General features: G+C 64.1%; 66 protein-coding genes and 3 pseudogenes. 39 read left to right on the top strand and 30 right to left on the bottom strand.

The annotated features are described in order from the left end of the window. The 3 genes from NN4_RS22120 to NN4_RS22110 form a co-directional block, all read left to right on the top strand. Positions 1-1096 (top strand): alpha/beta hydrolase family protein (locus NN4_RS22120; RefSeq protein WP_147134570.1); only part of this gene is annotated, 1096 nt, incomplete at its 5' end. Positions 1097-1138: 42 nt separating this feature from the next. Continuing rightward, a complete protein-coding gene (locus NN4_RS22115; protein WP_147134567.1) occupies positions 1139-2053 on the top strand; it encodes a hypothetical protein in 915 nt (304 codons plus the stop codon). Position 2054: 1 nt separating this feature from the next. Continuing rightward, positions 2055-2927 (top strand): 3-hydroxyacyl-CoA dehydrogenase family protein, encoded by an 873-nt coding sequence (locus NN4_RS22110; RefSeq protein WP_147134565.1) that lies wholly within the window; start codon positions 2055-2057, stop codon positions 2925-2927. Between the two features lie 718 nt (positions 2928-3645). Here the strand turns inward: NN4_RS22110 and NN4_RS22105 are convergent. Further along, positions 3646-4788 (bottom strand): low temperature requirement protein A, encoded by a 1143-nt coding sequence (locus NN4_RS22105; protein ID WP_246181011.1) that lies wholly within the window; start codon positions 4786-4788, stop codon positions 3646-3648. Positions 4789-5146: 358 nt separating this feature from the next. Here NN4_RS22105 and NN4_RS22100 point away from each other — a divergent pair, with 358 nt between their 5' ends. From NN4_RS22100 to NN4_RS22090, 3 genes are all read left to right on the top strand, one after another. Next, on the top strand, positions 5147-5542 hold the full coding sequence (locus NN4_RS22100) for a hypothetical protein (protein WP_147134562.1): 396 nt from the start codon (positions 5147-5149) through the stop codon (positions 5540-5542). Positions 5543-5545: 3 nt separating this feature from the next. Further along, a complete protein-coding gene (locus NN4_RS22095; protein WP_147134559.1) occupies positions 5546-5749 on the top strand; it encodes a hypothetical protein in 204 nt (67 codons plus the stop codon). Between the two features lie 253 nt (positions 5750-6002). Further along, positions 6003-6242, top strand: a complete 240-nt coding sequence (locus NN4_RS22090; protein ID WP_147134556.1) for a hypothetical protein — start codon at positions 6003-6005, stop codon at positions 6240-6242. A gap of 149 nt (positions 6243-6391) precedes the next feature. Here the strand turns inward: NN4_RS22090 and NN4_RS22085 are convergent, their stop codons facing one another. Both NN4_RS22085 and NN4_RS45095 read right to left on the bottom strand, forming a co-directional pair. Continuing rightward, positions 6392-6715, bottom strand: coding sequence for a hypothetical protein (locus NN4_RS22085; RefSeq protein ID WP_147134553.1), 324 nt, complete (start codon positions 6713-6715; stop codon positions 6392-6394). A 65-nt stretch (positions 6716-6780) separates the two neighbouring features. Next, positions 6781-6942: a hypothetical protein gene (locus tag NN4_RS45095; protein ID WP_186818565.1), complete on the bottom strand. Its 162-nt coding sequence runs from the start codon at positions 6940-6942 to the stop codon at positions 6781-6783. A 325-nt stretch (positions 6943-7267) separates the two neighbouring features. On the opposite strand from NN4_RS45095, the gene NN4_RS22080 reads away from it, so the two are divergent. Then, the gene (locus NN4_RS22080) at positions 7268-8332 is read left to right on the top strand and encodes a sodium:calcium antiporter (protein WP_147134550.1); all 1065 of its coding nucleotides are present in this window, start codon (positions 7268-7270) and stop codon (positions 8330-8332) included. Between the two features lie 228 nt (positions 8333-8560). Next, positions 8561-8692, top strand: a pseudogene (locus NN4_RS46220) (FAD-dependent monooxygenase); the annotation flags it as partial. Between the two features lie 501 nt (positions 8693-9193). Here NN4_RS46220 and NN4_RS22070 read toward each other — a convergent pair. From NN4_RS22070 to NN4_RS22055, 4 genes are all read right to left on the bottom strand, one after another. Further along, entirely contained in the window at positions 9194-10198 is a 1005-nt protein-coding gene (locus NN4_RS22070) for a spirocyclase AveC family protein (RefSeq protein WP_147134547.1), read from the bottom strand. 56 nt (positions 10199-10254) lie between these two features. Beyond that, positions 10255-11673: an NAD(P)/FAD-dependent oxidoreductase gene (locus NN4_RS22065; protein WP_186818564.1), complete on the bottom strand. Its 1419-nt coding sequence runs from the start codon at positions 11671-11673 to the stop codon at positions 10255-10257. Between the two features lie 65 nt (positions 11674-11738). Continuing rightward, positions 11739-17003, bottom strand: coding sequence for a type I polyketide synthase (locus NN4_RS22060; RefSeq protein WP_186818563.1), 5265 nt, complete (start codon positions 17001-17003; stop codon positions 11739-11741). A gap of 112 nt (positions 17004-17115) precedes the next feature. Then, the gene (locus tag NN4_RS22055; RefSeq protein ID WP_147134538.1) at positions 17116-17382 is read right to left on the bottom strand and encodes a DUF5988 family protein; all 267 of its coding nucleotides are present in this window, start codon (positions 17380-17382) and stop codon (positions 17116-17118) included. Positions 17383-18202: 820 nt separating this feature from the next. Here NN4_RS22055 and NN4_RS22050 point away from each other — a divergent pair. Together NN4_RS22050 and NN4_RS22045 are read left to right on the top strand one after the other, a co-directional pair. Continuing rightward, positions 18203-19624: an NAD(P)/FAD-dependent oxidoreductase gene (locus NN4_RS22050; protein ID WP_186818562.1), complete on the top strand. Its 1422-nt coding sequence runs from the start codon at positions 18203-18205 to the stop codon at positions 19622-19624. Beyond that, positions 19621-20589 (top strand): spirocyclase AveC family protein, encoded by a 969-nt coding sequence (locus NN4_RS22045; RefSeq protein ID WP_147134532.1) that lies wholly within the window; start codon positions 19621-19623, stop codon positions 20587-20589. The genes NN4_RS22050 and NN4_RS22045 overlap by 4 nt, the downstream gene beginning before the upstream one ends. Positions 20590-20893: 304 nt before the next feature. Here the strand turns inward: NN4_RS22045 and NN4_RS22040 are convergent, their stop codons facing one another. Continuing rightward, the gene (locus NN4_RS22040) at positions 20894-22072 is read right to left on the bottom strand and encodes an FAD-dependent monooxygenase (protein WP_147134529.1); all 1179 of its coding nucleotides are present in this window, start codon (positions 22070-22072) and stop codon (positions 20894-20896) included. Between the two features lies 1 nt (position 22073). Next, positions 22074-29243 carry a non-ribosomal peptide synthetase gene (locus tag NN4_RS22035; protein ID WP_147134526.1) on the bottom strand — a complete coding sequence of 2390 codons (7170 nt, stop codon included), beginning with the start codon at positions 29241-29243 and terminating at the stop codon, positions 22074-22076. Positions 29244-29869: 626 nt separating this feature from the next. Here NN4_RS22035 and NN4_RS22030 point away from each other — a divergent pair. Beyond that, the gene (locus tag NN4_RS22030) at positions 29870-30859 is read left to right on the top strand and encodes an alpha/beta fold hydrolase (protein ID WP_147134523.1); all 990 of its coding nucleotides are present in this window, start codon (positions 29870-29872) and stop codon (positions 30857-30859) included. Positions 30860-31667: 808 nt separating this feature from the next. Here NN4_RS22030 and NN4_RS22025 read toward each other — a convergent pair. Next, positions 31668-33104, bottom strand: a complete 1437-nt coding sequence (locus NN4_RS22025; protein WP_147134520.1) for a CoA transferase — start codon at positions 33102-33104, stop codon at positions 31668-31670. A gap of 874 nt (positions 33105-33978) precedes the next feature. On the opposite strand from NN4_RS22025, the gene NN4_RS22020 reads away from it, so the two are divergent. The 3 genes from NN4_RS22020 (at position 33979) to NN4_RS46955 (ending at position 35260) form a co-directional block, all read left to right on the top strand. After that, positions 33979-34194, top strand: a complete 216-nt coding sequence (locus NN4_RS22020) for a hypothetical protein (protein WP_147134517.1) — start codon at positions 33979-33981, stop codon at positions 34192-34194. A 130-nt stretch (positions 34195-34324) separates the two neighbouring features. Continuing rightward, on the top strand, positions 34325-34744 hold the full coding sequence (locus NN4_RS22015) for an SSI family serine proteinase inhibitor (RefSeq protein ID WP_186818561.1): 420 nt from the start codon (positions 34325-34327) through the stop codon (positions 34742-34744). Positions 34745-35017: 273 nt separating this feature from the next. Beyond that, the gene (locus tag NN4_RS46955; protein WP_371865685.1) at positions 35018-35260 is read left to right on the top strand and encodes a chitin binding peritrophin-A domain-containing protein; all 243 of its coding nucleotides are present in this window, start codon (positions 35018-35020) and stop codon (positions 35258-35260) included. Between the two features lie 160 nt (positions 35261-35420). Here the strand turns inward: NN4_RS46955 and NN4_RS22005 are convergent. The 7 genes and pseudogenes from NN4_RS22005 to NN4_RS21980 form a co-directional block, all read right to left on the bottom strand. Beyond that, positions 35421-35651: pseudogene (locus NN4_RS22005) on the bottom strand (transposase domain-containing protein); the annotation flags it as partial. 447 nt (positions 35652-36098) lie between these two features. Continuing rightward, complete coding sequence (locus tag NN4_RS22000) at positions 36099-37166, bottom strand: Rieske 2Fe-2S domain-containing protein (RefSeq protein ID WP_186818559.1); 1068 nt, start codon at positions 37164-37166, stop codon at positions 36099-36101. Further along, the gene (locus NN4_RS45085; RefSeq protein WP_186818558.1) at positions 37166-37903 is read right to left on the bottom strand and encodes a hypothetical protein; all 738 of its coding nucleotides are present in this window, start codon (positions 37901-37903) and stop codon (positions 37166-37168) included. The genes NN4_RS22000 and NN4_RS45085 overlap by 1 nt, the downstream gene beginning before the upstream one ends. A gap of 30 nt (positions 37904-37933) precedes the next feature. Further along, positions 37934-39541 carry a cytochrome P450 gene (locus tag NN4_RS21995; RefSeq protein ID WP_186818557.1) on the bottom strand — a complete coding sequence of 536 codons (1608 nt, stop codon included), beginning with the start codon at positions 39539-39541 and terminating at the stop codon, positions 37934-37936. Then, on the bottom strand, positions 39538-40086 hold the full coding sequence (locus NN4_RS21990) for an acyl-CoA thioesterase (protein WP_147134505.1): 549 nt from the start codon (positions 40084-40086) through the stop codon (positions 39538-39540). Before NN4_RS21990 ends, NN4_RS21995 begins: the two co-directional genes overlap by 4 nt. Next, entirely contained in the window at positions 40083-44957 is a 4875-nt protein-coding gene (locus NN4_RS21985) for an SDR family NAD(P)-dependent oxidoreductase (RefSeq protein WP_147134502.1), read from the bottom strand. Before NN4_RS21985 ends, NN4_RS21990 begins: the two co-directional genes overlap by 4 nt. Further along, positions 44954-46279, bottom strand: a complete 1326-nt coding sequence (locus tag NN4_RS21980; protein ID WP_147134498.1) for an acyltransferase domain-containing protein — start codon at positions 46277-46279, stop codon at positions 44954-44956. Before NN4_RS21980 ends, NN4_RS21985 begins: the two co-directional genes overlap by 4 nt. A gap of 1114 nt (positions 46280-47393) precedes the next feature. Between NN4_RS21980 and NN4_RS21975 the strand changes: the two genes are divergently transcribed. Then, on the top strand, positions 47394-47660 hold the full coding sequence (locus NN4_RS21975; RefSeq protein WP_147134495.1) for a hypothetical protein: 267 nt from the start codon (positions 47394-47396) through the stop codon (positions 47658-47660). Between the two features lie 339 nt (positions 47661-47999). Next, positions 48000-48269: a hypothetical protein gene (locus NN4_RS21970; RefSeq protein ID WP_147134492.1), complete on the top strand. Its 270-nt coding sequence runs from the start codon at positions 48000-48002 to the stop codon at positions 48267-48269. A gap of 173 nt (positions 48270-48442) precedes the next feature. Here NN4_RS21970 and NN4_RS21965 read toward each other — a convergent pair whose 3' ends face one another. The 5 genes from NN4_RS21965 to NN4_RS21945 form a co-directional block, all read right to left on the bottom strand. Next, on the bottom strand, positions 48443-49459 hold the full coding sequence (locus NN4_RS21965) for a tyrosine-type recombinase/integrase (protein ID WP_147134489.1): 1017 nt from the start codon (positions 49457-49459) through the stop codon (positions 48443-48445). Beyond that, positions 49456-49929, bottom strand: coding sequence for a hypothetical protein (locus NN4_RS21960; RefSeq protein WP_147134486.1), 474 nt, complete (start codon positions 49927-49929; stop codon positions 49456-49458). Before NN4_RS21960 ends, NN4_RS21965 begins: the two co-directional genes overlap by 4 nt. 248 nt (positions 49930-50177) lie before the next feature. Beyond that, positions 50178-50447 (bottom strand): hypothetical protein, encoded by a 270-nt coding sequence (locus NN4_RS21955; RefSeq protein WP_147134483.1) that lies wholly within the window; start codon positions 50445-50447, stop codon positions 50178-50180. 338 nt (positions 50448-50785) lie between these two features. After that, positions 50786-51994 carry a GAF domain-containing protein gene (locus NN4_RS47190; protein WP_186818556.1) on the bottom strand — a complete coding sequence of 403 codons (1209 nt, stop codon included), beginning with the start codon at positions 51992-51994 and terminating at the stop codon, positions 50786-50788. 262 nt (positions 51995-52256) lie between these two features. Then, entirely contained in the window at positions 52257-53330 is a 1074-nt protein-coding gene (locus NN4_RS21945; protein WP_281289390.1) for a GAF domain-containing protein, read from the bottom strand. Between the two features lie 192 nt (positions 53331-53522). Here NN4_RS21945 and NN4_RS21940 point away from each other — a divergent pair, with 192 nt between their 5' ends. The 5 genes from NN4_RS21940 to NN4_RS21920 all read left to right on the top strand — a co-directional run bounded on the left by NN4_RS21940 (position 53523) and on the right by NN4_RS21920 (position 57852). Then, complete coding sequence (locus NN4_RS21940) at positions 53523-54206, top strand: helix-turn-helix domain-containing protein (RefSeq protein ID WP_246181007.1); 684 nt, start codon at positions 53523-53525, stop codon at positions 54204-54206. Beyond that, the gene (locus tag NN4_RS21935; RefSeq protein WP_147134475.1) at positions 54199-54627 is read left to right on the top strand and encodes a hypothetical protein; all 429 of its coding nucleotides are present in this window, start codon (positions 54199-54201) and stop codon (positions 54625-54627) included. The genes NN4_RS21940 and NN4_RS21935 overlap by 8 nt, the downstream gene beginning before the upstream one ends. A 79-nt stretch (positions 54628-54706) precedes the next feature. Beyond that, positions 54707-55228 carry a hypothetical protein gene (locus tag NN4_RS21930; protein WP_147134472.1) on the top strand — a complete coding sequence of 174 codons (522 nt, stop codon included), beginning with the start codon at positions 54707-54709 and terminating at the stop codon, positions 55226-55228. Further along, complete coding sequence (locus NN4_RS21925; protein ID WP_147134469.1) at positions 55225-56400, top strand: MAB_1171c family putative transporter; 1176 nt, start codon at positions 55225-55227, stop codon at positions 56398-56400. The genes NN4_RS21930 and NN4_RS21925 overlap by 4 nt, the downstream gene beginning before the upstream one ends. Before the next feature lie 27 nt (positions 56401-56427). Further along, positions 56428-57852: a cytochrome P450 gene (locus tag NN4_RS21920; RefSeq protein WP_147134466.1), complete on the top strand. Its 1425-nt coding sequence runs from the start codon at positions 56428-56430 to the stop codon at positions 57850-57852. A 17-nt stretch (positions 57853-57869) separates the two neighbouring features. Here NN4_RS21920 and NN4_RS21915 read toward each other — a convergent pair whose 3' ends face one another. The 3 genes from NN4_RS21915 to NN4_RS21905 form a co-directional block, all read right to left on the bottom strand. Then, on the bottom strand, positions 57870-58415 hold the full coding sequence (locus tag NN4_RS21915; RefSeq protein WP_281289389.1) for a class I SAM-dependent methyltransferase: 546 nt from the start codon (positions 58413-58415) through the stop codon (positions 57870-57872). 299 nt (positions 58416-58714) lie between these two features. Continuing rightward, positions 58715-59083: a DUF397 domain-containing protein gene (locus NN4_RS21910; RefSeq protein ID WP_147134460.1), complete on the bottom strand. Its 369-nt coding sequence runs from the start codon at positions 59081-59083 to the stop codon at positions 58715-58717. Continuing rightward, the gene (locus tag NN4_RS21905) at positions 59080-59973 is read right to left on the bottom strand and encodes a helix-turn-helix domain-containing protein (RefSeq protein WP_147134457.1); all 894 of its coding nucleotides are present in this window, start codon (positions 59971-59973) and stop codon (positions 59080-59082) included. The genes NN4_RS21910 and NN4_RS21905 overlap by 4 nt, the downstream gene beginning before the upstream one ends. A 251-nt stretch (positions 59974-60224) precedes the next feature. On the opposite strand from NN4_RS21905, the gene NN4_RS21900 reads away from it, so the two are divergent. The 6 genes from NN4_RS21900 (at position 60225) to NN4_RS21875 (ending at position 65238) form a co-directional block, all read left to right on the top strand. Next, positions 60225-61616, top strand: coding sequence for an NsdA family TPR-like regulatory protein (locus NN4_RS21900; RefSeq protein WP_147134453.1), 1392 nt, complete (start codon positions 60225-60227; stop codon positions 61614-61616). A gap of 40 nt (positions 61617-61656) precedes the next feature. Continuing rightward, on the top strand, positions 61657-62550 hold the full coding sequence (locus NN4_RS21895; protein ID WP_147134450.1) for a phosphotransferase: 894 nt from the start codon (positions 61657-61659) through the stop codon (positions 62548-62550). Between the two features lie 327 nt (positions 62551-62877). Then, the gene (locus tag NN4_RS21890) at positions 62878-63852 is read left to right on the top strand and encodes a hypothetical protein (protein WP_147134446.1); all 975 of its coding nucleotides are present in this window, start codon (positions 62878-62880) and stop codon (positions 63850-63852) included. 5 nt (positions 63853-63857) lie between these two features. Continuing rightward, positions 63858-64391, top strand: a complete 534-nt coding sequence (locus tag NN4_RS21885) for a hypothetical protein (protein ID WP_147134442.1) — start codon at positions 63858-63860, stop codon at positions 64389-64391. After that, positions 64388-64792 (top strand): hypothetical protein, encoded by a 405-nt coding sequence (locus NN4_RS21880; RefSeq protein ID WP_147134439.1) that lies wholly within the window; start codon positions 64388-64390, stop codon positions 64790-64792. The genes NN4_RS21885 and NN4_RS21880 overlap by 4 nt, the downstream gene beginning before the upstream one ends. Then, positions 64789-65238 carry a DNA-directed RNA polymerase subunit beta gene (locus NN4_RS21875; protein WP_147134436.1) on the top strand — a complete coding sequence of 150 codons (450 nt, stop codon included), beginning with the start codon at positions 64789-64791 and terminating at the stop codon, positions 65236-65238. The genes NN4_RS21880 and NN4_RS21875 overlap by 4 nt, the downstream gene beginning before the upstream one ends. 1 nt (position 65239) lies before the next feature. Here the strand turns inward: NN4_RS21875 and NN4_RS46205 are convergent, their stop codons facing one another. Continuing rightward, entirely contained in the window at positions 65240-65599 is a 360-nt protein-coding gene (locus NN4_RS46205; protein ID WP_246181006.1) for a hypothetical protein, read from the bottom strand. Here NN4_RS46205 and NN4_RS21870 point away from each other — a divergent pair. The 5 genes from NN4_RS21870 (at position 65495) to NN4_RS21850 (ending at position 68724) form a co-directional block, all read left to right on the top strand. Further along, on the top strand, positions 65495-66307 hold the full coding sequence (locus NN4_RS21870) for a nucleoside hydrolase (RefSeq protein ID WP_308633333.1): 813 nt from the start codon (positions 65495-65497) through the stop codon (positions 66305-66307). The genes NN4_RS46205 and NN4_RS21870 overlap by 105 nt on opposite strands. Beyond that, complete coding sequence (locus NN4_RS21865; RefSeq protein WP_147134432.1) at positions 66304-67041, top strand: hypothetical protein; 738 nt, start codon at positions 66304-66306, stop codon at positions 67039-67041. The genes NN4_RS21870 and NN4_RS21865 overlap by 4 nt, the downstream gene beginning before the upstream one ends. Beyond that, positions 67038-67541: a DUF4254 domain-containing protein gene (locus tag NN4_RS21860; protein WP_246181005.1), complete on the top strand. Its 504-nt coding sequence runs from the start codon at positions 67038-67040 to the stop codon at positions 67539-67541. Before NN4_RS21865 ends, NN4_RS21860 begins: the two co-directional genes overlap by 4 nt. A gap of 197 nt (positions 67542-67738) precedes the next feature. Next, positions 67739-68131 (top strand): hypothetical protein, encoded by a 393-nt coding sequence (locus NN4_RS21855; protein ID WP_147134429.1) that lies wholly within the window; start codon positions 67739-67741, stop codon positions 68129-68131. Beyond that, positions 68128-68724, top strand: coding sequence for a DUF3558 domain-containing protein (locus NN4_RS21850; protein WP_147134426.1), 597 nt, complete (start codon positions 68128-68130; stop codon positions 68722-68724). The genes NN4_RS21855 and NN4_RS21850 overlap by 4 nt, the downstream gene beginning before the upstream one ends. 759 nt (positions 68725-69483) lie before the next feature. On the opposite strand, the gene NN4_RS21845 is transcribed toward NN4_RS21850, so the two are convergent. Both NN4_RS21845 and NN4_RS21840 read right to left on the bottom strand, forming a co-directional pair. Next, the gene (locus tag NN4_RS21845) at positions 69484-71601 is read right to left on the bottom strand and encodes a TPR repeat domain-containing protein (RefSeq protein ID WP_147134423.1); all 2118 of its coding nucleotides are present in this window, start codon (positions 71599-71601) and stop codon (positions 69484-69486) included. A 173-nt stretch (positions 71602-71774) separates the two neighbouring features. After that, the gene (locus tag NN4_RS21840; protein ID WP_147134419.1) at positions 71775-72083 is read right to left on the bottom strand and encodes a hypothetical protein; all 309 of its coding nucleotides are present in this window, start codon (positions 72081-72083) and stop codon (positions 71775-71777) included. Between the two features lie 1874 nt (positions 72084-73957). Here NN4_RS21840 and NN4_RS21835 point away from each other — a divergent pair. Beyond that, entirely contained in the window at positions 73958-74722 is a 765-nt protein-coding gene (locus tag NN4_RS21835; protein WP_147134416.1) for an ESX secretion-associated protein EspG, read from the top strand. Positions 74723-75146: 424 nt separating this feature from the next. Here the strand turns inward: NN4_RS21835 and NN4_RS21830 are convergent. After that, positions 75147-75481, bottom strand: a pseudogene (locus NN4_RS21830) (histone-like nucleoid-structuring protein Lsr2). Between the two features lie 741 nt (positions 75482-76222). Beyond that, a complete protein-coding gene (locus tag NN4_RS21825; RefSeq protein ID WP_147134414.1) occupies positions 76223-76480 on the bottom strand; it encodes an XRE family transcriptional regulator in 258 nt (85 codons plus the stop codon). Between the two features lie 380 nt (positions 76481-76860). On the opposite strand from NN4_RS21825, the gene NN4_RS21820 reads away from it, so the two are divergent. From NN4_RS21820 to NN4_RS21795, 6 genes are all read left to right on the top strand, one after another. Further along, on the top strand, positions 76861-77967 hold the full coding sequence (locus tag NN4_RS21820) for a hypothetical protein (RefSeq protein ID WP_147134411.1): 1107 nt from the start codon (positions 76861-76863) through the stop codon (positions 77965-77967). Positions 77968-79273: 1306 nt separating this feature from the next. Then, positions 79274-82726 carry a murein biosynthesis integral membrane protein MurJ gene (locus NN4_RS21815; RefSeq protein WP_246181004.1) on the top strand — a complete coding sequence of 1151 codons (3453 nt, stop codon included), beginning with the start codon at positions 79274-79276 and terminating at the stop codon, positions 82724-82726. A 1216-nt stretch (positions 82727-83942) separates the two neighbouring features. After that, the gene (locus NN4_RS21810) at positions 83943-84992 is read left to right on the top strand and encodes an ornithine cyclodeaminase family protein (RefSeq protein ID WP_222595133.1); all 1050 of its coding nucleotides are present in this window, start codon (positions 83943-83945) and stop codon (positions 84990-84992) included. Beyond that, positions 84989-86341, top strand: coding sequence for a KamA family radical SAM protein (locus NN4_RS21805; protein ID WP_222595132.1), 1353 nt, complete (start codon positions 84989-84991; stop codon positions 86339-86341). Before NN4_RS21810 ends, NN4_RS21805 begins: the two co-directional genes overlap by 4 nt. Further along, a complete protein-coding gene (locus NN4_RS21800; protein ID WP_222595131.1) occupies positions 86338-87603 on the top strand; it encodes a pyridoxal phosphate-dependent aminotransferase in 1266 nt (421 codons plus the stop codon). Before NN4_RS21805 ends, NN4_RS21800 begins: the two co-directional genes overlap by 4 nt. Positions 87604-87691: 88 nt before the next feature. Continuing rightward, the coding region (locus NN4_RS21795; RefSeq protein WP_147134405.1) for a type I polyketide synthase at positions 87692-96409 on the top strand (8718 nt) is incomplete at its 3' end.

Below are 96409 nucleotides of genomic sequence, written 5' to 3'. Positions count from 1 at the left end.
GGCACGCATGACTACCACTACGGCAACCTCGCACATCACCGACCCCGGGACGGTCACCCGTTACGCCGACCTGCCCGCTTACCTGCACCTACCGGGTGCGGCTGTCGCGCTCGGGTTCACCTACTGGACCCAGACCTCGCGAGATGAGCCCGCGCTGTCGAGCGGGGCACTGTTCATTCCGAGCGGCGCTACGCCTACCGGCGGATGGCCGGTGATTGTCTGGACGCACGGCACCACCGGGGTGTCGGACTCCTGCGCCCCGTCAGCCAACCAGGATCTCGGTGGCTACCGCGACTACCTGATCTGGCTGTTGGCGCAGGGCTACGCGATTGCGGCCACTGACTACATCGGCCTGGGCAGTCCTGGTGTGCACCCCTACTTGGACGGCCACGCCGAAGCCCACGCCGCCATCGATGCGCTACGCGCCGCCCGCACGATCAACGGCTCTCTGTCCTCGTCCTGGGCCGCGGTGGGGCATTCCCAAGGTGGGCATGCCGCGCTGTTCACCGCCGCCATCGCGAACCGGTACGCCCCGGAGCTGGACTATCGCGGAGCGGTAGTCCAGGCGCCTGGCCACAGTGCTGTCGACACGTTCATAGCCGTTGGACACCCCGGGCTGCCCGACATCCTTATGCCCCAAATGAAGGCCTACGCCGTTTACATGCTGTGCGGAGTGAAGGCCGCGCGTCCCGAGTTCGACCTGGACAGCTACCTCACTGCGCTGGGCAGGGAGGTCATCGCGGACGCCGAGCGGTTGTGCCTGGAAAACATGGCCGAACGGATGGCGGGCGTCTCCATTGCTTCGATACTGTCTCGGCCGATGGCCGAGGGTGACTTCGCTGCGATCGCCCGCCCGGTCTCCGACATCCCGCTGACCGGTTACGACCGGCCGATCTTGATCACCCAGGGCCTGCTCGACACGGACTGCCCTGCGGACAGCCTCGCCGCACTGATACTCGATCTTCAGGCCAACGGCGTGGAGTTCAGCACGCGGATCTACCCCGACAGCGACCATATTGCCGTGCTGCAGGACTCTGCCGCGGACGTCCACGCATACCTCGACCTGCTGTTCGCCCGCCCCACCTCGGGGCTCTGAACCGCCTTGCTGTGTGTCACCGATTACCGAAGGGAGTTCGAGATGTTCAAGTCTTTGCTGGTGCTCGGTATCGCGTCCGACACGATCGAGCGAATCGAGTTGTCGGACCACAGTGTTCGCACCGTGCTCACCGATTCCGGTCCCTGCCCGGACGGGGTGGTCTTCGATCCGGCCACCGACCGAATCTATTGGACCACCATGGGACTGCCGCAGGGCCGAAGCGATTGGCAGAACAAGGAACCGGACTTCTCGCGCCGTAACGGTTCGCTGCGCTCGGCCCGCACCGATGGCTCCGACCAGCGCTGCGTAGTGCCCGACGGTTTGATCACCACGGGTAAACAATTGGCCGCCGACTTCTCGGCCAACCGGTTGTATTGGTCAGACCGTGAGGGTTGCAAGATCAGCCGCGTCGACACCGACGGCAGCGGACTGACCGACCTCGTCGTCAACACCCCGACCCCGGACAGGACCGCTGAATGCGTCGGTATCGCCGTCGATCCCGTCGAGGGCTATCTGTATTGGACACAGAAGGGCCCGGCCAAGGATGGGCGCGGCAAAATCCTGCGGGCCGGGCTCGATATCCCGTTGGGCGAGACCGCCACGAACCGTACGGACATCGAAACTCTGTGGGACGGGCTGCCCGAGCCGGTCGACCTGATCCTCGACCACAGCGCCGGTGTCCTGTACTGGACCGACCGGGGCGCCGAACCGCTGGGCAACACGCTCAACCGCGCCCCGATCCCCGGCAAGGGTGGGCGCGGTGTGCGGCCCGAAATCCTGGCGGGCGGTTTCGGCGAGGCCATCGGACTGGTCGTGGACGCAGCGGCTGGCCTTGCCTACGTCACCGACCTGGCGGGCACCGTACGCGCGGTACCGCTGGACACCTCCTCCACCGCAGCGGAATTCGTCGTCGCCCGAATCCCCGGGCGGGCACTGACCGGAATCGCAGGTATCTGACATGACCACACTCGCTGTCATCGGCGCCGGCGTCATCGGCCTGTCCTGGGCCCGCCTCGCTCGCGAACACGACTGGGACGTCACCATCTACGACCCCCGCGACGACATCGCCGACGTGGTGGCCGCCGAACTGGGCCACGACCCGCGCATCCGCATAGTCGCCGACATCGCCGCGGCGGTAGCCGACGCCGACCTGGTCCAAGAGAACGGGCCCGAACGCCTGCCGATCAAACAAGACCTGTTCACCCAGATCGTCACCCACGCCCGCCCGGATGCTGTTCTCGCGACATCGAGTTCATCGATCACCGCGACCGCGATCGCCCAGGGACTGCCCGACGCTTCACAGGTGCTGGTCGGGCACCCGTTCAACCCACCGGACCTGATGCCGCTGGTTGAGGTTGTCCCCGGCAGCGACACCGCCGACGACATCACCAAGCGCGCGGTCGAACTCTACCAGCGGCTCGACCGCGTGCCAGTGGTCATCCGTCGAGAGATGCCCGGATTCGTCGCCAACCGCCTGCAGCTGGCGCTATTCCGCGAAGCGCTCTATCTCGTTCAGCAAGGCGTCCTCACCCCGGCCGACCTCGACGTCATCCTGCGAAACTCGCTAGGACTGCGCTGGGCCACGATCGGGCTCTTCGAAGGAAACGTCCTCGGCGGCGGCCCCGCCGGAATCCGACACCTATACGCCGGGGTCGGCGCGCAGACCTCCACACTCGAACTCGGCACGCCCTCAAACGATCCCGAGCAAATGGAGAAGGTGATTATCCAGGTCGAACAGGCCTACGGTACCGGCACCGAAGCTTTCCAACGCCTCCGCGACAAGCGCGACACCCGCACCAGAGCCGTCCTTGCCGCCCTGAACCGACGCTGACCAATCTGATGTGAACGCTGCGGCAACAACGCGTCACCCGCGTGGATCGGCGCCGTCGAGTGGCGGGGTGGCTGTACCCCGGCACCCGACGGCGCCCGTATCCGAACAGGGTGCATCAAGCGACGACACAGTGCACCCGCCAGTTATTCGACACCGGATCCAGCACAGATGGGTCTGGCAGAGCCTGGGAAGCCCGAGGCATGTCGGGAATCTTGCGGCCCGGCAGGGCAACCGGCGTTTCCACACGCGCCCAGCCGCAGTCGGCGTCGCGGGTCTCGAAAGGTGGGGTAAGAAATGACGGCGACGCGAACCGCATGGGTGTCCGCTGACGCGCGGTACTGACGACAGCGCTCTGTTCCCGGCCTGGCCACTCGCTGACCCAGAGTCCACCCAACCGCACAGTTGGTCCTCTACGAGCGCGCCTCCAACGCACTATCGGAAGCCAGCATCTACGGCGACCAGGCACGCGCGCTCATTCGCACGGCGCTGGAACAGCGGCCACGTTGAGATGTCAGGGCGCAGTGTTGCATCTGATACAACATTGCGCATAGGAGAGCTGGTTACAGCCCGATGCCTTTGGTTGTGTACTGACACGAATGACGAACCCACAGGTCATTTGCTGACATCGAAATGACGAGTCTCAATATGTCAGGTTCCGCGAAACTGAAACGACTGAGCGGTTGCGCGCTACCCGAACGAAGCTGAGCCGCATACACCGTCACAGATAAGCGTTGTGCTCGCCCGCGCGCATGCTCAGCGCGTCGTCGGCAAGCACCGGGACGTAACCCACGATCACCAGTACGAGTAGCTGCGCCCAGCCCGCCCACACAACACCGACGGGAGCGGTCGCCAGCACGGCCGATGCGCCGAACAGCCGCAGCCAGGGCCGCGGCAGGCGCAGGACGAGCCGGAAACAATACTGCCCGAACAGGAACAGTGCGACGCCACCCGACAAGGCCAGCGCGGCCGATACCGGCACCGGCCGATGCCCTTGGGTGAGAACGGGTCTGATGCCTGCCGCGGTGAGGATGACGCCCACCAGCATGGGGTACAGCGCGTATCCGTAGGCGAACGCGGCGAGTCGGGCGCGCCGTGGCTCCGGCACCGCCGCGAGCGCGCGCTCGCCGCGCTCGTCGTCCATGCCGAAGTACGCCCACCACAGCATCGAGGCGAGGGTGAGAGCGAGCGCGACCATGGCGAGCAGCGCGATCGTGAGATTCTCGCCCGCCAGGCCCGCCCCGATGGCCACCACCGATTCACCGATCGCGATGAGCAGCACCAGGCCGTGCCGTTCGCAGAAATGCGTTGTGCGGATGACGAATCCGGCCGTATCGAACACATAGGGCGTCACGATCTGCACCATCACGGCCGCGGCCCACAGCAGATAACGCGGCCAGCCATGGACGCATCCACCGATCAGCACGAGCACGGCGCAGGCGGTGTTGGGCGGCACGAGCCGCAACGCCGCCGCGGACACCTGCGCTCCGGCATTCGCCCAGAACAGCACCGAGTGCATGACGTTGACCACCGTGTACCCCAGCGCGAAGGCGAGTCCGAAGTCGTCGAAGGCGCCCGGGATCGAGATGGCAATCACGAGGAACCCGAACATGGCCACCAGCAGCCCGGTGCGGCGAGCCGTCGAGGTCGGTGCTACCTCGTTGGTCAGCCACACATAGGCGCTGTACATCCACCACGTGAGGGCGAGTACCAGCACCACCCGCCCGAGCGCGGGCCATCCGGGATGTTCGGTGAACGCGTGCGTCAGCTGCGTCGCCGTGAAGATGAACACGAGATCGAAGAACAGCTCCAGGGTCGAGGCGCGAATCTGCCCGCCCTGGGCGTCTGGAATATCCCTGGTCACGAGCAGAGAGTAGAGGCGGCATCCGGCGTGTCGCGGGATTAGGCCTTGCGTGGCGCGGCCCCGCGCGGTGCGGAATTCATTGCGCACTGAATTCAACGCTACGACTTGGGATGGCTCATGGCGGCAGGAGGAAGCGATGTCTGCCACTCTTGACACCACTACCTCGTGTGCCGACCACACGGGACGGCGTCAACGAGATGGTGGCCGAAAGTTGACACGCGACGGCCCCATCGATTCCGTGCTCTTGGCCAGTCCACTCCGCAACCCATGACGCGTAGGTCAGCCCCTGGCAAGCGGCCTGCACCTCCGGCCATTTCGACTTGCTGCAGTAGATGGTCGGCCGTGCCAACCCGGCGCCTTGGCGCATTCTGATCCAGCCCGGCGCCTGATCTGGACGGCCGGAGCCCTGTTCGACGTCGAGTACCTCGCCGTCGTTTGTTTGCGGATCTACGGCGATGCGCACCTTGATCGCGTTGGGAAAACGATCCCCATCGCATGGGCCAGCCGGGAGCACGGATCGCCTGGCCACTACGACATCTCGCTGGTGACCGATGACAACTGGCCCAATCCCGGCACACCGGCCCCGACCACTCGTCCCGCATCGACAGGAGATAATCACATGGCACTCGTACAGCACCCCACCGATAAGAACCGTCTCGACGGGCTCGTCATCACCCCCGACAACACCGTCGTCCAGTTCATCAGCAGAAATGGTTTCCAGGGCCTGGTCTCGGGAGCGCCCGAGGTGAACTGAGGCGTGCCCGGCGGTCGCGAGGACCCGGCCGCGGGGTCGCTGAGCGCGACGTGGGACGCCGATGGCAAGAACCTATCGGTCACCGTGGTGGTGCACCGTGACAATCGGATATTCGCCCGGGTCGTAGACGTCGACCGCAGGGTCGCCTGGGATTGGGTGGCGCTGCCGAACATGAAGGCCAAAATCCCCCTAATCGGCGCGCTGTAGCCGATCCTTGCCCGGCACATAGGATCGAATGCTGTCCTGGGTCCTATGTGATGGCTTGGTGCACCCGCGATCACCGGGCAGGCGGGCATTGTTTGCTCCTCGCCCAGCGGATGCCGACACCTATTGGTCCCGAGCGGGATCGTTGGCGGCTTGAAAGGGAATAGGGTGCTCGGTCTGGCCGTGGATTGGCTTGCGATGCGCCGGGTAGGTGGTCAGTAGCCGTCGGCTCCGTGTCACGTGGTGGAGGTAGCTCATGTCTGAATATGTCAGCGAGGTCGGCCAGCTCGCCGAAGCCAGCGCCAGCACCAGCGTCGTCACCGACGGCGACGAACTCAGCCCCGCGGAGCCGGGACCGGCCCGGGCTAAACGGGCTGGGCGCGCAGGACTTCATACCGAGCTCACGGATCCCGCAGTCGGTATGGTCCCGGTACGGTGTTCCGGCGACGCCCAGTCCGATCCGTGGCGCAAGTATCGGCGAGGCCTCGCCCGCTGAGCGAGGCCCAGCGCCGCGCGCCTTGGTCCGGATGACTGTGCGGCTAGGGACAGCGCGATTCTCGGCGTGGCAGCCCAAATACGTTCAGTCTGGAAGTCTTGCACCACCTGACGACTTGGCCGGTGCGGATGAGTGATGTGGCAGCGGTCTTAACCGCCTGTGGGCGGCTTCGATCCGAGACGTCGCTGTGACAGTTCGAGGACGACACCGATCCCCCATATCGCGGCGAAGGTGAACGCGGCGAATATCCACGGCAGAATGTTGACCCAAAGCGGAGTCTGGCCCGGTTCGAATAGTTCGCCTACGGTAGCAAACGCCCCGATCAATAGGGTCAGCAGCACGAGAAGCGCTCCTACCTGCAGGTTCTCCCATTTGCGTGTGGTGAGCACGCTGATCTCGGCGGCGAGTTCGTCTGCAGTGGCGTCGGTTCGGCCGACATGGTCGCTGGCGATGCGCAGCTTGGCCAGCTGCAAAGCGATCTGGTGTTCGATGGTGTCGATTCCGCCGAGTTGCTCGGGCCACTCATTGTCGATCTTGATCAGTGTTTCGAGCCGATCATGGGGTGTCCCCGCTCATTCCACACTGCCACCGTGGCCGCGATGATCGCTGCGATCACGACCCCGACGGGAACGAGCAGTCCGAGATAGTCGGCGAATACAGTTCCACGAGCCGGACCGGCGTCCGCGAGCAGGACGATCATCACTGAATGATTGCAGAGACCCGCTGGCGCACAGTAGGTTTGAATGAATCGCGGTTCTGCCACTCATGGGCGGATGTGCCGCCGGATCGTCAATCGCTCAACAGGCCGCCAGTCAGCCGCAGCTGAACTACCACGACAACCAGGTGGCGAGCGACCGCGACTGCGGGAGTTGAAGGACACTGTCGGCTGACCGCGTTTGCTGCGACACCGTCGTGCGGGGCACCGAACTCAGCGTGTCGCCGGACTGTGCATGGGGCTGGCGTTTTCGGGCACTCCAGGGTGACCGACATTCATCGACGCCGATCCGAGCAGGAGAAGCCGCCCCTTGCCTTCGCTCTCGTCACCCTTGCTGCTGGTCATCTTCCTCGCCTGCGCCGCAACAATCTGGATCGCGGGCATCAAACTCTCCGACACCACTGATGTGTTGTCTCAACGCCTGAACCTCGGGCAAGCGATGGGCGGGGCCATTCTGCTGGCAATCGCCACCAACCTGCCCGAACTGGCGATCACGGCCAGCGCCGCACTGGCACACCAACTCGACGTCGCCGTCGGCAACATCCTCGGCGGCATCGCCTTACAAACCGTCGTGCTCGCCGCGCTCGACGCCGCCGGAGTACGCCCACGCGCGCCGCTCACCTATTTGGCGGCTTCACTGACCCTGTTACTCGAAGGCGCCTTGGTCGTGGGCCTGCTCCTGGTCGTGGTGATGGCTACCCAGTTGCCCGACACCCTGATCGCCTGGCGGATGACCCCCGGTGCGGTCCTCATCGCCGTGCTGTGGATTATCGGGCTGATACTGGTGCGCCACGCCGGACACGGGTTGCCCTGGCACGAGGACGGCAACGCCCCCGACAGCCAACAAGCGCCCTCGGGGCATTCCACCGTCACCAAGGAAAGCCACGCCACCCGCGGCGGACTCAGCACCGCCCGAGTGACGCTGGTCTTCGCGGTCGCGGCGGTGGTGACGCTGGTCGCGGGCGTGCTCGTCGAGCGCAGCGGAGAGGAACTGTTCAGCCGATGGGGCATGTCCGGAGTCCTGTTCGGCGCCACCGTGCTCGCCGCCGCTACCGCCCTGCCCGAGCTATCCACCGGCCTCACCTCTACCCGGATGGGCGACTACAAGCTCGCGGTCAGCGACATCTTCGGTGGCAACGCCTTCCTTCCCGTGCTGTTCCTGCTCGCCACCCTGCTGTCGGGATCAGCAGTGCTACCCGCGGCCCAGCACACCGACATCTACCTCACCGCACTCGGCGGAGTACTTACCCTGATCTACATGACCGGCTTGGTCTTCCGACCCAAACGCCAATGGCTGCGAATGGGTCCCGACTCCCTGGCCGCCCTGCTGATCTACAGCATCGGCATCCTGGGATTGGTCTTCATCACGGGCTGATAGCTCTCTCGAAGCAATCAGCAGGAACCATGCCTTGCCTCGCGCGGACATACTGAGGGGTTCCATGCCTGATCGAGTTCGGCCTCTTCGACTGCAGGTTTATGCCGAATGTGTGGTGCAAGTGACCTATCCGAGTCGAGGTAAAAGTGCGGCACTTCGGCGTTGCATGGCCCCGCGAGGCGCGCGAACGAGACCTCGGACAGCGACGGCTGCCCGCTATCGCATACCCACCGGTGGGAACGAGTCGGGGGCGTCACCCTCTTGGGCGACGCCCCCCACCTCCCGTCACCATTCGCCGCCGAGGGCGCCAATCTCGCCATGTTCGACGGCTCCGAACTCGGCAAAGCCATCGCCACCCATAGTCAGCACACCTGCCCCGGCCCACCAGATAGCGACGATGCTCCATCGTTGCCACCAATTTCGATCGAATCATCTTCTACAGCAGTGTGTTCCGAGGTTTCGATGGGCATGATTGTTCGGCCTCTCGCCGGTTCAGTCGGCGTCTGGGGTCAGTCATTCGTCAAGTCCGAGCTCATGGCTGCTTTCGATCGTCACCGGTATTCGGGGTTGCTGTGTGAACTGCCGGTGGTGTCGGCACGGCACCTGATGCGACAGTTTTCCGGCGGTGCGGTTGGCGGGTGGGTTGGTGTGTTTGATGGAGCGGGGCCGGCGGGCGGAGACGCAGCGCTGGCCGGGCCGGGGCGATCGGATGGGTGAGAAGGTTCTGGACGGGGAGGAAGCGTGGGTAGAGTTCCGGATCGTCCGGTATGCGGTTCACGACCCCAGCGGACGATCCGGCAGCGATCAGCCGGCAGCACCAAGGTGCGAACCCGGCACTCCTGGTTGGTCTTTCACTCGAGGCTATGGCTGAGCGGTGTCGGTTACTGTGATGAAATAGGAGGGCAGATCGCTTGGTAGTGGTCCGTCGGCGTTGTACCAGGCGACGAGCCATTCGCAGATGGAGACGCCCACAATGCCGAGAGCCATGAGGCCGATGAGCGCGAGTGTCTGGGCTGTGGTCCGCGCTCTTGCCGGATAAAGGCTGATGCCGCGCAGAATGGTCGAGTCCGGTCCGTTTGTCTTGTAGTGGTGACGGACAAGGTAGGGGATCCAGGCGAAGACGAGGGTTGTCGGGATGAACTGCAGTGTCGGGAACTGGTACCAGTGGCCGGAGAAGACAGTCAATGCTGACGGCTCGGTTCCGACGTAGTGAGCCGTCCCGGCGGCGATGTAGGACGCTTCCAGTGGCCAGTCGATGAGGACGGAGCACACGAATGCCGCCGCGGTCAGGCGTATTCCGCTGAGCTGCGGCCACCGACGCAGGATGAACCAGCCCATCACCAGGCCCGTCGTTATCGGCCAGATCACCATCGACAACCAGCCGACGCTCGAGACGAACAGCGGCTCGATCTGTCGCTGCGCGCCGACGCTGCGCCATCCTGGGATGTATGGTCCCCAGGAGGGCATGTGGACCAGGTTGGCGTTGTAGAGCAAAATGGGTCGCCAGCAATTCAGCAGCGGAGCCATCCAGAACATCCATAGGTAGGCCAGGCACAGCGAGCCGTCGAAGGTCAGGCGGCGTTGCCGAATGCATTGCCATATCCCCCAGGCGGCGAAACCGACGGCCGTCACTGCCAGTACGCCTTGGTAGAGCCAGATCGTGAGCATCCGGGCACTACTGGCTCCGGTTTCTTCGCTGGACGCGAACCCGAGATGAAATTCGCCTGCCACGAGCCAGCGGCCGATGACCCAGATTCCCATCAGGATGGAGGTCACACCGGCGGCGGCGAATAAAGTGACCGGAGTCCGCAGCAGCCGCCAGTCCAGGCGGCTGCCGGTCTCTGCCTCGAGTACGGTTTGGGTCATTTCAGGGCTCCTGTCGGCGATTCGGCGAGAGTCATGACTGCTCCCGGTCGTGACCGTTATTCGGAATCACCGTGTGAACTTCCCGGCGATGTCTGTGCGGTACCTGCGTGGCGGTCAGGTTGGCGGGGCCGGTGTGTCTGATGGGGCGGGGCCGACGAGCGGAGACGCAGCGCCGGCCGGGCCAGGGTGACCGGGTGTGTGAGGAGGTTCTGGACGGGGATGAAGCGTCGGTAGAGTTCAGGGTCTTCCGGTATGCGGTCCACCACCCAGCGCACGATTCGGTGTCTGGGGTCAAGCGTTTTCCGCTGGTTGGTTGCTCGCCAGCCGATGTCGCTGTAGGCGGCCAGTCGCCATGGCAGGCGGATCGCGGCCGGTATGGCGTGCTGCAGGGTGCGGGCGAATCCGGGTTCGCAGGCGCTGCGGCGGGTCAGTATTCGTTGCAGGGTCGCGGCCTCGACTGCGGCGACGGTCATGCCTTGGCCGTAGATGGGGTTGAGAGTGCAGACGGCATCGCCCAGGGCGATCAGTCCGTCGGGCCATCGATGCATGCGATGGTAGGGCTGCCAGTCGTTGTGCAGGCCGCTGTAGCAGGTGATGTTGCTCAGCGGGGTTGTGTGGCTGAGGATTTCGTGGAAGTCCGGGCTGCGCAGGCTGAGTGCGTAGTCGCGGAAGCCGTTCTCGTTGCGCGGGGCTTTCGCACCGTCGGCGCCGATCAGGGTGAGCAGAATGCGGTCGTTCTCGATTCGGGTGGCGACGGCGCCATGCCGCGTGCTGGGCGCGTAGGTGAGTTCGGCCGACAGCTGCCATGGGGGCCGGTAGTCGGGCGGGCATTCGTATAGCCGTGAGGTGTAGGAGAGTTGGGCGCGAACGTGTCTCGCGGGTGGCGGCGTCAAGCCCGCGCCGGTGAGCCAGTCACCGAGTTTAGAGCCCCTGCCGGTGGCGTCGACGACAAGATCGGCGTGCCATGACACGTCCCGGTTGTCTTCGATCCCGATCACCTTGCCGTTGCGCCACAGCAGGTTTCGTGCCCGGGTCCGGTCCGCGACGGTGATCGTGGAGCCGCGTAGTACCCGGCGGCGGATCACCCATTCCAGTAACGGTCTGCTCGAGGCGTGGTGATAGACCTGCGATGTCACCGGGGCGGCCCAGCCGCCGGGGAACAGTACCCTGGCGTGTTCGCCGAAGTCGAAAACGTGTGCGCCACAGTCGCGCAACTCAGCATCGAGACCGGGAAAGAAGGATTCGAGTACCTCGGCGCCGCGCTGGAGCAAGCCATGAGGATGGCGATCCTGTGGTGTGCCGCGCCGGGATTCAGCGTGGTCGGGCAACGGGTCGGGTTCGATGATCGTGACTCGCATACCGTGCTCGGCCAGCACGTGGGCGGCGAGCAGTCCAGCGAATCCGCTGCCGAGGACGAGGCAATGACCGACTTCCGATGACGTATGTGACCTGAGCTGTTTCGGTTCGGTTGCCATGTTCATCGCGTCGCGCCTGCCGTGACCGAATCGGGTTCGGGGGTTTCGGGTTCGGGGGTTGCGGGTTAGCTGGTTGTGAGGCCGAGGTGGTCGAGCAGCCACTCGGTCAGGGCGGCGGGACTAAGTTTGACCCAGATGACGCCGGTGCGCATCTCGGTGGCCAGTGCGCGCTGCAGGCGCTGTTGGAGTTGTACGGCGCCGAGTGAGTCCACACCGAGCATGACGATGCTGGTGTGCGCTCCGATGTGGCGGTCGGTGCCGCCGAGCAGATCGCGCAGGGTCTCGATGATGAAGTCCTGCAACATCTGTGTGCGCACGCTGTGTCCGTCGGCGGTGTGCAAACGTTCACGCAATGATTCCCCGTCCTCGTCGGGTGCAAGCGGTGGGAGAAGTTCAGCGAACAGGGTCGAGGTCCGCAGCACCGGATAGGGTGCGATCCACTGGTTGATATCGAGTGGCGAGTAGGCCACCTGTGCCGTTCCCGAGCAGATGATCCGTTCGAGTGCGTCGATGCCATCGGTCGGGGCGATGGTCGCGAAGCCGCGCTCGCCGAGGTGTTGGCCGCGACCGACCCTGGCCCAGGCACCCCAGTGGATTCCGGTGGCGGGCAGGCCCTGGTGTCGGCGTGCGGTGACGAGGCCGTCGAGGAATCCGTTGGCCGCGCTATAGGCGGTTTGGCCCGGAGACCCGAGCAGCGAGGCGACCGAGGAGAAGACCACGAAGAAATCCAGTACCCGGTTCTCGGTGAGGCGGTGCAGGGTGGCGGCGCCTTGGGCTTTGCCACGCCAAACTCGGTGCAGCAGAACGGGTTCGAGGGTGGTGATGGTGGCGTCTTCGACGACTCCGGCGGCGTGGATCACCCCGCGCAGGGTAGATCCGCCGAGTTCGGCCAGCATGATTGCGCGTTGGGTCAGTGCTGGATCGGCGATGTCGCCGTTGATGACGATGATGTCGACGCCGCTATCGCGTGCTGCCCGCAGGATCTGTTCGGCGTGCGCTCCGGGGGCAGAGCGGCCGTTGACGACGATACGGCCGGCGCCGCGGCGGGCGAGCCAGTCGACGGTGAGCAGGCCCAGACCGCCCAGAGCACCGGTGACCAGATAGGAGCCGCCGGGTACGACGACGGGTGTCGCTGTCGAGGTGTGGTCCGCGTCGGCGGTCCTGTTCTCTGCGTTGGTAACTGATAATTCAGGGCCGGTACGTTCGTCGGTGTCGGGTCCGGTGACGATCCGTGCGATCCGGCGCTCGGCCGCAGTCAGTGTGATCTCGGTGATGGGTTGGCCGGTGTCGAGCAATTCGGTGACGATCTGCGTCAGTGCGACCTGGGCAGTGAAATCCATGGTGCTGACAGCGTGTTCAGGGTGCTCATAGTTGGCTGATCGGACTGCGGCGCGCAGTGCGGATCCGATGGTGTGCGAGGAGGGTTCGCAACGCCATACGATCCACAACCGAGTCGGATCGGCGCGCCGGACCAGACACTGAATAAGTGAGATCGCTTGCCCGACTGCGCGATAAGTAGCCGCTGCGTCTATGTTGCTGCTGCCGGTGGTATCGATAGCCAGGACAACGCCGCTAGCTCCGGCGAGCAGCGATGGTTCAGCGAAGACGGTATCGATGGGTGCGCGCAAGCAGCCTGCCGTTTCTTGGTCGAGGAGGCCGGTCAGCTCGGCGGACCAGCCCTCGCGCACGGTCGGGCCGGTGAGCACGACCCAGCGTCGATCCGTGGCGCGGGTGCGGGGTTGGGCGGGCTGTTCGGGTATCCATTCGAGATGGCTGAGCCGAGCGGCGAACCGGTCCGCTGGAGAAGTGATGTTGGCGACCCGCAAGCCACGGATCTCGGCGAGGATCGTGCCCTCGGCGGTGGCCAGCTTCGCTGAGGCGGTGCAGCCGAGATCATCGGCGTCGTGCAATTCGATGGCGACCAACCGGGTGTGGCCGGTCGGGCCGTATACGGTGACTTCGTCGAAGCCGGTGACCACGACTGGGCCGGGGGTCAGGGTGTAGTGGGCGAGCCAGGCCGCGACGGCTGATTGCACGACCTCATCAGCGAGTGCGGGATGCAACACCAGCGTCGAAGCGCTCACCCGCGCGCTCTCGTGAGTACGTACGGTGGCGAGTGCGCGATCGTGGATCGGGTGGACTTGGATGCGGTCGATCGCGGTGAACGCGGTGCCGTGAAAGACGTTGTGGCGCTCGCGGAATATGCGATGCAGCTCCGCCGGTTCGGCATCGACCCACTCCCCACCACGATCCTCGGGGCTCAACATCGCCGACGCACCGCCGTCGGCTGCTGCGGTCGCGCCCTGGTTGGGTGCCGCGGTGATGATGCCGTGGGCATGCACGATCGTGGCGCCGTCAGCGACCGAGACGATCTCCACCGAGGCGCGCTCACCGTCGCGGGTCGCGCGGGTGGTCAGCACCGGTTCGGGGTCAAGGATCACCGGTGCGCCGATCACGACCTCGCGCACGCTGACCCGGTCGGTGCCGAATATCCGTACTGCCGCGGCCAGCATCATCTCCACCGCGCCGGTACCGGGAAGAACCGGGACGTCGGCGACGCGATGCTCACCCAGCCACGGCAGCCGTGTCGGGCTCAGCGGCGTCTGCCACAGGTGCCGTTGCGGGTTGTCCGGATCGTGGACGTACCCGCCGAGCATCGGATGCTGCCCGGCTGCGGGCAGTGCCGGGTCGACCAGCTGGTAGGACGGTTGGTCGCCGCCGTGGCGAGTCCGATGCCACGCGGTGCCGGGGACATCGGCGAGCACACCTTCGCCATAGTGGGTCGCGAAATCCACGCCGTCGTATCCGGCGACGTGTACCGCTGCCAGCTGGGAGAGCATCGCGGTGCGATCGACGGTGCCTTCGCGCAGACTGCCGACCGCGACCACATCGCCGACACCGTCGTGTGCGGCAGTGTCAAGGATGGGCCGCACCGCCAGCGGATGCGGCGTGGCTTCGATGAACAGGCGGTGACCTGCGGCGAGCGCGGTCGATACCGCGGCGTGGAAGCGGACGGTGTCGCGCTGGTTGCGGACCCAGTAGTCGCCATCGATCGCACCGGGACACCGGGGGTCGTCGGAGACTGTCGAATAGAACGGTATCCGGGGTGTGGCTGTCGGGATATCGGCCAGCGCCGCGCCGAGCGCCACCAGGATCGGATCCACCTGCGGGGAATGCGACGCCACATCGACATCGATGAGTTTCGCGACCACCCCTTCGCCCTCCCATCTGGAGATTAGCTTCGCGATCTGGGTGGCGTCACCGGAGATAACCGTCATCTCCGGTGAGGTGAGCACCCCCAGCGACACCCCGTGCGCGCCGGCCGCCTCGATCGCGGCAAGCACCTGATCGGCGTCGGCCAGTACCGAGGCCATCGCGCCGCCGGAAATCTCGGCCAGCAACGCCGAACGGCGGCAGATCACCTTCACCCCGTCGGCCAGTTCGAGCCCGCCGGCGACGACGACCGCGGCGACCTCACCCAAGGACTGACCGATGACCGCCGCGGGTTCGATCCCCCATGACCGCCACACCGCCGCCAGCGCCACCTGCACCGCGAACAGCGTCGGCTGGATCCGCGCCAACCCCTGCAGTCGTTCGGGACAGGTGATCATCTCTCGCACCGAGAATCCGGCTTCGGCGTTGACCAAGGGTTCTATTTCGTCGACGGCGGCGGCGAAGGTGGGCTCGTGGGCGAGCAGGTCCGCGCACATCCCGAAACGTTGCGAGCCCTGCCCGGTGAAAACAAAGACCGGGCCAGCGTGCTGGGGTGGCAACACCGGTGTTCCCGAGACGACACCGTCGGCTTCGGCACGCTCAGCGAATTCCACTGCCCGCTTGATCAATTCAGTGTGCTCGGCCGCGACGATACCGACCCGGTGTTCGGCATGGGAGCGCCGCACCGCCAAGGTGTGCGCGACATCAGCCAACGCGATGTCCTTGCCGTCACCGCGCAGCCACCGGGCCAATCGCCGCGCCGCCAGACTCAGCGAAGGCGCCGAGGAACCCGACAACAAAAACAGTCGTGTCTCAGTGTCGCGCTCGGGCGAGCGGGCCGCGCGCGGGCGCCGGGCCGACGCCGATTCCAATATCACGTGCGCGTTGGTGCCGGTCACCCCATAAGAGCACACCGCAGCCAACCGGGACTTTCCCTCGACCGGCCACCGGGTCAGCGTGGTCGGCACGAACAGCCGCGACGCCTCTTCGCGCACGATGGCCCGATTCCAGGTCTGGAACGTCGCATTCGGCGGGATCGCCCCACGGCGCAGTGACTCGATCGCCTTGATAGTGCCCGCGATGCCCGAAACCGGTTCCGAATGCCCGATATTGGTTTTCACCGACCCCAACGCACAGTGCCCGCGACCACGCCCGTACACGGCATCAATGGAGGCGTATTCGATGGGGTCGCCCACCGCGGTGCCGGGACCGTGGGCTTCGACCAATCCCACTTCACCGGGGTCGATCTGGGCTTTGGCCACCGTCTCCCGGAACAACTGCTGCTGCAACTGTGTGGAGGGTGCGGTGAGCCGGGTGGCTTGGCCGTCGTTGTTGACCGCGCTCCCGCGGATGACCGCCAGGATCGAATCGCCCTCGCGGCGTGCGTCTTCCAGACGTTTGAGCACCAGCACACCGGCGCCTTCGCCACGCACATATCCGTCGGCGCGGGCATCGAAGGCGAAACACGCGCCGTGGTGCGACAGCAGCAGCGGTGCCTCGTAATAGTGGGTTTCCGGCGACACCATCAACAGCACCGCACCGGCCAGGGCGGTATCGCATTCACCCAACGTCAGCGCACCACACGCGGTGTCGAGCGCGACCAACCCCGAGGAGCAATGGGTGCTGATGACCATCACCGGCCCCCGCAGATCCATCGAGAACGCCACCCGCCCCGCCGCGCCGGCGGTGAAATTGCCGAACAGATAAGCGCTTTGGGGCGAGTCCTGCACCGGGCGGGCCTCCCGAAACAGATTGTCCGGTGCGTAGGTGCCGACATACACCCCGGTCCGGCTACCGCGCATCCGGCGCAACGGAATACCCGAGGCCTCGACCGCCTCCCACGCCACCTCCATCAACACCCGGAACTGCGGATCCACCCACCGCTGCTCCAACGCAGCCACCGAGAACGCCCCCGGATCCCACGCCCAGATATCACCCTCGAGAAAACACCCGAATCCCGCACGCTCAGCCAACTCAGGATCATGCACACGAGCCAGCGCACCGGCATCCCACCGACCCGGCGGCACCGGGCCCGCTGTCGTGCGCTCGGCCGCCGCCAAATCCCACAACCCAGCCGAAGACTCCACACCACCGGGAAAACGACAACCCACACCCACAACCGCAATAGGAACACTATTCGAAGCAGACACAGAAACTCCTCGGATACGCAGGGCTCGGTGATATCGAATTCAGAATTGTGCTGGAGGAAGCCGAACGAAACGTATGCCGCTACTCGGCGATGCTCGTCACATAAGACAGGCGATAGACCGGCGCCGTGGTGATCGCAGGGGGCTGTCCCACCATCTCCAGCCCATCCGTGGCGATGAAATGCAGGTGTCGGCCACGGTAATCCACCGTGATACGCCCGTCTGAAATATCATCCGCCTCGACCATCATCGTCTGCCGAAGCCCGGCAGGCGCGCCCGTCAAAACTATCAGTATCCGATCCGGCACATGATCCATTTTTGACAATAGGGGATCTTCGACAGCTTCCATGACTACCTCCGTAAAAAGGTGACACTTATCGAGCGCGTATCGCAGGCTCGACTGAGACGGTCTAGCGAATGGCCGCGACCATGGAATGGCCCGGGAAGGTTTCAGCGGGACAGGCGGCGGATCGGAGAGGAAATGCCCTGCTCCAATGCTCGGGTAAATAACTTCCCATGTCCAGCGGTGCAATGCGGGCAGTACCGTACCGGTCACCCGGACATCGCCGATAGGTCACAGACCGCGAAGTCCCGGCAATCCGGCTGCAGGGCGGTCTCTCTCACGGTAAATGCCGAACGTCGACAGACCAGCGCCAGCTCAGCTACACCGTGCCCGCCGAAAGATAACGGATCGGCTACATCGGCGATCCCGGTAATCTGGGCGTGTTGCTGGTCTTGTCGACGCGGCCACCCGCATTGAAGCGGACACGCTCGAGGGTGGCCGCATGACACGCCCGGCGTAATCGTCCTGCAGCGACTTGCCGGCGCATGACATCCGCAAAGATGCTCGCCGCCCAGGCCGTTGTCCGAATGCGCCGCTCCGGAGGATCTATCGACTTCAGCGAACATTTCGCAACCCAGATTGTTTTAAATGCTGTTGCACTACGGCCGGGCGAACACGCATTATGAGTTTGCGATGAGCTGGCGTTTCTGGTCCGCAGTGCGGCCTTGGGAATCACCGGTTCGACTCTATTTGAAGATCAATTCATGCAGCCGATCTGCTTGGCGCGGATTGCGGTGTTGCGTGCTCAGCTCGCGCCGAGCGCCGAGATCGGCATCAATCATGATCCGGCGGCATGTGGCCGCTGATTGCCGGAAAGGAAAGACCGATGAATACGGCAGTCATTCTCGGCGGTGGTATCGCGGGCTTGCTCGCGGGTGCGGCCGCCGCACATCACATGGACTCTGTCGTCATCGTCGAGCGTGACGAACTGTCGACCGGGCCGGGGCACCGGGCCGGGGTTCCGCAAGCCGGCCACGTGCACGCGCTGCTGGCCGCGGGTCAGCGCGACATCGACTACCTGGTGCCAGGTTTCCTGGCCACCCTCGTCGGCCACGGTGCGACGATGTACGACTTCGCTAGCGACGTCGTGCTGCGAAACACGTTCGGCTGGGGTGTTCGCTTCCCCTCCGGCATCCCTGCGCTCGGCGCGAGCAGGGCACTGGTGGAATGGGCTATCCGCAGCCATGTCCTCGATCTTGCCAATGTCACTGTGCTGCAGCGACATAGCTGTATCGGGCTGGTCGCTGCCGCGGACTCGATCGCGGCCGTGCGAGTCAGCGAGGCCGGCGTACGAGCCGGCACCGAACTGGCGGCCGATTTGGTCATCGACGCCACCGGTCGGGGATCGCGGGCAGACCGATGGCTCGCCGAGCTCGGGTATCCGCAACCCGCGGTCGATATCATCGACTCCGGTGTCGGTTACACCAGTCGGATCTATCGAAAACCTTCCGGCCATCACCCGGACTGGCAGGCCTGCTACATCCAGCTCGGACTCGACGAACGGGCGCGCGGTGCCACCGTGATGCCGGTGGAAGGCGACCGGTGGCTGATCACCCTGCTCAGTCAGCGATCCGACCATCCAGCCCGCACCGAGCACGAATTCCTGCGATTCGCCCGCAGCCTGTCCAGCCCTGTGGTTGCCGAAACGATCGTCGCGAGCGAACCGCTGACACCCATCACAGCCAGTCGATCCACCAGCAGCCGCCGCGCGCGTTTCAGCCATAACCAACCCCGCAATCTCGTCCGTCTCGGCGACGCGGCGTGCAGCTTCAACCCTCTCTACGCACAAGGCATGAGCGCCGCGGCACGGTCGGCCGTACTACTGGAACAGATACTGCGCCACCACGATCCGGCGCGGATGGCACTGGCGTTCCAGCGCAGACTCGCGTTGTTGACCTTGTCGCCCTGGCTGGTCGCGACGTCCGCGGACGCACGACGACCGGGTGTCAGCAGCAATATCCCGCTATACCTGCAGCGGGCACTCGGCAGGCATATCGACCGCGTTCAGCTGGCCGGCACCGTCGATCCGCACGTACAACACCGCTTCATCGAAGTGTTCAACATGCTGCGCTCACCGCCATCTCTCGTGACCCCTGCCCTCGTAGCCCGCACCGCGCGGCAGCGCCCGCCGCAAGAACCGGTCCCGCCCGAACCACCCGAACCGATCGGCGCGCCGAAAGGAACCGAACGCGCGGCCACGCGGCCCGTCGCCGGCCTATCGGCCCTGCCGCGAGAGGACCTCCCGTGAACACGACGATCGGGCTGACATCCGACTCCCGCATACGGCAGTGCACAACACCGGCAGCGGTGTGGGCGGCACTCGGCGCCGCCGCCCTCATCGCTCAGTGCGTGCTGCTGGGCCGTTGGCTCGCTGAGGACGGCATGCACGCGGCCGTCCACGACTACGTCATCTCCACAACGCGAATCGCCCCCGTCTGGATTGAGCAGGCGGCGATGGCCATCGGACTCGTAGCAGTCGCAGCTGTGCTCTGGTGGCAGTACCGGCAAACTCGCACCGTCACGCTGTATGCCATCGCCTTCTGGGGAAACTTCTGCACGTGGTGGCTCAGCCCGATCATGGCTTACCACTACCCATCCCCGATCTCCAACCGTTACGCGCTCAATGTCGTCAGCTGGGGTCACCACATTCCAGGCTGGCATCCGAACCTGCCCGGATCACACATAGAGACGTTGCTCGCGGCGCAGATGTTTATGTTCCCCCTCGTCGTCTCTTGGGTCTGGCTGCAATCGCTGTGTCTGAGCGTGGTGCGACGACAATGGCCGCACTGGGGGAGCGCTCGAATTCTGGCCGTACTCGTCGTCAGCGGCTTCCTCGTCGATCTAGTCGTCGAACTACTCTTCGTCTCGGTCTGCGGCGCCTACGCCTATCCCCTCGCGAACCATTCGCTGTCCTTGTTCGGCGGCCACTGGTACCAGATTCCCCTGCCCAACGTTCTGATCGGTGGACTTCTGCTCTGCACCCCCACCACGTTCATGGCCTACCGCGCGCAGCAGCGAGGCAGCGTCCCCCACATCTTTCGTGGCACCGAGCACCTCACCTCGCATACCCAAGCGGCAGTGCGCGTGGCCGCAGGAATCGGATATGCCAACGTGATCATGTTCGTCTACGTCGTCCTAGTCGCCTGCGTGCCCCTACTGGGCACCGGTCCGGTACCCGCGGACACCCCTGGCTGGATATGGCCGGGACGATAACCGCTATACAGCTTTCTCATCTCACAAATTCAGCGGTGAGTATCGGAAGTGTTACCCCCAAGAGCCTTGGCAAGCCTCTGACAACCGAATCCCGAACACCGTGCGTGGTCACCCATGAGACCCTTAGGGGGTGGTGCGACGCTGGGGGCGAGGGCGAAATACTCGGTGGCACCGACACTCGCTGTGATCGGTGGGCGGTGAGGTTCTTTTCCGGGTGTGAATCTACGCGCCGGTGAGCGAGTTCCGGCCGGGAATATTGGGGAGTGAACGGGTCGTTCACTGCGTTATCTGGTCGCGTGCTCGCTCATAGGGTCGCGCCGGGGAAGGTGAGGGCTTCCTGTAGTTCGCGGATCAGCTGCCGCTTGGGCGCCACTCGGATCGCTGTGTCGCGCAAGATCCTTCGCAGTGTGCTCGCGCCTTGTTCGAAGGCTGCGACGCGGTGCGCGGTGTTGAGCATCGTGCGGGTGCGGTCCCGCCGTTCGTACTCGTATCGGCGCAGCCCGGTCGGGGCGTCGGGTGCACTGGCAAGGTGGCGCGCCAGCACGACGCCGTCTTCGATGGCCATGCCGGCACCCTGGCCGAGGCTGGCCAGCATCGGGTGTGCGGCGTCGCCGAGCAAGGTGACCGGGCCCTCGCCGCGCCGTTCCAGAAACGCCCGGTCACTTTCCGGAACGCCGAGAATCGTGTCCTCGGGTGTGACCTCGATGGCAGCTCGTACCTCATCGGGCCATGCCGCGTAAGCGCGGACGATCTCATCCTTGTCGACCTTCCATTTCCTGGCCTCGGTTTCGGGCATTTCCTTGGTGGCCCACCAGTAGGCGCTTCCGTGACCGATGTCGATCAGTCCGAAGCGTTGTCCCTTGGCCCAGTAGTGCGTGACCGAGCCGGTACCGAACCTCGAATGTTCGAAAGGAACAATCGACAGCCAGGAGATGTACCCGCCATAGCGTTCTTCGTCGCCCGGCCCGACCAGCTGCCTGCGGATCGCCGAGTGGATGCCGTCCGCGCCGATCAGTGCGTCGCCGTCAGCGGTCTGATGCTCGGCGAACTCCACCCGCACCCGGCCGGAGTCCGGGTCGGTCTGATACCCGATCGCGGCGGCACCGAGGTGGATCGGAATGTCACCCGCGTGCTCCAACATCGCCTGTTGGAGATCGGTGCGACTGATCAGCACACTGGCTTTGGGCACCCCGGCCATTGCCTCGGGGTAGGGCAGGGTCCGCAGCAAGCGGCCGGTCGAGCTCCGGATCTGGTAGGACTTGACGACCTGGCCGCGTTCTTCGAGGCGAAGGTCGAGGCCGATGCTGTGCAGCGCGGTGTTGGCGTTGCCCGCGACGGACAACCCGAACCCGGCGGCCTTCAGCTCGGGAACCCGATCGTAGACCTCGACGTCGACGCCGAGCTTGTGCAGCGCGATGGCGGCGGTGAGTCCACCGATACCCGCCCCTACCACAATGACTTTCGTGCGCTTGTCCCGAACCATGTCATCCTCCGATCAGGTCGTTGATCAGGGTTGCTACTTGGGCGACGTGCGGTTCCTCGACGATCGAGAGGTGGTTGCCGGGAACAGCGAGCACCGTCAGCCGTCCGGTGGTCAGGTCTCCCCAGCCGTTGGCGGGGTCGTCGTTCATGCTGCCCCCGGTGCGGTGCAACAACTCGAGCACTTCGGGCAGCGGTTCGGTGGCGCGCAGCAGCGTCACGTCCACGTCGATGGCCTCGGGCCGGTAGGTGAGAATGGCGCGCGTGTTCGCCGCGTAGATACCGAAGAGCCTGCGGATCACAGCCTTGGTGCTGCCCGCGGGGAGCACCCCTTCGCGCACCGCGAGTTCGGCCATGTACTCGAATGTGTCGTCCTGGGTGCTGAATTCGCCGAGCGTCTCCGGTTTGGAGTCGCTGCCCCGTTGCAGCAGCAGCAGTTCCCAGAAGAAATATCGCACGAGGATGTCCTTGGCAGTGTCGTCGGGGTCCTCGATGTCCAGGTCGGCTTGCCGGGCCGGATCGAGCACGACGGTGTCAAGGATGACGAGGTCCGCGATCTGTTCGCCGGCTTGCCGTAGTTGCCTGGCCATTTCGAAGGCAACCAGGCCCCCGAACGACCAGCCGCCGAGCGTGTAGGGGCCGTGCGGTTGCACGCGCCGAACGGATTCGAGGTAATAGGCAGCGAGTTCGGGAACGGTCGACAGCGGTTCGGTGCCCGCGATGGCACCGGCGGCTTGCAGACCGAAGAACGGAACGTCGCGGTCGAGTCGTTTGGCGAGGGGCACGTAGCACAACACGTTGCCGCCCAACGGATGTACGAAGAACATCGGTCGGCGGGCACGGATCGGCACCAGCGGATCGAACACCGCGTCCGCCGCGCCCAGACGCAGCCGTTCGGCGAGCGCGGCGACCGTCGGCGCGACCAAGAACTCCGACAGCGGGATAGTGAGCCCGAAGCGCTGCTCGACCTGAACGACGAATCGCATCGCGGTCAGCGAGGTGGCGCCCAGGTCGAAGATGTTGTCCTGGGGGCCGATTGCCGGTTGCTGCAGCAGGTCCGCGGCGATCTCTACCAGCGCGCGTTCGTAGTCGTCCCGCGGCGGAGCGGACGACGAGACAGGCGTGGTGAGCGTGAGCCGGTCGAGCGCGGCGTCATCACGCTTCCCGCTCGGGGTCAACGGCAGGACAGGCAGCCACTCGAAATGCGTGGGCACCATGTACTCAGGTAAGAGAGCGCGCAGGTGCTTGCCGAGCTGATCCATGTCCGCGCGGTCCGGCTCGCCGACCAGGAAAGCGACTAGGAAGGAATCGTTTCCCGCGCGGCGGCGCACGGTGACGGCCGCCTCGGTGATGCCAGGGTGGCCCTCGTCGGCGAAACGTGTGATGGCCAGCTCGATTTCGGCCGGTTCGACCCGGAAGCCCCGGACCTTGACCTGCGCGTCGACCCGGCCGGTGCACACCACGTCGCCACTGGGTAAGACGAAGCCGAGGTCGCCGGTGCGGTAGAGCCGGGCCCCGTCGGGCAAGGACGGATGCGGCACGAATCGTTCGCGAGTCAGTTCGGGCTGATCCAGGTATCCCTCGGCCAGGCAGCTACCGCCGAGATAGATTTCGCCTTGCGCACCGAGCGGCATCGGACGCAGCCGTGCATCGAGAACATGCACTGCGGCATTGTCGATCGCGGTCCCGATCGGCGGCAGCGCCGGGAACGTTGCCGGGTCCCCTGTCATGGAAAAGCTTGCGGCAACGTGTGTTTCGGTGGGGCCGTACTGGTTTTCCAGGATCACCCCCGGTAACCGGGCGCAGAGTCGCCGAATCGCGTCGGTTACCAACAGCTTTTCTCCGGATGAGGCCAGAATCCGCAAACTGCGTGGCCAGCTGTCGAGCGCGGCCGCCGTCTCGGCCAGTTGCTGGAGGGCGACGTAGGGCAAGAAGATCCGTTGCACGCCTTCGCTGTCCAACACACGCAGCAGCGCAGGAATATCGCGTCGATCTTCGTCGGAGATCAACGACAGGGTGCCGCCGCCGCACAGGGTCGAGAAGATCTCTTGGAAGGACACGTCGAAGCTCAGCGGTGCGTACTGGGCGGTGATGCCGCCGACGGCACCGCTGGGCCTGCGGTTCTGCCAGGCCACCAGGTTGGCGAGCGAGCGATGCGGCATCGCGACTGCCTTGGGCGCGCCGGTGGAGCCGGAGGTGAACAGCACGTAGGCGATGCTGTCCTGGTCGATCTCGGGCAGCGGTCGTACGCCGGATTCGGCTGTGCCGGTGAAGATTTCCTCGGCGCGGAGTACGACGGTCTGCTCAGGCAGCAGGTGCGTCGCCGCGGCGTCGGCGATCACCAGGAAGGGGCGGGCTCGGTCCACCATGGCCGCGATCCGTTGCGGTGGATAGCTGGTGTCGAGGGAAACCGTGGCGCCGCCCGATTTCAGTACTCCCACGATCGCGGCGATAGCTTCGGGTGTGCGCTCCATCGCGATCCCGATCCGGTCGCCGGGTTGGGATCCTGCCGCCAACAGCCGCTGTGCCACCAGGTCTGCGGCATCGCCCAATTCCCGATAGTTCCACTGTCGGTCACCGCAGGTGATAGCGGGAGCGCGCGGGGCCGCCGCGATCCAGGCGTCGATGGCGGCAGCGACGTCGACCGTCGCGTCGACCGTGGCCGACCGCACCAGGAGGTCCTCGGCGAGGAAGGCGAAATCCGGTGCTTCGTCGGGGTGCGTCACGATGCGGCGCAGCACCGCGAGCAACTGCTGGGTGTAGAGGTCAGCCTGCTCTGGGGTGAAAACGCGGCTCCGGCAATCTATTCGCAGCCGGATCGGTCCGTCGAGTGGATCGGCGTAAGCGTTGACCAACAGGGTGAGGTTGGTTTCTTCCCAAGTACGGTAATCGATCATGTCGATGCCCGGCAGTTCGAGAGCCGCGGCCAGCTGGCGGAAATAGACGTAATTGAATGCCGTGTCCAGCACGGTGCCCGCGAGATCCTGCTGGATGGCACTGAGTGGATAGCGCTGATGCGGATGGGTGTGCTGCTCGGCGCGGAACGCGTCGCGTACCAATTCCAGCCAGCTGGTTGCCGCGGTGTCTACCCGTAGCGGAATGGTGTTGAGGAACAGTCCGGCAATGCGTTCGGCTTCGGCCAGCTCCGGCCTGCCGTGCGTGATGAGGCCGGTCGTGACGTCGGTCGTCCCCGCAGCCAGGCCCAAGGTCGCGCAATGAGCCGCGAACAGTAAGGATTTCAGAGTCGTTCTTCCAGTCCGCGCGAATGCTCTTACAGCGTCGGTCAGTTCGTCGGCCAGCTCGATCTGACGGGTGATGACAACGTCCGGTCCGGGGAGGCCATGCGGGCGGAAGGCGGGCGGCTGGACCAAGCGCGCTCCGTCCAGCAGGTTGCGCCAGAACTCTTGTGTCTCAGCATTTTCCAGGGCGCGTCGCTCCGCACGCACATATTCCGCCGCCGAGGGCAATACGCGGTCGGCGACGGGCTCGACAGCTGTCCCGAGTCCGTGCGCATAGTCCTGCAACAACTCGCTGACGAGGTTGGCGACGCTGCCTCCGTCGAGGATCGCGTGGTGGAAACTGAGCACGAGCTCCACGGTGGACCGGCGGACGAATATCTGGAACAGGTAGAGCGGCGCCCGGTCGAACCGGTAGGGGTACACGCGCCGCTGTTCGATGTGCTCATCGATCGCGGTCCGGGCATCCTCGTCGCCGCGCGAACGCAGATCGACGATCTCGAGACCGCCCCGTACCATCCGATGCACGATTTGCAGCGGTTCGGAAAACCCGCCGAGATCGAAACTGGTGCGCAGCACCGGATGCCGGGCCACCAGCAGGTCGAAGGCGTGCCGGAATCGCTCGTCGTCCCATGGCATGACCAAGCTGTACTGGAAGACATCGTGGTACATCGCCGAGGTCTGCTGAACGCGGCTGTAGTAGAGCAGACCGAGCTGCATGCGGCTGACGGGGTAGGCGTCGACCGCATCTTCCAGCCCCGCACGGTCCACCGCGGACACCAGCTCGAACGGCCGCAAGCCGGTGCCCGCCGAAGGACCGATGGTCGCCCGGGTCGCGAGCTCTGCGACGGTCGGGTGCTGGGTGAGATCGTTGAGCGAGAAGTGAATTCCCTGCTGCTCTGCCGCCGAACGAATCCGCAGCATCAGGATGGAATCGCCGCCGGAGAGGTAGTAGTCGTCATGGATGCCGACCCGGTCCTTCTCCAGCACCTCCGCCCAAATGTCGGCCAAGGTCGCCTCCGTCGCGTTGCGCGGCGCGGCGCCGGCCTCGTCGGATCTTTCGACGGCAGGCAGGGCCCGACGATCGGCTTTACCGTTCGGGCTCAGTGGGATCCGCTCGATCCGGATGAGCTGTGAGGGGATCATGTACTCCGGCAGGGTTTGCGCCAGAGCCTCGCGGCTCTGCTCGGGCGTCTGCCCGGCCTCGGCGACGTAGTAGCCGACGAGATATGTGCCACGAGTGGGTGATTCGTTGCTCACCACGACGGCATCGCGCACTCCGGGAATGTCGGTGAGCGCGTTCTCGACCTCGCCGAGCTCCACCCGGTTGCCTCGGATCTTCACCTGTGTGTCGAGTCGTCCGAGGAATTCCAGGTTGCCGTCGGCCAGCCACCGCGCGCCGTCCCCGGTCCGGAACAGCGAGGCACCCTGCACAAAGGGATCCTCGATGAACCGTTCCTCGGTCAGCTCTGGGCGGTTCAAATAGCCGCGCGCGACACCGACCCCACCGATATACAGCTCGCCGGGGACACCGATCGGTTGCAACTGGCGATGCGGGTCGAGCACGTACAGGCGAATGTTGTCGATAGGCCGCCCGATCGGAACCCGATCGACCGGGTGGTCCGGGCAGTCGTAATAGGAGACATCGACAGTGGCCTCGGTCGGTCCGTACAAGTTCACCAACCTGGGCGCACCGTCCCGTCGGTCAGCGAAGACTCGGTTGAACTGAGCGACTCGGGCAGGCGGCAGCGCCTCGCCGCTGCAGAACACCCCCCGAAGCGAGCTTGCCTGTGTCCTTCGGTGCGGCGAGGATTCGAGCAGGTCGAGGAACGGCCCGAACATCGACGGCACGAAATGTAGAACGGTGACCCGATTCTCGGCGATTGCCTGCAGCAGCACCAGCGGATCCTTCTCGCCGCCCGGCGGTAGCAGTGCCACGCTCGCTCCTTCGATCGCCCACCAGAACAACTCCCACACCGAGACATCGAACGAGATCGGAGTCTTCTGCAACACAACATCGTCGGCGCCGATCGGGTAGCGCCGCTGCATCCAGGCGAGCCGGTTGACCACTGAACGGTGCTCGACCATCACTCCCTTGGGTTTGCCGGTCGAGCCCGAGGTATAGATCACATAGGCCAGATTACGGTCGGTGCCCACTAATTCCAGTTCTCCAGCGGGACCCGCCAGCACCTCATCGATGAACATTCCCCGCACCTCGCCATCGAGCTGCGGCATCCGGAAATCGCGATCGACCAGCGCCACCGCGGCTCCACTGTCGGCGAGCAGGAAGCGGATTCGATCGACCGGGTATCCCGGATCGATCGGCACGTACGCCGCACCGGATTTCAGGACGCCGAGCAGGCCCGCGATCATCTCCGTGCTTCGTCGGAGTAGTACCGCCACCCGGTCGTCGGGCAGAACACCACTCGCACGCAACGCGCGCGCGACCTTGTCGGTACGGGCCGCGAGTTCGCCGAAAGTGACCGGCGCACCGGTATTTCCGCCCACAATCGCTACCCGGTCCGGCGTGCGGGCGGCCTGCCGCTCGAATAAGCCGGACAGTGTGGGTGTGCCGGACCGCTCGACGGAAAACCCTTGCCTTTCATACGCCAGATCGGCGTGCTCGGCGGCAGTGAGCATCGACAGACCGGAGACCGGCTCATCGGGATGCTCGACGCCATTGCAGATGAGGTTCCGCAGGTGCCGCGCGCAGGCCTCGATGGGAAAGTCCGCATCGAACACATCGAGCGCGTAATCCAGCAGGATGGTGAGCGCGCCCGAATCGTCCACCGCCACGGCCCGCACCGACAGCGCCTCCTGATTGTGCAACGGCGCGGCGCCCCAATCCGTCATGCTGATCTCCGCAAGCGGAGCGACATGATGGTAGGGCTGATAGGTGACCGTGACGTCGTACAGCTGCCGCACTGCAGTGCCACTGCGCCGTAGCGCACGAACGATGTCGCCGATTCCGGGGCGATCGTGGTCCCGCATGGCGCGCGTAGTCGCTCGGGCCGCTACCGCGAGTTCCCGCATCGACACCGCATCATGAACGGCCAGTCGGAACGGCAGGTCGTTCACGAACAAACCGGCGGTGGCCCAGTCGTCCTCGGTGTGCCGATTGAAGAAAGGAACGCCGAGCACGATGTCGGCGACGCCGTGTACCCGGGCAAGATACGTCGCGACGGCCGCCGAGAGGAACGCGAACTGCGAGCCGCCGACCCGTCGCATCCCAGCCACCAACTCCGGGGCGACGGTGAAGGTGTAGAGCCCGTTGCGCTTCATGCGGACCGACCGAGCGCCGGTTTTCCTGGTGAACAAGGCGGGGGAGACATCGGCCAGTGCGGCTCGGAAGAACTCGAGGTCTGCGTCGTGGTCGGCGCTTGCCCGGTAGCGTGCGCCGGACTCGACGGCGGCAAGATAGGACGGCACGGTGATATCGAGCGGCTTACCGTTCCGCATTATCTGCTCGTAATCGGCCGAGATCTGGCTGAGCACCAATTCGTGTGTGGCGCCGTCGGTGACGAGATGGTGTGCCTTCAGATAGACATAGACGACCGTCGGGCTCTCCCTCAGCAGGGCGGCCCGATACATCCGGCTGTGCCGCAGCGAGAACGCCTCCTGACAATCGCGGTCTCGCCAGTCCGCACACGCCGCAGCCGGGTCCGGCGCCAGGGCGAAATCGACTATCTCCACCTGCGGTTGCTCCACCTCGACCCACTGGAACGGCTGCCCGTCGCGCTCACCGAAACGAAGCGCGAAGGCGTCATTACGGAATAGTGTCCGTTTAAATGCGGCCAGCAATACCTCGGTATCGACATCGCCTTGCAATCGGCGCCAAATAGCGATGTTGAACTGCGGATCTGCGGCGGGCGCGTAGGATTCGGCCACCCAGATGTCGCGCTGGTAGGCGGTCAATGGGTGTCTGGAATACGCGCTCATTCGAAATCCTCTCCGGCAACCGACGATGTGATCCGAGAGCAAACGCTTCGGTGATAACCGCTAAAGCCGGTCAACGGGCACGAGGAAGAGAATTATCGACTCCAACAGTGCCATTATGACCAGACCGAGACAAGTCCGCGCGGGCCTCATGGGACACGACCCATACCTAGGGAATCTATATGATCGAACGGTCGGCCACCCAGCCGCCTCGGGGTGGCATGCATCCCATCCTGGGGGTGACCCACGCGAGCATCATCAACCGGGCAGCCCGGCGGGTGGCGTTGGTGACGAACGCGGTCAACTGGAGCCCGTCGAGGTCGGTGAACCGCAGTTATACGCCGGGGCGCGGGGGATCGGCGGCGGTGTCGCGCCGGAGTCACCGGGGCACAGCAGGATCGTGGCCGACTCGCCGGTGCCGTCGGGTCCATGGCTTGTCCGGCGACGATCAGGCGTGCACTCAGGCGGCGGTGTCGTGCAAGTGGATAACACTTCATTTCTCGGTGTAGCTGCTAAATAATTGCGCCGAACTGCTGAATCGAGATGAATCTCGACTTGCACTGCCGCTGCGTCAGAACTATTTGAGCTACTCTGTGGTTACCTACTTTGCCGATGTGAGGGGAATTGCTATGCGAGCCAGGCCCCCGATCACCGTTTCGAGCCCAGATTCAGCCCTGCTGCACACGCGGGTCTACTCGACCGATGCGCTCAATCCGCCGGTCGCTGCGTGTGAAGTCGTTCCGGTCACCGCTTCCGACGGTGCGCGGCTGCGGGTGCACGCGTATGGGCCTGCCGAGGGCGATACGGTCGTGCTGATTCACGGTTGGGCGTGTCGTATCGAATACTGGAATCCGCAGATCAACGCCATTGCCGGCGACTATCGCGTCGTCGCCTATGACTTGCGCGGCCACGGTGAGAGCGAGCTCGGCGACAGCGCACTGACCGCCCAACTGCTGGCCGATGATCTGGCCGCGGTGCTGGCCGCGACACTTCGGCCGGGGCAGCGGGCGGTACTGGTCGGGCACAGCCTGGGCGGGATGGCGGTGCAAGCATGGGCAGCACGGGATCCGGAACAGGCCCCCCGGTTCGCGGCCGCGGTGCTGTTGGCCAACACCGGCGCCGGCGATCTGCTCGGCGCGACGACTCTGATACCGCTGTTCAACCGCGGTTGGCTGAAACTTCCCCGTTGGATCGGCCGCACCTTGCTCGGGTCCTCGGCCCCGATGCGGCCGAACGCTCGAACGAAATGGCTACTACGTCACCGGATCCTGAGCCCGGCCGCGACCAACGATATCGCCGACTTCGCACTGTCCATCGCACAGAGCTGTCCGGACGAAGCGCGGGCGAAGTTCGGCCTCCTACTCGCCGACCTCGACCTGGGCCGCGCCGCGGTCGACCTGACCATGCCAACGACATTGACGGCCGGAGCCGACGATCACATGATTCCTGCGGTACATTCCCAGCGGATCGCCGAAATGCTCCGAGAAGCAGGATCTTTCCAAAAGCTATCGATCCTCCCAACCGGGCATTGGGGCACGGTGGAGGCCTACGAGCAGTTCAACAACATACTCGACGAGGTCCTCACGGCGTCATTCAGCGCCCCCGGGGCCACCGCCTGAACGGTTCGGAAATGATCCAGACGCCGCGCAACCCGCGCTGAATGATCCCAGCGGGAGTTGACCTTCGATCGCCAGCTATCCGCGATGTCCTGAATCGCCAACCGCGTGCGCACTCCCAATACCTGCGGCTGTTGGTGTGCTATGGGCTGATGTCTGCACCCAGTGCGATCGCGCCGACGCGGTGCGCGGTCAGCCTTGTTCGTCATGCTCGCCATCGTTGAACAACCTGCGGCACTTGCGTTGGTGACTAGGGCAATACGGTCCTGAGGAGTCCCGGTCGCGGGTACCACCACGCCCACATCGGCGTACCCGGCTGGTCACGCTCGGGATACCGATCACGCTGGATCCGGTGTAGCAGCAGCGCGACGCAGGTCCGGCCGACCGCGACATCACACACATGCGAATCACCACGCCGATCACACAGCGTCGCGCACAAGACGGCTGAGCGTGACTTTTCTCATCACTGGATCATGGGCCGGTACGGGCGTAGACGCGGAGCGTGGTCGGCGGCATCGTGGCGATGATCGCCGGGTATGTAGGCGCTGAACGTCGGGACGTCGACAGGCGGGCTGGCTTCGAGGAGTTGCTGCGGCGTGCGTCCGAGTCTCGCAAGCAAACAGCGAAGCCGTATCCGCCGACCACGACCGGCAAGATCGAGCGGTGGCATCAATCTCGCGCCGTGAACCGCTCGACCAGGCCGGGCTGTTCGAGGACCTCTACCCGCCCAAAGTCACCGGTTCGGAGTCGGGCAGCGGTGCGTTCGAATGTTTCGGTGTCCCGGGTCTCATTGCTGGGCAGGGTTTCTCGTTTACCAGGCCAGTGGTGAGGCACCGAGAGGTTCGGGACCGCGGGCCCAGTGGGGGGTGATCGCGGAGTAGGTGATCGGGGTCGGGAGGTGGTGGGTTTCGCCGAACGACCCGTGGTGGGTGACCAGACGCGCCAGCGATACGACCTCGGGGGTGGGTATGGGGAGATCGGGATCGGTGGTGACCGGGTCCAGCCCGGCGATCTGTTCGCGGCCGAGCAGTCCCATGTCCTGGATCCACATGTACACGCGGGCCAGGTTGACCTGTACGTAATAGCTGCCGCCGTGCTCGGCTCGGCGGCGCAGCGCTTCGATGATCGCGGGCGTGGCCAGCGCGGGCGCGAGAAAGTCTGCCAGCAGGACCGTCGGAGGCAGTGCCGGCCCGTCGAAGCTGCCTTGTTCGACAGCGAATCCTGTCGCGGCGCAGGCGTTCTGGTCGAATCCGCCGCGTGGGCCCCAGGGGCCGGTCGTGCCCCAGCAGCGGACGTCGGCGTAGATGAGACCCGGGCGTCGTTCGATCAGCGCTTGTGGTCCGAAGCCTCGCCGATCGAGCCCTTGGTAGCTGTTGACGAAGATGTCGGTGTCGCGCAGGAGGTTCCAGAATGTTTTGACATCAGCCGGGGCGGTGAGATCGCAGAAGGCGCTGCGTTTGCCGACACCGGTCTGTATCAGCATCGGCACCGGATCCAGCCCGCGTGGTGGAACGATATGCAGTACGTCGGCACCCAGGGCGGCGCAGCTGCGGGCCGAGATCGGACCGGCCATGATATGGGTGTTGTCGAGCACTTTCAGTCCACTCATGGGAAGTGGATCCTCGCAGGGGAGTTCAGGAAACGGTTCGGGGTCCGCGTCACCGATTCTTTGCAGCCGGACGACGGGCTGCTCGGCGAGCAACCGTCCCTGTGGGTGCGCGCGCCACTCCTGCTGGGTTCGCGCGGCGGCGGCGGTGCCACCTCGCACCTGAATGGCTTCCTCCAAGGCGAAGGCGTCCCAACTTGCCACGGAGTCGGCGATGGCTCTGCGGTCGACGGGGCAGTTCAGCACTTCGAGGGTGATATCGCGCAGGTGCGGCATCTCCTGCATCAGGTAGATGTAGCGGCCGTCCCTGGCTTTGTAGAAGGTGCAGGTGTTGAGCATGCGTGGGTCTTCCAGCAACTCGATCACCGGCCGGTCTGCTTGCCGGATGAAGCCGGGCTCGATCAGCGAGTGCGCGGCCGCGGCGGTATCCACGGTCACGTCCTGCCCCTGTCCAGAGCGTTGCCGCCACAGCGCGGCCACCTCGGTACCCATGGCGGCATACGCGGCCGCGGCGGCGTCGCCGATTCGATGGACCGACGGTGTCACCGGGTCGGCACCGGTGATGGTGACCTTGCCGCCGGTCTCCTCGGCCCTGATGCCCAGTAGCTCGTACAGGCTGTCCAGAATCTCGGTGCTGCTCACGGGTTTACCTCCTTGGTGGCGGTTCCACTACGACAAGACGGTGGCCACCGCTTGTTGTCGAGGCACCGCGATCAGCGCCCATGGCAGCCGCAGGTTCGTGCGGTGGTCAGGCGAGGAGTTGTTGACCACTGACGGTTGTCGAGGGCACGTTGGAAGGCTCACTTTCTATTGCTGATGCGGTTCTTGCGCAACTCTGTCGCGGTCCGGAGCACCTCCTGCTCGGCTCGCTATACAATATCGGATACCAGGCCTTCTTGGTGATATCCGTTCATGCGTGCTTTCTTCCCCGATCCGAGCGGTCCTAAGCTTTCGGCGGCTGGCCCATTGTCGTCGGCTGTAAGTGGACCAGATATGCGGCGTGATTCACCGACAACGTAAAGCCTTCTCCGGCATGGGCTGGTGCCGTGATGGCCGCCGAACGTACAACTACTGCCGCCACCAGGACCACAATTGACCACCAGCTAGAGCGGATCCACATCGGGTCGCTCCCATCGAAGCAGATTATCAGGGCAGCGAGACCGACAGGGATACGTCGAGTGTCGCCATATTGGTTCGTACTCGCGGCCTTCATGGATGGGTGTGCGGCGTGCCGATTCGCGGACCAATCGTTATTCGACGGTGACGATCGGAAAGGGCTTCAAACGGCAAGTGCTGGCGCCTGGCTCGAATCGACACGCGTCCGGACGAAGCCGCCTTAGAATATTCGACTGCACCGCCGCAGGGCCGTCCTCGCCCGCGGGGTCTCCCCGGGCGCTCCTGAACCGCTGAGGCGGGATACCGGCACCGATATCCCGGAACCACCCCTCGAGGGCTGACACAGCAAGCCTCCCAGATCCTCTGCGAGACAGTGTGGGACTGAGTAGGTTCAGTGAGCGTGGACGATGACGCAAGCCGCCCGGTGCGGTGGCTCGCCGATCGCGTTAAAGCCGGCTACGGGGGTGTGGTTTTGGGCTGCGAACCGACCGAGCATCGCTGGAAGCCGCTGCTGGACCACGCTCGCGGAGTTAGCCTTATCCGCGAATCCGACACCCTTCCTGGAACTGGATGCACCTGGATGCCCGATTTCCGCGAGGAGCGCACCGTCAGCTGAGCCTGTCGTAGGCGCACGCTCCGCGGGTCGGCGTGACCCAGCCGGGCGACGTCAATTGCGGCGAGCGGGGTGATTGGTGGATTAACCTCGCAGCAGGTCGGATCGGCTCCGTCTACGAAGGGTGATGGCCATGGCGCGCACCGGTCGGGTTGTCGGTGTTTCGATCGGTGCGGCGGTGGTGTTCGGGGTGTCGATGGCCGCGCCGGTCGGCGCCGCGACCGACCAGATCACGCAATCGGTGGTGTCGCTCTCAGTGGCGCCTGGGGTTTCGGTCGAGGTTATCTACAAGCGCGTGGTCAGCTTGATTTGTGCGCCAACGATCGGCGGGACCCATCCGAAAGCCAAGGAGGCCTGTAAGAATTTGGAAGCGGCCAACGGGAACATCCGCGAGCTCGCGGATTTCACCGTGCCGCCGCTGTGTTCACAGGATTTCGATCCCATCGTCGCCACCATCGATGGAGTCTGGCGTGGGCAGCCGATCTCCGATCACGGCTTCTTCTCCAATGCCTGCGTATTGCGCGCTACGACGGTGTCGGTATTCGACTTCTGAACAGCCCATGAGAGCGAAGTCAAGTCGGTGGTGGACTGGATTCAGGTCTGCAGCATCGCCTCCGGTCCGGGTGGTTCGGAGGTGGTGACGTGCCTGGTGATGTGTGTGACTGGATACGCCGACGATCGGAGAGGCTACGCCCAGGACTCTCAGGGTGGCGGCGATCTCGGCGGTGGGTCTTGAATTCTCCGCACCCGTTTTCGCGCCATATCGCCAGTCGCTGTTCGGACAGGGCACCGACTTGGACAGCAAGGACCTCCGATCAGCCTCAATGTGTTTGTCGGCCAGCTCAGGTCGCTGACAGCCGTGCGTTCTGGCCGGCGTCCACGACATGTCGATCGCGACGTGGGGGCCGACCCGACTCGGTTCCATCGCTGTAGCAACATCGACGGCGAGCTGGTCCGGCCCGATTATCAATGCAGCCCCGGCACCGTCTATCACCCAGAGTTGCAGGCGTGCGTGCACCCGGGGGAGGTGCCGCCGGATCATCCCGGTTACTCTGTGCGGCCGTCGTAACACGAGGCCGCCCGACAGCATGTCACCTGGGAAAGCGTTCCCGCGAGCCCGGACCCCCGCGCGGCGACACGCCGTCGGACAGTGGGTCATCCAGCGCTGGCCAGCTCGAACTTCAATGAATCGAGCTGCGCGTACACCTCACCGGCGCAGTGTCCGAACACAGTTTCGCCCACACCCGCCATAGCCGATATCAGGGAACAAACAACCCGCCAGCAGCAGATACACCACCACCCGCGACGGCAACTCCCCGCACCTGTGTCGCCCGCGTCGATTCCAGTGCCGCGTCGAGCATCTCGAACGGCACGATCCGGGTCAGCTCACCGAGGTGGCCCGGCGCGAACCGGCCCGTGGCTACCGTGACAACGCGAGGGATGACAGACTGAGCAGACATCGGAACTCCAATGGTGGCGACAAGTTGTCTTGGTAGGACAAACTCATCGTTTACTCGGAGTTCCGCTGTCTTTGCGCCACCGACACGCCTTGGCGGCCAATAGAATTCGATATCACTACATCGAACACCAGCCGGTCGGCTTCAACACCGAGGCCGCCGACTTGACGACTGGCCCAACACCCAAGCTGCGCGGCATTGCGGTTAGCCCTGTCGAATCCATCCCGTCGATCCGTAGTCCATTCAGATGCGGGAACAACACCCGCACCGGACCAGGTTCAGAACACCCGCGACATATGAATCATCAAGCATCAGTTCGCCTCCGGGGCGAGCTGCTGCGGCTGAGGACCCGGAGTGTGCGAGTTCACCGAATGTTCGCTTGTCTTATGGATTCGACTTTGGTCAATATCGGCATATGTCTGATTCGGAACCGCGAGGATGCGGCGGTGGTCATACTCTGTGTCCGTTCGGATCGCTGACGACTCGGGTGTAGAATTGTTTCTCCCAACGGCGGTATGGGCCGATCAAATCGTCTCCCTTTGCGAGGGCGGGGCGGTTCGTGTAGCACTTGTTGGCAAAGTATGCGCGGTCTAATTCTGCTTGCCGATTGATGTATCCGAGAAATGCTAGTCCGAGTGGTTTTGTGAGTGCGTCCACCAATTTCGCGGGAGGCGGAAGTGCTTTTGACTTCACGGCGGTGAACCGCGCGCTGAAGCCGATTTTTACCTGAGTTAGATTGCGATCAATGGGAGTCATCGAAATGGATGTCAAAACCCGGATGCGAGCAATGGGAATGTATGAGTCTATGAATGTGGCACCGAGCCCGACTGCGGTATACGCGCTGTGGAATTTTACATCGAACCCGAGGAATGGCATGGACGTGTAGGTGTTCAATCTGGCAATCGCCCCGTCCTGATCGAGGCGCCCCATCTGGATCGGCTTGATGTTGTGGATCGGCAGAAGGTGCCCGATGTCGAACGCATTTTCAATGAGTTCGCGGATATGGACAGGAAAAGATGTGTCGCCGCCTTGCACGGGGAATGTGAAAACGTCCTCCCCGACTTGTGGAATATCCCAGGTCGGACCGATACTCTGGTCGTGATGCCACACGAACACCATATGATTGACCTCATGAACTTCCATCATCGATAGGGTCGTTCGGTGTGGGGCAGGCGTGCCGTAACCCGAGCCGGTGCACTTGCCCGTTTGATCGTAGGTGAACTCGTGGTACGGGCACACCAGCAGATCATCACGGACCCGCCCGCCGTATCCGATGTGCCCGCCCAGGTGCGGGCAATACGCGCGGCTCGCCATCAGCCCTGCTTTCTTGGTGCGCCAAAGAATGATCTCCTCGCCGCACAGCTTTCGACGGACCACCTTCCGCATCGGAAACTCGTTCGTGAATCCGACCGGGAACCACCCGTTCGGGAGAGGCAACTGGTCGGCCGCGCTGGCAAAGAGGTGCGTCGGCTGTATGTCTTCGGCCTCGTCTTTCACTGATCGCTCGACGATTGTCATCATTGAATCCTTTCCGTCGAAGAAAATTGCAGCTTGATCGGGGTGGTGGGGTGCTTCGGCTGGGATCGCAGCAGCACTGAACCGGTGACGATCATCCATCCGTAGGTGGCGACAGCGCCTGGTATGTAGCTGCCGACGGATCCGGGCGACCAGGGTCCGGAGTCGACAAATATGGACAGGATGGGCAGGATGTCGAGGGCCGCGACCGCGATGGCGGTGTTGGCGAGCGCGCGCGGGAGCACTGGATGTCTGTGGTTGGCGGCGGCGATCATCGCCCATGCGAGGCCGAGGAATACCGCTGCGAAGCAAGCGAGGATTTGGGTCGCATTCCAGGAATAGGTCGAAAATTCGAGGTCGACGCGATCGGCTTGGAAGTTCGGGCCTCGCGCGGTCATGGATAGCGTGAGGTACATGCCCATGCAGACCAGAGTGGTGGTGACGCATGCGGTGGCGGAGCAGACCATGATGAGTGCTGTGATCGTGACATGTCGGGCCGTGCGCCATAATATGGTGGCGAGTAGCAGGATGAATCCGCAGGTCGCGAGGGTCGTCACGATCCAGGTCAGGATTTGGATTTCGATTGTGCGGTGCGGGAGACCGTAGTCGAGGTAGTGCCGCCCGTCGAGGTTGTCGTCGGGATAGGGGAATCGCGCGACCGCGAGGCTGACAATCAGGCCGGGCAGTGGGACGAAGCACAGGTATCCCGCCCAACGGCGGTAGTTGTGTGTGGCTTCCATTCTGGTTTCCTGTTCGAGGCCGGGGGTGGCTCAGGCGGTTGGTGCCGGGGTGGGATAGGGGCAGCGGGCTGGTTCGTCGGCGCCGGGGTCGGGAGGGAGTAGTGCTTGTTTGAGGGGTGTGAGCCCTTCGGCGTGCCCTGGTCGGTACCAGGGCACTTCCGCGGCGGGTCGGCGGTGCCGGATGATGACGTCGGTCCCGCTTTTCGGGCGGCTGACCGTGGCGAAGATGAAGCGTGCCGGGTCGACGCGGCGTCGGCGGGGTTCCAGGTCGAGGCGGCCGAAGACGCGGTGGGTGACGATGGCTGCTTCGGTGAGGTAGAAGGTGCTGCCCGGGCAGCGGTGTGGTCCGGCTCCGAATGGGATGAATCCGTAGCGTTCGGGTTTGGTTTCGAACCACCGTTCGGGGCGGTATGTCTCGGGTTCGGGGTAGAGGTCCGTGTTGTAGTGCAGTGCGGTTGCCGGCAGGAAGAGCAGGGTTCCTTTGCGAATTCGGTAGCCGCCCAGGACGATGTCTTGTCGCAACGGGGAGGGCAAGGCCGCGAGGACCGGGGCCTGCATGCGCAATGCCTCGGTGTTGCACGCTTGGGCGTAGCGGTCGGTGATGGCTGCGCGGGCCTCGGCGGTGACTGTGGCGCGTGGTTCGGGGTTGTGCAGCAGGTACTGGGTAGCCCAGGCGTAGCCGAGGACCGAGGTGTCGTGCCCGGCGACGGTGAGGGTGGCGATGATGTCGCGCAGACGCTTGTCGGTCCAGGGTGGGTCCTCCCGTGCGCCGCGTTCGATGAGCCGGGTCGCGATGCTGTCGTTGGGGCGGGCGCGCAGTTCGGCGATCTTGCGGTAGAGGAGCTCGTCGGCGTGTTTGCGTAGCCGGTAGGCCTTGTACAGGATCCGCAGGGGCACGTCGTCACGGTCGGCCACGTCCCGGTTGGCGCGTGGGCGCATTTTGATCCGGGCGTTGAGCTGGTACGCGAGCAGGCCGCCGATCTTGCGGGTGGCGTAATGGCGGCTCGCGCGGTAAAGAAACTCGGCCAGTTCGTCGAGGTCGCGGCAGTCGTCCCAGCCGAATACGACGCGCAGGATCACGTCCTGGGTGAAGCGGGTGTAGAAGTCGTGCAGCGAGACGGGCGTGTCCAGGGGCAGTTGGTCGATCATGGCGTCGAGTCGTTCGACGCTGCGCTGGCGATAGGTTTCGATGCGGGGCGGTGTGAGTTCGGTGGCGAGTGCCCGGCGCACTCTGGTGTGGTCGGGTTCACGCAGGACGAAGGGGCTCTGCGAGCCCAGCAGCAGGGTATGGGCCTTCTTCCATGCCTCGTGGTCGAGGTGACCGGGCGGCAGGTTGTACATCTCGTGGGCGATCCGCGGTGAGTTCACGAATACGGTTTCGCCGGTCCAGCCGTCGGCATAGGGGTCGGGAAACAGCAGGCGTAGTGGTTTGGGCAGCACCGGGTAGGCGGCGCGGGTGATTTCACCGGCGTCTCGGGATTTCTTGCCGGGATCATCGATCCAACCGCTGAGGGCGATGGTCATCAGTTGTGCGGCCCAGGCGGACCGCGCGGTGATCGGGACGAGGGGTAATGAAGGAGGCGGTGTGTCAGTGCCCGGGTGCCCTGGTAAATCGGTGCCATGATTGATGGTGGTCATCGGGGAATCCTTTCCGGTGCGGGTTGATTCGATGAATCGTCGATCTGGGCTCGGCTGAGGTCGGCGCCGAACGCGGCTGCGCAGTCGGCGAGTTCGCGGGGCCATGGGCAGGGTTCGTAGTGGTCGCCGGCCAGGCGGGCGCTGGCCCACATCTGTTCGCCTCGGGCGACGAGGTCGCCGTCGGGTGCACCGGGGGCGGTGATGCGGTGGTAGCGGAATTCAGCTTTCATCAGGGTCATTCGGACCCACAGAACGGTGAGCCGGATGGCGACGAGGTCGCCGAACCAGAGTTCGGCGAGGTACTCACAGGAGCAGGATTGGGTGAGCATGATGTAGTCGCCGGAGATGTCGCTGCTGAAGATTGGGGCGCCGAATTGTCCGCAGCGTTCTCGGCATTGGCCCTGCCAGTCGATCAGGCGGGCGTAGTAGACGGGGCCAACGGCACTGGTGTCGCCGGCGGTGACACGGTGCTCGATGGTGAACCACGGCCGCGTCGGTTCTCGGCCGGTTGCGGTCGTGGCGTCGAGGTCGGCTGTCAGTGTCATGGTTGCCATTCCTGGTAGGGGATGTGCGCGGGGAGGGAGTCCACGGTGTGGATCGTCAGGCCGGTGACGGTGAGCAGGGTCGCACCGTCGTCGGTCGCGGCGACGGCCCGCTGTTGTGCGCTGTCGTAGGACAGGGGGATGCCGGCTGGATATCGTTGGGCCAACACGACATCGGTGTCGGCGGTGTAGAGGTCGATTCGGTCGCAGGCGCTGGGGACCGCCATGATGTGGGTGCCATCAGGTTGCGGTGGGTACCCGAAGAGCCGGAAGGCGGAGTCCAGCAGCAGTGCCGGGATCGGCAGTCGCGCGAAAACGGTATGCGGTTGCGGTTGCGGCAGGCAGAGCGCCGCCGCGCCCGCCGCGTCGGCGGCGGGGTGGTGGATGGTCCGCCAGACCCCGGACAGCTGGGCGCAGGTATCCGGCCGCACCGCCGGATCGCCGGCGAGCGCGGTCATCTCCCGCGCGGGTGGAGCCGGTGGTGACGGTGCCTGGTTTCCGACATGGACATCGACCCGGCAGTGCAGCCGGTCGCAGGCCAGAATCCGACCATCCGAGGCGAGTACGTCCGAACGCAGCTCGACGCGGACCTCGCCGCCTGCGCTGGTTTCGGCGGTGATCCGGCACCCTGCCGCCCGAACGTCGGTGTAGAGCGGGGCCTCGATCCGTGTACCGGTCAACGCGGTGACCTGCGTTCCAGGATGGAGCCGCAGGGCCGCGTCGGCGGCCATCGCCAGCATCATCGCCGCAGGCAACACCGGTCGCCGGTCGATGAGATGTTCGGTCAGGTAGCTGTCGCGCACCGGGTCGGGCCGCCACGTCCACGTTCCCGCGACATGATCCACGGTGTCCGGGTCGCCGAGCAGCGGGCCGACTGGACCCGGTGGCCGGGTCCAGGAGTCGGTGACCCCGTAGAACGGGACCACGTCCAGTGGTCGCGGTAGGGCGAGTTCGGCCAGCAGCAGATCCGCGCCGTCGGTGTTGCTGATGCCGGTGAATCCGTGTTCGCGGCTCAGCTCGTCGGCGATGCCGCAGACCATTCCGGTCTCGGTCCACAATCCCCATGCCGGGGTGAATTCGGTGCCGTCACCGTATCGCGCTGCCGCGCACAGGTATTCGTTGGCGGCAACGTAGTCGGTATCACCGGCGCAGCCGCGCATGGCGTTGCCGGAACCGAAATTGCACCACAGCGCCGGAGCGGGGTCGGCGAACGCTTCTTTCAGATGATGGTAGCCCGCCACCTTGATGTCGCGGACCTCCCGGAAATGGGCGAGGGATTTGTCGGCGACCGCGGCGGATCGGATCCGCCCCGCGCCGTGGATGAGCAGATCGACGCGACCGTGCTTGGCGTGCACGGACTTCGCCGCCCGCGTCACCTGTTCCCGCTCGCGCAGGTCGCAGACAAGGTAGTGGACGTTGTCGGTGCCGCACAGTTGCTCCAGTCGGCGCAGGGTGTGATGGATCTCGCGGGCACGAACCATCGCGTCGAATCGCTGGTTCAGGATGGCGACACTGACAGCGGGATCGCGGGTGCGCTCCCGCGACAGGTACTCCGTGCGCTTGGCCCTGAGTTCGCCGTCGGCAGCGGCGAGCAGATCGGCAGGCGCCGCGTCGGGTGGTGTGGTACCCAGCAGCCACAGCACTGGGTGCACACGTCGTGCCAGGGCGGTCACCACCACCGCAGTGGCACCCCTTGCCCCGCCGGTGGCGACGATCACCGGCCGATCCGTCCACGGCAACGGGCCCGCCCGGCGTGTGTCGGGAAGTGGTGCGCTACAGAGTTGTTCGAGATACCGCAGCCCCTGCCGGTAGTACACGATCGTGGCGTCGCGCACAGCGGCGGATTCGCGGCTCAGCTGCTCGATCCCGGCGGTGAGTGCGGCATCGGTGACCACCCCGTAGACGGGGCAGGGCAGTTCGTGCGCGAGGCCGCGCAGGAATCCGGTGATCATCGTCAGATGTGGGTGAACAACACTGAGTCGCAATGGATCCAGTAGCAGCGCGGTGACCGAGGCGGCAGGGCCGGGTCGGTCGCCGAAGGCCGCGGCCGCTGCGAGCGCGTATTCCTGCATGGCGAGCAGCTCGGGTGACGGTGGGGCGGGCCAGTCGGCCTGCGGGACGCGGGCCGAGGCCACGATCAGCACATGCTCGACTCCGCCGGGTATCGCTGCTCGCACGGCGTCGACCGCCGCCCGTGTCCCGGCGCCACCGACCACGATGATCCGGTCGTTTCCGGCGGTTTCCGGGTCGGTGCACACGACTCGCGAATCGGTCTCTACGGCAAGGGCATCGAGCTGGTATGCGAGGTCGGCGCTGTGGGTCAGGACGAGCGTCCCGGATGTGATTGCCGCCCTCGGCTCCGTGCCGCGCTCCACGTCCACGCGGCGAAGCACGACCACCGAGCGGTCCCGTACCGGCGAGGGCGACCCGATGCGTGGTGACATTGTCTCGCTATTGATGGTCGAATCCGTCACGGGGACAGGATGATTCGCTTGCGGCGGGGTATCGGTGCCGCTGGGCGGCGCCGCGCGGCGCACTCCGTGGCGGCGACCGGGTGCCGGTGCGAGTGGCTCCGCGGGCGGGTGCGTCGGCTGGATCTCTACCCGCGGTGCGGGATCCAGGTTCTGCAGCACGATCGGGCCGGTGCCTGCGCGGTGCAGGGCTCGCAGCACGCCGAGGGCCCCGTCGGCGCCGAAGTAGCATCGGCCGACGACACCGGGAATACCCGCGTGCCGTCCGGTGCGGGCGGCGTCGCTGCGGATGACGGCGTCGAAGGACCAGCCGTGCCGCTCGGCGACCGAGCGTCGGGTCAGCGCCAGCACCACGGCGGCCTCGGCGATCTGGTCTACCGGGGTCCCGCTGAGTTCGGCCAGCAGCGGGGTGCTGTTGCCGTGCAGGCCGATCACCAGCGCGAAGTCCAATTCCTGGGAGCGCAGGTATCGCTCGGCGGCATGCAACGCACCCTGCGTCGAGGATCGGCCGCAGTCGATGTTCATCGCCGACCCGTTGAGCCGGTACCGGTTCACCACCATCGCGGAGATGATGTTGGTGAGCTGCCCGGTCATGCTCCGGTCGTTGGCTTCGGGCAGCCGCTGCCGCAGCGCGGCGAGACCCTCGTCGAGCCACGCGACATCCCCGGAGGGCGGTGTCGCGACGGCCGCGTGCAGATCGTCCGCGCCGACCCGAATGGTGTAGTCGGTCATGCAGCGGGTCGGGCCGGTGTGCGCGGTGAACACCCCGCTGCGTTCGCGCAGGTGCTCCCACATCGAGCCGTATTCGGTCACGAGGTTCGCCACGGCGGCGAGCGCCATCAGATGGGTCCGGTCGACGCTGCGCGCGCTGACCGGCGGCATCCGCAACTCGCGCAACGGCGGCAGCGGGTACTGCTCGCCGAACGACCGTGGCGGCGCGGGCAGTTCACCACCCAGCCACCCGGCGATCGCGTCGTGCGTCATGCCGCCGGGGACGTGCACCGCGTGGCCGACCAGCACCATCGGATCATCCTGGTGCGCACTGTGGGTCGGTGCTGCCATGCGCGGCGCATCGACTCCCGGGTCCGCGGCCTGCACCAGCAGATGTGCGTTGGTTCCCCCGAAACCGTACGCGCAGACCCCGGCAACCCGGCGGCGGCCCGCACTCACCGGCCACGGCACCGGTTCCAGCGGAATCCTGATCCGGTCCGCATGCACACTGTCGGGCAGCACGGTGAAGTAGCGTTGGGCAGGGATTTCGCCGTGCCGCATCGCCAGTACCGCATGTACCACATTGATCGCCCCGGCCGCCCACGCGCCGTGCCCGATCAGCGGCTTGTTCGACGTGCACCACACACCGCCGGGTCCTGCTGCACCGGTGAGTGTTTCGAGTTCCACGTCGTCACCGACCGGGGTGCCGGTACCGTGCGCGACGATCCAATCGACCGCGCCGGCCTCGACAGCGCAGACGGCGCGGGCGCGGTCGATCGCCAGACGCTGTCCCCGCGGCGAGGAGGCCATCACGCTGCCCTCACCGTCGCTTGATCCGCCGAATCCGCCCACCAGGCCGTGGATTTCGTCGCCGTCGGCGAGTGCGCGGTCGAGCATCTTCAGCGCGAGGACCGCGGCCGCGTCGGAGAACAGCACCCCGGTCGCGTCGCGGTCGAACGCGCGGATCTCACCGGTGGCCGAGAGGCCCTGCAGCTTCGCGAACAGCACCAGGTCGCGCCGTGACCCGGTGTTGGCGCCGCCGCAGAACACGACATCGCGTTCACCGGCCAATAGGCTCTTGACGCCGAGATCGACGGCATACAACGACGAGGAGCAGGCGGTGTCGACCACGAGCAGGTCGCTGCCCTCGGGCAGCAGATCCCGGCACGCTGCCCGCAGCAGCCGGTCCGGGAAGGCGTCGGACGGGCGGGCGGGTGCGTGCGGGTACCGGGCGCGTAACTGCTCGAGGGTCGGCGATAGGCGAGGGTGGGCCGCGGTGGCGAGCAGGATCGCGTCTTCGAGCCCTAGTCCGCCCGGCTGTGCACCGACATACGCGCCGAGGCGGTCATCCGGGCCGACGATGACACCGTCCATGGCCTGCAGCAGGCTGTGGCGCAGCAGCAGCGTCGTGCGGTCGGCTCCCTCCCAGTAGCCGAGGCTTTGCTCGCGTGCCAGCCGCGGATGTGGGGTGAACGAGTGCAGGAATCCCGCGGTGCGCACGTAGGTCTTGTCCGGTGCCGACCGGTCGGGGTCGAACCATCGGCTCACATCGAAGTGTTCGGGTTGGCACAGCGTGCTCGTCTGACCGTGCAGCACCTGCCACAATTGTGGTGGATCATTGACGCCCGGGGCGACCAGGCCGATGCCGACGATCGCCACCGTGCCCCGCGCCGGTGTCGAAGTGGTGTTCACGGCTTCGCCCCGTCCACTGCGAGTGTCTCCATGAGTGCGGCCAGTTTCGGCAGGGTGGTGTAGTCGCGCATGCGCAGCCGGGCCGGCGGTGTCGGCAACTGGTACTCGTCGAGCAGTCGCACCAGCAGCTCGGTCTTCTTCACCGATGCGATCCCGAGATCCGCTTCCAGATGGGCGTCATCGGTGAATACATCTTCGGGATAGCCCAGTGTTTCGGCGAACATCGTCCGCAGCCGGGCCAGCAGCGTGTCGCGGTCGGGTAGTGACCGCGCGTCCGTCGTGGCCCCCGGTCCCGGCTCGCCGCTGGTCTCGGCGACCGCAGACGCCGACGCCGACGCGACCCGTGCCGCAACCTCTGGCTCGCCGGTACTTGCCAGAACGTTCAGGATCTCTTGCGCGTCACACGCGTTCGGCGGTGGGCCCACGAATGTGGCGCCGGTGGGCAGGCTCTCGCGGGCCGACTCGGTCAGCACCGGACGGACGCCGACCTCGATGAACTCCCGCACAGCGAAACCGTCGTAGAGGGTGCGCAGGGCCCGCAGATAGTCCACCGGATCGATCAGATGCCGTTCGACAATACGACGCACGTCCGCGGCGCCCGTTACCCAGCGCCCCAGGATCGGTGAATACACCCGCGCCGCGGGATCGTGCATCTGATATGCCGCCACCGCCGCGGTCACCCGCCGCGCAGCCGTCTGCAACACCGGATTGTGATGCGGATAGCGCACAAGCAACCGAGTCGCCTGCACCCCCGCAGCCTGAGCTACCGCCTCGAAGCGCGGGAGATCCTGGGCGCAGCCCGAAACCACCGTCTGTTCGGGCGAGTTCGACAGCGATACCAGCAGCGACCAGCCACCGGCCGCGCCGCACAGATACTCCGCATGCCGTGCGCCGACGCGCACCGCGACCAGGCCACCGCCGATGCCGGCCTCGGCGAGGGCAACCTCCCGCTCGCACAACACCCGCGCCGTGTCCGGCACCGATAGCGCCCCTGCGGCAGCCAGAGCGGTGAGCTCACCGGTGCTGTGCCCCAACAGCACGTCACCGTCGATCCCTTTGTCATGCAACGCCTGGTAGAGCAGATAGGACGAGGCGAACGACGCCAAGTGCAACAGTGTCGGCGTCTGGGCGAGGTCCTCGATCGGCGGACCATCGGGATCGGTCAACGGCCCCGATACCGGACCGAACCCATATCCGGCGGCGACAGCGTCGACCTCGGACAAGACCGCGCCCAGGCGCGGTGAGTCCGCGACCAGCCGAGCGAGGATCCCCGGAGCGTAACCACCCAGCCCCGGGAACTGGATAAGGACAGAACTTCTCACAACATCCTCCTAGAAACAGCGAACAATTATCGGCAGCCTCGCCATGAGACGGCCGGACACGGCCGCCTCGTCCGAAATCGGCACAATCCGGGCAAGCCCCGGCGGGCCGCCCGACAACACCGCCGTAACAGAATCCGGCTCACCGGAATGGATATTTCGGACAGAACTTCGGTCGATAGTCATAATCCAAACCACGGCGAAGACATTGGGCACGCGCCACCACATAAGCCTGAAAACTTAGGCACAGCGCGCCGAAAGATTCAAATAGTCTCGAACGACCCGACAATCTGCAGTGCCCCGCTGCGGAGCAGAAATGCCAGCTCAGCACTCATAAACTCATAATGCGTGCTTACCGGCCATAGTGCAACCGCATTCACAACAAGCTTGATTGCGAAATGTTCGCTGAAATCCGGTGGGCTGCGCGAAGCGGCGCATTCGAACGACGGATTGGGCGGCGAGCACCTTTGCTGATGTCATGTGCCGACAAGTCGCTACAGGCCGACCACTCCGGGCGTGTCATGCCGGCACATCCGAGCGTGTCCGCGTGAACGCACCCGATCGCACAAGTCGACAGAACCTCACGCAGAGGCCGAGTGGCCAACCGGCAGCTGGCATTTCGCCATCCACAACGTGGATATCGCTACATCATCAGGGCTGATCGCTCATCCATACACCGCAACCCTATCGGCCACGCGTCCACCGCCACGCCGCGAGACGCACGTCGACGAGGTGAGCAACACGCCCAGATTGCGGGCTCGCCGATGTAGCCGATTCGTTACCTTTCGGCGAGCACGGTGTAGCTGAGCTCGCGCTGGTCTGTCGACGTTCGGCATTTACGGTGATAGAGACCGCCCAGCAGCCGGATTGCCGGGACTTCGCGGTCCGTGACCTGTCTGCGACGTCCGGGTGACCGGTACGGTACCGCCCGAATTGACCGCTCGACACGGGAAGCTATTTACCCGAGTATTAGAGCAGAGCATTTGCTCTCGGATCCCGCGCCTGTCCCGCTGGAAAACCATTTCGCGGGCCATTCCATGGTCGCGGTAATACGCTCTACGCCTCAGTCGAGTCTGCGATACGCGCTCGATAGGTGTTACATTCTACGGAGGTAGTGATGGAAGCTGTCGACGATCCCCTATTGCCAAAAATTGATCATATGCCCGATCGGATACTGATCGTTTTGACCGACGCGCCGGCAGGAGTGCGCCAAACCATGCTGGTCGAGCCAGACGACATATCAGACGGGCGTATCACCGTCGATTACCGGGGTAGACATCTGCATTTCATTGCCACGGACGGGCTCGAGATGGTGGGGCAGCCCCCTGCGGTCACCATGGCACCGGTTTATCGCTTGTCCTACGTGACGAGTATCGCCGAGTAGCGGCCTCGAATTTCCTTCGATCCCTTTTGCAATCCTCATATCACCGAGCCCTGCGTATCCGAGGAGTTGTTGTGTCTGCTTCGAATAGTGATCCTATTGCGATTGTTGGTGTGGGTTGTCGTTTTCCCGGTGGTGTGGAGTCCTCGGCCGGGCTGTGGGATTTGGCGGCGGCCGAGCGCACGACCTCGGGCCCGGTCCCGCTCGCCGGTGGGATGCCGGAGAGCTGGCGCGCCAGCACGATCCAGAGCTTGCCGAGCGTGCGGGATACGGCTGCTTTCTCGATGGTGATATCTGGGCGTGGGATCCGGGGGCGTTCTCGGTGGCCGCGCTGGAGCAGCGGTGGGTCGATCCGCAGTTGCTGTCCGCGCGGTCCTTGCCGTCGACCCGCAGTTCAAACACTCGCTCGATATCCGCGTCGCCACCGCAGCCGTGGTGCTCGCCAACGGCCACCCGACCGAGGCCGCAGCGCTGCGGAACGCGATCGTCCAAATGTCGGAGCCCTGGTTGGACGAGCACGCCAGCACGGACATCTGCGACGACTTCCATACGGTCGCCGAGTCGGCCATGGCCGCGGCCATGATCTTGACCCGTTTCCCGGACTTCAGATAGCCCGCAACCCTCCTCTGACCAATCTCTGCGATGAGCGATTTGCCAGGCGCGCTTGAGTTGTCGGACTGGGGGGAAACTCGTACAGCTAGCCGGTTCGGTTTAACCTGCCCCGGTGGCGATTTATCGGTTGGCTTCGAACGGGTCTCCCTGGGGACGTGATTGCCTCCGACTGATCAGCCGGTGAGCGGATGTGGGATTCCGGTCATAGCGGACAGCGCTTCGGCGACCTCTTGGACGCTGGCGCGGATGTAGGTGGCTGTTTGTCCGGTACGGCTGTCTGGTTCGGTGTGTCCGGCGTAGGCACGGGCGACGGCGTAGCCGAAGTTGCGCTCGACCCAGGTCAGGGTCGTGTGGCGGAGCCAGTGGGTGCTGATCTGCTGGCGCCGGACCCATTCGAGGCGAGCACCGATCCGATTCCATAGGGAGTCGTAGCGTCGCCGCGTGACCACTCGGCCGTCGCGTTGACGGAACAACGGTTCGGATTCGACGGGGTTGTCACCGTGTCGTTCCGCAATGTGGTTGAGCATGGCATGCATGAGCGGGTACGACACTGGTTGCCAACGGACTGTTTCGCCCTTCTCGCGTAGAAAAACGAGGCATTGTTGTGGATCGAGGTCCATCGGCCTTAAGGCAAGAGCGCCAGCTCGCCGACAGGCGGTTTCGATATGAAGGCGAAGCAGCATGGCATCCAGGTACGGGTCGTTTCCGGTGGTCGCCGCGACGTGCACGATTTCGGCGAGTTGCTGGTGGGGTATCGCCCGCCTGGTGCTGGCCAGCCTCCGGGGTTTGGGTACCTTTCGCGCCGGGTTGTCAGCGGGGCGGATGTAACCGTCTTCTTCAGCGTGCCGGTAGAGATACCGGGCGGCGGCGATGAGACTCTCGACTGCGCTACGCCCACCGCGCGAGTTGCGACGAACGATAGCCTGCTGTTTGGTCTGTTCGGCGAGTTGTCGCAGCTCGGTAGGGGTTGGCTCGGTGATGAGACGCGCACTCCATGCCTCCTCGATGCGTCGCAGGTAGGGGCCGTAGACGCGGAGCGTGGTCGGCGGCATCGTGGCGATGATCGCCTGTATATAGGTGTTGAAGGTCGGGACGTGGACCGGCGGGGTGGCTTCGACGAGTTGCTGCGGCGTGAGTCCGAGTTTCGCAAGCAACAGCCTGGCGGCCTCGATCTCGGTGGCGGTTGTCATCGGGCACCACCTGTCGCTTGCTCATGCAACGGTGATAACGCCTGCTCGATAAGCCGTATCGGATAAACAAGAAGAAGTGTGCGTTGCACTGACGTTGCGACAAGAACTTGCTCGCCCGGTTCGATCTGGCAGCGATGGCGGCAACCTGCCGGTAGAAGTAGATGTCCTCGACCTGTTAGGCGGCGGTCGCCGCGCTGGTGCTCTCTGATGACAATGGTTCGTCCGACGACCTCGATTGCCAACCTCGACTCCGGTCCCCAGTTCAAGACTCCGACTGGCCTGCGGTCACTGAGGCGGCCGTTGACGCCGACCGACGCGACGCTGTAGTGGAATTGATCAGTCTGGGCGTCGATGTCGCCAATTAGTTCCGGCATCGGAAGTCGTATCGGTAGATCGGTATCCGCCGGAGTCGCGGATTGGTTGGCGGACCAGGTCAGTGGTAAGGCGATGCCTTTCGCGTCGCTACTCATTGGCTGTCCTGTTCGAGTGGCGTCTTCTTGCACGCCACCCACTCGTCGACGTCGGCTTCGTCAAAGAGCAGAGGAGAATTTCGGGCACCGCCCGCTTTCCAGGCCCGGTCGTAGAGTTCGTGGCCTTTGACGCGAAGATGGCGAATGCGGTCGGGGCTGTGTCCGGTTCGGGCCGAGACCTGGTGGATTCGCAGAATTCGTCCGCGACCACCGTGGCGGCCTTGGGTGGATTCCATATCGCGGCCAGGTCAGGTGAGATCGGCCTGCGCGGCGAGGGCTTGGGCCTCGTGGGAAAACCAGAGTGCCAGCTCCTCCGCGTCGTGCTGGTCTATGCCCTTCTTGAACTCGGCCAGCAAGGTGACGATGACGAAGGCGGGGCGTACCCCTTCGTCGGGGTCCTGGATCATGTCTACGAGAGCGGTCACGGCTTTGAAATCTCCGCGGACCGTGTGAGCGAGCGCGGACATAGCAATCTGCTGTTCGCGGATCGAAGCCGGGTCTTGCTGGACTTGCGCCATGGGAACACCTCACAGGGGCATCCGACGGGCGTAGTAAGGCTGACCATCAGCCGGTGGGCCGCCGGAGGTAGCGGGTAGACTCGATCCGAGACGGCGAACGTGCCGTAGTCATCAAGATCGGGAACCGTCGGGAAGAAAACCGCTGATCGACGGCGCTACATCCGGATTCGCTGCCAGCGATCACCGGGAAACCCTCTGAACAGGGGCGCAACGCAATTGTAGACCAGGCGGTATTGCAACTGCAACGCACCATCTGGCTACAATTTCGGGCGCGAGGAGTGGCGCGATTGGCCGCATCCGATGGACGTGTTCAATTGACAGGTGAGGCCGTAGGGCGATCATGGTCGCGGCTCACCTGGCACGAGGATGACGACGGCCTGCGGTCGGTGGGCTCCGGGAAGTGCGGTCCATTCGGCGTGAATAGGTATCCAAATGTTCGACTCCGCGAAGCGGATTCGAAGATCCGCTGCGGCGGTGGTCGCGCCACGGTGCAACTCGGCGCAGCATCGTGCGATGTCGGCTGTGCTGTAGTCATCGATCTCCGGATTCTGGTGTGCCCATGGCTCAAGGGTTCCGGGACCGAGGCAGAGCCATCGATTGATCAGGCAGGTGCCGAGATCGATGCGGGCGATTGCGTGGGTCGACAATCCCGGGTAGCCCGCGAGCGTGACCGAGTCGACGTGCGGCGGCGGCGGTGGCTGCAGGGTCGTGATGTCGTGGACGATGGCGCGCACGCGACGCTTACCGGACTCGACACGGACTCGGGCCACGATGCGCAGATGGCGGCGGATCATGCTGAATCGGCCCCGAGTCGTCACTGTCCCAACCCATCGATCGACTGTTGATACCCGATCGAACAGATCGAGGAAGCCGAGAAAGTCGTCGAACCCGTCGATGTGACTCAGAAGATCCGGCAATGTGTACTGAGGTCGGGACAACTGCGTGGGGATCCCCAACTGTCGTTCCAGCGCCGTGTTGAGTTCAGCAACACCGGTTGCGGCGTCCCACTCGACTGTGCCGACGGGTGCCCGCAGGGGCGGGTTCTGGACCGGCGTGCCGGTCCAGAGTTGGACGGCATGAACCGTGCCTGATGGGCCAACAGCGGGAACGACGTGGACGGTCAACGGGTGGGTGCCTGGGATCTCGCGATACTGACGTTTCTTTGTGATGAGGCATTGATGCACGAGTGGCGGCATCGCCGTCGATGCCCGCCTGCTCTGCGCGATCCGTGTGCGGTGAAGCATCCCAAGGGATTTGAGCTTTTCACCTTCAGCGACCACGACTGCCTCGGCATTGTCGGCCAATGTTTCGGCGAGAACCCAACCCAGCAGCTCAGGTTGGCGCTTGGGCGCAAGCGCAGGTACCGCGGTGTCCTGATTCGGGGTTGCCGGACGTCGACGTGGCAATCGCGCCGGTGATGGGCAGCGCTCGGCGGTCGTGGCAGGTTGGTCTTCGTGGGTGCTCTGCGACGGCGTGTTGTGGACCACTCGACTCGGAAGATGCTTGGTGGGTTTGGGATTGATGTCGGGGCGCGGGTCGATGGTCATCGCGGGCTCCTCTGTCCGATTGGCTTGTCGGAGCCGCTGGTGAGCGGACGCTGCAGCGACTCCGTCGGATGCGACCGGCGTAGACGACGACCGCGAATCGCACTCGTGTCGTCGAACAGATCGGTCGGCCGGACCGTTGCTGGCTGAACCAGGCATCGATCATTCGGCGGCTACATCCGGCGTCGCCTCCAGCTGACGCCGGGAAACCCTACGAAGAGGGCGCAATTCACTTGTCAGGTGGCTGGCCTAGTGGGTCCAGCCGTTACCCGGGCTCATGCAGGGTCACGTCGAGCAATGCTTGGGGCGCGTCGTCGCATGGAACAGCGACCCAATGGGCCTCAACACGACTCCACGGCTTGTCGTCACCGAATCGGACTCGGAACAAACACATTTCGGAGGTTGCTCCGCCGATCAGGGCGTTGCGGCAACGTTGTAGCTCGGCGGCGTCGTCGGGGTAAATCTGCGGGATCTCGGTTAGCCAGCGATCCAGCGGCGGCGGTCCCAGCGCGATCCACTCGTGCACGAGGCCAGATCGCAGGTCTACCAGGCCCGCAGCGTGGCCAGCAGGGACCGGCATCTTGCGCAGAACTCCGATGTCGAGTGACATCGGCGCCGGGGGTTGCACTTCGGTGATGTCACACACGATGATTCGCACGATCGGGCCGGCGGCTGAGGCACAGCATCGTGCCGCGATGCACAGATGGCGACGTATCGGACCGACGCTTGTCGCGGTGCCGATCCACCGCCGACCGACCGGTGCGGACATCAACCCCAGCAGCCCGGCGCGATCGTCGCAGCCGTCCAGTTGCGTCAACAGGCGCGGCAGAACGCTCGTGCCGGTGATTTCGGGATTTTCGGTCTTTCGACTGATTTCACAGCCGTGCGCGATGCCGGTGCGTGGATTGAGCGACAATGTGCCGATCGGTAGCCTGGGCGGCATCGCAGCATCGGCGCGGCCAACCCAGAGCTGAATGGCGTACACCTGATCGTAGGGTCCGACGACGGGAACCCCGACGATTTGCAGTGGCAGACTGGATGCGAGCCGGATCTGTCTCCGAACGGGGTGCGCCGCCCCGCGCACCTGACGCAGGACCTCATCGAGCTGGGCAGCGACGTTGGCGCTGCCCGCGATGCGAGTCCTGTTGGTGTGACCGAATTTCCGCACCCGGCCATCCTCGAGAATCACCGACGGCTCGCCGGTCATCGTCTCGATGAGAACCCAGCCCTCTTTCGACCGGACGCGGTGACCACCAGGATGGCGAACCGCGCCCCGGGCGCCGCCCGTCGGGACGAGGTCCGGATCCTCGTTGCTCCCGGCCGCTCGGTCTCCTGACATCGTCGTGCCTCTCGTCTCCGTCGAGCTTGTATCGGGGTCGCTGGATTGTGAGGTGTATCACTCCGAAGGGTAGTCACTCCACACTCCGCTGGCAATCGTTCTTACTAATATATTGCTTCATTGTGGACCGATTTGCAGTGTTAGCGGCCCCTAGTGCTGCATTTGTCCTCAATTGTAGTTACGCTATGGTCTATGGTGAGCTCCGGGCATCCCGAGTTCTTTGCGACGGTTATCAAAGCCCGCCGCAATCAGTTGGGCATGACCATTCAGGCGGTCAGCGCTGCAGACGGGCCAGCCGTTCCGACCATCGTCAAGGCCGAGGCTCGTGGACTGCGATCCCCGCAGCCGAAGACATTCGCCAAGTTCGACACCGCGTTGCGCTGGGAGCCGGGGTCGGCAGCGCGCGCGTACTGGAGCGCCGAGCAACCGGCTTCAACCGACACACCACGGTTGGCACCCGCCCCGTTGCGCGCGGGGCACGAGGTGGTGGGGGTTCCTCTGGATCGCGTCTTGGCTCTGACGGGCCTACAGCGCGAACTCAATGCAGCGGCCGACAGTGGGGAATCCCTATCCGCCGCCGATATCCAACAGTTTGCTCGCCGACTCGACCGCGAGATCAGCTCCATCATCGGCGCATGGGCCACCGATATGCTGGAGATCAATCGCAGTCGGGGAACCACGCACGCCGGCCTGGAGATCGCACTAGCCGAGGCGCTGGCCGCACCGGTTGACCGCGACGACCCAGACGCCGAGGAGCGCTGGTACCGCCGGTGGTTGCTGGGTGGGCGAGAAGCCGCCGGTGTGGGTAAGGAGCTTCGCGAAAAGTTCGAACTGAGGTACCAGCAGTCACGACAGCGAGGAGGCGAAAATGACTAGTGACGTCGGCTCCCAGCCTCTCAGCGCCCGTGTGAACCAGCTGTTCGCCACATTCCACACCCGCACCGATCCCGAGCAATCGGTGGACGCCGTGGCGCTCTCGATCAGCAAAAAGTTGGGCCGGGAGGTATCGGGCGGTCAGATCACCGCCCTGCGCGCGGGTGAGCGCGACGGCAGCCCGGTGGATCCAGCTCTGCTTGCCGCTCTTGCCCAGCATTTTCAGGTGCCCGCGGCGTACCTGGGCGGCGACAACGCCGTCGCGGCGGGCATCGATCGGGAGCTGCGGCTGCTGGCGGCCGCGCGGGACGCCGGTGTCCGTCACCTGGCGCTGCGTGGCGAGGAGATCGACATTGATGAACTCGCCGGTCAGTTCTCACGGTTAGCGGACGATAGATCGGGTGAAACAGGCAGGGCGACCTAGAATGTGCAGGTAGGGAGCATGATCAACAACGCGGAGAGTGCATCCGCAGCCGCCACGTGACCCGGTAGGGGAGGGCGATATGGGCATTGATCTGAGCGCGCGATTCGAGGAACTGGCTCGTGCGATCCCGATCCCGTATCCGTGGGACACCGCCGAATACATCCGTCGGGTTGCCGAGTACCGCAGGCGTCCAATCGCGGTGTATCCGATCGATGCCAGCGCTCTGTCGGGCACCGGCTGCGGAACAGGTAGCGGCCTGTGGATCGCTCGCGACGAGGACGACGTGATCCTGTACGGTGCCGCCACCCAGTGGCATGCCGATCACATCATCGCGCACGAGATCGGGCACATGCTGCTCGGGCACGGATCCGGAGCCAGCGAAGCCCCCACCGGTGCAACGGACCTGCCGTTGCACATGCTGATGCCGTCATTGTCGCTTGAAACGATCCGCAGCGTCTTGCGCAGACAGGACTACGGTAGCGATCGCGAACGCGACGCCGAAACATGGGCCGACATGGTGATGGTTGAGGCCACTCTTCCCCGGCGCACTCCGTCTCGCTTCCGGTCGACCTTCTTCCGCGGCCGGGCTCGGCGACAATGACTTCGCCGATCCCGGGCGTTATCGCCTGGCCGGTGCTGGGGCTCCTTTCCCTGATCACCGTGGGCCGCTGGTGGCTGCTCAACGACGACCACGTCGATCGGCTCATCAACCGCGCACTCGCTGCGGCGCTCTTAGGTCTGCTCCTGCGGGAGAGCTCGATGGAGCGGTTGCTCACGCAATTGCTGCCATTCGACGATGCCGACGTGGTGAACATCGCCCGGCAGCTGTCTTTCGGTTGCATCTTGCTAACGGTCGGGCCGATCTACGGAATCGCCCGGCTGTGGGGCGGGGCGGATCCCGATCAGACCGGTCGTCGGCAGAGGGTGTACGACGCGATCACGGTAGCGGCAAGTGTTGTGGTGTTGATCGCGGGAACGCCGGCGCGGCGATCGAATCAACTGATCGACCAGGCGATGGGTTGGCCCGCAGTGGTCGCATGGGTTGCCTTCTATGGGCCGATCGGCGCCACCGCCATGCTGGTGGGCCGCATCAGCATCCATGAGATCCGGACCGCAGACGCAACCACGACGTGGCGCGAGCGCACCCTATATCTGGGGGTTTTCGGCATTGCGGCGGCTATCGGGCTGGATGCCATGGCCTCTCCGTTGATCACCGCTATCGAGGTGCTCAACGACGAGCCGTCACGAGATCCGGAGATGCGCATGAAAGCCTGGACCTTTTTCGGGGCGGCTGCGGGGGCGGGCTGTGTCGTCGCGGTGCCTCTGATCAGCACCGTGCTGACTATCACCGGCTGGGACCGCACCGGGCGCTACTGCCGCCGCCTGCGTCCGGTGTGGCGCGATCTGACCGCCGCTGTGCCCGAGATCGTGCTGGAGCTGCCTCGCGATCGGCACGGCCGGGTCGAACCGGCGACCCGGTTGCACCGGATGACAGTCGAGATCCGCGACAGCCTGCAGCACTTGCGCCGCTACACCGACGCCGATGTCGAATTCGATTCGTTCGCACAGGATCCAGACGGCTACGCACGGCACGTTGCCGCGGCGATCGACGCCAAAACGGCCGGTCACGCACCCGTTACTAAAGTCGGCGATCCTCGGCCGCCCGCTCAGCTAGGCGTCCGGAATCTGACCGCGGAACTGCAGCAGCTACTTGCCCTTGCCGAGGCATGGCCGCACGCGCGTCGAATCACCACCACGGTCGCCCACCGATAGCACGGCCTGACTAGATAGGAGTCCCCCATGGCATTGAGCGCGAGACCCGGTACTCAGAACCCGAATCCTGCTCTGCCACACCCGCGTTGGCGTTTACCGCTGCTGGGTGACCTGCTGACGATCAACCCCGTGAAACCAACGCAGACCTCGATGCGCGACGCGCAGAAGCTGGGACCAATCTTTCAGCGCAAGATCGTCAACTGGCCAATGATCATAGTCTCAGGGACCGACCTTATCGCCGAAATCAACGATGAGCGCGACTGGTGCAAACATGTCGGAGTCCTATTCAAGAAAATCCGCCCCGTTGCGCGGGACGGCTTGTTCACCGCATACAACCACGAACCGAACTGGGCCAAGGCCCATAACATTCTCGCCCCCGCGTTCACACGCTCCGCGATGCGCGGTTACCACGACACCATGAACCAGGTGGTCGGCGAGCTGCTCGACTACTGGGACGGCTACGCAGAGTCCGGCGATTGGGTCGATGTGGCCGAGGACATGAACAAGGCAACCCTCGAAATCATCAGTCGGGCTGGATTCGGGTACACCTTCGATTCGTTCGCCCGCACCGATGTGCACCCGTTCGTCGCAGCGATGTTGCGCGGACTTACCTATATCAACCGGAACGCGAATTTGCCGCCGCTACTCCAGCGGACATTGGGTCGGCGAGCAGCCGCGCAGCATCGTCGCGACATCGTGTACGTCCATCGGGTCGTTGACGAGGTGATCACCGCGCGGCAGGCCAGCGGCACTGTCGGTAAGCATGGTGACCTGCTCGACCGGATGCTCACCGTACTCGACCCACAGAGTGGTGAGCAGCTGGAGCCCCTCAGTATCCGTAACAACCTGCTCACCTTCCTCGTCGCAGGACACGAAACATCCGCTGGCACACTCGCTTTCGCTCTGTACGAACTCGCCCGGCACCCTGAGGTCGCCGCCCAGGCCCGCGCCGAACTCAACGGCCGGTTCCCAGGCCCCGGCCGTCCGGCGATCGGATTCGACGACGTAGCCGCGCTGCGTACCGTTCGCCGCATCATCGACGAAACACTGCGGTTATGGCCCGTCGCACCCGGCTATTTCCGCGAAGCCCGGCACACGGTGACCATCGGTGATGGCCGCTATCGGTTCGAAGCCGGGGATTGGGTGCTCGTGCTGACACTCCAGGCCCACCGCGACCAGTCAGCGTGGGGGCACGATGCCGAGGAATGGGATCCCGATCGCTGGCTACCCGAGCGCCGAAGCCAGCTCGGCGACCACATCTACAAGCCGTTCGGCACTGGACCTCGAGCCTGCATTGGCAGGCAATTTGCGCAGGCCGAAGTGACGCTGGCGCTTGCTCATGTCCTGAGAGCCTTCGACTTCGAGCACGATCCCGCCTACACACTCGATATCGCCGAACAGATCACGCTCAAGCCGCGCGGTTTTCGGCTCCGCCTCACGCGCCGACAATGAGATGCGGGCGGGAGGGTTCAGCGTCGCGGCCGCCGGGCGGTGAATAGCGTCACGTCGCCGACTTCGGTGATAGTGACCTGCTTGAACGCCGCCTGCAGTGCGGTCTCCAGTCCGGCCTGGTCGTCGCGGGTGTTGTTGAACGCACCCAGCCGCCCGTAGGCGAAGGTCAGTGTGCGGCCGAACAACGTGCCCGGCCGCCGATTCAGGATGGTCGACCCGAACAGCGTTCCCTCGTCGGCCAGTACTCTGGCCAAATGCGCGAAGGCAACCCCCTTCTGCGCGAAACTGCCCGGCACACAATGCATGACGAAGTTGATGCCGACCGAGGTGAACCCGGTACCGACGCTCGCGGGAACGGGTTCGAGAACATTGTGTGACACCGTATGAACACGGTGGCCTAGCGATTCCAGCCGTCGGCGGGTGTATGCCAGTGGAGTCGGGTTCAAGTCAACCAGAGTGACCTCTCCGGCCGCAGGCATCGTCGCCTTGGCCAAATACCAGCCTGACCCCGGGCCAACCTCAAGATGCCGTTCACCGAGATGCTGGTTGTACAGCTCGAGCATCGTCTTCGCGGGACACCTCCACGCAAACCGGTTGGACAACTGGATAACCCACAGGTCATAAATGCCCAGGAACGGGCGCGTATACGGCGCGACAGCACGAGCCGCGTCATCATCGTCTTTACCCATTGCGTTCTCTCACCATCGAAAGCGGCCCCTGGGTTGCTATGCCGGGACTCAATTGAACCAGGCCCGGGCAGATACTTTGACCTGCTGTGTCTCAACTTCGTCACCCGGATGTGCGGTTGAGACGATGTCAGCGATGAGATTACGAAGCGCGCCGCAGGACCCGGCACGCCCGGTCAAGCGGCATGGGTGACTGCCGGATCAAACTCACCGTCGCGCACACCAGCGGTGAATGCTTCCCATTCCGCGACCGTGTAGGCCAAGGTCACAGTACCGTCCGAGGTGCTCATCAGAACCGAGCCGTTGGTTGCTATCTCTACCCGCGTGGCTTGGGGCTTCATTGAGGTCCGCCCGGCGACCCAATCGAGAATGCTGGTCCACTGCGTAGTGGTGATGCTGATGACCGGCTGCACGTGAGGATCGTTGTTTGGGTCCTGTAGGTATTTGCTGTCGCGAATCGACACCGTGCCGGTGTCGACGCGGACCTCGACGCAGGCGCCCTGGTTGTTGCTGTAGGTCGCCTTGCGCCAGACACCGGTGATCATTGATGAAGTCCTTCCATTGCCGAGACAATGAGTCGCCGCGACTCTTCCTCGCTGAGCGCCTTCGATTCGAGGTCTGCCCAAGCAAGTTCGTAGCTGCGGAACTCGTCAACCTTGTTCAAATACATGGAGCCCGTCAGGGTATCGACGTAGGCGATCGGCGGCTCCAGGCGCTCGCCGTTGGAACCGGTCGGGAAGTCAAGCAGGATAAATGCGCTCGCTCCCATGCCGCCGTGAACGCCAGCAGAGTAAGGGAGAAGACGAACTGTGATGTTGCCCTGGTTCGACGCTTCCAGCAGATGCTCGAGCTGACCGGCCATCACCTCCGGGGTGCCGACCGGACGTCGAATGACGGATTCGTTGAGGATCGCATCGAGGTGTGGTGCATGTGGACGCGCTAGGAGACTCTGCCGTTCGAGACGGATCTGGACCGCTCGCTCCACGGCGGCGTCATCCAGAAGCCCAGCCGGAGTGCGAGCGAGTTGTTCGATGTAGTCGCGGGTCTGTAACAGCCCCGGGATGAGCTCGGACTCATACTCGCGGATCGAGCTGGCCGAATCCTCCAGGATCACATACATGCTGAACCATTCGGGCATGTCCTGGGAGTAGCCCTCCCACCACTGGGTGGTACGGCCGTTTCGGGTTGCCGCGGTGTAGGCGAGCAGTCGCTCCCTCTCTTCACCGCTGACGTTGTACACGTCGAGGATCAGCTGGACGTCTACATCCCGATACCGGACGCCGAGGTTACCGTCCTCCATCCGCGAGATAGTTGAGATCCCCCTTTGGATAGCTTCAGCTGCTTGCCGCTGGGTTAACCCACGGCCTTCGCGCAGCTCTGCCAGGCGACGTCCGATGTGACGACGAAGGATCGCCTCGCCCACGTTGATGGACACGAGCCTCCCGTCTGCTCAACATGCGTCGACCATGTGTCACTCAATTGAACATCGCCTATTGATTGCAAACAAGGCCACGCCACCAGATCTTCCGTATGACTGCACGATATTTGAACGACACTCAAATGCAAGCTTGTGATCTGATGGTACCTCGGAGGACACTGCTATGACGGCGGTCACCCTCGGCTCACCACGGAGCCGGGCTGACCTTCGCAGAGTCGGCAGTCACAAGCTGGGGCCGGAGGCAAACCATGGCAGGATCCAGAGCAGCCGCTTGGGGTGGCCGCCTGCGCATGTACCGCAGGCTCACGCTGGGACTCAATCAGCACGAATTCGCCCAGGCATTGAACGACAAGGGGGCCGAACTCGGGCTCAGACTTTCCTGTGAGCAGCAGCATGTTTCACGCTGGGAATGCGGAGCGGTCAAGCAGCCCGGACCCGAATACACGATTGCACTACGCGAACTCGGTGCTCCGGTCCCGGATGCCGTACTCGTGGTCCCGGATGCTGTATCCAATTCCAGAGACATGCCGTACCCCTCGCGATCCGCCGTCATTACCCTGGAATACGCGGACGGCGAAGATCGCCGAGAGTTTCTTGCCGCGATTGCCGCAGCGGCGACCGTCGGGTCGACATCGGAGTTGAAGTCCTGGTTTCCCAAGCATGCTGGGCCGGCCCTCGGCAACGTCGGGATGGCTGATGTCGAGTACGTCCGAGGTGTCACGGCAGGATTGCGCGGGCTCGATCAGCGGCACGGTGGCTTCGCCATAGTGGACGCGGCCTCGGCGCTGCTGACCTCGAGCAGCTGCATGCTTCACATGTGCGAGGACACAGCAACTGAGAACTCGATGGCGGTCGCGTTGGCAGACCTCGCACGGCTGACCGGCTGGGCTTATCACGACATCGGCGCGCAAGATAGCGCGCGGGCCTTTCTCGCATGGGCACTGTCCTACGCGTGCCTTGCGGGTGCTGACAGCCTCTCGGCCTCGATCTACTATGTTCTGGGGCGAGTCAGCCTGGTAGAGAACCGACCGCGTGAGGCGTTACGCGTGTTTCAGCTGGGACAGCTGAGTGCTCAGGACGCCTCGAATTCCGGCGAGAGCGCCCGGCTGTACACAAACGAGGCGTGGGCTCACGCAATGATGGGCAACCGGCGGCGGATGCACGATGCGCTGGGGCGAGCCGAGCACGAGCTGAGTGGCGTCGAAGCATCGGCCGCCGATCCCTGGACCGAGGTCTTCTTCACCTCCGGCGAGCATGCTGGTCTCAGGTCGGTGATTTTCAACGAGTTTGCCCGTGCGACCGACGATCCGCGCGCAGCGGAGCGCTACACGATCGACGCTCTGGGCCAGGCGTTGGATTCGCTCGAAGCGTCGGGCGCTAACCGCCCGAAACGCAGCCTGCTGTTCGATCACACGACCGCAGCCACCTCCCAGTTCCGACTGGGCGACATAGATTCAGCGGTACGGTCAGCGCACACCGCTCTGTCCATGACACGAGAAGTCGTCAGCGCACGCGTAGTCGGCCGACTGCGCTCCATGAGTGAGGAGGCGCCAACCTTTCCGCAGACCTCAGAAGTGCAGGACATCTGTCACCGGGTCGAGCAATTGGCGCTGCCTGAGCCGAAGGCGTTGACGAGTTGAGGGGCCTGGCACTCGCTGGCACGCAATCTAGGATGATGGAGTGGCGACCAAAATCTCGCCGCGTCGTGCCGCAGAGCTGCACGACGCGGTGGCGGAGGCCTGTGCTCGGATGGACCTCGATGCGGCCGGCGCAGAGCTGATCAAGTACACCGTGAACGCAGTTTATCGACTGCGCACCCCAATCATTGTTCGCGTCGGAAGCGGCGATATAGGACACCACCGCGGGCGCCGGCTTGTCGAGATGGCGCGTTGGCTACAGGACCAAGGCGCGCCGATCGTCCAGCTACTAGCGGGCGAACAGCCAATTCATGTGGGCGATCAATTCACCGTGACGCTGTGGCACGAGCTGACAACCAGGGAGAATTGGACAGCAGCGCAGTTGGCTAACCCACTGCATGCCCTTCACAGTCTGGCCATCGATGACTCGCTGCAGAAGTGGAACCCGTTCGACAATGCGCGCCGCCGACTCGCCGACGCCGATCCCGGTCTGCCGTCAGGGGACGTCGACTGGCTACGCGACCAGTGGCTTGCCATCGAGCAGGACTACCTCGCCTTGCAAACGTTCATGCCTATGGGAATCATTCACGGCGATCCACACACTGGCAATCTTCTTCTGGAGGAATCAGGTCGGATCGTGCTGTGCGACCTCGACGAGACCGGAATCGGGCCGCTGGCATGGGATCTCGTTCCCCAGGCTGTGGGGGCTGCGCGGTTCGACCGCGCAGGCTTCTACGCGCAGTTCGTCGACGCCTACGGCTCGGACGTCCGGGAGGAGCCGTACTGGCCTGTCCTGGCCCGCATCCGTGAGCTGATCATGGTCACGAGTGTCTTGCCTGATCTCGGGCATCGCCCTGATGTAGCCGCTGAACACGCACATCGCCTGTCGACCCTGCGATCAGGGTGTACCGCCGCCATATGGCACCGCTACCAATAGACCACCGAAGGTTTCCCGTTCGTGATGTATATCCGCATCAATTCCGTGCTGTATTCATGGTGTGTAAACGTGCCGTATCTGCCGTAATTTCGTGCCGTTGAACTAGCAGGGGTATCGGGGCTTGACTCGGTACATGATTATAGGTCAACAGCACCTAGCGAATCGCGAGTGGGTTGGCGATGAGAATGGCGGCACCGACACGGATTTCATCCCCTTTTCGACTGGAGATGGATATCGCGAGGGGGTCGAGTTGCCAGACAGTGACGTGCTTCCGTCGATCAGCGACGTCGTTGATGCGGTTTTGGGGGTGCCGCAGTGACAGCTCAGATGTTCGGTTATGTGCAGCTGGCGGCGGCTCAGACCTCGCCGAACAGAATGGCGGAGCAGCTGGAGGAGTCCGCTCGCAGCTACGGGGGTTCCGTGTGGGGGCGGATCTTCTGTGAGGCACGGTCACCTGTGCGCGATCTGTGGGCGCTGTTGCATGCGTTCGATCGCGAGTCCGGCGCGCAAGTGGTAGCCCGTCTGTGGCAGTTCGCCGAGCGCGAGAGAGTGGACCTGGAGAAGCTGTTGAGGAGCGCGCCACCGACCTCAGCACTGTGGTCGCTGCTGGATGCGCTGGATAACGCCGATGCCGGGCATCTGCTGGTTCCGTCCCCGGAGCACTTCGACAACCTGGGTGTTCCGCGTCACGTTCTGCTACACCGCATTTCGCAGGTCGCGCCGCAAGCGAAGGTGCTCTACGTCGATTCCAGTCTCGGTTGTGGCGAGCGGCCCGGGCGGATAGCGGAGTTCGAAGTTCCTGCCTTCTCGCTGGCCGAAGAGATCGTGGAATTGAACCTGCGTAAGCAGTTGACACGCTCGGGACTCGGTGACCTGGTCGAGGCGGTCGATGACCTTATGCATGAGCTGGTTGGTGATGCGGTGCGGGCGAGCGTCACCAACCTCGGGTCGGAGCCGGGCAGGATGCGCGTCGAGGTTTGGTGCCCGCCGGAGTCCGCCACTGTAATGGTGGAGCTCTATGAGACACGAGATCATGCCGACGAGCCGGTCAGCGAAGCAGTGCAACAGATCTGCGGCACCGACCATGGAGGTAGCGCACGGCGTGCCCGGTCCGACACGGGTGGCACGGTAACGCGATGTGAGATTCCGCTACCGGGGTTAGATCGGCGGAACCGACGGGCGCATCCGCCGATGCCCGAGACGAACACGGCAGAGTTGACATGCCCCCGGCGCCGGCCTTTCGACGACCAAGGGCACTGGCTGCCGCCTGGCTGGGCGCCGTCGCTGCCGGGTGGGCGGTGATTGCGATGGGCCCATACGGTGCGACGGTAGTGGTCGGGATTTCCGACGGGCGGGGACCGTTCCTCTCGCCGGAGGTGCTGTTGTGCGCGATTCAGGGGCATCTGGACAGTGACGCGCCGATGGCGCGGTGGGCTCGGCAGCTGAGCTGCTTGTATCGAGACTGGATCACCGACCCCGCTGCGGGACAACGGATTCGTGAGCAGATCGGTGATGTGATCGCTGCCATCGACGCCTGGGTCTGCGGGCAGCTGCCGCGTCCACTGCCGGGCGTCCCTCGCGGCACGGATTCAGTTGGCGGGGTTATCGCCCGGGTCGCAGAGGCGTGGGCGTGCGCCAATTGGGCGCTGCACGATCTCGATGACGCTGTGCAACGGCATCGGGCATGGGATCACCTGGCGGAGATGAGCGAGGGATACGAGGACTTGGTGCGGATGGTGATGGACGGGCTGATCATTCTGCCGAAGTCGTGGCCGGGTATCGGATGGCCCTGCATCGAAGCAACAGCATGCGCGGGCCCCCGTAGGCGAGGTGAGGCATGATCGCGCCGGGATATGTTCCGCCACTCCAGTTCTTGGCCATCCAGCAGCGTCAGATACTCGACACCGCGATCGCGTGGCAGGTGCAGCGCACGCGTTGCGAGGTTCTGCTGCGCGGGAATGGCGTGACAATTGTGCGGCAGCCCGGTCCGCGTCCGAATCACTTGCTGCACGCAGGGATTACCATCCTGACGCGGGGATTGTGGGTGCAGATCTGGATCGCCCGCATCTATGCGCTGCGGCCCACCACGCTGAGGTTGGCTATCGATGACGACGGGGTGATCCGTGGCCGACCAAGCGCCGACAGTTGTCAAATCCTGTTTTCGGGGAGTGAGTTTCGTTTCTCCGGGCTGCGGCTGTGCAGCCCCAGCCAGGCCGTGTATGGCTCGGCCGTGAGCCGATGAATGCGGCGGGAGTGGACCGGATCCTGGATCGGTGCCGTTACTACCGCGAGGTGTGTGCGATCTCCGCGTACATGCGGGAAGGTGGCATCTTCATGCGGGTCGGCGCGGTCGGTGGTGTTCGTATGCCGAGCACCCTCGGTGTCCGCGTCCGCGAAAAGTTGCCGTGTCGTGGTCCGGTCGTCGTGGAGTTCGACCGACAGTCACGGGCATGGTGGACGATGCTGACCGGTTTTGCCGGTCCTCACCTGAGTGAGTGTGAAATGTTCGCGCTGCTGGCCGCGTCGGAAGCGATGGTGATCCCCCTCGGTCATGAGGTCCGGCTACCGGTTCCGCGTGACCCGATCTTTCGGTGGCTCGTGGACAAACCCGTCGACGCCTTCCGCCCCTCACCGGATGACGTAGTAGACGCAGTACTGGCCTGCAAGGCGATGCCTGAAACGGGCTGACCTACCCCATCTTTGGTCTTGTCCGGCCGAACCAGGACACGTAGCTGCGTATCGACTTCGAGCCGAACCATCCGAGGCTCAGCGAGAACCCCTTGCGAGGAAATATGGACTGTCCACTCATCATCAGCACCGACATCGGGGGCGACCCAGACGACGCCTTCGCCCTTGGCCTTGCCGCACTGACCCAGCCGAAACTAAAGAGGTCATCACCGCCGACGAACTCCCCGACGGGCGCCGCTCGAAGCTCGCCCGTCACCTGCTGGACCTGCTCGGCCGCGACGACGTCGACGTTGCGGCGGGCCATGTCCTGGGCCAGAGCAAGTACTGGGCCGCGGATGGACTCTTTCCCTCCGATGCCCACAGCTGGACACTCGATCTTTACGACGCGGTGGCAGCAGTATGCCAGGGGACCTCATCTCATCCGCTGCGGTGGCTCGGGATCGGGCCTATGACCGATCTGGCTTATCTCCTGGGGGCTGACGCCACGCACCGTTATCCGCTGGGCCTAGCCACCCGTCTGCGCATCATGCAGATGGGTGGCGCGCTGCACTACCGCGATCCACGTCGCGCCGAGCACAACTTCCGGCTCGACCCTGGCGCAGTCGATGAGGTCTTGTCTCGCGCTGAGCATGTGGCCCTGGTGATGTCGGATCACACTTTCACCCCAGTGATCGCAATCGACGCAGACAGCCCGATCTATCGCCTGCTGGCCGCCTCACCTACACCGTGGGCACAGTTGCTGATCGCGCACCTTGACCAGTGGTTCTCGCGGTTTCATCCTGCCAGCATGTTGCACGACCCGCTGGCGCTCTCTGCCGCGGTGGATCTGCCGTTCGTGACCTTCCAGCATCGAGAATTTCGGCTCGAACCCGATGCGCGCATGTTCGTCGGCCCCGGTTACGTCGCGAAATTGACCACCGGCGTCGACTATACCGGCTTCCTCGACTGGGTCCATCTCACACTGCGCGACGGTAAGCCTGCGCGGCCACCCGGACGGGAATGTAGCCTCGACTGCCTTACTTCTCTCGCCTCCGAGTCGCTCAGGCCCGCGCCACCGACCCAATCATGACCGGCACAGAGATGGGCCCGATGACCTCGGTCGACGACATCAACGGGTCGCCGCCTTGTACAGAGCGCACGGTATCGCTGACGTGGTCCACCCGGAACATCGTCCACGAAACGCGGGATTTCGCCGCCGAGTTCGCTGCTGTGTGGGGACTCGACGATTGGACGGACTTGGTCGGGGACGCCACAGTGCACATGATCGGGCAGATGGTCAGCTGGGCCAGAGTAGCCGCTGATCGCGAGCGGTGGAGCACCGCGACGGTGCTGTCGATAGAGGCGTGGGATGCCACCTGTCCAGAGGCGGAATCTGATTGCCCTGCAAACAGTTCGGCTCCTGCGGGCGCCGAAGTCACTGACGGTGGCTGCGGCTATCGAGTCTTCCGGTCGATGCGATTGCGGGTACACAGTGCCATGGCTGCGGACTCCGGTGTGATCAACGGAAACGACGCCTTGCGCGACGAAGTCGCCGACGGTGTGCGCGGCCCCCGTCGTCGCGACGGTCCCTGTGATCCAAATCTTCCTGACATCCATTGCCGTGCAACAAATTTGCCGAAATTGAGGTACTCCGAATGTTCAGAACCGCAGTCGTCGGCCTTCGTCCACTACACGGTTCCATCTACGGTCTGCGACCTGCCGCTCACCACTGCCGCGAGCACTCATCGGTCGCCCGACAAGCCAGACATCCTCATGGCCGTGCTGTCTGCTTTATTTACCGACAGGAGAATGGAATTCACGTGAATGATCACGACGGTGCAGACGGCGAGGCGGTCATGAGGGTAGCGCTGCCATCCAAGGATATGGTCTTGCAAGCATGCGCAGGAACCGTGGCAATCCCGCACCTCGTTCTGCAAGCCGCCTACGAACTTGCCAGCTTGCACGAAGCGCGCCTGGACCTAACCGCCGACTTCCACGCAATCGATCACGAGCGCGCTCGGCTAGTCAGCCGTATCGACGGCTGGGTGAATGCCGAGAAGCCCTCGGCCTCTGGCGCTGCGTACCTGCACACCGAGACCGTCGGCATGGTCATCGATCGCCTCGCCCAGTTCTCGGTCGACGCACGTCCCATCTCCGGGCCGAACGCCCCGACACTGCGGCTCGTCTACGCCCAGCACCGCCTCACCCAGCTCGCATTCGCCTACGGTGATCTCGCTTTCGAAGTTGCTGCTGGAGCCCGTCGACTGCCCGACTTCTCATTCCCCTTAGATGGAGAGGGGGCGGGCCAGCGGCCGAGCGGGTGAGATACCAGCGGCAGAGGCGGCTGCCGCGGCTGTATTCCGGTGGGGCCTCTGGTCTCGGCATGTCCGTCGAGAACGTCGCAGCGGGCATGGCGGCGGCGCGGCGCATCGACAGCCCAGAAGACTTCGGCGCATCAAGGATCGGATGATACGAAGCTGATATTCTCGCACAACGGGTACACGACTAGGGGGTTGAGGCGATGGCAGATGTCGACTACGGCCAGGCGGAGATTGCGGCGTTCAATGCTGCTGCGGAGGCCGGGACCATCGAGTTCGATCCGGCAGCTGTCACTGAAGCCGTAGGGCTTTACGACCGGATGATCGCCGGGCTCTACCAGATTCGAGACAGAATGCGTGACGCGGTGTTTCAGACCGGATTTGGCGGGTTCGAGTCCGGACTTGAGCTGCAGCGAGGTTTCTGCAACAAGGCCGCAGACGGCATAAACGCCATCAACCAGCTTATTGAGGGTGCCATGCGCCTACAGGAGGCGTATCTACGCGCAGGAAACCTAATTTCCGAGGCTGACCAAAGGAACGCCGATACGCTACGGTTCGTTGCCGAAGCCGCAGAGCCGGGCAGCCCTAAAGCATGAACAAAATCCATACAACTGTGGCGGTCACTGCTGTAGTGCTGGTTCTCGGCGGGTGCGGCAAGGACGGGGCAGGGAACGGCACATTCACCACAGAAACCATGACAACACGGCCGAGCCTGGCTGTCTCCGTGTCACCGGTGCCACCCCAATACAACCAAGGGCGCGACAGGATCAAATTCGACCCTTGCGTAGAGATCGACGATGCAACCATCGCGCGAGCAGGATTTGATCCGACCACACGCGAACGCAACGATTTCATTTCCGATAACTACTCTTTTATTGGCTGCGAATTCGATCATAAGGAAGACGTTCGCGGGCAGAATCTAGCAGTGCGTTCTATGGCGGTCTGGTCGACGAATATCACTCTCGATGAGTTCCGCCGACGAGAGGGCGGCGGCGCCACTGAGATAAAGGTCGGCAGTCGTACTGCCATAACATACCGCAAATCAGATACTTGTTATGTGGCAATGCAAGCGCCTGATGGCGTTGTCAGCTTGCGAACCAGCACCAACGCCGCATTTACAACTGAGCGACCGTGCGACCGCATCAACGAAGTATCTGAGACTATAGAGTCAGCTCTTGGCGGTCGCTGATACATGTTTTGCGGCGTTGAGCTGCGCTCCGCTGAGGGCATGGTTTTCTCAGTAATCAGCGCGTAGGCGTGGGCGCGGGTATTGGTGTTGTCGGGTCCGGCATCTTCTGGATGAAGGGGTCCGGCTTGAATGGCTGACATGCCGACTCCATAGTCCGATAATTCATGTGCAGATCTAATCCATTGTGCACCCACAACCATCGAGAACTGGCTGGTATGGACCCATCAGCAGCGGGTTGATTCGTCCACCTCACTTGCGTGCGACGGAGACCGTAGGGATTCTGGGGTGAATCCGGGCCCTGGACGTTACCTCCCTTCTTCAGCGTGTAGACGCCGGGTGAGTCGAAAATGCAAATCGAAACCTCGACAAGGCCGTCGGACAATTCTTGAACATCGATGGCCCGCAGGGTCTCACCGCCGGTGTCGTCAACGAAATCAGACGGCTGATACGGGTTGGCGTTTGCGCGGGTGTACCCATCGGGATCTGCTTTGCTCAAGAAGGCAGGGCGAATGCTCGCTGCCTCTCTGGGGTCGTATACGCGTTCATCGTCGACTAGCATCTCAAGTGCGAAATTGGCGGCCGACAGTAGCGGTTCCTCCAACGGCACCGCTACCTCCGTGTAGTACTGCTTCGGGGGGTATGGGAACGCCAAGGTCGTGGTGGGGGGCTGGGTGGGGTTATCGGCAGTGGGCCCATTGCATGCGGTGAGGCTCGCGGCCAAAACGAAAGCACTAAAAACAGTCATTCTTGGGGCGCGCATCAGGAACCGCCTTGTCGTCCGAGGTCGATCGCGTACGACTGGTTGTAGTCGGCGACGTATTGACTTAGGCCGTGCGTCGTCAGGAAGTTGGTAAACACCAGTTTTGTCGACTCCTTCTCTCTCAGTTCAGCAGCGTTGATTGGCCCACTGCCGGTCTGCAATTCCGGTGGTAGCTCTCCGGCCGCGTAGGCGGCGTTGAGAATGGACTGGTGCACGTGCTCGGCCGTCTGGGCTTTGAGTACCGCTTCGCTGGGGCGTTCCAGGTACTCGTACTCGGGTTTGCCGAGCCATTCTTGTAGTTTGCTTTCCACTCCGTCGCCGACCTCGATGCCAGTGATTCCGGTGGCGGTATCGGCGCCAGGGATCTTGCCGACCGCTTCGTCGGCTAGTTGGCCGGCGATCGTTGCGCCCATCATTTTCGCTTGATACAGGGCATCGGCTTTGTTGGTGGCCTCGTCGCCGTTCAGCTGATCGTCATGGACCAATGCATCCCAGATCGCGTTGTCGACGCGTCCGGACAGGGTGCCGGCGTCGCTGAGAGCGAGGGCTTCTGGAACCTCGCTGGGCGGATTTGCCTGCATTACTCTTGTGAGTTCGGCGAGGCGGTGTTGTTCGGCGGCGGCGGTGAGGTTAACTCGCCCATCCTCGGAATAAGAACCGAGCTGGAGCAGTCGATTGGCTTCTTCGGCGTGGAACTCCACTCGCCCGTCGGAGTGGATGATGTTTGCGGGGTAACCGGCCTGATAGCCGGGTGTGCTTATGGCGTCGAGATTGGCGGAGAGGGCCTTGCTCACCGAAGTCGCTAGCTCGGGGTTGTCGTGGAAACTCTGCTTTTGCTGCTCCCAGACCTTGTCGTCATCATCGTCGGGAGCGAGCATCTGTCCGAGTCCGGCCAGTGCTTCCCGTCCTCGCATGCCGCGCGGGTCATCGGCCGGAAGCTGTGATTCTTCGGTGATGCGGTCGATGAGAGTCGCTGCGCCGCGGCCGTTGTCGGACTCGGACCAGTCGTGGCCGGTCAGTGAACGGACTGTCTCCTTCTCGTCGTAGTCGTCGGGCATGCCTTGGCCGGACCAGATCTGGTGGGCGGAATCGTCGTTGCGCCCGGCGAATTGGGCGAAGGTGCCTGCGGCGTCGTCGCGGCCGGGCGGGTTGAATTGGTCTTGGACCATGTCCGAGGACTTCAGGTATAGCTGGGTGCCGAGTTCGGTTCCTGGCTCATAGCCCGGATTGGTTTGACCCATGAGGTCAGCTAGCGCGTTGGTGTCTTTCCATTGCTGTTGCAGCGCGACAGTCGGCCCACCGGGTGTGGTGTTGGCATTGATCGGGTTCGGATCCGTGCGGCGGGCTTCGATGAGTTCCCGTATGTCGGTGGGCACGTTCTGGTAGCTGCCGTTGCCGGTGAGTTTGCCATCGGGGGTGCGGCCGGTGCCGACGTCTTCGTTGCTGATCAGTGCGAGCCCGTTGGCCAGGGAGTCGCGCTGTGATGCGGCGACGGTGTTGCCCGCTTCTTCCTGAGTCTTGAGGTGCTCGCTCAGTGCGAGGACGCCTTCCTTGCCCGCGGAATTGTAGAAGTCGCGGTAGTAGTCCTGCACGGCCTGGGGCAGGGTGTCGACTTCGCCGCCGTTGGCAAGGATCTGGAGCTCGGCGTCGGTCAGCGGGTGTCCCGGTAGCTGGCTGGCGATGCTGTCGAGAACGGCGGGGTCGCGCTCGACGGACGGGGTGTTGGCCCAATCGGCGAGTGCCTTGCCGTCTTGTTGCCCGAGGCGGCCGGTCTCGTCCTCGGCGGCGGACACATCCAGGCCAGAGCCGAGGAGATCTCCTGCGGAGCGGACGATGTCAGCTTGTTCGCTGATTTTGCGGGCGGCGTCGGAGACTGCGTTGTTGAGTTCGAAGTACGCGCTGTTGATCAGGCCCTGATGGGCATTGACTGTTTCCTCGGATTCACCAGAGACCCGCCAGTCGTCGGCCACTGTGAGGGCGGCTTGCTCGGCGTCGGTCACCTTGGCGAGCAACGCATTTCGGTACGAGGTGAGCGTGGAGACGGCGCCGGTCAATATTGTGGCCAGATCGCCGACCTCGACGGTCAGCTTACGACCCTGGTCGTGGTCTTCGAGCACTCGATCGTAGGCGGCGTTGTAGGCCGCGCCCGACCAGTCCGCGTGCACATCGGAGAAGTGTGTCTTCGCCTTGTCAAGGTATGCCAGGCAATCACTGTTCTTCGCGGCGACTGTCGTCGCCCAGCTCTCCAGTGCGCTGATGTTCCATTTCTCGACTTGGGAGCGGGTAGGCATCAACGTCTCCCGACTGGGGTCACGTCGATCTCGTTCATTCGACGAGCGAACTCGGCGTCGGTGGTATTGAATTTCTGGGCGCAGTCTGTGGTGATAGCCGCCACTTGGCGCATCCGGGCGGCCACCCGAAGGTAGGCACCCTCCACGAACTCACCCGCCTGGGTGCATGCTTGCGAAATCTCGCATCCGGGCAAGGCATCAGCGAGCAATCCTGCCCCTGTGCGCACGTCGATGTCGTCGACATCCTTGCCGACGCCGTCGAGTACCGACGCGAGTTTGTTCAGCTGGTCGATATCGGCCTTCAGCATGCACCGCCCCCTTCTCGGTTGAAGATTCCACTCCGCCAAGGATCCTATCCCGTGCCATCGGGTGACCACGCCGCTCGCTATGACAAGTTCGATGCCCAAGATAGTTGCGCTGGAGTGCCGTCAGCGGGCTGGCCGAGCAGCCTTGATTCAGCCTACTGAGATGCCCATCTACGTTGGGGGCCAAGCACACTCGAGGTTGTTGCAGGCTCGGCGAGCGATACTGCGTGACGTGCTAATCTCCCCGTGCGAGGAAACTCTGTTTGCGATACAAGGGGGCGCGACATGGGTGGGCAGGACGAACCAATAGCGAATCCGACCCCACTACCAGGGATAGTGGTTCCTATTCCGCTGCCGATCCCCGGCGCGATGGATCCCGCGGCCCTGCAACAGACTGTGAACGCACAGACCAAAGCCGGAGAAGCCCAAGGCCGGGGCAGCCGGGGCGATTCCGAACTCAATGATCTCGGCGCCGGGACTGACCCCGATTTCGTCAACACGATCGAACACTTCGAAGGCATGACGCACGAGGCCATGTACCAAGCGGTGCACGGACCGGGCGGCATGGACGCTGCCGGGCTACGGACGCTGCAACGAACCTGGTTCGACAGCTACTCCGAGCTGGTCAACCTATCGACCTTCAATCTGATGGGTATGAACCGGATCTTCGGCGATGGGGGCTGGCAGGGCGCCAGCGGCGAGGCGGCACAGGCCGCGTCTCAGCGATTCTCTCAGGCAGCCAACCAGATCGGCCGTGTCTTCGATTCGGTCGCCAACCGCATGGATGCTCTGGCATGGTCGGCCGAAGCCGTGCGCACGGCAGTCCAACCACCGCCGACGTCGGTCGTTGTGGCTCCCGATCCTGACAGTCCCGTTGAGTCGATCCTGCCCGGCCTGATAAACCCCGAGTTCGACGAACAAGTCCGTACCGCCCGCGAACAAGCACGTCAAGCAGCTATCCGCGCACTCAACAGCGCCTATACGCCGACCTTTCCACCTGCGGGGACCGGTGTTCCCGCCTACACAACCGTGCCGCAGATCGCGGGTACCGACGCCCCGAACATCAGCCCCAGCGCCGACACTGGAGCCAACGGACCCAGCAACGTGGGCGGGGATCCTCCGGATGCCGACCCGGAGTCGCCGACCCAAAGCCTCACCGGCGCGGCCCCTTCGGCTGACCCCAATGTGCCGGCAACCAATCCGGCAGGTCTCGGACTCCCCACAGGGTTGGTTCCGGACACGAACAACGCATCCACCAATCCGGCCAGTACTACTCCTGCGGGACTGAGCCCCAACACGACAACCAGCCCTGGAATCCCGGGAACCAGTCCGGGCAGTCCAGGAGTTGGGCCGTATAACTCGAGTCCGGGCAGTCCTAGCGGGCCGGGACCTGGCGGATTGGGCGCCCCGAGTTCCTTGCCCGGCGGGCCCGGTTCTTCCCGACCCGGCACACCAGGCGCGAGCCCGGTCGGCGCAGGGACCCCGAGTGCCGGTGCACGGCCCGGAGTAGGCACCCCTGCCCGGCAGATGGGAGCGCCGATTGCCCCAGGAGCCGGAGCGCGCCGACAGGACGATGAAGCCGAACACTCGGCACCCGACTACTTGCGACGCGTGCAGCCCGATTGGACCGAAGGTTTGGAAAGCCCGAGCGGCACCATTGGCGCCGACTTGGTCCCAGACCACGACGTCGCCTTCAATATGAATGAGTCGAGGCATGAAGACGCGGTGCCGAATCCCGCTCCGGGATCCGGTGTGAATTCGGCCAGCACCGACCCAGCGCCTCCGGTGGATGATCCGCAATTGGCACCGCCGGTCACATTCACCGGTGTCGGGCCCCTGGATAGCAACCCCGGCGGTTCAGCCGGTCGCTCCACCAGGTGAACACGAGGACGGTCTGGGACTTCACACCTGACGAATTCGCCTGGGTGTGGGCCGAAACTGGACTGGACGAGTATCCGGACCCGATCAGCATCATCGAATCGGCCACGAACCAGGACGACTACGCCCGCCTGATCGGCGAAATCAGCGCCCGATACCCGCATTACGCCGATGCCGACCTCACCGGCCCACTACGAGTGCTCGCCAACCCAGACCTCCGGATCATCTGCACCGGCCGATCCCTCACCTCGCACAAACGGGTTCGATCTGTCGGCGGGGCAGTCGGAGACCTCGGCGTGGTCCTGTTCCAAAAGTCGGGTTCGACAGCAGATTTCGGCGGCAACATCAAGCTGGTCGTTACCCAACGGCGCAACCTCGGCAAGCACCTCGCCGCCACCATGCCCACAGCGCCCCCCGGCGCAGCAGGACAAATGATCGGATACACCCGACGAGTACGCGGACAAGAACCATCCACTTCATACCGACACCCTGACGACGGTCAACAATCCATCGAAGAACGCATCCGAACCCTATTGCGTGCACCACGGACCGCCGAAGGCCACCTGAAAATTGAACGCTACCTTCACGACCGACGGCACCACCACCCCGCCGCCTACCTGAGCTGGATCGACATCCGAAACGGACACCCGGCCGCCGGACGGTACCTGATCGATGTCAACGCCAACGACACCACCGTAACCCCAGCCTCCGCAGACACCATCGCCAACGAACTGCACCACAGAGCTGAAGTCGGTCACCCATGAGTCATGAGCTGCCGCAGAAGTCGCCGGTGCCGTCGGCAACTTGCCCGGTGAGATCGGATGCCTCCGTGCTTGTTGGGCGGGCGACCACTGAACGCTTCGTTGGCTGGACCTCGCTCGCCGAGATCGAAGTGACCGCGCGCGGTCCCCGTTCCCAGGTGTTACGTAGCCGCGGTCGTCAGGCGACGTAGCGGCCCGCCAAAGCAGCAGCCGAATCCAGGCTGATGGACAGTCTAGGGGCTCCGCCGCCGCTCGGGCTATGGCACAGTTACTTTCCCCCACGGCGCCTCGAAACCGAGGCCTTCGCACTGCCACCTCTGCCCGTCTTGTGGGCGTCAGCCGCTCCTGAGGTTCTCGCGTCGGGCGTCCGAACACAGGAGATCATGTTAGGGCAGCACCTGGTCAGTACATAGCGCCAAGGTTGGGGCTATGCGTTCGCCTTGTTGTATGCCTCGGTGATATCAGCGGAGATTCGTCCTCGTGCCGACACTTTGTGTCCGTTCTTGGTCGCCCAGTCGCGGATGGCGGCTGAGTCCTCACGGGTAGCTACTGGCCGGGCCTTGCTGCTCTTGCCCCGCGGTGCGCGTCCAACCTTGCGGGCGTGAGGAGTCCAGTATTCGAAGATGCCGCGCAGTGTGCTGGCGTTGAGGACGGACAGATCTATCTCGTAGGTCACCCCGTCCAGTCCGAAGATGACGGTTTCTTCAGCGGCGACTTGCCGTCGTAGTCATCGACAAGGGTGACAACAACTTGGCGTGCCATAAAAAATTTCCTCCGTGACTGATGAGCGGTGGGTGTCGGGTGGCAATGGTAGCCGAAGAGGTAAGAAGGCCAGGCCCTCCGGACGGCTGCGCGTCGTGGCAGCGGGAATTCGCAAGCCCGATTCGGTGTGTCAACAGAAGGGCTGGTTTTGGTCGGCTCCGTTTCAGGAGCCCGTCGAAGCAGCGGCGGGCCGCGCGCCTCATCGCGCATTCCGGTCTCTGTTCCCGAGGAGATGTCTAGTTGGATGGCGCGATGCAGCGCTGGTGGGTTCGGTGGAGGCAGGGCTCGGTCGGCGAGTGGCCTTGCCGTGGCGGCCAGACGTCTGTTTTCGTAGCAGCTGATGGCTCTATGGGGTGAAAAAGGTTGTATGCAAACAGGTTTCGTCAGGTCCGGAGGTCCGTGTCCTTGTCGGGGATCCGTCCAGATGAAGACCATTCCAGCCAGCAGGCTCTCGATGGGCAGCTGGTTTTCAAAACCGATTTCGTGCTGTCGGCCGATTGACGCTCTCAGCTGACGGACATCCGAAGTTGTCGATGATCAGGTAGCACCCCGACACAGCTTCTTGAGGGGGCTCCAGCAAGTAGTGCTACCCCGCCGTGGGTATGGGCTCTGCGCCCGACCGCGGCGTATGCCGCACGCCAGGTCACTACTCGGCGGCGATCGAACCGGTCAACTGGTGTCGCTGGCCGCTGTCAATGGTTGGCTGATTGATTCACTGTGCCGCACGGATTTTGCAATCTTTCACTGGGGTGGTGAGCTGATTTCCAGCGAGAGTTTGTAGTTGACCCCCATCGTCCGTGCCCAGCTGAGCAGCTTGCTGAGGCTGAGTCGGTCGACGTGTTGGTTAACGAGGTAAGAGTATTCGGGGCGTCGTACTCCGAGGAGGCCCGCCGCTTCGGTGATGTTCAGACAGCGCTGGGCCCGCTCGTTGTCGATTGCCTCCATCAGCTGCAGACGGAGTGCTCGCTCGTCTTTGTCTAGCGGTGCGCGTGCTGCCATGCTGCCAGCATAGGAGATAGCCCTACGGTGCGAACAATTGAATTCGGCGAGAGGGTGATTGCACTGATCTCACGCGCCCGATTGACCTCGCCGAGCCTGGGCACCGACCAGGGCGCCAACTCGAACATGCCGCTGAGTGCGACTGTGGTCGTCTTCGCGTTACCGTCATCCCGTTTCGTTCACACCGCGTCCAACAAGGTCTCCACCCGCGGTGTGTCGTTGGCTTCGGAGATAGTAAGCCCCTCATGCCGATCGGATGAACCTGGATGCGTCGCTGTCGCGCGCGATCGTGATACGGCGCATGGCGGCCTTTTCGAGCTTTTCGAGGTAGAGCTAATCCGGTACGGTGGTCCTGGTTTCAGACAGATGGGGAGAACACGTTGCTCAGTGACCTTACCGCCGGGCCGGCTCCGAGTGCTCCCAATCCGCCGGAAGGTGGCTTGGTCGGAGGGCTGATCGGGCATCGAACCCGTCAGGACATGCTCAATGACCTTATTGACGAATATGGCGGACACGTTATAGCCGAAAAGTTCAACATGTCCTGGGCGAGCCGCGTTAGTATGGATCTTAGCCAGCTGCCTGGAGAGCTGGCAAGCAGGTATGTAAAAGCGCAACCCGGGCGTCGAGAGCCGGTTAAATCCTATTCTGGCGGAAGCGGTGGAGAATTCCTTGCCGCCTCGATTTCTGTGTGGCTGTTTAGCGGTTTTTGGGTAGCGGTGTTTGGGGATGACTCTGCGAGCTGGACATGGCTACTGATTCTCGGGAATTTTGTACTCGTCCTTGCTTCTTTCCTTGGATTAAAAGCTATCTTACAAATTAAGCGTGCAGATCCCCCTAAGTTTAGTCGCAGTGATCGTCAGTTACTCCGTGCGGCCGAATTTAAGTGGCCAGCTGAACGTCACGAGCTCGGGCATGAATATCTGAACCGAGAGTGCTTAGAAAAAGAATGGGATACTGCTGCCGTCTATTCCGGACATGCGAGCGATTTGGCTGCGTACGTGTGGAGGGAAGCCCAACTGGTCGGTTTGGCAGAAATGCTGTGCGACGAGATTCGTGCGAGTCGCTCCTGGCGAAGTGAATTGCTCAGTGTGCATCGGGCAAGGATCGATCTCGAAGCTGGAATCGCAGACATAAATTGCCGAGCCCACCGCGTATGGTTGGCGCACGCTAATACCGCGAAGCCGCGCGGAAGAGGAATTGTTGCGCAAGCGGTTGCCGATTACGGATCTGCAGTCGAGTTCGCAGCTGAAGTAGCGTGGGATGCTCTTGTCTACCGTGTTCTTCTGTTGGCAGAATATCTCGCTGCTATAGCTCCGATTGATATTGTCCTGCATGATCTCGAACTATTGAACGCCGCCACGAAATATAACCCTGATTCGTTTGTTCAACAACTCCACGTCGACGCCGCGCTCGGCGAATTCGAAACACATGAGCTCGTAAGGCGAGCGCAAGAAATTTGGGGAATTTGTGAGGATCTGGCAGAGTGAACGATTGTTCTACAAATTCAATCCCTATTGAATTTGCCACGACTGCCCTTCTGGGCGGCGGTACAGGCCGGTTTGAGTCCTTTGTCCGTTCCGGGCTGTGTAGGTGTGGGCCGCAGATCCGCAGAGTTGGAAGCTTGCCCGACCTCAAGGACTCGGTTGACAAATGGGCGTACATTCCTCCCGCGCTGCTGTGGTGACAGTTACATCCGCTCAGCATGTGAATGGAAGTCGCCGCCGCTCGCATCCCGACGCGCCTGCGCAACATCTCCTGCACTACCGGACGAATGCGACAGGATCGGTCCCTGCGCTTTCGGAGCCTGCTAATACCAGTCCGTCCTCGATGCATACCGGAACGAGTAGATCGACGCCATGAGTACGGCTGGTTGTGCCTACCCCAGCGTGAGCGAAGGAAGTGCGCAGTCCCGCTCGTGGCCTGGGCTTATCCCGGCCCAGGTGGGTGTGCACTACTGTTTCTGATTGTTGGTCAAAGCTGCCATGTGCTGTATTAGGCAGCCGTAGCCGCCGAGAGGGAGGTCGGGCATCGCCACTATGACGTCGTCCCAACGGGACAGTTAAGGGCGACTGGAGGCACGGTGGGTGGAACGGGCAACGGCGTTCCTGCGGACCTTCTGTCCGTTCGAGCTAGGCCAGGCACGAGGGAGGCCCCGCGTGGAGATTCGAGAGTTGCAGGAGGGACGCCGTGAGTGAGGGCAGCGATCGGGCCGCAGGGTTCGCGCGTTCGGGAGAACCGGAATCGAACGCCGAACACTACGGCCCGTCTCCTGGTCGGTCGCCATCGGAAACCGGGGGAGGCCATCTGCGGCAGGGCGGAGAGGAGCCACCAGCGTCGATCGATGCGCTCGAGAATGATCGGCAGCGTCAGCGCCGGCTTGCCGACCATCCTTCACGTACGCCTCTGGGTTGGCCGACATCGCAACCGCCGGTTTTCGATCACCCCCGTAGTCAACCGAGGTTGCCGCAGTCGCCAGGCTTGCCTACCGTTGGCCACGACGGCATGCGGAATAATCAAAGGGGCCCCGAAAACAGATCGAATCCGGGAGAGTCGATTCGCCATTCTGCGCCGGAGCCTGTTGGTCCTCAATCCCACCGACAGTTTAGACCGCCTCCGGCGCCGCAAGGGCACCTTCCTGGACAGCCGTCCGGGCGTTTACCTGGCCCGAAGCGATCGGAACAGGATCCGCGCGGCGGGCCTCGGTCTGACGCCAAGGTACTACCTGAGACCAACTCGAATTCACGCTTGCTCAGGGATTCTAGGTCAATTGCATTTGCTACGCTGATAAGCCGGATGACCGGCTTCGGCAAGACATTGATGCTCCTGACTGTGTTGGGACCTGCTATCGCCAGCTCTTTTACGGTGGCGAGTCAAATACCGAATATGATTTCCGAGTTAGTTCTCGGCGCGGTTCTCACTGCGATCGTAGTGCCGACTCTGGTTCGGGCAGAAAAAGAGGACCCGGATGCCGGTGCTGCCTTCGTTCGCCGTTTGGTGACCGCGGCGTTTGTTATTTTGTCTGTCGCTGCCATACTGGCGACAGCATCGGCGCCGATTTTGACGACGCATGTTTTTCTGTCAAGCGATAGTAAGGTTAATACACAGCTCACTACAGCCTTAACTTTCTTGTTGTTGCCGGCGATTCTCTTTTATGGAATGTCCGGACTTCTTACGGCCATCCTGAATACGCATCAATCGTTCAAACCTGGCGCATGGGCGCCGGTGTTAAACAATGTGGTTATGCTATCGGTGTTGGGGCTCTATGCTTTGACGCCAGGTGAATTGTCTCTGAATCCTGTCCGGATGAGCGATCCCAAACTGCTTGTTCTGGGTATCGGCGTCACGTTCGGCGTAATAGTGCAAGCGCTGAGCCTGCTCTTAGCGACTAGGCGATCGAATATAGACCTAAGGCCGCTTTGGGGAATAGATCCTCGGATTAAGCAGTTTGGTGGCATGTGCGCAGCGATCATTGTGTATGTGTTCATCAGTCAGGTCGGTTTGATATTCGCGATGCGTATTTCGTCGCACGCTGATGCTGCAGGGCCCGCAATTTACCAGACTACTTGGCTAGTGCTTCAATTGCCATATGGCGTGCTTGGTGTGACCCTGCTGACCGCGCTAATGCCGCGTTTGAGTCGCAACGCCGCTGAAGGTGACACGCCCGCAGTGGTCGATGACCTCGGCGCGGCGACCAGGTTGACGATGATGGCCTTGGTTCCTGTCGTTGTATTCCTGTCAATTGCAGGTCCGCAGGTGGGAATGGCGCTCTATGGTTACGGAAATTTCGGGACTTCTGATGCCGGTCGCCTCGGCGAAGCAATTAGCTGGTCGGCATTTACTCTTATTCCTTATTCGCTAGTGCTGATTCATCTGCGAGTATTTTATGCTCGGGAACAGGCGTGGACGCCGACTTGGATCATTCTAGGTATTACCATAGTTCGAGTTATCTTTACCGCAATAGCCCCTCTGATTGTTCCCGACGACCATGTAGCAATCGCGCTTGGAGCCGCGACCGGGCTCGGCTACATAGCGGGTGCGGTGACAGGCGGATGGCTGCTGCACCGCAGTCTCGGTGACTTGCGGATGGTCAATGTCGGTCGGACTGTCACCCGCGTTGTCTTGGCCTCGGTCGCTGGCGCTGCAGTCACGTTGATAATGGAACAGGTGCTGGGGCTTTCGCGTCTGCACAGCGGTTCAGGCTCGCTGTTCCGCGTTATTATTGACGCCGTTGTGATGTTTGGCGTCGCATTCGGGCTAATGCGGATCGTGCGCATTCCCGAGATCGTTGCCATCACGGTTGCGATTTCCCGCAGACTCGGCCTGACACCACCGTCTCCTGACCTCGGCATGGGTGGGACGGTTGGTGAAGTACACGAAACAATGGTATTGCCGCGTCCTGAACATGTAGACCCCTACTATTACCGCTACGAGCCATACATGGATGCCCAGACGATGGTTCTGCCGGTCATTCGGCCCGATCGGAGTGGGCGCCACCCTGTCGTTGGACACGCGGGTACAGGTCTCACTCCAGACGCAGGTACACCCTCGAAAGCGGTGCCGCCCATCGGCATGACGCCTTCTCCGCCACGTCACTTCGAGCCTCAAACAATCCAGCCGCAGGATACAACCTACGACACCGGCATGCTGCCGGTCGGGTCGCCGGAGATGCCGCCGATGCGCGTGGAGCCGGCGGCACGGAGAGCCCCGCGTGGCCCCCAACTGATTCCGGGCGCCTCGGTTGCCGATGGCCGCTACCGTCTGCTTGCCAGTTACGGCGGTGCGCGCGGTCTGCGATTCTGGAAGGCGCTGGATATGAAGCTGGGCCGTGAGGTGGCGCTGACTTTCGTCGATGCCGACCGGAGGGCCGCCGACAATGCCGGTCAAGACGGCCCGCAAGCGATTTTGTCACGCACCTTGCGCCTGGGGCGCATCAACTCCTCGGGCCTGGCCCGCGTGCTGGACGTGGTACGCGGCAGTTCGGGTGGCATCGTGGTGGCCGAATGGACACCTGGCCGGACACTGCGCGAGATGGCCGAGACACGCCCTTCGGCGATAGGCGCAGCGCGCGCTGTCCGGGCCTTGGCGGCTGCGGCCGACCTGGCTCATCGAGGCGGCGGTTCACTATCGATCGACCACCCCGATCGGATTCGGATCAGCGCATCCGGGGACGCAGTACTCGCATTTCCAGGCACACTTGCCGACTCCGACGCGCAGAGCGATGTACGCGGAATCGGCGCGACGCTGTACGCGCTCCTCACCGCTCGCTGGCCAATTCCTTCCGGGGACCTCAGGGGTACCGCGGCCACCGTTGGGGGTCTGCAACTGGCCGACTTCGCCCCCGACGGCATCCCGGTTGAACCGCGCCAGATCCGCCCCGAGACGCCGTTCGAGATCTCGGCGGTCGCCGTCCGCTCGCTGGAGTCGAACAAAGACATACGGACCGCGGCGACCGTCCGGGATTTGCTAGAGCAGGCCTCGGTGGTCGACCAGAAGACCGAGTTCATTCCGGTACTTCGACTGGGTCCGCGCGCGCAGCCGGCTGCTGACGAATCATTGGCCGATTTGGACCTGCTTGCAGTGGAAAAAGAACGCTCTCGGCGAAGGATGTGGATCCTGGTCGGGGTCGGCCTGCTCGCCGCGCTTGTGGTCGGTGTGATCCTCTGGTGGCTACTGAGCGTCTTTGCGCCCAGGTCCTCGAGCGCGCCGCTCAACGAGCACAGCAAGCTCGGACTGACCTCGACCGCCGCCGGGTCACCGAGCCCGGACCATAGTTCGAGATCGGCGACGCCATCGGCGCCGGGTGGTGGCGTGCCGGCTTCTGTGACGAGTGTGTCGGTGTTTTCGCCGGGGGGAACCCCCGACGACCCGGGGCACGTCTCAGCCGTGATGGACGACAACCCGGCCACCATATGGCGCAGCGATCAGTACTTTCAGCAGTTCCCCGCACTCAAGAAGGGCGTTGGGATCCTGGCCACCCTCGGCAGTCCCAGCAAACTGACGAAGGTAAGCCTGGATTCGGCGACCCCCGATACGGTGGTGGAGATCCGCACATCACCAACCGCGACCCCTACGCTCGACCAGACCCAGCTGATCGGCCGGTCGATGTTGAGGTCAGGTACGACAGAAATTGTTGTAGTCGCCGACAAGCCATCTCGGTACGTGCTCATCTGGATCACCGCGCTAGCGAATACGGGGGGCCAGTTCCAGTCGTCGATCGGTGAACTTCACTTCGAAGCCACACCATAGGATCCTGTGCGTATACTTATGCGCATACTGCGGAGGACGGTGACATGCCTTATCGTCGTCCTCGACGAGGCACCGTCATGAAACGAGTGCTTGGTCTTAAGGTCCCGTAGGTGCACAGCTATTATGCGACGGCCTTCATCTGGGATTCCGTTTGCGGTGTCCCGAGACATGGTCGGACGATGGTCAACGGCCAGCCGGACTTTCTGACGGATTATTGGGGTCTTCGCGCGGAGTTGTCGGCCGTGATGGCGAGCAATTCGCGTCCAACGCACTTGGCGCGAATTGTGCAAATCCATTCGTGCTACGAGCAGGTCGTGTCGGGCCGGGTGACCTGCTCGTAGCACTTCCTCGGAGGGGTAACTTGCCGCGTCGCGCAACAGAGCTGTCTACGGTGCCCGTGCGTAGTCGCTTGCTGACAGCGACGAGCTGTTCCTATGTTGGCCTGTCGTAACCGATCAGCGGGTTGATACCGGGGGCGCCGTGTCGATGTTCTCGTGCGACGGTAACCCTGACCACTCCTTGACAACGTGTCCGTATTGACAGACAGCGCCTGTCAATACGGACCGTGTCTAGCGCTACGATCGGGGCGTTTCACCTGGTAAGGCAGCTGTATTTCGTTGTGCTACATCCTTGTTCGCCTGATCCGGGACCATGGGCGTGGGCGTAGAAACTGGTCGGTCAGGTTGCGGAAGGTCCTTCAGTTTGGTAGTTTCGCATCCGAAGGGAAATCTACGAGGGAGCAGGGGAGTTTATCGGATCATGCGTGAACCTTGAAGTCGTGTGCTCGTTGTGGCATGCCATCTGCCTTTAGGGTCTTTGACGGATTCCTGGGAAACTGCCGAGCGTGATTATTTCGGTAGTGGATATCGGTAGCTCTTAGGCTTCCTAAGTGGTGAGCGTGATTTTCTCGGGGCTACTAGAGTGCTGCCTGTTTGTTTCGCAGCTTTCCTGTGTCATGTGAAAAGCCATTGTTAAATACGTCGCTGTTAAGCATCGCGTGCATAGTTGTGAGCAGTCGGCCGTTTGGCGCTGAATCGATTGCGCTGCTGGGAATATTGGAACAATATGTAGTGCAAAATATTCTCGTCTGCTATGGGTTCCTGATGTAAGGTCTCGAACTTGAGATATCCGTGTCTCTTCAACGTTTGTGATTGTTGACGAAGAGTAGCGATCAATTGCTTATCGTTTGGTATCGGAATAACAGGTAATGAGATTGGTGGCTGAGTTGGAAACCCTGGTGCTTCGGCAAGAAGATGTCAGACGCATCTTTGAGATCGTCGGTCGGGATCACGTGATGACCTGTTTAATCGAGCGGTTGTCCGACGGGCTTGGAGAGCTGGGGCGGGGCGAATGTCCCAATTCTCCTCCGAGGGCAGGTTTTACAAGGGGGGCTGGAGCGCGGGGCGTGATCGACGTGATGCCCCACTACCTTCCTGGATCCGGACTGACGGTAAAAACCATCTCGTACAACCCGAATGGCCGACGGGAAGCAAATCTGCCGACGGTCCTAGGGAGTATTGCACGCATAGACGAAGCAAGTGGAGCACCCATCGCAATATGTGACGCGGTACTACTAACGGCTGTGCGCACTGGCGCAGCATCGGCCATTGCGAGCCGGTTGTTCGCCTTGCCGAAATCAAGGACGGTCGGAGTCGTCGGTGCGGGTGCTCAGGCTGTCACTCAACTGCATGGACTCAGTCTATTGTTCGATATCGACACTGTTCTTGTGCATGATGTTTCCCCAGTTAACGCGAAAAGCCTGAAGCAGCGGGCATCCTTCATTGATTGTGAATTCAAAACAGTATCCCCGCATGAGCTTCTGGCGTCGTCGGACATAATTTTCACTGCTACCTCGGTGGTGCCTGGCGCGGGCCCGGTTATCCCCGATGTCGAGCATCTGCCTCATCTGCACATAAACTCGATCGGCGCCGATGAGGTGGGAAAGACTGAGTTGCCGGTGAGTATGTTGCGCAGGGCATACGTTTGTGTGGATCATCCGGAGCAAGCACGAACCGAGGGTGAATCTCAGCAGCTCGAACCCGAGGAGATAGGCCTACCGCTGAGCTACTTCTGTGCACATCCGGAAGATGCATCGAAACACATGAATTCGTTGACCGTGTTCGATTCCACCGGATTTGCTTGGGAAGATCATATTGCAATGGATGTATTTCTCGAGCTGGCCAGAGATATTGGCCTCGGCGAAAAGGTGTCCATTGTTCATTGTCCTGAAGATGTCCATAATCCGTACGATCTAAGTTCCTGGTGAATCGTTATACTGCGAGGAAAGTAGAATACGTGCATTCATCATCCGCGTCGCGGTTCCGTGCCTACGGCCCCCGCCATATCGATGAGATCGCCGAACGGTTCAGTCTTCCGGAACAGACTCGCGAGGTCATGCGGCTGATCTCGCTCGTTCTGCCGTTTCGTGTGAACGAACACGTCCTGTCGCAGCTTATCGACTGGGATCGAGTCCCCGACGATCCCATGTTCCAGCTAACCTTCCCGCAAGAGGGCATGCTGACACGGCCCCAGGTGGAGCAACTGGCCAAGGTGTCGGCGGATCCTGCGGACCGGGAGCTGTTGTCCGACACCGTCAAAAAGATACGCGACGGCCTCAATCCGCACCCTTCCGGTCAGCACCTCTCCGTACCCCGGCACAACGGCACCGTATTGCCCGGACTGCAGCACAAATATCGCGAGACCGTGCTGTACTTCCCTAGTCAGGGCCAGACCTGTCACGCCTACTGCACCTACTGCTTCCGCTGGGCACAGTTCATCGGGGACGCCGACTTGCGTTTCGCCGCACCGGATCCGAGCGGACTGATCGGTTACTTGCGCGACCATCCCGAGATACATGACGTCTTGGTCACCGGCGGGGATCCGATGGTGATGTCCGCAGATCGCCTGGCCACTCATTTGCTGCCATTGCTGGAAGTGGAGTCGGTACGCACCATCCGGATCGGCACGAAGTCCCCGGCCTACTGGCCACAGCGGTTCACCACCGATACCGATGCCGACGATGTGCTACGGCTCTTCGAGCGGATCATTGGCTCGGGTCGTCAGCTGGCGATTATGGCGCACTTCAGTCACCCGCGAGAGCTGCAGGACGATATCGCCCGTAAAGCGTTGGCGCGCATACGCGCCACGGGCGCCATGGTCTACGGTCAGGCCCCGTTGATCGCCCACGTCAATGACAGGGCCGAGGTGTGGAGTGAGCTGTGGCGTTCCGAAACTGCGGCCGGAGTGGTGCCCTATTACCTGTTCGTGGAGCGGGACACCGGTCCACATGACTACTTCAAGGTGCCGCTGGCCAGGGCGGTGACGATTTTCCAGGACGCTTATCGAACGCTGCCGGGGTTGGCGAGAACCGTTCGTGGCCCCGTCATGTCCGCGACTCCGGGCAAGATCGCTGTCGAGGGGATAGAGGAGACTTCCGAGGGCGCCTTTTTTCGGCTCAAGATGGTGCAGGCCCGCATACCTGCACTGGTCGGCCGCCCGTTCCGGGCGCGTTTCTCGGCCGATGCGGCCTGGATCGATGAGCTGGAACTCGATGCGGCAACACCCGCCGATTTGGCGGCAGCGGTCGGCAACGACAACGCCGGGAGCCTGTCATGAACATCATGGTTCCCAACCGCACTTCTGCGAACCTTGCACTCAACCAGCTTGTCGACGAGCGCGTTGCAGCAGGAGAATTGTTGGTGCACTTGGCTTTCGGCGAAGCCAGGCTGCCGGTGCTGCCGGAATTGGCGCAACGGCTGGCGGCCGGAGCGTCGCGGGCCGCCTATGGCCCGGTCGCCGGAGACCATGGTGTACGGGCGGCGGTGGCGGGCTATTTCGGCCGTCGTGGCATACCCACCGTCGCCGACCAGGTGGTTGTCGCCCCGGGGAGCAAGCCGCTGCTGATGGCGTTGCAATTCGCTGTGCCGGGCGATGTACTGCTGCCGCAGCCTGCCTGGAACACCTACGCACCACAGGCCGAACTTGCCCACAAGAAGGTCTACCGTGTTCCGATCCCCGCCGAGTGCGGTGGCGTCCCGGAACCCGGCGCGCTCCAAGAGACGATCCGCAAAGCTCGGGTCACCGGCGGCAATCCCCGTCTGCTAGTGCTGACCCTGCCTGACAACCCGACCGGAACGCTCGCGTCGCCGGAGCTCGTCCGGGCAGTCTGTGCCGTCGCGGAGGCGGAGGACCTGCTGGTCGTCTCGGACGAGATCTACCGCGACGTCGTCCATGATCCGGTGGCCACACCCGTTCTCAGTCCTGCCGAGGTGATTCCGGATCGGGTGGTGATAACCAGCGGTCTATCCAAGTCTCTCGGGCTGGGTGGCTGGCGCATCGGCGTGGCGCGCTTTCCAACTGGCGCGGGCGGGGAGCGCCTGCGCGATTCGGTGGTCTCAATTGCCAGCGAAATGTGGTCGACGCTGGCCGGACCGATGCAGCACGTGGCCGAGCACGCTTTCGCAGAGCCACCGGAGGTGACCGAGCGGCTCGCCGCCTGTGCCCGGCTGCACGGCGCCGTGGCCCGCGCGGTACATGGCACGGCTGTCGCCGCCGGTGCCAGCTGCCGCCCCCCTGTCGGAGGGTTCTACGTGTACCCGGACTTCGAGCCGCGGCGTGCGCAACTGGCCGGGCGCGGTATTACGGACTCCGCATCCTTGGCCGAAGCACTCTTGCGTGACTTCGGCATCGTCGTACTAGCCGGGCATCTGCTGGGCGATGATCCACAAGCGCTGCGCTTCAAGGCCGCGACGAGCTTGCTGTACGGCGACCGGCAGCAACAACTCGAGGCCTTGCACTCCGACGACCCTGCGCAGCTTCCGCACGTAGCTTCGCAGCTTGACCGGATCGCAGCTGGCTTCGAAGCTCTCGCGAGCTGACGGCATCCACCGATGGGCGACGACGCATGAGGGCGCGCCGCCGCCCGGCAAGTACCTATCAAGTTTGACTGAAAGTTGTTGCGAGGCAATGAGTAGTCGCAGTGAGTCCATCGCCATCGTCGGAATGTCGTGCCGACTCCCTGCGGCGGACGACCCCGATGCGTTCTGGACGCTGCTGCGTGCCGGTCGGTCGGCGGTCGTCAAGGTCGATACCGCAGACGACCGGAAGGCGGCGACGACGGGCTTGAGCCACGCGGGTCTGTTGGACGACATCGACCGCTTCGATCCCGCTGTGTTCGATATCGCGCCGCTCGAGGCACTGGCGATGGACCCCCAGCAGCGGTTGATGCTGGAATTGAGCTGGACCGCCCTGGAACACGCCGGGATCGTGCCCGGCTCGCTGGCGGGCAGCCGGACCGGGGTCTTCGTCGGCGCAATGACCGACGAATACGGCGAGGTGCTGGCGGGCTACGACATCGGCTCCGCGAACCGCCACGCCATGGCCGGGACCAACCGGGCCGTGATCGCGAACCGGGTCTCCTATCTATTGGACGTCGCCGGTCCGAGTCTCTGTGTCGATGCGGCACAGTCATCGTCGCTGGTCGCGGTGCATCTAGCGTGCCAGAGCCTGCGGAGCGGTGAGACGAGTCACGCCATCGTCGGTGGCATCAACCTGATCGTCGGCGCGGAGCACAGCCGGGAGTCGGCGGCGTTCGGTGCGCTGTCGCCCGACGGCCGCTGTTACACCTTCGACGCGCGAGCCAACGGGTACGTCCGCGGCGAGGGCGGCGTCGTGCTGGTGCTCGAGCGCCTCACCGACGCGCTGGCCAACGGGCACACCGTGCACGGCGTCATCCTGGGCAGCGCGATCAACCACGACGGCGCGACGTCGGGACTGACGGTGCCCAGCGCCAGGGCCCAGGCCGAGGTGGTTACCGCCGCATTGCTGGACGCGGACATCGCACCGTCGGCGGTGCAGTATGTCGAATTGCACGGCACCGGCACTTCGGTGGGTGACCCTATCGAGGCGCACGGCCTCGGGCTGGCCTTCGGCGACGCTCGGACCTCGTCGACACCGCTGCGCGTCGGTTCGGTGAAGACGAACATCGGTCACCTGGAAGCGGCCGCAGGTATCGCCGGACTGCTGAAAACGGTGCTGAGCATCCAGCATGGACAACTGCCGCCGAGCCTGAACTACACCACCCCTAACCCGCGAATCCCGCTGGCGGAATTGCATTTGCGTGTGCAGGACGAACTGTCGGCGTGGCCGTCGCCCGGTGGGGACGCGGTTGCCGGGGTCAGCTCATTCGGCATGGGTGGAACTAACGCCCACGTCGTCGTGGGCGCGGCGCCCGCGCGGGCCGAGCAGGCGGCTGCGGTGCCGGTCATGCCGGTGCCGGTACTGGTCTCGGCGCGCAGCCGTGCCGCGCTCGCGGCGGCCGCCGGACGGTTGCGGGCGCGCATCGATGCTGATCGGGACTTGTCGATGGCGGATCTGGCGTGGTCTTCGGTCGCGACGCGCACCCTGTTCGACCACCGCGCTGTGATCCTCGGTACCGACGTCGCCGATACGTGCGCCGGGCTGGCCGCGCTGGAAACAGCCGGCGCCGCCGCGAATCTTGTCACCGGTCGGGCCGACACGGAGCCGGGTAAGACCGTGTTCGTGTTTCCCGGGCAGGGTGCGCAGTGGATCGGCATGGGCGCCGAGCTGTCGGCGTCCTCTGATATTTTCCGTACACACCTGGCGGCCTGCGCGCGGGCAATGGACCCGCTGACGGGATGGTCGCTGCTCGGCCTGCTCGACGGGGACGCCGACGCGCCGTCGATCGTGCGGACCGACGTGGTGCAGCCTGCGCTGTTCGCGGTGATGACTGGGCTCGCGAAGTGGTGGATATCGGCCGGTGTGCGGCCGGACGCCGTGGTCGGGCATTCGCAGGGCGAGATTGCCGCCGCCTACATCGCGGGCGGTCTGAGCCTGGTCGATGCGGTCCGGATCGTGGTGCTACGCAGCCGGGCACTGAGCGGGCTCGCAGGCAAGGGCGGTATGGCGTCGGTGTCCGCGTCCGCGGCCGACGTGCAGTGCTTGCTGGACAAGGTCGCGTCCGGGACCGAGATTCCGGGTCGTACGCCGCGGGCGGATGGCCTTGCTATCGCGGCGGTCAATGGCCCGGCATCGGTCGTGGTAGCCGGCGACACCGGTGCACTCGACGAGTTGCTGCGGGTGTGCGAGGCCGACGGGGTGCAGGTGCGCCGGATTCCGGTCGACTACGCGTCGCACTCGGCGCACGTCGAGACTTTGCGAGACTCGATCCCCTCGGCGCTGGCCGGGATCGAGCCGCGCACCGGTGACGTGGTGTTCTATTCGACTGTCACCGGGGCGCGGCTCGACACGGCACAGTGTGACGCCGAGTACTGGTACACCAACTTGCGCGGCCGAGTGCGGTTTGCCGAGGCCACCGCAGCGTTGCTGGCTGACGGCTACACCGCCTTCGTCGAGGCAGGCCCGCACCCGGTGCTGACCATGGCCGTCGAGCAGACGATCGAGACGATCGGGGCGACGGCAGTGGCGGTGGGATCGCTGCGCCGCGACGACGGTGGCCGTGCGCGGCTGCTGGCCAATGCCGCGGCGCTGTCGGTCGCGGGGACCGCAGTCGACTGGGTGTCGCTGCTGACCCCGGGCCGGCCTATCGACCTACCGACCTATCCCTTCCAGCGGCAACGGCTGTGGCCCGATGGCCCCGCCGCGGATCGGCCCGCGCCAGCGATCTCCGGTGTTGCGGCGGTGCCGGGAGTCGCGGTTGGCGAGCCGGATCTGCTGGCGACCGTCCGGGCGAATGCGGCTGCGGTGCTGGGGTATTCCTCCGGCGAGGCCATCGACCCGGCCCTGACGTTCAAGGAACTCGGCTTCGACTCCGTGTCATCGCTCGAGTTGCGCAACCGGCTCGCCGCCGCGACCGGTCTGCGACTGCCCGCCGGTCTGCTGTTCGACTATCCGACGCCGCAACGACTGGTGACGCAATTGGGCACATCCCCGGTGGGCGCGGTCGCGGCCCGCAGCTCGGATGAACCTATCGCTATTGTCGCCATCGGCTGCCGCTTCCCCGGCGGGGTATCGACACCGGAAGCGTTGTGGGACTTGGCTGCCGGGGGGATCGACGCGATCGGTGAGTTCCCGGCGAACCGGGGGTGGGATCTGGGCGGTCTTTTCGATCCTGATCCGGCCGCATCCGGCAAAACCTATGTCCGTCAAGGGGGTTTCCTCTATGACGGGGACAAATTCGACGCGGAGTTTTTCGGTGTGAACCCACGCGAGGCGTTGGCGATCGAGCCTCAGCAGCGACTGCTGCTGGAGAGCTCATGGGAGGCGCTCGAACGGCTCGGGGTCGACCCGGTTTCCTTACGCGGCAGTCGAACCGGCGTGTACGTCGGGATGATGGCTCAGGAGTACACCTCCCTGTCGCAGACCGGCGCGGGCGAGGGCTATCTGCTGACCGGTAACACGGCGAGCGTGGCATCGGGTCGCATCGCCTACACCCTCGGCTTCACCGGCCCCGCCGTCACGATCGACACCGCTTGCTCGTCGTCGTTGGTCGCGGTGCATCTGGCGGCGCAGGCGCTACGTGGCGGGGAATGCGATATGGCGTTGGCGGGCGGTGCCACGCTAATGGCGACGCCCGGCATCTTCCTCGAATTCAGCAGACAGCGCGGCCTGGCCGCCGACGGCCGCTGCAAGCCGTTCGCGGCGGCCGCAGACGGAACCGCGTGGGGCGAGGGCGCGGGTGTCCTTGTGCTGCAACGCTTGTCGGACGCGCAGCGGGCCGGTACTCCGATCCTCGCGGTGATTCGTGGTTCGGCGATCAACCAGGACGGCGCGTCCAACGGCCTATCGGCCCCCAACGGCCCGGCCCAGCAACTGGTTATCCGCCAGGCGCTGGCCGACGCCGGACTGCGACCCGGCGACGTCGATGCTGTCGAGGCGCATGGCACCGGCACCAGCCTCGGCGACCCCATCGAAGCCGAGGCCATCATCGCGACCTATGGCCGCGACCGCGACCCGGACGCACCGCTGTGGCTCGGCTCGCTCAAATCCAACATCGGCCACACCCAAGCCGCGGCGGGCGTCGCGGGCATCATCAAGATGATCATGGCCATGCGGCACGGCATGCTGCCCAAGACCCTGCACGTCGACGAGCCATCCCACCACGTCGACTGGACCGGCGGCACGGTGTCGCTGCTCACCGAGCCGACGCCGTGGCCCGAAACCGACCGGCCGCGCCGCGCCGCGGTGTCCTCGTTCGGCATCAGCGGCACCAATGCCCACCTCATTATCGAGGCAATGCCCCAGGCCGTTCCCGAAAAACCAAGTGAAGAAGGCAGTTTCGGCCCGTGGGTGTTGTCGAGCCGGACGGCCGACGGACTGGTGGCACAGGCGGCGGCATTGCTCGCGTTCGTCGAGAACTCGGGCGCGCGTCCGGGCGATATCGCGTTCTCGCTGGCTACCACGCGGACGCGGTTCGCGCACCGGACGGTGATCACCGCGGATCTCCGGACGAGCCTGGCGGCGCTCGCGCAGCGATCGACGCCGGTCGCGACGGTAGCGACCGGGCGCGATCTGCGGGGAAAGACCGTGTTCGTATTCCCCGGCCAGGGCGCGCAATGGGCAGGTATGGCAGGAGAACTGCTCACGTCCGCACCGGTATTCGCCGAATCCATGCAGGCTTGTGCGGCGGCGTTGGCCGAGTTCGTCGACTGGCCGCTGCTCGAGGTGCTAACGGGCGAAGATCTCTCGTGGCTCGACCGGGTCGACGTTGTGCAACCGGTGTTGTGGGCCATGATGATCAGCCTCGCCGAACTATGGCGTTCCCACGGCGTGACCCCCGATGCCGTCGTCGGCCACTCACAGGGCGAGATCGCCGCCGCATACGTTGCGGGCGCGCTAACGCTGGCCGATTCCGCACGGATTGTGGCGTTGCGCAGTAAGGCAATTCGGGCGTTGGCGGGTAATGGTGGCATGGTGTCGCTAGCGGTACCCCACGCCGATGCCCTCGACCTGGTAGCCCGATTCGACGGTCGGCTATCGGTGGCCGCCATTAATGGCCCGAATTCCATTGTGGTGTCCGGTGATAACGCCGCCGTCGACTCGTTACTCGCACAGTGCGCGACCGACGGGATCACGGCCCGGCGCATCACCGTGGACTACGCCTCGCACTCCGCGCAAGTGACGTCCCTACACGACGAACTGGCCGCCGCGCTGGCCCCCGTCGTGCCGCAGGCGGCCCGAATCCCGTTCTACTCCACCGTCACCGGGGAGCCGATCGATACCGCCGCACTGGACGGCGACTACTGGTATCGAAACCTGCGTGGGACAGTACTATTCGAAACTGCGACCGTCGCGCTGTTGCACGCCGGCTATACGGCGTTCGTCGAGTGTAGTCCGCATCCCGTGCTGACGATCGGTATCCAGGAGACTATCGAGGCGGTCGGCGTCGAGGCCGTCGTTGTCGAGTCGTTGCGTCGCGAACAGGGTAGCTCGGCACAATTCGTGACCGCACTGAGCCGCGCGCACGCCTGGGGCGTCGAGGTCGACTGGCCAGCCGTCTTCGCGGGCAGCGGCGCGCATGTGATCGAGTTGCCTACCTATGCCTTTGCACGGCAGCGATTCTGGCTGGACCCGCCGCGCACCGTCGCGGTCGGCGCGCACCCGCTGTGCAATGCCGCCGTGACGCTGGCAGGCACAGGAGAAACCGTGCTGACCGGACGCCTGTCGCTGGGGGATCAGCCCTGGCTGGTCGACCACCAGGTACTGGGCACCGTAGTGGTGCCCGGCACCGCGATGGTCGAGATGGCGTTGCAGGCAGGTAATCACGTCGGGTGGGATTGCGTCGATGAGCTGGTATTGGAAGTGCCGTTGGCGCTGCCCAAGGCGGCTGTGCTCGCGATACAGATCGTCGTCGGCGTCGAGGTCGACCGTCGCCGCCCAGTACAGATCTACGCACGTCCCGAGACGTCGATCGACGAGTCGGCCTGGGTGCGGCACGCCGCCGGATACCTGGTGCCGGAGCCGACCGATGTCGAACCGCTCGACCTGAGCGTCTGGCCGCCGCAGGACGCGCGGGCCCGCGATCTCACAGACTGCTATCAGCGACTTGCCATGCGCGGCTACGAGTACGGCCCGGCGTTTCAGGGGTTGTCCGGGCTGTGGGAGCGCGGCGACGACGTCTTCGCCGAGGTCGGCCTGCCCGCGGGGCTGGACGCGGCGGCCTTCGGACTGCATCCGGCACTTCTGGATGCGGCGCTGCACGCGGTGCTGGCCTCCGATGACGGGACCGCGCCGGTTTTGCCATTCGCCTGGTCCGGGCTTTCGGTGCACGCCGTCGGCGCGGTGACGCTGCGGGTCCGAATGCGACGAATCGGTGGCGACGCGGTCGCGCTCCAATTCGCCGATGGCACCGGGCAATCGGTGGGATCGGCGCGCTCGGTTGTGATGCGGGAGTACACGGAAGCCCAATTGCGCACGGCCACCGGCGAATCCGATGGTCTGTACGAGGTCATCTGGGAGCCCGTCGAGATTCCCGCGGAGGCGCTGGGCACTGCGGTGCTGGTGGGCACCCCAGCGGCCGCGCTCGACGACACCATCGGGTACCGAGACTGGGAATCCCTGCGTGCCGCAGTGGAATCGGGCATCTCGGCCCCCGAGTTCGTGCTGCTGTCGTGGCGTGAGCACACCATGGATCCCGCCGTGCCGGTGCCGACCGCGGTCCGGGACAGCCTGCACCGGCTGCTCGGCATCGTGGGGTCGTGGTCCGCCGACAAGCGGTTCGCGGCCTCGACATTGGTCGTTCTGACTGGCGGCGCGATCGAGCTCGATCCGGGCGCGGCCGCAGTCGATCTGATCGGCGCCCCGGCGTGGGGCCTGGTCCGGACGGCGCAGACCGAACACCCCGGCCGTTTCCTGCTCATCGACATCGACGACGCACCCGAAAGCTGGCGCGTGCTGCGGCGCGTCGCCGACGGCACGGAGCGGCAGGTGGCGATCCGGCGGGGCGTGCCGACCGTGCCCAGGCTGATCCGTTCCGTCACGGCATCGCCGCAGGCACGGACCGGTCCGTGGCGACTGGAGGCGGCGCTGCGGGGCAGCCTGGACGGAGTGGTCGCCGTCGATTTTCCCGCCGCGGCGGCACCGCTGGCGGCGAGCGAGGTGCGGGTGGAGATCCGTGCGGCGGGCGTGAATTTCCACGATGTTGTCGGCGCGCTGGACCTGGTCGTCGACGGGCTGCCGTTGGGCCTGGAAGCGGCGGGCGTGGTCACCGAGGTCGGCAGCGGCGTCGGTGATCTGGCACCGGGTGACCGGGTGCTCGGCGTGTTCGTCAACGGGGCCTTCGGCCCGGTCAGCGTTGCCGAGCGGCGGGCACTGGTGGCGATGCCGACCAGACTGTCCTTCGAGCAGGCGGCGGCGCTGCCCGTCGCCTTCGCGACCGCCTATCACGGGCTGGTCCACCTCGGCGGGCTGCGCGCGGGCGACACCGTGCTCGTCCATGCCGGGGCTGGTGCGGTCGGTATGGCGGCGATCCAGCTGGCCCGCCACCTCGGGGCCCAGGTGTTCGCGACCGCCTCGGCGCACAAATGGGATGCGCTGCGTGCCCTCGGCCTGGACGACGAGCATCTCGGCTCCTCGCGCACCCTCGATTTCGCCTCGCGGTTCGCCGGGCGCAGTGGCGGATTCGACGTGGTCCTCGACTCCCTGGCGGGCGAGTTCGTGGACGCGTCGCTGCGGCTGACGCGGCCGGGCGGCCGGTTCGTCGAGATCGGCAAGACCGACATCCGCGACGCCGCCGACGTGGCCCACGATCACCCCGGCGTCTCCTATCACTCGTTCGACCTGCTGCGCGATGTGGCACCGGATGTACTCGCGACGATGCTGCGCGAGCTGGTGACGCTCGTCGAGCAGGACATACTGCGTGTGCCGCCGATCGCGAGCTGGCCGCTGGACCGCGCTGCCGACGCCCTGCGGTACATGAATATGGCCAAGCACGTCGGCAAACTGGTGCTCACGCTGCCGCGGCCGATCGCACCAGGCACGGTACTGATCACCGGTGCGTCCGGCGCGCTCGCCGGGCTTTTAACGCGGCACCTGGTCACCGTTCACGGGGTGCGGAATCTGTTGCTGCTGAGCAGGAGTGGCGAGCACGACGACCTCACCGTCGAGCTGACCGCCTGCGGGGCCGTCGTCGCCTCGGCCGCGTGCGACGTCGCCGACGCATCGGCGCTGGCCGCCGTGCTGGCGCAGGTCCCCGCCGAGGCGCCCCTGACCGGTGTCTTTCACCTCGCGGGCGTGCTGGACGACGCCACCGTCGAATCTTTGACCCCGGAATCGGTCGACCGGGTGCTGGCGCCCAAGGTCGACGGCGCATGGAATCTGCATACCCTGACCCGGGACGCGGAACTCTCGGATTTCGTCGTGTTCTCGTCGGTCGCCGGGACGCTCGGCTTGCCCGGCCAGGCCAACTACGCCGCGGCGAATACCTTCCTGGACGCGCTGATCAGTCACCGCCGCAGCCGGGGCCTGCCCGGGCGCGCGTTGGCATGGGGCGTATGGGACGAGTTCGGCAGCACGATGACCGGCTCGCTGAGCGTGGTGGACCGCGCCCGGCTTCGTCGCACCGGAATGCGCCCCATCGCCGCCGACCAGGGCATCCGGATGTTCGATCGCGGCCGGGCGGTGGACCGAGCCCTGCTGCTGCCCATCGACTTCGACCTTCCCGCGTTGCGGGCCGACGGCACCGCCACCGCGCCGCTGCTGCGCAGG

Origin of the sequence: Nocardia ninae NBRC 108245, assembly GCF_007990755.1 — a bacterium.
GTDB classification, from domain to species: Bacteria; Actinomycetota; Actinomycetes; order Mycobacteriales; family Mycobacteriaceae; genus Nocardia; species Nocardia ninae.
The sequence above is the reverse complement of the archived record's forward strand: the minus strand, read 5'-3'. Positions and strand labels throughout refer to the sequence as shown.

Excerpts from the sequence above, each read along its gene's own strand:
- NN4_RS21855 (WP_147134429.1), top strand. The coding sequence starts at position 67,739 with ATGGCAGATGTCGACTACGGCCAGGCGGAGATTGCGGCGTTCAATGCT.
- NN4_RS45095 (WP_186818565.1), bottom strand. The coding sequence starts at position 6,942 with ATGATCGTCCTGCTCGCGGACGCCGGTCCGGCTCGTGGAACTGTATTC.
- NN4_RS21965 (WP_147134489.1), bottom strand. The coding sequence starts at position 49,459 with ATGACAACCGCCACCGAGATCGAGGCCGCCAGGCTGTTGCTTGCGAAA.
- NN4_RS45085 (WP_186818558.1), bottom strand. The coding sequence starts at position 37,903 with ATGGAAGCCACACACAACTACCGCCGTTGGGCGGGATACCTGTGCTTC.
- NN4_RS22070 (WP_147134547.1), bottom strand. The coding sequence starts at position 10,198 with ATGACCCAAACCGTACTCGAGGCAGAGACCGGCAGCCGCCTGGACTGG.
- NN4_RS21925 (WP_147134469.1), top strand. The coding sequence starts at position 55,225 with ATGACTTCGCCGATCCCGGGCGTTATCGCCTGGCCGGTGCTGGGGCTC.
- NN4_RS21955 (WP_147134483.1), bottom strand. The coding sequence starts at position 50,447 with ATGGCGCAAGTCCAGCAAGACCCGGCTTCGATCCGCGAACAGCAGATT.
- NN4_RS21990 (WP_147134505.1), bottom strand. The coding sequence starts at position 40,086 with ATGACACTGACAGCCGACCTCGACGCCACGACCGCAACCGGCCGAGAA.
- NN4_RS21945 (WP_281289390.1), bottom strand. The coding sequence starts at position 53,330 with ATGTCAGGAGACCGAGCGGCCGGGAGCAACGAGGATCCGGACCTCGTC.
- NN4_RS22050 (WP_186818562.1), top strand. The coding sequence starts at position 18,203 with ATGAATACGGCAGTCATTCTCGGCGGTGGTATCGCGGGCTTGCTCGCG.
- NN4_RS21800 (WP_222595131.1), top strand. The coding sequence starts at position 86,338 with ATGAACATCATGGTTCCCAACCGCACTTCTGCGAACCTTGCACTCAAC.
- NN4_RS22110 (WP_147134565.1), top strand. The coding sequence starts at position 2,055 with ATGACCACACTCGCTGTCATCGGCGCCGGCGTCATCGGCCTGTCCTGG.
- NN4_RS22090 (WP_147134556.1), top strand. The coding sequence starts at position 6,003 with ATGTCTGAATATGTCAGCGAGGTCGGCCAGCTCGCCGAAGCCAGCGCC.
- NN4_RS22000 (WP_186818559.1), bottom strand. The coding sequence starts at position 37,166 with ATGACAATCGTCGAGCGATCAGTGAAAGACGAGGCCGAAGACATACAG.
- NN4_RS47190 (WP_186818556.1), bottom strand. The coding sequence starts at position 51,994 with ATGACCATCGACCCGCGCCCCGACATCAATCCCAAACCCACCAAGCAT.
- NN4_RS21890 (WP_147134446.1), top strand. The coding sequence starts at position 62,878 with ATGTTCGGTTATGTGCAGCTGGCGGCGGCTCAGACCTCGCCGAACAGA.
- NN4_RS22115 (WP_147134567.1), top strand. The coding sequence starts at position 1,139 with ATGTTCAAGTCTTTGCTGGTGCTCGGTATCGCGTCCGACACGATCGAG.
- NN4_RS21910 (WP_147134460.1), bottom strand. The coding sequence starts at position 59,083 with ATGATCACCGGTGTCTGGCGCAAGGCGACCTACAGCAACAACCAGGGC.
- NN4_RS22055 (WP_147134538.1), bottom strand. The coding sequence starts at position 17,382 with ATGGAAGCTGTCGAAGATCCCCTATTGTCAAAAATGGATCATGTGCCG.
- NN4_RS21850 (WP_147134426.1), top strand. The coding sequence starts at position 68,128 with ATGAACAAAATCCATACAACTGTGGCGGTCACTGCTGTAGTGCTGGTT.
- NN4_RS21930 (WP_147134472.1), top strand. The coding sequence starts at position 54,707 with ATGGGCATTGATCTGAGCGCGCGATTCGAGGAACTGGCTCGTGCGATC.
- NN4_RS21840 (WP_147134419.1), bottom strand. The coding sequence starts at position 72,083 with ATGCTGAAGGCCGATATCGACCAGCTGAACAAACTCGCGTCGGTACTC.
- NN4_RS22035 (WP_147134526.1), bottom strand. The coding sequence starts at position 29,243 with ATGAGCGCGTATTCCAGACACCCATTGACCGCCTACCAGCGCGACATC.
- NN4_RS21885 (WP_147134442.1), top strand. The coding sequence starts at position 63,858 with ATGGGCCCATACGGTGCGACGGTAGTGGTCGGGATTTCCGACGGGCGG.
- NN4_RS21900 (WP_147134453.1), top strand. The coding sequence starts at position 60,225 with ATGGCAGGATCCAGAGCAGCCGCTTGGGGTGGCCGCCTGCGCATGTAC.
- NN4_RS21975 (WP_147134495.1), top strand. The coding sequence starts at position 47,394 with ATGGAAGCTGTCGACGATCCCCTATTGCCAAAAATTGATCATATGCCC.
- NN4_RS21940 (WP_246181007.1), top strand. The coding sequence starts at position 53,523 with ATGGTGAGCTCCGGGCATCCCGAGTTCTTTGCGACGGTTATCAAAGCC.
- NN4_RS21880 (WP_147134439.1), top strand. The coding sequence starts at position 64,388 with ATGATCGCGCCGGGATATGTTCCGCCACTCCAGTTCTTGGCCATCCAG.
- NN4_RS21875 (WP_147134436.1), top strand. The coding sequence starts at position 64,789 with ATGAATGCGGCGGGAGTGGACCGGATCCTGGATCGGTGCCGTTACTAC.
- NN4_RS21935 (WP_147134475.1), top strand. The coding sequence starts at position 54,199 with ATGACTAGTGACGTCGGCTCCCAGCCTCTCAGCGCCCGTGTGAACCAG.
- NN4_RS21915 (WP_281289389.1), bottom strand. The coding sequence starts at position 58,415 with ATGCTCGAGCTGTACAACCAGCATCTCGGTGAACGGCATCTTGAGGTT.
- NN4_RS22030 (WP_147134523.1), top strand. The coding sequence starts at position 29,870 with ATGCGAGCCAGGCCCCCGATCACCGTTTCGAGCCCAGATTCAGCCCTG.
- NN4_RS22040 (WP_147134529.1), bottom strand. The coding sequence starts at position 22,072 with ATGGTTCGGGACAAGCGCACGAAAGTCATTGTGGTAGGGGCGGGTATC.
- NN4_RS21815 (WP_246181004.1), top strand. The coding sequence starts at position 79,274 with ATGACCGGCTTCGGCAAGACATTGATGCTCCTGACTGTGTTGGGACCT.
- NN4_RS21825 (WP_147134414.1), bottom strand. The coding sequence starts at position 76,480 with ATGGCAGCACGCGCACCGCTAGACAAAGACGAGCGAGCACTCCGTCTG.
- NN4_RS21995 (WP_186818557.1), bottom strand. The coding sequence starts at position 39,541 with ATGACCACCATCAATCATGGCACCGATTTACCAGGGCACCCGGGCACT.
- NN4_RS21865 (WP_147134432.1), top strand. The coding sequence starts at position 66,304 with ATGACCGGCACAGAGATGGGCCCGATGACCTCGGTCGACGACATCAAC.
- NN4_RS22015 (WP_186818561.1), top strand. The coding sequence starts at position 34,325 with ATGGCGCGCACCGGTCGGGTTGTCGGTGTTTCGATCGGTGCGGCGGTG.
- NN4_RS21960 (WP_147134486.1), bottom strand. The coding sequence starts at position 49,929 with ATGAGTAGCGACGCGAAAGGCATCGCCTTACCACTGACCTGGTCCGCC.
- NN4_RS22065 (WP_186818564.1), bottom strand. The coding sequence starts at position 11,673 with ATGGCAACCGAACCGAAACAGCTCAGGTCACATACGTCATCGGAAGTC.
- NN4_RS21920 (WP_147134466.1), top strand. The coding sequence starts at position 56,428 with ATGGCATTGAGCGCGAGACCCGGTACTCAGAACCCGAATCCTGCTCTG.